Source organism: Enterococcus sp. DIV1368d, assembly GCF_050542975.1.
GTDB classification, from domain to species: Bacteria; Bacillota; Bacilli; order Lactobacillales; family Enterococcaceae; genus Enterococcus_D; species Enterococcus_D casseliflavus.
Map to the genome: position 1 here is coordinate 3,050,168 of NZ_CP172939.1, position 115,343 is coordinate 3,165,510.

General features: G+C 42.4%; 102 protein-coding genes and 2 other annotated features (2 of these 104 running past the window's edge). Of the genes, 30 read left to right on the top strand and 72 right to left on the bottom strand.

Features of this window, described 5'->3' with window-relative positions:
- Positions 1 to 374, top strand: the 3' portion of a protein-coding gene (locus tag IGJ44_RS14370; protein WP_270787940.1) for a hypothetical protein. 250 nt of this gene lie to the left of the window's left edge; 374 of the gene's 624 nt are visible here — the last part of the coding sequence; its start codon lies beyond the left edge, outside the window; its stop codon occupies positions 372 to 374.
- A 607-nt stretch (positions 375 to 981) separates the two neighbouring features.
- On the top strand, positions 982 to 1,893 hold the full coding sequence (locus IGJ44_RS14375; protein ID WP_270787939.1) for a hypothetical protein: 912 nt from the start codon (positions 982 to 984) through the stop codon (positions 1,891 to 1,893).
- A 14-nt stretch (positions 1,894 to 1,907) separates the two neighbouring features.
- On the opposite strand, the gene IGJ44_RS14380 is transcribed toward IGJ44_RS14375, so the two are convergent.
- Entirely contained in the window at positions 1,908 to 2,483 is a 576-nt protein-coding gene (locus tag IGJ44_RS14380; RefSeq protein ID WP_270787938.1) for a site-specific integrase, read from the bottom strand.
- Between the two features lie 231 nt (positions 2,484 to 2,714).
- Positions 2,715 to 4,100 carry a hypothetical protein gene (locus IGJ44_RS14385; protein ID WP_155853302.1) on the bottom strand — a complete coding sequence of 462 codons (1,386 nt, stop codon included), beginning with the start codon at positions 4,098 to 4,100 and terminating at the stop codon, positions 2,715 to 2,717.
- Positions 4,101 to 4,331: 231 nt separating this feature from the next.
- On the opposite strand from IGJ44_RS14385, the gene IGJ44_RS14390 reads away from it, so the two are divergent.
- Positions 4,332 to 5,498 carry a site-specific integrase gene (locus tag IGJ44_RS14390; RefSeq protein ID WP_155853301.1) on the top strand — a complete coding sequence of 389 codons (1,167 nt, stop codon included), beginning with the start codon at positions 4,332 to 4,334 and terminating at the stop codon, positions 5,496 to 5,498.
- 60 nt (positions 5,499 to 5,558) lie between these two features.
- On the opposite strand, the gene rplT is transcribed toward IGJ44_RS14390, so the two are convergent.
- The 4 genes from rplT to nox form a co-directional block, all read right to left on the bottom strand.
- A complete protein-coding gene (gene rplT / locus IGJ44_RS14395; protein WP_005233807.1) occupies positions 5,559 to 5,924 on the bottom strand; it encodes a 50S ribosomal protein L20 in 366 nt (121 codons plus the stop codon).
- A 63-nt stretch (positions 5,925 to 5,987) separates the two neighbouring features.
- A complete protein-coding gene (gene rpmI, locus IGJ44_RS14400; protein WP_003128650.1) occupies positions 5,988 to 6,188 on the bottom strand; it encodes a 50S ribosomal protein L35 in 201 nt (66 codons plus the stop codon).
- A 60-nt stretch (positions 6,189 to 6,248) separates the two neighbouring features.
- The gene (infC, locus tag IGJ44_RS14405; protein WP_005228103.1) at positions 6,249 to 6,770 is read right to left on the bottom strand and encodes a translation initiation factor IF-3; all 522 of its coding nucleotides are present in this window, start codon (positions 6,768 to 6,770) and stop codon (positions 6,249 to 6,251) included.
- Positions 6,771 to 6,817: 47 nt separating this feature from the next.
- Positions 6,818 to 6,941, bottom strand: a sequence feature (ribosomal protein L20 leader region).
- A gap of 98 nt (positions 6,942 to 7,039) precedes the next feature.
- The gene (gene nox, locus IGJ44_RS14410) at positions 7,040 to 8,374 is read right to left on the bottom strand and encodes a H2O-forming NADH oxidase (RefSeq protein ID WP_005228102.1); all 1,335 of its coding nucleotides are present in this window, start codon (positions 8,372 to 8,374) and stop codon (positions 7,040 to 7,042) included.
- A gap of 350 nt (positions 8,375 to 8,724) precedes the next feature.
- Here nox and IGJ44_RS14415 point away from each other — a divergent pair, with 350 nt between their 5' ends.
- Positions 8,725 to 9,360, top strand: coding sequence for a pentapeptide repeat-containing protein (locus IGJ44_RS14415; RefSeq protein WP_167827398.1), 636 nt, complete (start codon positions 8,725 to 8,727; stop codon positions 9,358 to 9,360).
- On the opposite strand, the gene IGJ44_RS14420 is transcribed toward IGJ44_RS14415, so the two are convergent.
- On the bottom strand, positions 9,357 to 10,262 hold the full coding sequence (locus IGJ44_RS14420; protein WP_060791518.1) for a magnesium transporter CorA family protein: 906 nt from the start codon (positions 10,260 to 10,262) through the stop codon (positions 9,357 to 9,359). The genes IGJ44_RS14415 and IGJ44_RS14420 overlap by 4 nt on opposite strands.
- A gap of 89 nt (positions 10,263 to 10,351) precedes the next feature.
- Positions 10,352 to 10,996 (bottom strand): deoxynucleoside kinase, encoded by a 645-nt coding sequence (locus tag IGJ44_RS14425; RefSeq protein WP_010749130.1) that lies wholly within the window; start codon positions 10,994 to 10,996, stop codon positions 10,352 to 10,354.
- Positions 10,997 to 11,301: 305 nt separating this feature from the next.
- On the opposite strand from IGJ44_RS14425, the gene mvk reads away from it, so the two are divergent.
- The 5 genes from mvk (at position 11,302) to IGJ44_RS14450 (ending at position 17,597) form a co-directional block, all read left to right on the top strand.
- Positions 11,302 to 12,234, top strand: coding sequence for a mevalonate kinase (mvk, locus tag IGJ44_RS14430; RefSeq protein WP_015510390.1), 933 nt, complete (start codon positions 11,302 to 11,304; stop codon positions 12,232 to 12,234).
- Positions 12,227 to 13,225, top strand: coding sequence for a diphosphomevalonate decarboxylase (mvaD, locus tag IGJ44_RS14435; RefSeq protein WP_060791519.1), 999 nt, complete (start codon positions 12,227 to 12,229; stop codon positions 13,223 to 13,225). The genes mvk and mvaD overlap by 8 nt, the downstream gene beginning before the upstream one ends.
- A 36-nt stretch (positions 13,226 to 13,261) precedes the next feature.
- A complete protein-coding gene (locus IGJ44_RS14440; protein ID WP_016609860.1) occupies positions 13,262 to 14,344 on the top strand; it encodes a phosphomevalonate kinase in 1,083 nt (360 codons plus the stop codon).
- Positions 14,341 to 15,381 (top strand): type 2 isopentenyl-diphosphate Delta-isomerase, encoded by a 1,041-nt coding sequence (gene fni, locus IGJ44_RS14445; RefSeq protein WP_060791520.1) that lies wholly within the window; start codon positions 14,341 to 14,343, stop codon positions 15,379 to 15,381. The genes IGJ44_RS14440 and fni overlap by 4 nt, the downstream gene beginning before the upstream one ends.
- 293 nt (positions 15,382 to 15,674) lie before the next feature.
- Complete coding sequence (locus IGJ44_RS14450) at positions 15,675 to 17,597, top strand: heavy metal translocating P-type ATPase (RefSeq protein ID WP_060791521.1); 1,923 nt, start codon at positions 15,675 to 15,677, stop codon at positions 17,595 to 17,597.
- Between the two features lie 82 nt (positions 17,598 to 17,679).
- Here the strand turns inward: IGJ44_RS14450 and celB are convergent, their stop codons facing one another.
- The 4 genes from celB to rpsO form a co-directional block, all read right to left on the bottom strand.
- Positions 17,680 to 19,020, bottom strand: coding sequence for a PTS cellobiose transporter subunit IIC (gene celB, locus IGJ44_RS14455; protein WP_060791522.1), 1,341 nt, complete (start codon positions 19,018 to 19,020; stop codon positions 17,680 to 17,682).
- 2 nt (positions 19,021 to 19,022) lie between these two features.
- The gene (locus IGJ44_RS14460) at positions 19,023 to 20,423 is read right to left on the bottom strand and encodes a glycoside hydrolase family 1 protein (RefSeq protein ID WP_060791523.1); all 1,401 of its coding nucleotides are present in this window, start codon (positions 20,421 to 20,423) and stop codon (positions 19,023 to 19,025) included.
- A gap of 210 nt (positions 20,424 to 20,633) precedes the next feature.
- Positions 20,634 to 22,751: a polyribonucleotide nucleotidyltransferase gene (gene pnp / locus IGJ44_RS14465; RefSeq protein ID WP_167827396.1), complete on the bottom strand. Its 2,118-nt coding sequence runs from the start codon at positions 22,749 to 22,751 to the stop codon at positions 20,634 to 20,636.
- A gap of 382 nt (positions 22,752 to 23,133) precedes the next feature.
- On the bottom strand, positions 23,134 to 23,403 hold the full coding sequence (gene rpsO, locus IGJ44_RS14470; protein WP_005228072.1) for a 30S ribosomal protein S15: 270 nt from the start codon (positions 23,401 to 23,403) through the stop codon (positions 23,134 to 23,136).
- 216 nt (positions 23,404 to 23,619) lie between these two features.
- On the opposite strand from rpsO, the gene IGJ44_RS14475 reads away from it, so the two are divergent.
- Complete coding sequence (locus IGJ44_RS14475; protein ID WP_005228070.1) at positions 23,620 to 24,480, top strand: MurR/RpiR family transcriptional regulator; 861 nt, start codon at positions 23,620 to 23,622, stop codon at positions 24,478 to 24,480.
- Positions 24,481 to 24,552: 72 nt separating this feature from the next.
- On the opposite strand, the gene IGJ44_RS14480 is transcribed toward IGJ44_RS14475, so the two are convergent.
- From IGJ44_RS14480 to IGJ44_RS14510, 7 genes are all read right to left on the bottom strand, one after another.
- The gene (locus IGJ44_RS14480) at positions 24,553 to 25,938 is read right to left on the bottom strand and encodes a glycoside hydrolase family 1 protein (protein ID WP_167827395.1); all 1,386 of its coding nucleotides are present in this window, start codon (positions 25,936 to 25,938) and stop codon (positions 24,553 to 24,555) included.
- Positions 25,935 to 28,190 carry a glycoside hydrolase family 3 N-terminal domain-containing protein gene (locus IGJ44_RS14485; RefSeq protein WP_074536706.1) on the bottom strand — a complete coding sequence of 752 codons (2,256 nt, stop codon included), beginning with the start codon at positions 28,188 to 28,190 and terminating at the stop codon, positions 25,935 to 25,937. Before IGJ44_RS14485 ends, IGJ44_RS14480 begins: the two co-directional genes overlap by 4 nt.
- A gap of 6 nt (positions 28,191 to 28,196) precedes the next feature.
- Positions 28,197 to 31,244, bottom strand: coding sequence for an alpha-mannosidase (locus tag IGJ44_RS14490; RefSeq protein WP_074536705.1), 3,048 nt, complete (start codon positions 31,242 to 31,244; stop codon positions 28,197 to 28,199).
- Between the two features lie 84 nt (positions 31,245 to 31,328).
- Complete coding sequence (locus tag IGJ44_RS14495) at positions 31,329 to 32,981, bottom strand: extracellular solute-binding protein (RefSeq protein ID WP_015510400.1); 1,653 nt, start codon at positions 32,979 to 32,981, stop codon at positions 31,329 to 31,331.
- Positions 32,982 to 33,002: 21 nt separating this feature from the next.
- The gene (locus IGJ44_RS14500; RefSeq protein ID WP_015510401.1) at positions 33,003 to 33,917 is read right to left on the bottom strand and encodes a carbohydrate ABC transporter permease; all 915 of its coding nucleotides are present in this window, start codon (positions 33,915 to 33,917) and stop codon (positions 33,003 to 33,005) included.
- Positions 33,918 to 33,932: 15 nt separating this feature from the next.
- The gene (locus tag IGJ44_RS14505; RefSeq protein WP_005228058.1) at positions 33,933 to 34,886 is read right to left on the bottom strand and encodes an ABC transporter permease; all 954 of its coding nucleotides are present in this window, start codon (positions 34,884 to 34,886) and stop codon (positions 33,933 to 33,935) included.
- Between the two features lie 55 nt (positions 34,887 to 34,941).
- Positions 34,942 to 36,300 carry an alpha-L-fucosidase gene (locus IGJ44_RS14510; protein WP_074536704.1) on the bottom strand — a complete coding sequence of 453 codons (1,359 nt, stop codon included), beginning with the start codon at positions 36,298 to 36,300 and terminating at the stop codon, positions 34,942 to 34,944.
- 300 nt (positions 36,301 to 36,600) lie between these two features.
- Between IGJ44_RS14510 and IGJ44_RS14515 the strand changes: the two genes are divergently transcribed.
- From IGJ44_RS14515 to IGJ44_RS14530, 4 genes are read left to right on the top strand one after another with little or no spacing between them, the layout of a single operon-like run.
- Positions 36,601 to 37,233, top strand: a complete 633-nt coding sequence (locus IGJ44_RS14515) for a DUF624 domain-containing protein (RefSeq protein ID WP_015510403.1) — start codon at positions 36,601 to 36,603, stop codon at positions 37,231 to 37,233.
- On the top strand, positions 37,233 to 39,104 hold the full coding sequence (locus tag IGJ44_RS14520) for a beta-N-acetylhexosaminidase (RefSeq protein WP_430605882.1): 1,872 nt from the start codon (positions 37,233 to 37,235) through the stop codon (positions 39,102 to 39,104). Before IGJ44_RS14515 ends, IGJ44_RS14520 begins: the two co-directional genes overlap by 1 nt.
- Before the next feature lie 18 nt (positions 39,105 to 39,122).
- The gene (locus tag IGJ44_RS14525; RefSeq protein WP_015510405.1) at positions 39,123 to 39,620 is read left to right on the top strand and encodes a hypothetical protein; all 498 of its coding nucleotides are present in this window, start codon (positions 39,123 to 39,125) and stop codon (positions 39,618 to 39,620) included.
- A 25-nt stretch (positions 39,621 to 39,645) separates the two neighbouring features.
- Complete coding sequence (locus tag IGJ44_RS14530) at positions 39,646 to 40,950, top strand: alpha-L-fucosidase (protein ID WP_074536702.1); 1,305 nt, start codon at positions 39,646 to 39,648, stop codon at positions 40,948 to 40,950.
- A gap of 239 nt (positions 40,951 to 41,189) precedes the next feature.
- On the opposite strand, the gene IGJ44_RS14535 is transcribed toward IGJ44_RS14530, so the two are convergent.
- The 8 genes from IGJ44_RS14535 to IGJ44_RS14570 form a co-directional block, all read right to left on the bottom strand.
- Positions 41,190 to 41,690, bottom strand: a complete 501-nt coding sequence (locus IGJ44_RS14535; RefSeq protein WP_074536701.1) for a GNAT family N-acetyltransferase — start codon at positions 41,688 to 41,690, stop codon at positions 41,190 to 41,192.
- Positions 41,691 to 41,840: 150 nt separating this feature from the next.
- Entirely contained in the window at positions 41,841 to 43,142 is a 1,302-nt protein-coding gene (locus IGJ44_RS14540; protein WP_074536700.1) for a family 20 glycosylhydrolase, read from the bottom strand.
- Between the two features lie 33 nt (positions 43,143 to 43,175).
- A complete protein-coding gene (locus IGJ44_RS14545) occupies positions 43,176 to 45,443 on the bottom strand; it encodes a helix-turn-helix domain-containing protein (protein ID WP_074536699.1) in 2,268 nt (755 codons plus the stop codon).
- A gap of 129 nt (positions 45,444 to 45,572) precedes the next feature.
- Complete coding sequence (locus IGJ44_RS14550; protein WP_430605884.1) at positions 45,573 to 46,499, bottom strand: ROK family protein; 927 nt, start codon at positions 46,497 to 46,499, stop codon at positions 45,573 to 45,575.
- Positions 46,500 to 47,030: 531 nt separating this feature from the next.
- Positions 47,031 to 47,567, bottom strand: coding sequence for a flavodoxin domain-containing protein (locus IGJ44_RS14555; protein ID WP_074536698.1), 537 nt, complete (start codon positions 47,565 to 47,567; stop codon positions 47,031 to 47,033).
- A 33-nt stretch (positions 47,568 to 47,600) separates the two neighbouring features.
- On the bottom strand, positions 47,601 to 48,170 hold the full coding sequence (locus IGJ44_RS14560) for a TetR/AcrR family transcriptional regulator (protein WP_010749120.1): 570 nt from the start codon (positions 48,168 to 48,170) through the stop codon (positions 47,601 to 47,603).
- Between the two features lie 281 nt (positions 48,171 to 48,451).
- Entirely contained in the window at positions 48,452 to 49,633 is a 1,182-nt protein-coding gene (locus IGJ44_RS14565) for an AI-2E family transporter (RefSeq protein ID WP_005228027.1), read from the bottom strand.
- 15 nt (positions 49,634 to 49,648) lie between these two features.
- Positions 49,649 to 50,002: a PTS glucitol/sorbitol transporter subunit IIA gene (locus IGJ44_RS14570; RefSeq protein WP_005228025.1), complete on the bottom strand. Its 354-nt coding sequence runs from the start codon at positions 50,000 to 50,002 to the stop codon at positions 49,649 to 49,651.
- 118 nt (positions 50,003 to 50,120) lie between these two features.
- Here IGJ44_RS14570 and IGJ44_RS14575 point away from each other — a divergent pair, with 118 nt between their 5' ends.
- From IGJ44_RS14575 to IGJ44_RS14585, 3 genes are read left to right on the top strand one after another with little or no spacing between them, the layout of a single operon-like run.
- Positions 50,121 to 51,143: a lactonase family protein gene (locus tag IGJ44_RS14575; RefSeq protein WP_005228024.1), complete on the top strand. Its 1,023-nt coding sequence runs from the start codon at positions 50,121 to 50,123 to the stop codon at positions 51,141 to 51,143.
- Between the two features lie 19 nt (positions 51,144 to 51,162).
- Positions 51,163 to 51,513 carry a hypothetical protein gene (locus IGJ44_RS14580; RefSeq protein ID WP_005233740.1) on the top strand — a complete coding sequence of 117 codons (351 nt, stop codon included), beginning with the start codon at positions 51,163 to 51,165 and terminating at the stop codon, positions 51,511 to 51,513.
- 33 nt (positions 51,514 to 51,546) lie between these two features.
- A complete protein-coding gene (locus IGJ44_RS14585) occupies positions 51,547 to 51,708 on the top strand; it encodes a hypothetical protein (protein ID WP_005228019.1) in 162 nt (53 codons plus the stop codon).
- 43 nt (positions 51,709 to 51,751) lie between these two features.
- Here the strand turns inward: IGJ44_RS14585 and IGJ44_RS14590 are convergent, their stop codons facing one another.
- The 10 genes from IGJ44_RS14590 to metG form a co-directional block, all read right to left on the bottom strand.
- A complete protein-coding gene (locus IGJ44_RS14590) occupies positions 51,752 to 53,299 on the bottom strand; it encodes a bifunctional metallophosphatase/5'-nucleotidase (RefSeq protein WP_074536697.1) in 1,548 nt (515 codons plus the stop codon).
- Positions 53,300 to 53,475: 176 nt separating this feature from the next.
- The gene (locus tag IGJ44_RS14595; protein WP_016609876.1) at positions 53,476 to 54,759 is read right to left on the bottom strand and encodes an ABC transporter substrate-binding protein; all 1,284 of its coding nucleotides are present in this window, start codon (positions 54,757 to 54,759) and stop codon (positions 53,476 to 53,478) included.
- Between the two features lie 16 nt (positions 54,760 to 54,775).
- On the bottom strand, positions 54,776 to 56,068 hold the full coding sequence (locus IGJ44_RS14600; RefSeq protein WP_005228016.1) for an MBL fold metallo-hydrolase: 1,293 nt from the start codon (positions 56,066 to 56,068) through the stop codon (positions 54,776 to 54,778).
- Positions 56,052 to 56,870 (bottom strand): carbohydrate ABC transporter permease, encoded by an 819-nt coding sequence (locus IGJ44_RS14605; protein ID WP_005228015.1) that lies wholly within the window; start codon positions 56,868 to 56,870, stop codon positions 56,052 to 56,054. Before IGJ44_RS14605 ends, IGJ44_RS14600 begins: the two co-directional genes overlap by 17 nt.
- Before the next feature lie 4 nt (positions 56,871 to 56,874).
- Positions 56,875 to 57,756 (bottom strand): carbohydrate ABC transporter permease, encoded by an 882-nt coding sequence (locus IGJ44_RS14610; protein WP_005228014.1) that lies wholly within the window; start codon positions 57,754 to 57,756, stop codon positions 56,875 to 56,877.
- Positions 57,756 to 58,829 (bottom strand): ABC transporter ATP-binding protein, encoded by a 1,074-nt coding sequence (locus tag IGJ44_RS14615; RefSeq protein WP_005228012.1) that lies wholly within the window; start codon positions 58,827 to 58,829, stop codon positions 57,756 to 57,758. Before IGJ44_RS14615 ends, IGJ44_RS14610 begins: the two co-directional genes overlap by 1 nt.
- Before the next feature lie 475 nt (positions 58,830 to 59,304).
- On the bottom strand, positions 59,305 to 60,798 hold the full coding sequence (abc-f, locus tag IGJ44_RS14620; protein ID WP_074536696.1) for a ribosomal protection-like ABC-F family protein: 1,494 nt from the start codon (positions 60,796 to 60,798) through the stop codon (positions 59,305 to 59,307).
- 495 nt (positions 60,799 to 61,293) lie between these two features.
- Positions 61,294 to 61,722, bottom strand: coding sequence for a hypothetical protein (locus IGJ44_RS14625; protein ID WP_005228008.1), 429 nt, complete (start codon positions 61,720 to 61,722; stop codon positions 61,294 to 61,296).
- 170 nt (positions 61,723 to 61,892) lie between these two features.
- Entirely contained in the window at positions 61,893 to 64,571 is a 2,679-nt protein-coding gene (locus tag IGJ44_RS14630; RefSeq protein WP_430605891.1) for a cation-translocating P-type ATPase, read from the bottom strand.
- A gap of 262 nt (positions 64,572 to 64,833) precedes the next feature.
- Positions 64,834 to 66,840 (bottom strand): methionine--tRNA ligase, encoded by a 2,007-nt coding sequence (metG, locus tag IGJ44_RS14635; RefSeq protein WP_167827393.1) that lies wholly within the window; start codon positions 66,838 to 66,840, stop codon positions 64,834 to 64,836.
- A 356-nt stretch (positions 66,841 to 67,196) separates the two neighbouring features.
- Here metG and IGJ44_RS14640 point away from each other — a divergent pair, with 356 nt between their 5' ends.
- Together IGJ44_RS14640 and IGJ44_RS14645 are read left to right on the top strand one after the other, a co-directional pair.
- Positions 67,197 to 67,472 carry a hypothetical protein gene (locus IGJ44_RS14640; RefSeq protein ID WP_074536694.1) on the top strand — a complete coding sequence of 92 codons (276 nt, stop codon included), beginning with the start codon at positions 67,197 to 67,199 and terminating at the stop codon, positions 67,470 to 67,472.
- A gap of 50 nt (positions 67,473 to 67,522) precedes the next feature.
- A complete protein-coding gene (locus IGJ44_RS14645; protein ID WP_005228002.1) occupies positions 67,523 to 68,353 on the top strand; it encodes an NUDIX domain-containing protein in 831 nt (276 codons plus the stop codon).
- 145 nt (positions 68,354 to 68,498) lie between these two features.
- On the opposite strand, the gene IGJ44_RS14650 is transcribed toward IGJ44_RS14645, so the two are convergent.
- Genes IGJ44_RS14650 through opp3b form a run of 5 tightly spaced genes read right to left on the bottom strand, consistent with a single transcriptional unit; the run spans position 68,499 to position 73,517 of the window.
- Positions 68,499 to 69,497 carry an RNA-guided endonuclease TnpB family protein gene (locus tag IGJ44_RS14650; protein ID WP_010749109.1) on the bottom strand — a complete coding sequence of 333 codons (999 nt, stop codon included), beginning with the start codon at positions 69,495 to 69,497 and terminating at the stop codon, positions 68,499 to 68,501.
- A 30-nt stretch (positions 69,498 to 69,527) separates the two neighbouring features.
- Positions 69,528 to 70,466, bottom strand: a complete 939-nt coding sequence (locus IGJ44_RS14655; protein ID WP_005227998.1) for an ABC transporter ATP-binding protein — start codon at positions 70,464 to 70,466, stop codon at positions 69,528 to 69,530.
- A 14-nt stretch (positions 70,467 to 70,480) separates the two neighbouring features.
- On the bottom strand, positions 70,481 to 71,533 hold the full coding sequence (locus IGJ44_RS14660; protein ID WP_216593164.1) for an ABC transporter ATP-binding protein: 1,053 nt from the start codon (positions 71,531 to 71,533) through the stop codon (positions 70,481 to 70,483).
- Positions 71,533 to 72,576 (bottom strand): ABC transporter permease, encoded by a 1,044-nt coding sequence (locus IGJ44_RS14665; protein WP_074536693.1) that lies wholly within the window; start codon positions 72,574 to 72,576, stop codon positions 71,533 to 71,535. Before IGJ44_RS14665 ends, IGJ44_RS14660 begins: the two co-directional genes overlap by 1 nt.
- Positions 72,576 to 73,517 (bottom strand): oligopeptide ABC transporter permease, encoded by a 942-nt coding sequence (gene opp3b / locus IGJ44_RS14670; protein WP_005227991.1) that lies wholly within the window; start codon positions 73,515 to 73,517, stop codon positions 72,576 to 72,578. Before opp3b ends, IGJ44_RS14665 begins: the two co-directional genes overlap by 1 nt.
- 84 nt (positions 73,518 to 73,601) lie before the next feature.
- Between opp3b and IGJ44_RS14675 the strand changes: the two genes are divergently transcribed.
- Positions 73,602 to 73,937: a DUF3899 domain-containing protein gene (locus IGJ44_RS14675; RefSeq protein WP_005227990.1), complete on the top strand. Its 336-nt coding sequence runs from the start codon at positions 73,602 to 73,604 to the stop codon at positions 73,935 to 73,937.
- Between the two features lie 100 nt (positions 73,938 to 74,037).
- Here the strand turns inward: IGJ44_RS14675 and IGJ44_RS14680 are convergent, their stop codons facing one another.
- The gene (locus IGJ44_RS14680; protein WP_005227982.1) at positions 74,038 to 75,699 is read right to left on the bottom strand and encodes a peptide ABC transporter substrate-binding protein; all 1,662 of its coding nucleotides are present in this window, start codon (positions 75,697 to 75,699) and stop codon (positions 74,038 to 74,040) included.
- Between the two features lie 426 nt (positions 75,700 to 76,125).
- Between IGJ44_RS14680 and IGJ44_RS14685 the strand changes: the two genes are divergently transcribed.
- Together IGJ44_RS14685 and IGJ44_RS14690 are read left to right on the top strand one after the other, a co-directional pair.
- On the top strand, positions 76,126 to 76,692 hold the full coding sequence (locus tag IGJ44_RS14685) for a helix-turn-helix domain-containing protein (RefSeq protein WP_016249831.1): 567 nt from the start codon (positions 76,126 to 76,128) through the stop codon (positions 76,690 to 76,692).
- Positions 76,662 to 77,537, top strand: coding sequence for an IS3 family transposase (locus IGJ44_RS14690; RefSeq protein ID WP_317726542.1), 876 nt, complete (start codon positions 76,662 to 76,664; stop codon positions 77,535 to 77,537). The genes IGJ44_RS14685 and IGJ44_RS14690 overlap by 31 nt, the downstream gene beginning before the upstream one ends.
- 151 nt (positions 77,538 to 77,688) lie before the next feature.
- Here IGJ44_RS14690 and pcp read toward each other — a convergent pair whose 3' ends face one another.
- The 14 genes from pcp to IGJ44_RS14760 form a co-directional block, all read right to left on the bottom strand.
- Complete coding sequence (gene pcp, locus IGJ44_RS14695) at positions 77,689 to 78,336, bottom strand: pyroglutamyl-peptidase I (RefSeq protein ID WP_005227979.1); 648 nt, start codon at positions 78,334 to 78,336, stop codon at positions 77,689 to 77,691.
- Between the two features lie 30 nt (positions 78,337 to 78,366).
- Positions 78,367 to 79,287 carry a DUF979 domain-containing protein gene (locus IGJ44_RS14700; protein WP_005227977.1) on the bottom strand — a complete coding sequence of 307 codons (921 nt, stop codon included), beginning with the start codon at positions 79,285 to 79,287 and terminating at the stop codon, positions 78,367 to 78,369.
- Entirely contained in the window at positions 79,288 to 79,971 is a 684-nt protein-coding gene (locus tag IGJ44_RS14705; RefSeq protein ID WP_010749105.1) for a DUF969 domain-containing protein, read from the bottom strand.
- Between the two features lie 195 nt (positions 79,972 to 80,166).
- Complete coding sequence (gene rlmN, locus IGJ44_RS14710) at positions 80,167 to 81,234, bottom strand: 23S rRNA (adenine(2503)-C(2))-methyltransferase RlmN (RefSeq protein ID WP_231435901.1); 1,068 nt, start codon at positions 81,232 to 81,234, stop codon at positions 80,167 to 80,169.
- Between the two features lie 300 nt (positions 81,235 to 81,534).
- On the bottom strand, positions 81,535 to 81,831 hold the full coding sequence (locus IGJ44_RS14715) for a hypothetical protein (protein WP_005227970.1): 297 nt from the start codon (positions 81,829 to 81,831) through the stop codon (positions 81,535 to 81,537).
- A gap of 8 nt (positions 81,832 to 81,839) precedes the next feature.
- Positions 81,840 to 82,211, bottom strand: coding sequence for a type II toxin-antitoxin system PemK/MazF family toxin (locus IGJ44_RS14720; protein ID WP_005227961.1), 372 nt, complete (start codon positions 82,209 to 82,211; stop codon positions 81,840 to 81,842).
- 9 nt (positions 82,212 to 82,220) lie between these two features.
- The gene (gene alr, locus IGJ44_RS14725) at positions 82,221 to 83,342 is read right to left on the bottom strand and encodes an alanine racemase (RefSeq protein ID WP_074536114.1); all 1,122 of its coding nucleotides are present in this window, start codon (positions 83,340 to 83,342) and stop codon (positions 82,221 to 82,223) included.
- A gap of 122 nt (positions 83,343 to 83,464) precedes the next feature.
- Entirely contained in the window at positions 83,465 to 83,830 is a 366-nt protein-coding gene (gene acpS, locus IGJ44_RS14730) for a holo-ACP synthase (RefSeq protein ID WP_015510424.1), read from the bottom strand.
- Positions 83,831 to 84,231: 401 nt separating this feature from the next.
- Complete coding sequence (locus tag IGJ44_RS14735) at positions 84,232 to 84,945, bottom strand: GntR family transcriptional regulator (protein WP_074536116.1); 714 nt, start codon at positions 84,943 to 84,945, stop codon at positions 84,232 to 84,234.
- A gap of 18 nt (positions 84,946 to 84,963) precedes the next feature.
- Positions 84,964 to 85,983, bottom strand: a complete 1,020-nt coding sequence (locus tag IGJ44_RS14740) for an ADP-ribosylglycohydrolase family protein (RefSeq protein WP_074536118.1) — start codon at positions 85,981 to 85,983, stop codon at positions 84,964 to 84,966.
- Between the two features lie 26 nt (positions 85,984 to 86,009).
- Positions 86,010 to 87,353, bottom strand: coding sequence for a PTS transporter subunit EIIC (locus IGJ44_RS14745; RefSeq protein WP_074536120.1), 1,344 nt, complete (start codon positions 87,351 to 87,353; stop codon positions 86,010 to 86,012).
- Positions 87,354 to 87,613: 260 nt separating this feature from the next.
- Entirely contained in the window at positions 87,614 to 89,137 is a 1,524-nt protein-coding gene (gene cshA, locus IGJ44_RS14750; protein ID WP_005227956.1) for a degradosome RNA helicase CshA, read from the bottom strand.
- A 290-nt stretch (positions 89,138 to 89,427) separates the two neighbouring features.
- The gene (locus IGJ44_RS14755; RefSeq protein WP_015510425.1) at positions 89,428 to 90,777 is read right to left on the bottom strand and encodes a UDP-N-acetylmuramoyl-tripeptide--D-alanyl-D-alanine ligase; all 1,350 of its coding nucleotides are present in this window, start codon (positions 90,775 to 90,777) and stop codon (positions 89,428 to 89,430) included.
- A gap of 86 nt (positions 90,778 to 90,863) precedes the next feature.
- Positions 90,864 to 91,952, bottom strand: coding sequence for a D-alanine--D-alanine ligase (locus IGJ44_RS14760; protein WP_015510426.1), 1,089 nt, complete (start codon positions 91,950 to 91,952; stop codon positions 90,864 to 90,866).
- Positions 91,953 to 92,134: 182 nt separating this feature from the next.
- Here IGJ44_RS14760 and IGJ44_RS14765 point away from each other — a divergent pair, with 182 nt between their 5' ends.
- Complete coding sequence (locus tag IGJ44_RS14765; protein WP_430605899.1) at positions 92,135 to 93,877, top strand: ABC1 kinase family protein; 1,743 nt, start codon at positions 92,135 to 92,137, stop codon at positions 93,875 to 93,877.
- A 52-nt stretch (positions 93,878 to 93,929) separates the two neighbouring features.
- On the opposite strand, the gene IGJ44_RS14770 is transcribed toward IGJ44_RS14765, so the two are convergent.
- The 6 genes from IGJ44_RS14770 to IGJ44_RS14795 form a co-directional block, all read right to left on the bottom strand.
- Entirely contained in the window at positions 93,930 to 94,382 is a 453-nt protein-coding gene (locus tag IGJ44_RS14770) for a YaiI/YqxD family protein (protein WP_015510428.1), read from the bottom strand.
- Between the two features lie 167 nt (positions 94,383 to 94,549).
- The gene (locus tag IGJ44_RS14775; protein WP_074536122.1) at positions 94,550 to 95,215 is read right to left on the bottom strand and encodes an ABC transporter ATP-binding protein; all 666 of its coding nucleotides are present in this window, start codon (positions 95,213 to 95,215) and stop codon (positions 94,550 to 94,552) included.
- Positions 95,216 to 95,225: 10 nt separating this feature from the next.
- The gene (locus IGJ44_RS14780; protein ID WP_005231794.1) at positions 95,226 to 96,710 is read right to left on the bottom strand and encodes an ABC transporter permease; all 1,485 of its coding nucleotides are present in this window, start codon (positions 96,708 to 96,710) and stop codon (positions 95,226 to 95,228) included.
- 170 nt (positions 96,711 to 96,880) lie between these two features.
- On the bottom strand, positions 96,881 to 98,737 hold the full coding sequence (locus tag IGJ44_RS14785) for a carbohydrate-binding domain-containing protein (protein WP_074536124.1): 1,857 nt from the start codon (positions 98,735 to 98,737) through the stop codon (positions 96,881 to 96,883).
- A 15-nt stretch (positions 98,738 to 98,752) separates the two neighbouring features.
- Positions 98,753 to 99,430 carry a DUF4956 domain-containing protein gene (locus tag IGJ44_RS14790; RefSeq protein WP_074536126.1) on the bottom strand — a complete coding sequence of 226 codons (678 nt, stop codon included), beginning with the start codon at positions 99,428 to 99,430 and terminating at the stop codon, positions 98,753 to 98,755.
- Entirely contained in the window at positions 99,420 to 100,142 is a 723-nt protein-coding gene (locus IGJ44_RS14795; RefSeq protein WP_074536127.1) for a polyphosphate polymerase domain-containing protein, read from the bottom strand. Before IGJ44_RS14795 ends, IGJ44_RS14790 begins: the two co-directional genes overlap by 11 nt.
- Positions 100,143 to 100,274: 132 nt before the next feature.
- On the opposite strand from IGJ44_RS14795, the gene IGJ44_RS14800 reads away from it, so the two are divergent.
- Genes IGJ44_RS14800 through IGJ44_RS14810 form a run of 3 tightly spaced genes read left to right on the top strand, consistent with a single transcriptional unit; the run spans position 100,275 to position 102,756 of the window.
- Positions 100,275 to 100,949, top strand: a complete 675-nt coding sequence (locus tag IGJ44_RS14800) for a response regulator transcription factor (protein ID WP_005227933.1) — start codon at positions 100,275 to 100,277, stop codon at positions 100,947 to 100,949.
- 3 nt (positions 100,950 to 100,952) lie between these two features.
- Positions 100,953 to 102,269 (top strand): sensor histidine kinase, encoded by a 1,317-nt coding sequence (locus IGJ44_RS14805; protein ID WP_005227932.1) that lies wholly within the window; start codon positions 100,953 to 100,955, stop codon positions 102,267 to 102,269.
- A 13-nt stretch (positions 102,270 to 102,282) separates the two neighbouring features.
- Complete coding sequence (locus IGJ44_RS14810; protein ID WP_074536129.1) at positions 102,283 to 102,756, top strand: GNAT family N-acetyltransferase; 474 nt, start codon at positions 102,283 to 102,285, stop codon at positions 102,754 to 102,756.
- Positions 102,757 to 103,104: 348 nt separating this feature from the next.
- Here IGJ44_RS14810 and udk read toward each other — a convergent pair whose 3' ends face one another.
- From udk to IGJ44_RS14825, 3 genes are all read right to left on the bottom strand, one after another.
- On the bottom strand, positions 103,105 to 103,728 hold the full coding sequence (udk, locus tag IGJ44_RS14815) for a uridine kinase (RefSeq protein ID WP_005227927.1): 624 nt from the start codon (positions 103,726 to 103,728) through the stop codon (positions 103,105 to 103,107).
- 83 nt (positions 103,729 to 103,811) lie between these two features.
- Entirely contained in the window at positions 103,812 to 104,495 is a 684-nt protein-coding gene (locus tag IGJ44_RS14820; protein WP_074536131.1) for a YjjG family noncanonical pyrimidine nucleotidase, read from the bottom strand.
- 14 nt (positions 104,496 to 104,509) lie between these two features.
- Entirely contained in the window at positions 104,510 to 105,226 is a 717-nt protein-coding gene (locus tag IGJ44_RS14825) for a 16S rRNA pseudouridine(516) synthase (protein ID WP_074536133.1), read from the bottom strand.
- Positions 105,227 to 105,526: 300 nt separating this feature from the next.
- On the opposite strand from IGJ44_RS14825, the gene IGJ44_RS14830 reads away from it, so the two are divergent.
- The 3 genes from IGJ44_RS14830 to IGJ44_RS14840 all read left to right on the top strand — a co-directional run bounded on the left by IGJ44_RS14830 (position 105,527) and on the right by IGJ44_RS14840 (position 108,070).
- Entirely contained in the window at positions 105,527 to 106,141 is a 615-nt protein-coding gene (locus tag IGJ44_RS14830) for a 50S ribosomal protein L25/general stress protein Ctc (protein ID WP_015510436.1), read from the top strand.
- A 316-nt stretch (positions 106,142 to 106,457) separates the two neighbouring features.
- Positions 106,458 to 106,775 carry a DUF960 domain-containing protein gene (locus IGJ44_RS14835; protein WP_005227922.1) on the top strand — a complete coding sequence of 106 codons (318 nt, stop codon included), beginning with the start codon at positions 106,458 to 106,460 and terminating at the stop codon, positions 106,773 to 106,775.
- Between the two features lie 248 nt (positions 106,776 to 107,023).
- On the top strand, positions 107,024 to 108,070 hold the full coding sequence (locus IGJ44_RS14840; protein WP_074536135.1) for a helix-turn-helix domain-containing protein: 1,047 nt from the start codon (positions 107,024 to 107,026) through the stop codon (positions 108,068 to 108,070).
- 38 nt (positions 108,071 to 108,108) lie between these two features.
- On the opposite strand, the gene IGJ44_RS14845 is transcribed toward IGJ44_RS14840, so the two are convergent.
- From IGJ44_RS14845 to IGJ44_RS14870, 6 genes are all read right to left on the bottom strand, one after another.
- Complete coding sequence (locus IGJ44_RS14845) at positions 108,109 to 108,963, bottom strand: MetQ/NlpA family ABC transporter substrate-binding protein (RefSeq protein ID WP_010749087.1); 855 nt, start codon at positions 108,961 to 108,963, stop codon at positions 108,109 to 108,111.
- 44 nt (positions 108,964 to 109,007) lie between these two features.
- Complete coding sequence (locus tag IGJ44_RS14850) at positions 109,008 to 109,694, bottom strand: methionine ABC transporter permease (RefSeq protein WP_005227919.1); 687 nt, start codon at positions 109,692 to 109,694, stop codon at positions 109,008 to 109,010.
- Positions 109,687 to 110,721 (bottom strand): methionine ABC transporter ATP-binding protein, encoded by a 1,035-nt coding sequence (locus IGJ44_RS14855; RefSeq protein ID WP_005227918.1) that lies wholly within the window; start codon positions 110,719 to 110,721, stop codon positions 109,687 to 109,689. The genes IGJ44_RS14850 and IGJ44_RS14855 overlap by 8 nt, the downstream gene beginning before the upstream one ends.
- Positions 110,722 to 110,792: 71 nt before the next feature.
- Positions 110,793 to 111,042 (bottom strand) — a binding site (T-box leader).
- 77 nt (positions 111,043 to 111,119) lie between these two features.
- Positions 111,120 to 111,458 (bottom strand): glycine cleavage system protein H, encoded by a 339-nt coding sequence (locus tag IGJ44_RS14860; protein ID WP_010749086.1) that lies wholly within the window; start codon positions 111,456 to 111,458, stop codon positions 111,120 to 111,122.
- On the bottom strand, positions 111,440 to 111,817 hold the full coding sequence (locus tag IGJ44_RS14865) for an arsenate reductase family protein (protein ID WP_010749085.1): 378 nt from the start codon (positions 111,815 to 111,817) through the stop codon (positions 111,440 to 111,442). Before IGJ44_RS14865 ends, IGJ44_RS14860 begins: the two co-directional genes overlap by 19 nt.
- Positions 111,818 to 111,826: 9 nt before the next feature.
- Positions 111,827 to 113,011, bottom strand: coding sequence for an FtsW/RodA/SpoVE family cell cycle protein (locus IGJ44_RS14870; RefSeq protein WP_010749084.1), 1,185 nt, complete (start codon positions 113,009 to 113,011; stop codon positions 111,827 to 111,829).
- A 453-nt stretch (positions 113,012 to 113,464) separates the two neighbouring features.
- Here IGJ44_RS14870 and IGJ44_RS14875 point away from each other — a divergent pair, with 453 nt between their 5' ends.
- Positions 113,465 to 115,343, top strand: partial view of a BglG family transcription antiterminator gene (locus IGJ44_RS14875; RefSeq protein WP_074536137.1) — the 5' portion only. The gene runs 65 nt beyond the window's last position; only the first 1,879 of its 1,944 coding nucleotides appear in the window; it begins with the start codon at positions 113,465 to 113,467; the stop codon falls past the right edge of the window.

Genomic DNA, 115,343 nt, shown 5'->3' on the forward strand with positions numbered 1-115,343 from the left:
ATGCCGGTCCAGATATTTGGACACCTGATAATACAGGTATGAGAACAATTAATTTGAAGAAATTGAGTAGTGTTAGTATGCCTATTATAGAAGATGGTTATGTATTGATAGATGCTATTTCAGACAATAACGTTGGCGTTAAACAGGAAGCCATAGACAAAGGTTTTGGAAACAACCAAAATAGAAGCACCACTATTGACATAAACGGTGTTAGTTATAGATTTAGTGAGGTATCTTACGGTAATGGTTATTATAAATTGAGTGAAGGTGCTAGGATGAAGGTTAATGCAATAAATCATATTAAAATTACTTATACAAATGTTCATGGTGGAAAAACTACCTATAACATTCAAGTTAGAATAATAAATGAGTAAAGTCTATTAATAAGCTAAGACGAGCAAATAATGTGTATAGGGGTATGAATTATTTGTTCGTCTTTCTTGTCCCCAAATCAAATACCTTCCTCTCATTTCACCATTTTCTTTGTCAACAATTCTAACTATGTTATTCAAATTTCCATCATCAGTTTTACGATGATATAATATGGATAGGAGTAAATTGAAAATGGATAATTACGAGATGGATACTTGAGAGAAATTTCTCGATTTTTTCTCTCAATTTTCTGCCCCTACATTATCCCTACATCAGCAATTTTCATACCTTACATTATCCCTACATCGACCCTACATAAAGTGCTTTTTCAATTTTATGGATGATAACTTTTAGATAACTTTCGTGATAACTTTTTGAAAACTCGGTGATTTTTGATGAAATTTTTAAAATTTTTAATGGAAACCTCCATGAATTTTTCAAAACAGCAGCTACTTAAGAAATTTTCTAAAATTTGAACAAGGGATTCCCTACTATGTTAGGGTCATAAAATTGGATTGTTTCAACTTTCCTTAGCTATGCAAAAATGGATACTTTTGAGAATGAAAATTACTGAAAAAATATGTATAAAAATTATTGGAGGGAGTGAATTTGAAAAAATATATTGTCAACAAAAGAGCGATTGATAGTGATGAATTATTACACCTAATTATAGCATCTAATGGGATTTATGAATCCACCTTAGAAAAAATACTACAATGCAACAGAATCAGCTTAGAAGCTCGTTTAAGCACGTTAGAGAAGCATAAATGGATTTCTAAAAAGAAGTTATCTAAGCACTTCTATTATTCTAAGAAGTTCGTTTTAGACAATTTAAATCATCTGGACTTGCAAGCTGATGCCTTACAAAAAATGTTAGTGTTAGGATTTAGAACCAATAAACTTTCGATAGCTACGAATCCACAAAAACAAGTGACTGCTTCTTTTTATAGTTCTGTAAGAAATATCTATAATCATAAAAATTTCAGTCAGAAGCCACAAGCTTTCCAATTGTTTAATCAATGCTTATCTAATGAAAACAAAGAATTGTTTTCAAAATTTATAAATCATCATCATATTGAGATACCTATTCAATTCTCTAGTGCTTTTGATAAGAATCAATTTCCTCACACTCATTCTTTAGATGCTATAGATATTATTGCAATTCCTGATATGCAACATTTACCTCTAGTCAAAGAAAAATTGAAAGATTTTAGTATTTATCGAGTGAAAAATAATACTGAATTTATCCGAGATGATATTTTAATTTATATACAAAGCAAAGATAGTTTCTATTACTATATAAAAAAAGAACAACAATGGCATTTGATTAAAATAAATAGTCTTTTTGAACTACTTTTCTATTTAACTAACTTTTTCAAGACCACTAAAAAAATTATTTTTTCAAATGACATAGATAATTATGAAGAATTAAATAATTTATATAAAAAAAGCACTGAGAATAGAAAACAATATAATACCATTGCGAAAAAGAATGCAAAAAAGAAGCACAGTCTTAGTTGATTGTGCTTTTATATTTATTGTTGAAACGGATTAAACTCATCCAAGCTTGATTGAAGCTCTTCTTCTTCAATTCCTATGTATCTTAGAGTTACACTCTGGCTACTATGGTTTAAAATTTTCATCAATGCCGTTAAATCCTTTGTTTTTTGATAATAGGTATAACCAAAAGTTTTTCTCAATGTATGAGTTCCTATATAGTCTAAATCAAGGAAATTAGCCGTTTTTTGCATAATCTTATAGAATTGATGTGTAGCTAAATGTTTCGTATTATCCCTAGGAGATGGAAATAACCACTCGCTTTCTCTATCGTGTTCCTCATCCAGATATTTAATAATTTGATTCGTTAATTGCATTAAATTAAGCGTTCTCTTCTTTCCAGTTTTTTGTTCAATAATATTCGCTTTTAATTTCCCTTTTACATCTTCCACCTTCAGATTCAATATATCTGAAATTCTTAGTCCAGTAAAAACTCCAAACATAAATATTGTATAATCTCTTTGTCCATGTTTGTTTCTCAACAGTTCGTTTGAAAAATTTATCAATACCTCCCTAGATTTAATAGGTTTGACATTAATATTTCCTTGTGACATATTCCTCCCCCCATAATGAATGATTTATGGATACTTTATCTCTCATATATGCTAACACTATCCATATCTACAAAATACATATTTTAACTATTGATAGAATAGGAATCGTGATGGATAGAAATTATAAAAGTATCCCTGCTAAGGTCCTTTATAGCATCATAATCTGGAGGTTGCAAATTTGTAGAACATAAAAACACCACTTAGTATTTTCTAAGTGGTATACGATTATTATCAATTCAGTCTACTGATTACCCAATCATAAAGTTCTTTTATTTCCATTTTAATTTCATAAGCTTTGACAATTTTTTTCTTTGTGCTACCAAGTTGACTAAATAAAAATTCTTTTCCATAATCCTCTAAAATACTATTTTTATAGATATATAAATGGGTATCTCCTTTTTTTTCAAAAATAGTATATCTATCTAAAACAAGTGATATTCTGTTGATTACTTCGTTAAACTCTTTTCTAGTTAAATCACTATCATATTTATTGGCAATCTTTCGATAGTCAATTTCTTTTATCCTAAATGAATTATCAGATACAACGAAGCTTTCAGATAGTATAGCTAGTTTTTCTCTTGTAACCACATCATGGACATCAAATTTACTAAGGTTTTCTAGAAAAATAGCATCAAATTGCTTTAATTTTTTTTCGAAAAAATTTTCTAATAATAGTGAAGAATCCACTTTAAAGCTATATTTATCATTAAATCTTTGTATAGCTAGAATATAGGTTCCAAAAAAAATCCCAACTAATTCAACTTCCGATGGAAGCTGATTGTTTACATGATATTTCATTCTCTGCAGATGACTCTCAACTTTAATTTTTACAGAAGTAGATGGAGATAGTTTACCATTATTTTCCATTACTTCATTTATAATATTCCTATACTCATCCTTTTGTTTTTCTTCTATTTCATTGGCTGTTTTCCTTGTTACATAATCAGTGATTTGCTCATGTTTTTTAATAAAGTCGATTAAATTATTTAGCTCATAATTATAAACCAACAGTGCTTTATCTAATTCCGACTTTTTTAGTTTTTTTCCTTTTCTTATATAGCTCTTTAACATCTTATTAATTTTTGTCTGAATTTTATCAAAGCTATCATAATATCCTTTTGGAAGAATGATTGCTGTTTTTTGCAAATACTTAGAATCTGCCATTAAAATATCAAAGATATTCGAATTATATTTCAGCAACTTATTGTATCTTTTATATTCTTCTTCAGTTTTGATTATTTTTACCATAGAATCAAGTTGTTTGAAATTATTTACACAATTCCCGCCGATAAATATTTCAATATCATTTTTTTGATTTTTTATTTTGTATTGAAACTTTATAGGTTGATTACATAATTTACAGTGTTTATTCCCAGATTCATCCGTTGTAAGTATAGGGTTACTCTTGTCGGAAATCCACTCTTGACTTGAAAAATTTAACCATGCAGGAAGATTTTGCTTAATTTTTTGACTAATATCTAATTTCTCAGCAGTATCTTCATCAATTTTTTTATTTTCTAATAAAATTTTATATAACGCTGGTTCTTCATATTTCATAAAATCACTAAATATCAGCAAATTACGTTTACTTTTATCAATTAATAATTTCTTACCCATTCTACACCCCTCAAAAAAACAAACAAACGTTCTTATTCATCATATCATGAAACCGTATTTATTTCTACAAATCAAAGTGACTAAGTATTGTGATAAAACTTATTTGGACTTCTATAATCACTATTGGATAGCTTAAACTAACATAAACACTACAAATACCTATCGAATTTTTTTAGTTGATATCGTATAATATTCTCAACTTTATCCTATGCCATGAAAAGGAGAATTTTTATGGCACAAATCAAACCATACAAAAAGCAAGATGGCACAATCAATTACATGTTTGATTACTATGTAGGTATTAATCCTAAAACTGGAAAGAAACAAAAAACCACTAGGAGGGGATTTGAAACAAAGGAGGAAGCTAGTTTAGCTTTAGCAGAATTGAGTCTATTGGTTGCAACCGAACAATATTTACCTAGAAAATACAAAACATTTAACGATGTTTATACACTATGGCTAAAGAAATATAGAGGAATTGTTAAAGAAAGCACGTATGCAGGAACACTTAGTATCTTTAAAAATAATATTTTACCGTATTTTCAAGAAATAGAAGTACAAAATATTACGACAGTTTATTGTCAGGAAATAGTTAATAAGTGGTATAAAATCCACCCTAAAAGATTCAAACGTTATATTTATTATTTCAACGCTGTTATGAATCATGCCAATTATTTAGAATTAATTTTTAAAAATCCAATGGAATTTGTTCAATTACCCCAGAATAATATAGATTTAAATCAATATAAAGAATTTGATAACTTTTACTCAAAAGATGAGTTATTAGAATTTCTAAACTTTACTAAGAAGAATTTTGAACATCAAAGGTTCATATTTTTTCATTTGTTGGCTTTTTCAGGTATCAGACGTGGGGAAGCTTTATCACTAACTTGGAATGATATTAATTTTGAAGAAAAATACTTGCATGTATCAAAAACATTAACAAAGGGTGAAAATGGCAGATTCCTAATTCATCCACCGAAAACTAAAGCAAGTTTCAGGAAAATATTTCTGGATAATCAAACATTGAATCATTTACAGACATGGAAAGAATTACAAAAAGAAAAACTAAACTTAACTTTCTATAACCCCAAACAATTACTATTTCCTAACCATAAAAATAGTTTTTTAGAACCAAATATACCAAAAGAATGGCTACAAACTATTGCCAGACATTATAAAAAGAAGACTGGAAAAGACCTGAAAACTATTACGATTCATGGTTTTAGACATACCCACGCAAGTTTACTATATTTATCAGGAATAAATCTAAAGGAAGCACAAGAACGTTTAGGTCATTCTAATGTTAAAACTACACTGAACGTATATACACATTTAAGTGATAAACAAAGAGAACAAACAGTTGATAAGCTAACAGAGTTTATGAACCTAGATTAATTTTAAAAATAACAAAAAAACCCACTGGTTAGAGTGGGTTCACGGGTATTGAATACCCCTTTATTTGTTGTTTTCTAGGGCTTGGCGACTTTGGTCAGCTAATGCAGTAAATGCTGTTGCATCGTTTACAGCCAAGTCAGCTAACATTTTGCGGTTGATGTCGATTTCAGCTAATTTCAAGCCGTGCATCAATTTTGAGTAGCTTAAGCCATTCATACGAGCCGCTGCGTTGATACGAGCGATCCACAATTTGCGGAAGTCGCGTTTCTTTTGACGACGATCGCGGTATGCGTAGTTGTATGAATTCATTACTTGTTCTTTTGCTGTTTTAAATAGAGTGTGTTTAGAACCGTAGTAACCTTTTGCTAATTTAAGCACTTTTTTACGACGTTTACGAGTTACTGTTCCACCTTTAACACGTGCCATGTATAATTCCTCCTAATATGAAAATCGATAATTGTTTGTATACGTGAAGCTTGGGTTACGCAATTATTTCATGCGTGCTAGTTGTTGACGGATACGTTTGTAATCGCCAGCTGAAACCATTGAAGCTTTACGCAATTGACGACGTTGTTTTTTTGTTTTGCCGTGGAAACGGTGACTGGTAAAGGCACGGAAGCGTTTCAATCCGCCGCCGCCAGTGCGTTTTACGCGTTTTGCTAATCCGCGGTGTGTTTTTTGTTTTGGCATAACTAATTTCCTCCTCAAAATCTTTCGTTATCTGACTTTAAACTGAAACTCAGTGAGTCATTATTTATCGTTTTTTGGTGCTAATACTAAGAACATACTGCGGCCATCCATTTTTGGCTTTTGCTCAACAGTTGCCAAATCAGCAGTTTCTTCCGCCAAACGATCTAACACTTTCTGACCAATTTCTTTATGGGTAATGGCACGGCCTTTGAAACGGATCGAAGCTTTCACTTTGTCCCCTTTTTCAAGGAATTTACGTGCATTACGCAATTTTGTGTTGAAATCATTGACGTCGATCGTTGGACTTAAACGAACCTCTTTAATGTTGATTACTTTTTGTTTCTTACGAGCTTCACGGTCTTTTTTCTGTTGCTCAAAGCGGAATTTCCCGTAATCCATAATTCTTGCTACTGGCGGCTTAGCATTTGGTGCCACCAATACCACATCAAGGTTTGCTCGTTCTGCAATTTGCAATGCTTCAGCTTTACTCTTTACACCAAGTTGTTCGCCGTTTTGATCAATCAAACGCAATTCACGTGCACGAATGCCGTCGTTTACCATCATATCCTTTGCTATGGTCATTCACCTCCGAGTTTTTTGAGAGAAAGAAAAGCTTGTCGATTCGAAATCAGACAATAAAAAAACGAGTTCTTCACGAACCCGCACGTACTCCACACAAATAAATGGTAGGAATCCTATTCTGCCCAGCGATATCTTCACTCAGGCGAGAAGCGGGTGCTTCTGCTTTTATTTCTCAACTTTTATAGTATACTGCTTTTTTCTTTTATTGTCAACAGTTTTCATGATTGTTTCAAAAAAAGCCGGAGCATACGCTCCGACTTTCGCGTTTCTTATTCTGCTTTCAATGCAGCCATCGTGATGTAGTTGTATGGTTGGTTGAAGTGAGGCAAGAAGAAGATATCTAATAGCTTCATCTTGTCGATCGTTACGCCTTCTTCGATCGCTAGTGAGAACATGTGGATGCCCATTGCGATTTCAGATGTACGTGACGCCATTTGTGCACCAACGATACGGCGTGTTTCTTCTTCATAGACGATGCGGATCTTAACTGTCGCATTTTCTTTCATGAAGCCTGGTTTTTGGGTATCTTCGTAATCAGAGTATTTCACTTTCATGCCATTACGTTCGGCAGCTTCGACTGACAAGCCAGTTGAAACCATGTTGTAGCCGAAGATCGAAATCCCGTTTGATCCTTGAACACCTGTTGATTCTAGAGACGTTCCGCCGATATTATGGGCAGCGACGATCCCTGAACGTACGGCATTCGTTGCTAATGCGATATACGTTGTTTGCTGCAAAGCATTTGAGTACACCGTTGCACAGTCACCGACTGCGTAAACATCTGCATCGCTTGTCCGTTGATGGCGGTCCACTAAGTACGCGCCGTTAGCAAACAATTCCAAATGATCTTTGCCTAGCTCGTTGTTTGGTAAGAAACCGATCGCGTTGATCACTAGATCAACTGGGTATTCGCCGTTGTCTGTTACAACTGCTTCTACTTTCTCTGTTCCTTTGTATTCACGTGCTAATTCACCGAAATGCAATTCAATGCCATTGTCAGCTAAGTTTTTGTCCATATCTTCTGTGAACCATTTGTCGTAGTAGTTTGGCAATGCCCGTGTCGCTGCATCAAAAAGCAACACATTTTTACCACGGCGTTTTGCTGCTTCCGCAATTTCAACACCGATGTAACCAGCACCGATAACGGCAACGTTTTTCACGTCTTCTGAGGCTAACTCTTTATCAACCGTTTGTCCATCTTGGAATTTTTTCAAGAAATGGATGTTTTTCAAGTCACGTCCAGGTACTTTTGGTGAAATCGGTACAGAACCAGTTGCGATGACAACTTTATCATAAGATTCAACGATCGTTTCACCGTCATTGGTTACAGCGTGCACTTCTTTTTTCTCAAAATCGATATGGTCAACCACTGTTTCCATATGGATTTTTGCACCTTTTGCTTCAAAATCTTCACGTTTTGTATAGAACAAGCCTTCGTATGAATCGATTTGACGTCCAACCCATAAAGCAGTCCCACAACCTAGGTAGCTTAAGTTTGTATTACGGTCGATCATTACGACCTCTTGGTCTTTGTAGTTATCTAATAGTGTATTGGCAGCAGCAATCCCCGCGTGGTTTGCACCGATAATAACTGTTTTTGTCATGGAAAATTTCCTCCTTTTGTTTACATTGTCATTTTGTTTACATTGTCATTATAGCTTGCTTGTGAATTTGAAAACTATCAACTTTTTCGCGATTTTAAAAATTTATGACAGTTTTTCGTTGATATACGTCACTTTCAGCGGGTTAAGTTTCTATATCAAAATTATTTTCGTCTTGCAAGCAAAAAGATTGTGAGAAATTATGTATTTAAACCTAAGAATTTTCCTTGTTATAAAAGCATTCTGCAAACCGATTGAATAAATTTCACAATATTCTACTGCTTTTTCGTACCTATTGCGGCAGCGATTCGCCGTGTTATACTGAAGAGAAAAACAGATAGGATGGGATCTTGATGAAGAAAAAAATCGTATTGCCACTACCGCCCTTATTGTCGGCATTAGAGCCACAGGATTTTTATTTAGAAGAAGAACTGCTTTTCGAAGGTGCTTTCTTCGAAGGCGGTGACTATAGCTATGATGCTTGCAAAAATCTCATCTTGAAGCAATGTCATTTCAAGAAAGTGACGATGCAAAAAACACGCTTGAGTCAATGGGAATGCCAAAACGTTCTTTTTGAGAATTGCGATTTTTCTAATCTGGAATGTTTTGGCGCCAGCTTTCATCGGGTTCACTTTAAACAGTGCAAATTGACTGGCACCAATTTTGCGGAAAGCTATTTCCGTGACTGCACCTTTGAAGATTGCGTGGCAAACTTTGCTTCTTTTAGCAACACCAATTTACGGACGATGCTGTTTCGTCAGTGCCAACTAAACGACAGTGAGTTTTATGAAATGGATTGGAAACACTTGACGCTACAAGAAAACCAGTTGAACAATAGCAACTGGTTTCACACAAAATTAGCAACTTTAGATTTTCGGATCAATCAATTTCAAAAGATCGCGTTGTCCTTTGAACAATTGCGGGGGCTAACAGTCGATCAAGAACAAGCCTTGGTCATCGCCGCCGGTCTAGGTTTGGTGATCGATTAACGAATTCTGCGCCATAAAGCAATCAACATCCAGATGGATAACACTAAACTGATCAATAAGGCAATCCCCCAACCGAAAATACTATTGGTAAAAGGCAGTGGAACATTCATGCCAAAGAAACTGGTGACGATGGAAGGCACAGTCAACAAGAGGGACCAAACGGTCAAAAACTTCATGGTATCATTCAAGTTATTGTTTAACAGATTATTGTAGGTTCCAGATAGTTGCTCTAAAATTTGAAAAGCCAGCAACGTCATTTCCACTGCCTGTTTGGCTTCGATCAGGGCATCATCCAGCTGTTCCCGCTCGTCATCATCCATCAAGCGATAAATGGATAACGCTTTGATCTGCTCCAAGAGGACCGCATTTTGTTTCGTGGCAGACACTAAAAAGACTAAACCGACTTCCAAATCGGACATTTGCAGCAGGTTTTTATTGGTGGTTTTTTCCCGTAGTCGCTGATTCAAGCGAATCCGTTCACTATTGACTTCTTCGACTAGCGGAAAAAACGTGCCTGAAATCAAGAATAAGCTTTGAAACAAAAAGTGCAGCGGTGTTTGCTGCGGCTTTTGCAGGATCAAGCGCTCCATCATCGGAATCACATAGCGGGTATCATGGGAGGCAAAAGTAAAGATCTGCTTCTTTTTTAAAATAAACGTCATTGGGCTGGTCTCAAAATGATTGTCTCGCTTTTCTTGCTGAGGTACGTTGAAAACCAGCAGCAATGCTTCTTCTTCGGCATCGTATTCGACTCGTGCGCGTTCGTTTTTATCTAGAGAATACGTAAGCATCTCATCCGACAGATGATATTGTTTTTGTAGTGCCATCACGCTTTTTGCGTCTTGCTGGTCGACTTGAATCCATTCATAGTTTCCATCATAAAAGACATGTTTGTTTTCCACAGTCCATCCTCCACTCTTGCTTTCTTCTATTATAAAAGAAAACAGCCAGAAGCCCAATCAAAGGACTTTTCTGGCTGTATCGGCTATTGCTATTTGCGGGCGTCTTTCAAAGCATCTTCCACCATTGTTAAAACGGCCTGTGCCGCTTGCGGGTCTTCGACAAAATTGAATTGATCGCCATCGATCTGGATCTTTGGACTCTCATTGTATTCTTCGTACCATTGATCGTAGCGTTTGTTCAACTCTTTGTAGTAGTCGTATAACGAAGGATCAAAGGTCAACTGCTCATATTCCCGCCCACGTTTTTCAATACGCTCTAGCATCGTTTCAAAAGAAACGCGAATATGCACCAAAAGATCTGGATGCTTTTTGTGGGCTGCATACGGCAGCTCTTCCAACATATTGGCTAACAATTCATCATAGACTTTGACCTCGGTATCGGTTGCTCGCCCAAGGTCCGCATTTAAATGGAACAACAGTGAATCCTCATAAATGGAACGGTCCAAGACGTTATTGTCGTCTTTCATAGCTTGCTTGATACTTTCAAATCGTTTATTTAAGAAATAGATTTGCAGTAAAAACGCATATTTATTTGGATCTGCATAAAATAATGGTAACACTTCATTGTCATCGATCGATTCATAAAAGGCTTGGCTGCCAAAATGATTGGCGATCAATGCGGTCAAACTTGATTTACCGGCACCAATCGTTCCTGCTAATACGATCACGCTCATATCCCCCAACTCACTCATCACTAAATATTGTATTTTGCACTTGCGATATCAACTATACAATACTATATCTTGTGCCGTCAACTGAAACTTTTGAAGCACAGATCAAGAAGTTTTTCAATAAAAGTTTAAAGATTTTTGCTTTTTTTTGAAATCTCATACGGAATGCTTAACGAAAGAGCCTTCTTCTAGTAAAATAGGAAAGGATCTTTAATTAAATTGTGTTTTTGTCAGGAGATAGTTACAATTGACTGACAAACGATAAATGAATCATGTGGGGTAAGCTCCCTAGAGAAATGAGGAAAATAATGTCAATTGGTACTGGCATAGCTACAGGAAAAATCATCTTAATGGGTGAACATTCAGTTGTTTACGGTGAACCAGCAATTGCTTTCCCTTTTGCGGGAGCAAAAGTACAAGTCGAGATCACAGCAAATGAAACAAACACCTTGATTTCAAGTTACTATCACGGTCTACTTGAAGAAGTCCCCAGCCACTTAAAAAATGTCAAAGACTTGCTGCATCGTCTGCAACAAGATTTCCACACGGGTCCTTTTGCAACCTCCATCGTCAGCACCATCCCTTCTGAACGGGGAATGGGTTCTAGCGCGGCGGTCGCTGTTGCACTGACTCGCGCTTTTTTTGATTGGATCAAAAAAGATTTTACAAAAGAAGAATTGATGACCTATGTCAACTTTTCTGAAAAAATCGCTCACGGCAATCCTAGCGGGATCGATGCTGCAGCAGCTAGCGGGACGGATGCCATTTACTTTATCAAAGGACATCCCATCACTTCGTTTCCCCTCACGATCGACGGTTATTTGCTCGTCGCTGATACTGGTATCAAAGGGCAAACGAGAGAAGCTGTCAAAAGTGTCGCCCATCTTTTTGAAACCAGCAAGCAGCTGGCCAGTCAAGCGATCCAGCGTTTAGGGATCGAAACCAAAAGAGCCAAAGAGGCCATCATAGCCAATCAATTAGAAATATTAGGCGAAAGCATGAACAATGCCCATCAGGCACTGCAGCAGTTAGGGGTCAGCAATCAGCAACTGGATCAGTTGGTTTCCTCAGCATTGGCACACGGGGCTTATGGGGCGAAGCTGACCGGCGGGGGCCGAGGCGGCTGTATGATCGCACTAACCAAAACGAAGGAACAGGCTGAAAATATCAGCCGTATTTTATTGTCCGATGGCGCTCGTGCGGCATGGATACAAGGATTAGGAGTTTATGAGCATGTATAAGGGAAAGGCTCGTGCCTACACGAATATCGCATTGATCAAGTATTGGGGAAAACAAGACGAAACCTTCATTTTACCGATGAACAATAGTTTGTCCCTGACCCTCGATGCTTTTTACACAGAAACAACGGTGGCTTTTTCACCCGATTTTACGCAAGATCGCTTTACATTGGATGGCGTGGTGCAAACAGACGCTGCCACAAAAAAAGTTGCGGACTTTTTGGATCTGGTACGAAAAAAAGCGGACTGCCCGTGGTATGCCACGGTGGAAAGTCAAAACTTCGTCCCAACCGCTGCTGGACTTGCCTCTTCTGCCAGCGGATTAGCGGCATTGGCGGGTGCCTGTAGTGAAGCACTGGACTTAAACTTGTCGGAGCAAGAGCTATCCCGTTTGGCCCGTCGCGGTTCTGGTTCGGCTTGTCGGAGTATCTACGGTGGCTTTGCTGAATGGCATCAAGGCACCGATGAGACTTCTTTTGCCACCCAAGTGCCGTCGAATGGCTGGGAAGAAGAATTGAGTATGATCTTTATTTTGATCAACGCACAAGCCAAAGAAGTTTCCAGTCGTGAGGGGATGCGTCGAACCGTTGAAACCTCTAGCTTTTATCCAGGCTGGCTTTCTGCCACTGCGAGCGATCTCGTGAAAATGAAACAAGCGATTGCCGAAAAAGACTTTACTGCTTTAGGTGAAACGACCGAGGCCAACGCCTTGAAAATGCATGGAACGACCTTAGCCGCCGAACCACCTTTTACTTATTGGTCTTCTGAATCTTTGCGAGCCATGGAATGTGTCCGAATGCTGCGAAAAAAAGGATTGGCTTGCTATTTCACGATGGATGCTGGTCCCAATGTCAAAGTTTTATGCCAAAAACAAGAAGAACAAACGATTTTACGTGAATTAAGTGCTCACTTTGCCTCAGAACAATTAGTAACTGCTCATGCGGGCAAAGGATTAGCCTTTTTACCGGTGGAAGAATCTTCCCCTATCAACTAAGAAGCCATTAAGAAGCCATCGATTAGGAGTGTCGAAATGATTGAACTATCCGTTCCTGGAAAACTATTTATTGCTGGTGAATACGCCGTTGTCGAACCTGGTCATCCTGCAATCATCGTTGCCGTTGACCAATTTATCACGGTCACTGTTGAAGAGGCCCGTAAAAACGGCAGCATCCAGTCTGCCCAATACAGCGACCTGCCGATTCGCTGGACGCGTCGCAAAGGCGAATTAGTCTTAGACCACCGGGATAACCCGTTCCACTATATTTTGGCAGCCATTCGTCTGACGGAAAAATATGCCCAAGAAAAAGGCATCCCCCTTTCCTTTTACGATTTAAAAGTGACCAGTGAACTGGATAACTCGAATGGTCGCAAATATGGCCTCGGTTCCAGCGGTGCCGTGACTGTTGCCACGGTCAAAGCATTGAATCTGTACTATCAAATGGAAATGGATCGGTTGACCCAATTCAAAATTGCGGCTCTTGCCCATCTCGCTGTTCAAGGCAATGGGTCGTGCGGTGATATTGCGGCCTCTTGCTATGGCGGCTGGATCGCTTTTTCAACCTTCGATCACGACTGGGTCTTAGCCAAACAAAAAGACCATACCTTAACAGAATTGATCGCTTTCGATTGGCCAGGATTATCGATCCGTCCCTTGACGGTTCCGAAATCTCTTCGACTGCTGATTGGCTGGACAGGCTCTCCTGCCTCCACCTCTGATTTAGTGGATCAAGTCTATCAATCCAAAGAAGAAAAAGAAAACGCCTATGCTGCCTTTTTAGCAGCCAGCAAAGACTGCGTCAATCGATTGATCGACGGCTTCTTAAATGAAGACAGTCGCACGATCAAAAAAATGATCACGGAAAATCGAAAGCTCCTGCGAGAGTTGTCTGCACTAACTGGTGTACCGATTGAAACCCCCGCACTTAAAAAGCTTTGTGATCTAGCAGAAAATTATTGTGGCGCAGCCAAATCTTCTGGTGCCGGCGGTGGCGATTGCGGCATCGTGATCGTTGACCAGAAAACCGGTATTTTACCATTGATGAGTGCGTGGGAAAAAGCCGAGATCACCCCATTGCCGCTGCATGTTTACCATTACCGGGAGGACCTATCATGAATCGAAAAGATGAACATGTTTCCTTAGCAAAAGCGTTTCATAAAGAACACAGCAACGATTTTGATGCAGTTCGCTTGGTCCACCAGTCCTTTCCGCAAATTGACGTGGCTGATGTGGCAATTACGACGACTGTCTTTGACCGCTCATTTTCCAGCCCTTTTTTCATCAATGCCATGACAGGCGGCAGTGAAAAAACCTTAAAAATCAATCAAGAGTTAGCAGAGATCGCGCAAGCCTGTGATTTGATGATGGCAACCGGCTCCGTTTCGGCTGCCTTAAAAGACCCAAGTGTCGCCGATTCTTTCCGCATCGTCCGCAAAGCCAATCCTGACGGCTTCTTATTAGCCAATATTGGTGCGGGCAGTCCCGTTGAAAATGCACAACGGGCAGTAGAACTGTTTGGCGCCGACGCCTTGCAGATCCATCTTAATGCACCACAAGAATTAGTGATGCCCGAAGGCGATCGTCAATTTAGCCAATGGCTGTCCTTATTGGAAAAAACGATTGCTTCCGTTGCCGTTCCGGTTGTCATCAAAGAAGTCGGCTTTGGGATGTCCCGTGAAACGATCCAGCAGTTACTGGCGATCGGCGTACAAACGATTGATGTTGCTGGTAGCGGCGGCACAAGTTTTACGCAAATCGAAAATGCTCGTCGAAAAAAACGTGAATTGGCGTATCTTGATACCTTCGGCCAATCCACCGTGATTTCCTTGCTGGAAGCAAATGAGATCCAACAGCCCTTTACCCGCATCGCTTCAGGCGGCGTTCGGGATGCTTACGATATCTTCAAAGCACTTTGCCTTGGTGCGGATAGCGTAGGACTATCCGCCACGATCCTCGTGCTGCTTTTGTCAAAAGGCAAAGAAGAAACCATCGCCACCTTACAATCATGGAAGGAACAGCTGCAGCTGCTCTACACAATGGCAGGACAGACAAGCACTAAAGACCTCACCAAGGTTCAGCTGATTTTTTCTGGCGCTGTCAAAGAGTGGTGTGAAGCACGTCAAATTCCCTTAGCAAAGTATAGTTTGCGTTGAGAGATCCAATCGCTGACTACCACATCAAATAAGTAAAAGCAGTACAATTCGTTTTTTATTGTGCTGCTTTTTTTGTGTTCTTTTTTCTATAATAGTAAGTTTCCATTTATCATTTGGATAGTAGCGTTATTTAATCGCTACTTGATAATCACTTTCATTATCAGGTACGTTGTTTTTTTACCATCTTGTTTTCGAATGTGCTATGCTCAAGTTGAGGGAGGAACAATCGATTATTTCTTGAGAAAAGGATCGGTTTTTCATTCCTAGACTACATTCAAAAGGAGGCGTTTCTTATGAGTAAATCAGAATCGTCGGCTGTTTTTTCAACGATCGCTTGTTTGCTATTGATGGCAACTGGCTTTCTTATGGCATCTTTTTCCATTCCTTATAGCTTTGTCCCTTATCTGTTAGCGATTCTTGCTGGTGGTTGGAAACAAACCTGGGAAGGCACGCAAGAATTGGTGCACGACAAACGGTTAAACGTCGATCTATTGATGGCATTAGCCGCCATTGGTGCCTGTATCATTGGTCATTGGTTTGAAGGGGCGATGTTGACCTTTATCTTTTGTTTGAGCGGTGCCCTTGAGGAATATACGACCAACAAAAGTACGCGAGAAATTAGTTCATTAATGGCACTGCAACCAACGACTGCCTTAAAAATGATTGAAAGTGGAGAGCTCGTCGAAGTACCAGTGGAAGCCCTTCAGTTAAAAGATACGATTATGGTGGCAAAAGGCAGTGCGATCCCGATCGACGGTATCGTGATCCAAGGAAACAGCAGCGTTGATGAGGCGGCCATCAGTGGCGAATCCATTCCTGTCGAGAAACGTTTGGGCAGTGAAGTATTTGGCGGAACCATCAACCTCGGTCAGCCATTGTACATTGAAGTTACCCAAACGAGTGAAAACACCCGCTTTGCAAAAATCATTCAATTGGTGGAAGAAGCACAGCAAATGCCAAGTCAAACGGCGACCCTGATTGAAAAAATCGAACGGATCTATGTGCCGATCGTCTTGATCGCCGTCCCGCTAATGATCGTTTTGTGTACGTTTTTCACGAATTGGGGGTTCCAAGAAAGCTTTTATCGCGGCATGGTCTTACTGGTGGTGGCATCTCCTTGTGCCTTAGTCGCCTCTGCTACTCCTGCGACCTTAGCAGCCATTTCTCACGCTGCTCGTTTGGGCGTTTTATGCAAAGGCGGACAAGCCTTGGATGCCTTTGCCAATGTCAAAGCGATCGCTTTTGACAAAACCGGAACGCTGACTCGTGGCAAACCTGCTGTCACTGATGTCCATCTGTTGCTGGATGAACCCTTTATTCCCCAACTGATCGTCGGGATGGAAAAACAATCAAATCACCCATTGGCTGAAGCGATCTTGGCGTATTTTCACGATGAAAAGCCATTGGAATTAGCCGTGGAAGAACAAGCGGGGGTCGGTCTAGCCGCCACTTACCAAGCTGCCCATTGGACGATTGGAAAAGAAGTCGATCTAACATCTGTTGCTGCCAATGAGCAAACTCGCATCCACGAATTGAAAGCAGCTGGAAAAACCTTGATTTATATCAATCGTGACCGTGTGTTAGCAGGGTATTTAGCGCTATTGGATCAGCCCCGTCCTGAAGCTCGTGAGAGTCTTGCCTACTTCAATGAGCAGGGGATTCACACGACGATGCTGACGGGTGATCATTTAGGTACTGCTAAAGTGATCGCAGCAGAAATCGGCTTGTCTGACTACGAAAGTGATTGCCTGCCTGATGAGAAAACCACTCGGATCAAAGAAATGAAAGAAACCTACAAAATCAATGCGATGGTCGGTGATGGGATCAATGATGCCCCCGCCTTAGCGACCGCAAGTGTAGGAATCGCGATGGGCGAAGGAACTGACGTCGCAATGGATGTGGCGGACATCGTCTTGATGAAAAATGATTTGCTGCGCTTGGTCGACAGTCACCGTTTGGCTAAAAAATTACAGCGGATCATCAAACAAAACATCGTCTTTTCTATCAGTGTCATCTTGTTGCTGATTGCTTCAAACTTCCTTGAATTTCTCACGCTGCCTCTAGGGGTCGTGGGTCATGAAGGAAGCACGATCTTAGTCATCTTAAACGGGTTGCGTATGCTTTTGCCATTACACAAAGAAACACCCCAGCAAGCCAAACCAACTCGCAAAGATTGTGATGATTGCGTTTTGTATCAACAGTCTTTGCATACGTGATCACTACTTGCATTAGAAAAAACGCCCGTTGTTGGCACTTCACTAGAAGTCCATCAACGGGCGTTTTGCTGTTTTTTCCTATTTATGCGTGATTGGCAAGTTGTTCCGTGTAGAGTTTGCCATCGTACATCTTAAAGAATGGATAATAGCAGAGAATGGAAACCCCTAAGTTGATCAAAGCGATCAGGATGGCTCGGAAATCACCGCCAGTTCCTAAAAACGCCCCAATTCCGACTGGCGAGATCCAGGGAATGCCAGTAATGACTTTATCGACAAAGCCAAATGAGCTAGCAAAGTAAGCAATCGTGACGTTGATCAAAGGGGTTATGATAAAGGGGATGATCAAATACGGATTGTAGACGATCGGTGCCCCGAAGATCACTGGTTCATTGATATTAAAAAGCCCTGGTAAGATCGCTGCTTTTCCTAAGACTTTGAGCTGTTGTGATTTTGCCACAAACAGCATCAATAAAACCAATCCAAGCGTACTGCCTGCGCCGCCCATAAAAATATACATGTTCACGAAATCCCCAGCAAAAATATTATTGGCACCATCGATATTTTCCGTTAGAGCCACCAACAGGATGGGATTGATGAAACTATTTTTAATAACAGCCGTCCCATGAACCCCCACTGCCCATAAGAGATGGATAAGGAGCATAATCACGATGATTCCTAACCAAGAACCCGTCAACTCTTTCACGAATTCAAATGGTTTGGACAGCAATCCGTGAAGATCCGTGTGGAAAACCGCCAGTACCCCGTTGATCGCCACCATCAAAAAGGCGATCAAAATCGCTGGGATCAATGACGCAAATGCTTTGCTGACTCCATCAGGAACCCCTTCAGGCATCTGGATGGTGATCTTTCTTCTTACACAAAAACGATAGACCGACGTAGCAAGCACTGCGGTGATAATCCCAATAAAGATGCCTACCCCGCTAAAGCGTGTGATCCAACCGCCTATGGCGATTCCATTGTAAACAATGGCAGTTTCGCTGTCTGACTGCAGCAATTGAGCTGCCCCATCGGTAATGTCGACTTGGACGATCGTCATTAAAAAGGCAAACAAACTTAATAACGCCCCTACAAAACTGCTCATAGTCAAATGATCTTCTTTATGATAAATCTCAGTTAAATAATACCCTGTTGCTAAACAATAAAAAACAGCAATCGAGCCGACAGACATCGTGGTCACGACACTATAAAGCGGTGAAAATCGTAAAATCGTTTGTTCGAAAAAGCCAGCCAGTGGTGGAATGATCTGCGGTAAATTATTGATGATCAAAAAGATCGATCCGACGATCGTAAAAGGGACCGTAATAATCCCTGCTTGCATGATTGCGCGAATAAAGCGTAAATTCGCCAACTTATTCAAAGGCGGCATCAAACGCGTTTCTAAAAAGGTAAAAACACTTGTCATCGTTACTCCTCCAACGAAGGGATCGCCCCTTCTTCAATCAGCTTTTGATACCAATAAAAGCTGTCTTTTCTCACTCGTTTTTGTTCTTTTTCCTGTGCATCATTGCGATCCACGTAAATAAAACCATACCGTTTTCGAATCCCCTCATGTACACTGATCAAATCAATGGCAGACCACGGACTGTATCCGATCAGATCCACCCCAGCATTGATCGCGGCTAAGCATTGGCTGATATGCTGCGACAAATAATCGATACGGTACGGATCATGAACCGTGCCATCTGCTTCTAGATGATCTTCTGCCCCTAAGCCGTTTTCGGTAATGATGATCGGCAAGTGGTAACGATCATAAAGAGTCTGCAACGTCGTTTTCAGTCCCAAGGGATCGATGGTCCAATTGAAGGCATTTTTCTTCAAGAACGTATTGGTGAACCCTTTGTAAAAACCACGTTCCATAATGTCTTCACTTTGCTGATCGCTGATGCCGTTTTTCATGTCCCCAGCTTCCGTCGGCTGCTCCACTGTCACCGTGGTGTAGAAGTTCATCGCGACAAAGTCAGGCAAAGCCCGTTTCATCAACGCCTCATCCTCCGGACCAAAGTCAATCGTGAGCCCGTTTTGGTTCAAATAATCTTGAAAGACCGTGTTGTAACGACCGAAGCAGGCAAAATCAAGGTAAGCCCAGTTCCGGACACTGTTGAAGTACAACGCTGATTGGTTGTCTTCTGGTCGACTAGTCGCCGCATAGACCAACGAAATATTTGGCACCGGTCCGATTTTGCCATTTGGAACGATTTCATGACACGCTTCGAAGGCATATTTTTCAGCGATCATCAGGTGATGAAATTGCTGGTATTTTTCTGATAATGGAATCTTTTTCCCTAATATTTTTTGATCCACCAGCAGCATGATATTTGGTTCATTGATCGTCAGCCAGTGCGTCACTCGATCCCCATAGGCCGTAAACAGCGTTTTGGCATATGCGGCAAATGCCTCAACGGTGCTGCGTTTTGTCCAGCCGCCTTCGTCTTCCAATGCTTGCGGCAAGTCAAAATGGTTCAACGTCACAAAGGGCTGAATCCCGTGTTTCAGCAATTCATCAATGAGATCGCTGTAATGATCCAATCCTTTTTGATTGACGGTACCGCGCCCTTCTGGAAAAATTCGCGACCAAGCGATCGAAAAGCGGAAAATTTTGATCCCCATTTCTGCTAACAAGGCGATATCCTCTTTGTACTGGTGGTAATGGTCGACAGCCACTGTAAAATCTGCGATCTCATGGTTGTCTCTTGGACGAGTATCTTGGACACTCAGCCCCTTACCGTCGGTTTGATACGCCCCTTCTGTTTGGTGCGCGGAAATCGATGCTCCCCACAAAAAATCGGTTGGAAATGTTTGTTTCATATCGTACTCCTTATCCTAAATAAGATGCGTTTGACATCTTAGAATTATTGCTTGCATAGCAAAGACAATATTCTGAATTATCTCTTATTTTTCGCGGTAACGCAAAAAATAACTCCTGTCAAGTAAGACCCTCTTGAAGAGCTGCTACTTAGACACAAAAAAAGCAAAGTCCAGTTTCCTAGACTTTGCTTATGATTTAGAAGTAGCAGCTTATTTTTTCTCTGCTTTGTCTTCGTTCAATAGTGCTTTTCTTGAAAGGTTCACACGACCTTGTTTGTCGATTTCTGTAACCTTCACTAAGATTTCGTCGCCTTCTTTGACAACGTCTTCCACTTTGTTGACCCGTTCGTTCGCAAGTTGTGAAATATGAACTAAGCCGTCTTTGCCTTTGATCAAGTTGACAAACGCACCGAATTTTTCAATACGGACAACTTTCCCAAGGTACACTTCGCCAACTTTTACTTCTTTCGTCAATTCTTCAATGATCTTGATGGCTTTTTGGATCATTTCTGCATCAGCAGAAGCAATCGAAACTTTTCCGTCTTGATCGATATCGATTTTCACGCCAGTTTCATCAATGATGCCATTGATGGTGTCGCCGCCTTTACCGATTACATCTTTGATCTTCGCAGGATCGATTTGGATCATTTCGATCTTCGGTGCGTATTGGCTTAACTCTTCACGAGGAGCAGCCAATGTTGATGTCAATTCATTTAAGATTTCCATCCGTGCTTTTTTCGCTTGATCTAATGCTTCTGTCAAGATTTGTTCAGTGATTCCTTGGATCTTGATATCCATTTGTAACGCAGTGATCCCATCTTTGGTTCCAGCAACTTTAAAGTCCATATCGCCAAGGTGATCTTCTAAGCCTTGGATATCCGTTAAGATCGTGTAGTTTTCACCATCAGATACAAGTCCCATTGCGATACCTGCAACTGGTGCTTTGATTGGCACCCCTGCATCCATCAATGCTAAGGTTCCTGCACAAATACTTGCTTGAGAAGAAGAACCATTTGATTCTAATACTTCTGCAACAAGACGGATTGTGTAAGGGAAGTCTGTTTCATCAGGAATCACTTGTGCTAAGGCACGTTCGCCTAATGCACCATGACCGATTTCACGACGCCCTGGTGAGCCAGCACGACCAGTCGAACCAACAGAAAATTGAGGGAAGTTGTAATGGTGGATGAATCGTTTTGATTCTTCAACCCCTAATCCATCAATGATTTGGTGTTCACCTAAAGGTGCCAACGTACAAGCAGACAATGCTTGAGTTTGTCCCCGAGTAAATAGACCAGAACCATGAACACGTGGCAATAAGCCAACTTCTGATGCCAATGGACGGATTTCGTCTAATTGACGGCCATCCGGACGAATCTTGTCGATGGTGATCAATTCGCGTACCACATCTTTTTCAAGATCTTCTGCGATTTGTTTCACTTCTTTCAAGAATTGTGCTTCCTCTTCATGTCCAGCAAATTTTTCTGCATACACTTCTTTCACTGTGTCTTTGACTTTATCGATCTCGTCTTCACGAGCCAATTTTTCTTCCGTCATAACAGCAGTTTTCATTGTTTGGTAGTAGCCGTCGAAAATTTCTTTTTTCAAGTCAGCATCTACTCGTAACAATTTGACTTCCATTTTTGGTTTGCCCACAGCTGCGACAACTTCTTCTTGGAAGGCAACCAATTCTTTGATAGCATCAAAACCGAATAATAACGCACCTAACATGTCTTCTTCAGAAACTTCTTTCGCTCCTGATTCAACCATGTTGATGGCTTTTTTCGTTCCAGCTACTGTCAATTCGATATCGGTTTGTTCTGCTTGTTCTACTGTTGGATTCAAGACGTATTCGCCATTGACCCGACCGACATCGACACCAGCGATCGGTCCGTCAAACGGGATATCTGAAATAGATAACGCTAAAGAAGAACCTAACATTGCCGCCATTGCTGGCGTACAATCTTGTTCAACACTCATTACGATGTTTGTAACTTGTACTTCGTTACGGAAGCCTTCCGCAAACATTGGACGGATCGGACGGTCGATCAAACGGGCAGTCAAGGTTGCTTCCGTACTTGGACGTCCTTCACGTTTGATAAAGCCACCAGGTACTTTCCCTACGGCATACATTTTTTCTTCGTAATTGATCGTTAATGGGAAAAAGTCGGTATCTTTTGCTTCCTTAGATGCAACCGCTGCACTTAGGACAACCGTGTCGCCATAACGAACCAATACAGCTCCGTTTGCTTGCTTGGCTAATTGGCCAACTTCTACTTCTAATGGGCGGCCGCCCCAAGTTGTTTTGAATACTTGTTTTTCTGTCATGTTCTGCTCCTTTTCATCGGATCCCAGCAAGTCACTACTAAACAAATGAAAAAATCGGAATGTCGTTCCGCTGCTTTCATTTGGTTAGTAGGATGCTGCTTACAAGGACCCAAAATTCTTTTTGGCTGCGCTTTTTGATTCACCAGTCAAAAGGCCGCTATTTCGGTGTTTCACTTTTTAGATGGCTCGAGCTTACCTGTCAGACTGCATCAGCTGTTTTAGCCGACAATGCAGTCGCAGTGATTCCGCAGCTTGGTTACTACGCTCGCTGCTCTCGCCTAGTAGGTTTCATCATCTGCTCTGTGCGGCTTGCACCACTCAGTCGCAGTGATTCATAGCAAAAAAGTGAGATTCGGGTTGAACCTCACTTTTCTTTGTTTGATTAACGACGTAATCCTAAAGCTTGGATTAATTCGCGGTAACGTTGTACGTCTTTTTGACGTAGGTAAGCTAATAAGTTACGACGATGTCCAACTTTTTTCATCAACCCACGGTATGAATGGTGGTCTTTTTTGTGCATACGTGCATGTTCGTTCAAATGGTTGATTTCTTCTGTTAAAACAGCGATTTGAACTTCTGGAGAACCAGTATCTCCTTCATGACGTGCAAATTTGTTGATGATTTCGTTTTTGCGTTCTTTTGAAATTGCCATGTTTTTCACCTCTTTTTCTTTTTCCCCTGCGACTGAGTAAAACGTTGGTGATTCGTTAAACCAAGTAACAGGTACTGTGCTTTTCACACGTAATTACTTTACTTGATTCTAACTAAAAAAGCAAGTTTATCTACCTATTCTTTTTGTTTCTTTTGAAAGCTCCTCCAAAACTTATGTTATACTTAGGATACTACTCTATCTAAAGGAAGTGTAAGGATGAGCGTTCTTTCCCGAATCGAGAGCATGAAAAATGAATTATCGCTTTCTGAGAAGAAACTCTTCGCATTCATGGAGGCCAATCCTGAAAAAGTGCCGTCGATGACTGCGAGTCAATTAGCAGAAGCCACTGGGATCAGTGCACCAACCGTTGTCCGTTTTGCAAAAAAAACCGGCTTTGCTAGTTTGACAGATTTAAAAATACAATTATCTGCCGAATCCGGCTTGCGCCACAATGCCAATGAGCATTTAGGTTATGCCGATGTTGAATTAAACGAGCCCTTTCATGCCATCACCTCAAAATTGAGCCACAATGCCCAGGTGACCATGAATGAGACGGCTCAATTATTAGAAGAACAGCTGATGTTGGCTGCCGCTGAACTGATCGCGACTCGTGAACGCATTTTTGTCTGCGGAATCGGTGCTTCCTCATTGATCGCACAAGATATCCAACAAAAATGGACTCGTTTAGGCAAGATCGTCGTGTTTGAAAATGACTACAATCTCTTGTTGCCGCAACTTGTCAAAAACGAAAAAAAAAGTCTGGTCTGGGTCATTTCCAACAGTGGACACACGCCTGAGATGGTTCACTTAGCCGAAATCGCTAAAAATCTTGGCGTTCCGATCCTGTCACTCACCCGCTTTGGCAGCAATCCGTTGACGAAGTTGGCGGATGTTCCCCTGCAAGTGTCCCGTTCCAAAGAAGCCAACCAGCGGAGTGCCGCTACCAATTCAATCATCGCCCACCTATTGGCGGTCGATGTCCTTTTCTATGTCTTTTTAAGTAAAAATGAAAAGTTGGCACGAAATATCTATGCGTCACGCCAAGCCATCGCTGATTTTCGTGAGAAGTATTTGTAAAATGTTCATACCCAAAAGAAATCCGCAGGAACATGTTCCTGCGGTATTTTTGCTTCTAATCGGACACTTTGATCAATCAATGGCATTTTTAGCAGCTACTTCTGCCAACCAAAAACTGGATGCTTTGGGATAACGCTCGAAGTTATTCTTCAAATCTACTCGATAAAAACCATAGCGGTTTTTATAAGCGTTCAACCAGCTCCAGCAATCCATAAAGGTCCACATATGGTAGCCGAAACAAGGTGACCCATCTTCGATCGCGCGATGCAGCTGACGCAAATGGTCTTCAACAAAGGTAATCCGGTACGTATCATTGACCTGTCCCGTGGCGTCCATGAACCGTTCTTCCTCTGACACCCCCATGCCATTTTCGGAAATAAACCATGGCATGTTTTGATAGTCATTCTTCAGACGCATCGCAATATCGTAGATCCCTTCTGGATAGATTTCCCAGCCACGATGAGGATTGATTTTTTTCTCTGGCCAATCGTACCCACGAAACAACTGACGCGGCTCAAAGGGATGGGATGCTGCATTCTGCGGAAGGGGCGCTTGGATCCGCAACGGTTGATAATAATTGCAACCGATAAAATCTACGGTATTTTCACGAAAAATTTCCGCATCTGCTGCCTCATATTCAGGGGTCAATTGATGCTCCTTGAACAAGCTCGTTAGTTTTTCAGGAAATTGTCCATAAACGACACAGTCCAAAAAACTGCGAATATACAAGAGATCCGCCCATTCAGCGGCTTCTCGATCAGCCGCTTCTTGGCTTTTTGGATAAACAGGTGACAAATTCAAGATGATACAGATTTCTCCATCAGGAAGTGCGAGTTTACGAAACTCAGCAACCGCCTTCGCATGAGCTAGCAAAGTATGATAACCCACTTGGATCGCCCGCTTGAAATCACGCACTTGCGGCCAATGAGCATCTCCGTAATACCCACATTCAATATGCACCAATGGTTCATTAAAGGTCGCCCATTTTTTCACTAAATCGCCGAATTGTTCAAAAGCAGTTTTTGCATAAAATGCAAAATGGTCAACGGATTCCCTGGCTTCCCAGCCTCCTTTCTCCATCAGCCACCAAGGCATGTCAAAATGAAACAAATTAATGATCGGTTCGATGCCTTGATCCAGCATTTCCTGAAAATATGCCCGATAAAACTTTACTGCCGTCTGATTCAATGTTTTTCCGTCTGGTAATAAGCGGGTCCATGCAATCGATGTCCGATAGGAATTTAAGTTCATGGCCTTCATGTTTGCCACGTCTTCACGGTATTGATAGTAGGTATTTGAAGTGTCGCTTGGTCCGACACCATCGTAAAAGCGTGACGGCTCTAACTCAAACCATTGGTCCCATGTAGAGGGACTTTTGCCGTCAACAGCCGCAGCCCCCTCGGTTTGCGGTGCTGACGCGGCCGCTCCCCATAAAAAGTTTTTTGGAAAGTGAATCATTCTTTTGCTCCTTTCTGAGTTACCTGCCACGTACGGTCAGGGTTGGATCGTTGAAACAAAAATCGATACTGCTGACCTGCTGTTTCGACTTCCAGACAAAACGATGCAGTATCTTTCAAAGAAATTGCCAGCTGCTGCAATGATGTTTCACCGATCACGAGTTGAAAAGTTGCTTGTCCTTGACTAGGCACCCATACTTTTTGAAAGCCGCATAAGACTTTTTTCCTCGGCACATATGCTTTTGTATACTCTTTTAGATAGCATTGGACCACTTCTTTACCAGACACAGTAGAATGATTTTCAAGTGTGCCACTGACGATAATGCCTTCCCCTGCACATTCAGCCGAAACCGCGCTGCAAATAAAAGAGGCATAACTAAGACCATAACCAAAAGAATATACTGGTGCGCCGTTTTGATCGAGGTAGTCTTTTTGAAACGCTGTGTTGCGATAATTATAACAGACAGGCAGCTGTCCAACCGTATCAGGAATAGAAACTGCTAATTTCCCACTAGGTACCGTTTCGCCAAAAAGAATCCGAGCAATCGCTTCCCCTCCATATTGGCCGGGATAGCCAGCGTAAAGCAGCCCATCGAATACTTCTTTCAACGGAGCTAAGCAATGCGGTCGTCCAGAAATCACGATTCCAATCAGCGGTTTTTTCCTCTTCTTCAACGCAAACAGTAAATCCAACTGGCATTGCGGCAAATCGAGGGTAGCTAAGTCGATGTTTTCTCCGCTGGTCATTTCCTGAGATCCCCTTAAGGCGGCGCCGTTCTTGTCAAAATCCGTTGTGAAATCACGGGCACTGGAGCCACCAATCGTCACTAAGATGACATCAGCGTCTTCTGCGATCTGACAAGCCCGCCGTCGTTGCGCCGTTGTTCCATTGGCGATTTCGCAGCCTTTTTCGTAGGCGAAATCCACTTGATGCGTATTTAATTTGGTCAACCCTTCCCAAAGAGTCATACACATTGCTTCCTCCTTAAATGGGGTATAATCCCCCAGCTGATGATACAGCTGTTTAACGTGAGGACCAATGACAGCAATTTTTTGGCGCGTTTTCTTCAAAGGCAAAATGCCATTGTTTTCTAGTAAGACGACGGATTCTTCTGCTAATTTTAAGGAAGCTTGTCGGGCCTTTTCTTTGTCTGGCAATGAAACGTGGGGCGTTGCTTCTTTAAACAAGCCAAGTTTTTCTTTCAAAAGAAGCACACGCCGGACCGCCTCGTCGATAACCGTTTCCGCAATCAATCCGTCAAGGACAGCTTCTTCCAATACAGGGAAAACTTCGTCCCATAAACTAACATCTACACCGCTGGTCAAGGATTTGGCGGCTGCTTGCGAGCGACTTCCCAGCCAGTCAGCAATCCGATCCAACCCACACCCATCAGCCATAACGATTCCCGCAAAGCCACTTTCTTCTCTTAAAACATCTTGCAGCAAATACGCATTGGCATGGCAAGGAACGCCATCTAGATCATTGTATGCAGCCATACACCCCAAAGCCCCAGCAGCAATCCCCGCTTTCATTGGTGGCAGATGAATTTCACGGAATTCCCGATCACCGATCGCCACTGGTCCTGCATTGTGCCCCCCCATTCCTGCACCTTGGGCAGCAAAATGCTTCAACACCGCTAAAACGTTCTGTTTTTCTATCGTTGTTTTTGATCCTTGCAATCCTCTGACGGCCGCTTTGGTAAAGCTGCTGGTTAAAAATGGATCTTCACTGAAACATTCTTCAGTTCGTCCCCAACGCGGATCTCTAGCAATGTCCAATGCGGAAACTAAGCCGACATGGGCCCCTTTTGCTCGAATCTCTTGAGCAGTGATAGTTTGGGCCGCTTGATACAGGTCGGGATTCCAACTAGAACCGACACTAAAATTGACCGGAAATGTCGTGGCTTCCAAACCTTGGTGCCCGTGGGGACACTCTTCACTGAGAAAGGCTGGAATCCCCAACCGAGTGTGCTCCTGCAAATAAGTTTGAATCATAAGGGATAGCTCATAGGACTCCGCGGTCGTCAGGCCAGTTTGCTGATTTCTACCTGACCAAGGATCAGCCCGAAACACGCCGTAGATCCAGCCAAGACTGCCAAAACGAGCTACTTCTTTTTTAAAGGTTTCAGTCAACATAATTTTTCCGTTAGTTTTTTCATAGACTTCCCAACCATACAGACGCTGATTCAGCTGGCCGATTTTTTCTTTCAACGTCATTTGCCGTAAAAGTGTCTCAATCATATGCTTCTCCATTTCTATTTAGTCTTCTAAATAAAGCATGATGGTCTGGATTTCAAATGGCTGGAAATGGATTGTGATGCTTTGGGCATCCAGCGGCTCGATCGGCAGTTCAGTGACGGTTTCTTCCAAAAGATTCGTTAAAACCGCTTTTTTGATTCTTTTTTGGCAACGCAATTGACAGGCGGTGGTTTGATTATGATATTCATACAACCGCACGATCAGTGCCTCTTCATCTTCGGCTTTTTTCACCGTATCCAGCAAGACATTCTTTTGATCGACTGCTAGAAAAGCTTCTGCTGATAGTTGCGGCACACCTGGAACGGTTAGAACGGGAACATTCAATGCCAAAGCTTCTTCCATCGTTTGCGCGTCTTGCCAAGTCCCTTCGTGGGCGTACAAGGAGTAGGTAAACTCATGAAAGCCTTGATCCGCTTCTGGATACGGATCGATCGGCGATTTGATCAAAGAAAGCCCGATCTTTTGATAATCCGTATTGAACCCATATTTCGAATCTGTCAAAATACTAACCCCATAATTTCCTTCTGAGAGATCAACCCATTTTTGACCACAGCTCTCAAAACGTGCTTGGTCCCATGTCGTGTTTTGATGCACAGGTCGTTTTACCTGCCCAAACTGAATATCAAATGTCGCTTCCAATGTGTTGACATCAATCGGCAGCAATGCCTTCAGCAGCAATTGATGCTGCTGCCAATCAACCGCTGTTTCAAAATCGATTCTTCCGGTGCCATGATAAAAATGTAGCCATTGGGTAATAAAAGAATCTTCAAACTGACGTTTGATTTTCAAGGTATCACGAATCTCACCTTGCTCAACGACCTCAGCTGAGAGAACTTGCTTCACAGGATAAGGCTTCTTCTGGTAATAAATATCAATATCCCACGCATCATAATCCATCGGCAGATCTTCATAAGCCACTAACTGATTCAACCGCTCGCCTTTTGGTACGATCTCTCGTTGATGCCGTTTGTCAATTAAAGAGATGATGTCAAAGTGTTCGTCAAAAATCACTTTAAAATCCGCCGTTTCAAATGATTCCTCCAGCCGCATTGCCACTTGCTTTGATTGAGGCACAGCTGAGACAGGGGTCAATGTTTTGCAGCTCAAGCCAGCCATGGCGGGAATTTTGACTAAGAGCCGGTCATCATGGGTCCGCTGAGTCGAGTAAGCTTCTTTGACCCCTGTTTGATCGTCTAAATAGACCAGACCCGTCCGCGCTTGTCCCAGCGGGTTAAAGACATGCCATGAAGTAGCTTTGGGTGGTTGTGTTTCTGGAAGCAAAGCGTGGATCAGCTCGCAGCCTTTATCAAAGAGCTGCCGATACTCTTGATCCGTCTGATCATAGACTTCTTTGATCGAGCTTCCCGGCAGAATATCGTGGAATTGATTGAACAGCAGCTGTTTCCAAAGTTGTTCTAATTCAGCTTGTGGATAGCGATTCATCCCACAGATACTATAAAGTTTTTCGATCGTCTGTAAGAAGAATTCTCCATGACGATTGGCCTTTTTGTTTTTTCCGATGGAAGTCAGGGTCCCGCGATGGTATTCAAAGTACAATTCGCCGTACCAGACCGGTCCTGGTTTTTCAGCAAAAGAATTTGCCAGTCGATCAAAAAAGCCCCCCACATGATTGCCAGTAATCGTCGGCATATCTGGCAATGTCTTTTGCAGCCGTTTTTGAACTTCCAACATCTCTTTCGTCGGACCTCCGCCACCGTCACCATACCCATAGGCAATCAAAATTTCGTCGTGCTGATCTTTTTGCTGATAACGTTCAAAACTCCCCTTGATCGTATAAGGATCTAGCAATCCATTATACGTCGTATAATAATCTCTTGGACTGTATCCTTCACTGATGGTTGTAATAAAATGCGTCAAAACGCGGCTTCCATCAATTCCTTGCCAATAGAAGGAATCATATGGAATTTGATTAAACTGGTTCCATGACAGCTTCGTCGTCATAAAGTATGGCGTATTTGTTTTGCGTAAAATTTGCGGCAAGGCGGCTGAATAACCGAAGACATCCGGTAGCCATAAGATGCGGCTATCGACTTGAAATTCCTCTTTCATAAACCGTTTGCCATAAAGGATCTGACGAACCAGTGATTCTCCTGAAGTCAAATTGCAATCGGCTTCCACCCACATCGCCCCGTCAACTTCCCATCTTCCTTCTCGAACTTTTTCTTTGATTGCAGCGTAAAGTTCAGGATAATGGGTTTTCATGGAGAGATACAGTTGTGGTTGGCTTTGAAAAAACGTGTAATCTGGATACTCCTCCATCAATTTCAAGACCGTCTGGAAACTGCGCTCGCCTTTTTCAATTGCTTGCTGCGCCGTCCAAAGCCACGCCAGATCGATGTGGGTATGGCCGACAGCCGTCACCTTTTGTTTTGGTGTATGCGCTGGTAGGTAACACGATGAAAGCAGCTGCTTTGCTTTTGTGAGACTTTCATAGAATGCCGTTGAGTAGGGGGTACGAAAATCCAAGACATTGGCGACTTGACCAAGGACTTGTTGATAAAATGCTTCGTCACCGCCAAACGCACGAATGGCACGCCAACTATCAAACAGCGTATAAAAATCATACCAGACATCATTAACTGCAGGATCCAACGCCAATAAATTGACCTGCAGCGGGAATGGTTTTTCGGATCGGCCGGAGAACAAATCGATCTTCAGTTTGACTTCTTTTTGTAGAAATTGTTTTGTCAATGTAATTTCTCGATGATTGACATCGATGGCTTGGACATAGGTATCGTCCAAATAGATTTTTATTTGGGGATTGGTGGTATTGTCCCACTCTGAAAGGCTTGAGTACACTTGCAGGACACAAAGATTTTCCACCCAGTCAGCGGGAACTTGAAGGCTACCTTGCAATTGGTAATAGGAATTTTTTCCTCCAAAATAGGTCCCTTGCTCATACGGTACCCAAGTCTCTCGTTTTAAAAAAAGTGGGGCTACCGGTTGCTGATGGCGTACGCGGTATTGTTTTAATTTGTATAAAATTTTTCGAATGCGTTCAAACTCATAAGGCTGCATAACTCTCATTTTTCTTTGGACTCCTCTAGCAGATTTTTGAAAAAAACGGGTTGAGATTGATCGTCTCGGCCCGTTTTCCACTTATCACTTTATTTAGTTTGCTTTCCAACGGTCATAAGCCGCTTGGTAGACTTCGACGTATTCGTCAATGCCCATTGCTTCGATCGTTTTCACATAGTCGTCCCAATTATCTAACGGTTCGACACCTGTGATAAACTTGGCTTCCATTTGTTCTACATAAGTTGTCAAATCAGTGGCAGTTGCTGCTACCTTATCGTTTTCTTCAATCGTTAAATACAGTAGCGGAAATGGTACTTCAGCGATGTCTTCCATCTTCTCAGCTGTTTCTTTGGCAACCCAATCGTTGAAACGAGTATCCGGTTCTTCATTCGCCGTTTTACGGATATGGTATTCGCCGGTTGTATCGATAACAAGGTTTGGCGTTGTCAATCCGTATGCTGGTGTGATCTTGCCACGTTCGTCTTCGGTATTGTTAGTATCGATACCGTCTGCATAGACACGAACTTTTTCACCGTCCGCATTTTCTTGGTACTCCCATAAAAACCCTTCTGGTCCTTGTTCGATATATTTTGAGCCTTCTTCTGAATAGAAGTAATCCACCCAGCGCATAGAAGCTTCTGGAGAAGGATTGACATTGGTCAAAGCAAAGGTCCCTCGTGAAATTCTTGGACTACCGGGAATCTTAGCTTCTGGAGCCCATTCAGAAGTCACTGGTTGGAACATTGGATCATTCATAGCCTCTTCCTCACTGCGACCAGTAGTAAAGAAGCTGAAATAGTCGGCAAAAAGCCCAAGTTGATTGTTTTCACCCTTCGCTTTTTTCTGTTCATCTGACTGTCCATAAACTTCTTTATCCAGCAAGCCTTCATCGTACAATGTATTCATATATTCCAAGAATGCTTTGTAGTTTTCTGAAGTCGGTGTGTAGGAGACCACATCATCATCCACTTGGATGCCGCGGGTCCGTAAGCCAAAGGCAGCCATCAACCAAACTCTTGTCGAGTTCATATCAACATCCGTCAATGGGATCTCGTCTGCTTGACCATTGCCGTTAGGGTCTTCGTTTTTAAAACGTGTCAGAAGCTCTTGCAATTCGTCTGTGGTTTTTGGCAGTTCAGATACACCTAAATTATCGAGCCACGTGCCGTTGTACCACATCGGACCTTGCCACCAAATCGATGTCGCATTCCGTGAGATCATCGGCAGAGAGTAGATGTGCCCATCCGGCGTTGTGATCGACTTCAAGATTGAGGGATCTTCTTGCGTCAGTGCATACAGGTTTGGCATGATTTCCGGCGTGATATACTCCTCTAAGGGAAGCAAGATCCCTTGTGAACCGTAATCGATCTCCATCGAAGCAGTCAATGCTTGCGAACCAGCACCGTAAACGATATCCGGTAAATCTCCAGAAGCAAAGGCTAAGTTCAGTTTCGTACTAAAGTCAGCGGATGGCGGTGTCGTATAGGTCAGTTTGATGCCAGTTTTTTCCTGATAATCCTGTAATGTCGGCATGTCTTCCCATTCCGCCAACCCTACACCAGGTGCCATGATATTCAGTGTCAGTTCTTCCCCTTCTTTGATGATCGGAAACTGACTGTCATGATTGATGGCCACTTCTTTCTTTTCCCCAGTACCTTCATCTGAAGAATTACCGCACGCACCTAAGACGAGCATACTGCACAAAGCAACACCTGCTATTCCTAAAAGTTTCTTTTTTACTCTCATTTTCTTCCTCCTTTAAGTTTTTTATCCTTTAATTGAACCAACCATCATGCCCTTGACAAAATACTTTTGTAAGAACGGATAGACGATAATTACCGGTAATGAAGAAACGATCATGACACCGTACTTGATGACTTGAGCAAGTTGTTGTTTGCTATATAGCATATTCGCCATTTCTGAAGTCACATTATTGACGGTATTTGATGACATATCTTGAAGAATCAATATTTCTCTTAAAATCATTTGTAACGGATACATTGATCGATCAGAAAGATAGATCAATGCGCTAAAAAAGCTGTTCCAATGTCCGACGCCATAGAACAAAGCCATTACCGCAATGATCGGCGTTGATAGTGGTAAAACGATCTGCATGAATAGCCGAAAATCAGAACAACCATCCACAATTGCTGCTTCTTCCATCTCCCGTGGAATCGTGGATTGAAAAAATGTTCGCGTGACAACAACATTGTAAACCGAGACGGCTCCTGGAATCACTAGTGCCCAGACAGTATTCAGCATGCCTAAGCTGCGAATCAACAAGTAGCTGGGAATCAAGCCACCGGACAAGAACATGGTGACCAGCATAAAATTAGTGAAGGCGCGTCGCCCATAAAAATCCTCTCGTGATAAGGCGTAGGCGCAAGGTAAGGTCACTAAGAGATTGATCGATGTCCCTAAAACCGTATAATAAATCGTGTTCAAATAGCCACGCCAGATACTGCTATTGCCTAGTAGTGTTCGATAGCCTTCAAAGGTGATCCCTTTTGGCAAAAGCCACATTTCACCAGAGTTTACCAGATGCGGATTTGAGATTGAAGCACTGATGATATAAATCAGTGGATACAAAACGATCAGCAAAGAAATTGCTAAAAACACATAAACAAAGATCAAAAAGATTTTATCAGCACGGGTATCTTTTATTAAAGACGTTGTTTTCACTTTTGGTCCTCCCTTCTACAATAAACTAGAGTTGCTTAAACGTTTGGCGATATGATTGACTACGATCAACAAGACTGAATTGATCAATGAGTTAAATAAGCCGACTGCCGCAGCAAAACTGTACTGCGCATCTAACAGCCCTTGCTGGTAAACAAAGGTCGCAATCACATTCGAGGATTGCATATTCAAAGGATTCTGCATCAAGATGATTTTTTCAAACCCAACTGACATCAAGCTGCCGAAGCTCATGATCAATAAGATCACCATCGTGGGCATGATCGTTGGAATATTGATATACCAAACGCGTTGCAGACGAGAAGCGCCATCGATCGTTGCCGCTTCGTGCAGTTGCGTATCAACTCCAGATAGGGCTGCCAGATAAATCACAGACCCCCATCCCGTTCCTTGCCAAACGCCCGACAGTACATAAATCGTTTTAAACCAGCGGGGATTGGTCATAAAGCTGATCCGCTCGAAACCCAAAAATTCTAATAGGTGATTGATGATCCCTGTTGAGGGAGATAAAAAAGCAATGACCATACCAACCATGACCACCACAGCAATAAAGTTTGGAGCATACGTGACTGTTTGGGTAATTTTTTTAAACGGGCCGTCTTTGATCTCATTCAAAGCCAATGCCAGGATGATCGGCAGCGGAAAACCGACAACCAATGAATAGATACTGATTCCTAAAGTATTTTTGATGAGTTCCCAAAAATAATAGGAATCGAAGAAACGTTGAAAATGTTTAAACCCAACCCAAGGACTGCCCATAATCCCTAATGAAGGCATATAATCCTTGAATGCAATAATGATTCCATACATCGGTCCATACGAGAAAATCAAAATAATCAAAAACGCTGGCAACACAAACAAGTACAATTGCCGATTTTTCTTGATCTTCATTTTTATATCTTGTTTCTTTGTTTTAGGTACTGAAACGGTTTGTCTGATTGGCGCTGTTTCCATTCTTCCTCCTCCTTGCTTGGTGTTAGCCTTATCATGAATTGTATTCGCTTTCAAATCAATGTGTATTTTTTTCCCTATGTGTCGAAACGCGAATCCCAACTGCCCCAACGTTCGGGTGACTGATATCCGACCATAAGAGATACGGTTCATCCGCATTTTTATAGACTGGTAACGGTTTTTTAGTGGCTAGATCAATTAGCTCGTCTTCTTCAGTTGCTCCGATCTCTGTTAAAGGAATCTGTTCGCAAGCGACTGCAGCGATACTGCGAAATGCAAAATGAGCCTTGCCGTCTTTTTGATAGGTCAAATACCATTCATTTTTCCAAGCTGTTGGTCTTGCCCGCGTTTCATAGATGCCTTCACCATATAGCGCCAACCAATGGCCGATTTCTTCTAAGCGTTGGGTCTCTTCGAATGTAAATTCGCCATCAGGTGTTGGTCCGACGCCTAAAATCAAATTCCCCCCTTTACTGACTACATCAATCAAGGTTTCCAGCAGTTCTTGGCTGCTCTTAAAAGTATCATTCGGCACATAGCCCCAATCATTTCCAATCGGGATATTGCTTTCCCAAACTTTTTTAGGAATTTCTGCTAATGCAGGAATTTTGCGTTCTGGTGTCACATAATTTTCATGACGGCCCCCCATCATCCGATCAACGATGATCAATTCCGGCTGTTTCTCACGCGCAATCTCAGCTAAACGATCCATTTGTAGGTCTTCTTTGCCTTGTCCGCACCAACCGGCATCTAACCAAAGAAAATCGACTTTTCCGTAATTGGAGGTAATCTCCGCAATCTGGCGATGCACAAACGACACATAGCGTGCCCAAATTTCTGGATGAAGATGGGTATCGTAACTGGCATGACGGCCTTTGACGGTATCATCATCCAACCAGTAAAAAGGAGAATACCAGTCAGCTTTAGAATAATAGGCTCCTGTGGCGATCCCTGCTTCTCGAAATGCCGTAAACACTTCTTGCAATATGTCGCGTTTAAAGGGACTTAATTTCCCGCCGATTTTAAACTCTGATTCCATTGTATTGAACATCGAAAACCCATCATGATGCTTTGTTGTGAATAAACAGTACTTAAACCCTGCATCCTTACAGATTTTTGCCCATTTGCGGGTATCCAGCTTCTTCGGTTCAAACTGATTGATCAACTGCCAATAATCCAAACGCAGTGCTTCGATGGTTTCTCGATAAGGGTGGTTTTCTCTAGCCCATTCATCTTTTTCAGATAATTGCCAAGACTCAACGATCCCCGCTTCGGCATACAGCCCATAATGGAAGATTACTCCGAATTTCAAGTCTTGAAACCATTCCAGACGTTGCTTGAGCATTTCTGTTTCTGGGACTAGTTCTTCTTGAATGTTCCCTTTGGCTTCTTCAATATCACCGCGAATATTTGTCATTCATTTGCACTCCTTTCTTTGTTCTAAATGTAAGCGAAAAAAATGTCCTATAACAATATGTAAGTTTTTTCGCTATGTTAAAACGAACAACTTCGTCTATAAAAGGTGCAAGGAATAAAGCTTGATTTCGATGAACGTTTTTGGAGAAATGTAGCGTTTCAAATACATTTGCTGTGTTTTTCTTGTTTTCGATGTGTGATTTTTCCATTTACTCCCACTGGCTATATATCAATGATACGATTAGAACAACAAATAAAGCGGATACAACAAAACTTGTATCCGTAAGAAAGTGAGGGGCTTATGAAACAAACGAATGGTATTTATCATGTTTCCTATCAAGTCGGCGATTGGTTACTTCATTGCCTGAAGTTGCAGTTACTCTGGTTTTATTGGGTATTTCGATACGGGATATTTTTAGGTATTTTTCCTGCCACCGCTACGATTATCCAAGCTTTTTTCGATAGCTTCCAAAAAAAGGAACGACCAGCGTCTTTGAAGACTTGGTTCAAAACTATCGTGAAAAAAAATTTCCGTCGTGCCAATCAATTAGGCGCCATGCAAGCGGGTTTGTTGTTGTTCTTATGGTTGGAATTACGTATCTCTAGTACTTTTATCCAAAATAGCTTGATTCACTTTTTTTTGCTGCTGCTATTTATCAGTGCCCTTTTGATCAGCTTGTACCTTCTGCCGGTCTATTTGCGTTATGATTTGACGCTTCTTCACTATTTTAAACAAGCAATATTACTAATGGTTATCAGTGTTCCCCAAACAATTGCGATGATTTTGGGAATCTTAGTGACTACTATCATTTTGACTTTTTTGCCAATCTTATTAGTCATCGGCTTTGTTCCCTTTTTCCTATTCCCCAGTAGCTGGTTCTCTTTTCAAGCGATTCAGCGCTCGGAATCACTGATGAAAGAAGGACGCTCGTGATGAAGGACATTTTTATCCAAAGTAATGAAAACCTCGATGATTTTTTTAGTCACGCACTGCAAGAACTAGAATTGAGGGAAACGCCGAATGGTCATCCCTTGCGCTTGATTCATCGACCCGGTTCCCTGAAAATTTGCCACGGCCCACTAGAAACGATCATTTACTATCAAGAAAAAGCGCATTTGTTTCGGGCATTAACTTTATGGGTGCATGAAGATCGCCCAGTCTATGTCTTAGAAGAACAGCCGCATTTTGAAGCAATTGGACCAATGATCGATCTGTCCCGCAATGCGGTGATGACCGTCAAAAAGCTGGAACGGTTCATTTTATTAACAAGTAAGATGGGCCTCAATCGCCTCATGCTCTATATGGAAGATACTTATGAAATTCCTGAGTACCCTTATTTCGGACATTTGCGCGGTCGTTATACCCAAGTAGAATTAAAGGCTCTAGATACCTATGCCCAAGCCGTAGGAGTAACTTTGATTCCAGCGATTCAAACATTGGCACATTTGACGAATCCTTTAAAGTGGCAGTTCGCTGGAAATATTCGGGACACAGAAGATATTCTACTGGTGGGAGAAGAAGAAACGTATACTTTTTTGGAAGCAGCGATCCGTTCGATCCGTTCGTGTTTTGCAACTGATCAACTGCACATCGGTATGGATGAAGCACACCAATTGGGGAAAGGAAAGTATTTAGAAATACACGGGTTACAAGACCGGTTCACGATTATGGCCGCACACCTAAAGCAGGTAGCTGCGCTTTGTCGAAACATAGGTTTTGAGCCGATGATGTGGAGCGATATGTTTTTTAGAATCGGTGCGCCTACGGGTGATTACTACGATTCAGACGTGTGTTTTCCGACAGAATTATTTGCTGACCTTCCTGCGGTCAAAATGGTTTACTGGGATTATTATCATCATGATCATGCCTCTTATCAGCGAATGTTTGCGAAACACCGGGAATTAAAACAGCCGATCGTCTTTGCTGGAGGTATCTGGACGTGGAACGGTTTGGCGCCGAACTACGGCAAAAGTTTCGCCACTATGCGTCACGCCTTGCAAGCCGCCAAAGAAAACGATGTCCAAGAAGTCTATGCCACACTTTGGGGCGACGATGGAGCTGAAACACCAGTGATTGCTGCGCTACTAGGTTTGCAATATTTCAGTGAAGCGCAGTTTGGAAACGACCTTTCGTTAGAGAATTTAACTAAAAAATTTCAGCTTTTTCACCAGTCAATAGCCAACGACTTTTTACTGCTTGATCGCTTTGATCAAACTGCAGGTGTGCAAAAAAACAATCCTCACGGAGAAAACCCCAGCAAGCTGTTGCTCTACCAAGACTTGCTGTATGGCTTGTATCAAGAAAATTTAACTGATCTTTCTTTAGCATCCCACTATCAAACATTGGCTCAAGAGTTGGCTGCTGTGAAAGCAACACGGGACACACAAACGATGTTTGCCTTTTATCAGCAGCTGGCTGATGTTTTGTCACAAAAAGCCTGTATTACCAACCAGATCACCAGTGCCTATAAAAGCAAGGATCGCACCGGACTGCACCAAACAGTAGATGCGCTCAGTGTCTATAAATCCGCCTTGCAATCCCTTTATGAAGCCCATCGTCAAGTCTGGTTTGACTGGAATCGACCTTTCGGTTTTGAAATTATCGATCTGCGATACGGCGCCTTGCTGATGCGCTGCGACACGACACTTTGGCGGCTTACTGCCTTCTTGGACGGGGAGCTCGATACGTTGGAAGAATTGACTCAACCGTCCTTACCAATGGTGACCCCTTTCAGCGGCAGTACTTCTGTGGGTCGCAATTTATTTCATGGAATCTATAGTGCGGGGAAAATTTCTGATGTTTAAAAGAAGGAGTGAGAACTTATGAAAACATCCTTGCTGCGCCGAACCGTCATCGTGAGTCTGCTGGCTATTGTTAGCCTATTCTTTCTCTATTTTCTAACAACCGGTTCTTCTGCTCCAGTTCATGCCCAACCTTCAGAAAAACTGGAGATGACAGGCAATATTACAAATCAAGCAGCGGCGGAGGCGTGTTTGGCAGTGCTGAAAGAAAATTTACAAGCAGCCTCTGACCAAGACGCGACAGCCTATGCCGCAACGCTAGTGGCAGCGGCACGAGCAGAGACGACCCAAGAATTAGCTGATTTTTTTGCAGAAGAACAGCTGCAGCACACGCTGCTTTCTTTTGAAGTTGTTAAACAAGAGACAGGATCCATGCTGGTCGCGGCTCAACAGAAAACGATCAGCCCAAAAGACTCTTCTTACCGTGACCACATCACAGAGGCTTACCATACCTTTGTCAAGGAAGCAGATGGCTGGAAAATTCAAGAAACAGTCATGACGAATACAGAATTTCTTTAAGTGATTGAAAAAGGAGTTATTTTTAATGAGAACGTATAAAAATTGGCCTGCCGACTACCCTGATCCAAACTGGTTCCTCCATGATCGGTTTGGCTTATTCATCCATTTCGGCCTATTCAGTATTGGCGCTCGACACGAATGGTTTATGACGACAGAAAAAATTGAACCCACCACCTATCGCGAGAACTATTTTTCTCAGTTTGATCCTGATCTTTTCAATGCAGAGGAATGGGCTCAAACCGCAAAGAAGGCCGGTTTTCAATACATGGTCTTCACGACGAAACATCATGAAGGCTTTGCCCTTTGGGATACCGCTCTCAGCGAATACAAAGTGACCAATACCCCCTTCAAGCGTGACCTCTTAGCAGAACTGCTGCCGGCATTTCGTAAGGTCGGCATTAAGATTGGGCTGTATCATTCGCTGATCGATTGGTATCATCCAGATTTCACGCTCGACGGCCTGCATCCGCAACGAGAGACTATTCAAGCCCGTCAGACGAATAACCAGCGTGACATGCGCCGCTATCAAGATTTTTTAGCTGGTCAAGTCACTGAACTACTGACTAACTATGGAACCATCGATTATATGTGGTTTGATTTTCCATATAGTCATCGAGATTGGGGATGGTCTAAAGGCAAAGGTGCCGCCGATTGGGATAGTAAGCGGATCGAAGAAATTTGTCGAAACCTGCAGCCGAACATGCTGCTGAATGACCGTCTGGATTTGGGCCGAGGGATTACCACCCCTGAGCAATTCCAACCAGACAAACCATTAGAAGCGGATGGATTGCCTTTGATATGGGAAGCGTGCCAAACGATGTACGAAACGTGGGGCTATGATCGTGATGCTCAGCACTGGAAATCCAGTGAAATGATGACCAAAATGCTGATTGACACAGTGGCAAAAGATGGGAACTTTCTTTTAAATATCGGCCCAAATGCTCGTGGAGAAATCAGCTTACCAACTCGCAGCCATTTAGAAGCCATCGGTTCATGGATGCATTATCATCAACAAGCGATTATCGGCTGTGGTGCCAGCTCTTTTCAACCGCCTATTGACAGTCGTTACACCCAAAACGGGAATAAACTTTACTTGCACCTCTTTTCTTATCCATACAAATCCTTGCATCTTCCAGGGCTTGCAGGACGCGTAAAGCATATCCGTTTCTTACATGATGGCTCCGAATTGTTTTACCGAGGATTTGATCCCGAGGAAGTGCTAACTTCAACGGAAGCCATCATCAACAAAGAGGACCTTGTTCTCAGCTTACCCGTCTGCCCACCAGATGTGTTGGTACCAGTGGTCGAGATCACTTTAAGAGAAATGTAAGCACCCGTTGCACTGTCCTAAATGAAGAATTTATTTATATAAAGACGTTGCCCTTACTTTCTTTACAAAAAAATGACTAGAAGCGGATCGCTTTTAGTCATTTTTTATGGCTATTTGTTCAAGAACTCCTACAAATTTGCCTATACGAAAGTAGCCAACCAGCTTGTTGAACAGGTGATGAGAACATCCAAACGAGTTGCGTGCTTAATCCATTCTTAACGGTACTTACCACAGGAGGTTCAAAGTTCCTTAGACAAATAAAGAACAAGATCGTCATTGTTGCAGCAAGGCGCATTCATCGCACAATTCTGATTATTGAACCAAACACCAGATCCATCTGGAATATAGCCTTGTTTTACATACAGTCTCTGGGCCGATCCATAACCATTATGCAGGCCTACCCCCAATGTCACCACGGCAGCTATTTCTCGTGCCTTTTCTTCGGCTGCTTTTAAAAGCTGACTGCCTACCCCTTGATTTTGATAGGATTCAAAAACATTAAAATCCACAATTTCTGGATACAAGCCTTTAAATGGTCCGTGCTTTGCTAGAGGGATCATGGTCAAATACCCGGCAGTTTTGTTGTTTATTTTGGCAAGCAAAACGTATCTCTCCCCCGCTTCTTGCTCGTTTAAATAATCAATCAAGAGCTGCTTACGAGAAGGCCACCCTTGCTTTAAAAACATTTGATCCATTTCAAGGATATCTTTTCTCTTCAACGGTTGAATATCTATGATCACTTATTTGCTCCCTTTCTCCCCCTCACTCGGGGCTATGTTCATTCTATACAGTGTGTCGCTGGCATTGATTTGCCTTATCGTTAAACTTATTCATCATAAAAAATAATAGGGATTATCAGGGATTGCTGCTTCACCCAATTCCTCTAGCAATCAGCTGAATGTCGCTTCCCACCCATCATAGAGCTTTTGAACTGTCTCTTTTGGCCGATTGGGTTCATTATAAACTTTTTGGCTAATGGCCGCTTGGAGCCAAAAAATCGCTTGGATCACTTCACGACTGGTCTGGGCCTCAGGTACATCCGCCCAGACGGATAAAGCGATCGCCTGTGTTTGGGCAAGCTGTTCCTGTGCAACTTGTTGTCCATTGGCAAACGTCGTCAACTGGAATTCATTGCTGATTTTTTCGTAGGTTGGATAAGTATAGCCTGCCGCTTCTCCTAAGACATAATAGAAAAAATTATCATTGTGATTGATCATGGTATAGCCTTTTTCAAAAAAGACATCTGCCGGCGCCATATTCTGGTTCCACCGGGTCCAATAGGAGATTTGGCAATTCTCCGTCAACGTTGTCTGCTCTTGGCGATTCAAGCGGTAAAAACCATCATTCCAGACCCGCACAACAAAGCCGAGACTTTCAACAAAGGCCGTTAGCTCATTGACATAATCAATAAAAACTTCGATTCCGCTAGCTTTTTCCCCATAGCGCTCGCGGGCTGCTTCGATCATTTGCGGAAAGTTTTCTAAATGATCAAAATCAATAAACTCATCGGCACCAATATGAAAATAGGTGCTGTCTTCAAACAGTTGCGCATATTCCCGATAAACTTCCTGAATAAAAGCTACCGCTTCTGAATCCAAAATGTTCAGTGCTCGTTCATCACGCGTGCCATCAGCTGTCGGTAATTGCCACTCGGGCTTTTGAGCCAATACTTGCCGCAAATGACCAGGAGAATCAAAATCAGGGATAATGGCAATTGAATGGTTTTGAGCATACGCAATCAATTCACGAATTTCCTGCTTGGTCAAATATTCTTCCGAAACGATTTCTGGAAATTGCTGGGATTCAATCCGAAAGCCTTCGTTTTCCGAAAAATGAAGCTGCAGATGCGTAAATTGGAAGCAAGCCATACTGCGGACGATTGCTTTCAAATCAGTTAGAGAATAAAATTTGCGCCCGATATCGATCATCAGACAGCGTTCTTTAAGCGCTGCTAGATAGCTTTTCTGTGCTAATTGACCTGTCGCTTGATCTCGGCCATATTTGGTTAACGCGTAAAAGACGTGTTCTGGCGAGGACACACTGATTGTTTGGGTTTCAAATCGAAAATCAGCATCCAGCTGCGGATCGACCACTATTTGCGGGAGCGGTTCCTTCGCCGACTGCCAACCTATCTCCTCAAAAAAGACGGCAGCTCGTTGCTGAGCTTCTTTCAAATCAACTGGTTTATTCATCTCATTCTTCCTCTTACTTTCAATAATTTACGTTCAATAATTTCTCATTTTTTGGTTCATTTCACGGTATTGCCCTGGGGTCACACCCACTAATTTTCGGAACTTTCTCGTATAGTTGGAAACATCATAATACCCATTGTTACGAATAATTTCTTTGATTGGCAAATCTGTTTCAATCAGTTCTTCTTTGATTTTTTTCAGCCGTAATTCTTGAATATATTTGGAGAAGGTTTTGCCACTTTCTTTTTTTACAAAACGGCTGACATAAGAGACAGATACACCTACTTCCTCTGCCACCGATTCTAGCGATAGCTGAGAGGAATGATAATTTTCTTGAATAAAACTGAAGATTTTCTCATTCATTTCCGACTCGTCATCCAGCGGCTGTTTCTGCACCTTTGTACAAATCTGCTGGGCAATCGTTAACAAGGCCGTCTGCAATTGGTTCAAGCTGTTGAAATCGGCACTTTCAGAAGCAGTATGCAGTACCTCTGCCCCCACCAATTCACCGCCGACTTGCGCGATCGTATTCAACAAGTAGTAGCCGTACATTTTTTGGACACGAGGAGAAGTCTGTTTGCTCTCGCCTTCTTCAATCAAACGTTGGATCGTTTCACTGGCAATTTCAATATTTCCTTGATTCAAGGCTTGGATCAATTTTAATTTTTGATTGTCTGGATAATTGATCGGTAAATGTTTGGTCTCTTGGGAAAGCTCCGCATAGTAGCTGATTTGCTTCCCTTGACTTCCTTGATTTTCCAGTGCCGCCAATCCTTCGATATACGATTCATTAATAGCCGTTAGTTGATCCACCGTCATCCCGACACCCATTGCGGGTGTTAGGGAGATCGCTTGGGTAATTTTTTCCGCGATAGCATCTACAATTTCTTTTTGTTCTTTGCCATCAACAAAGCCAACGGTCAATGCCAGCATTTCTGTGGACAAAATTTCAGTGGCATATGCCGTATAATCAGCTTCTTTGATTTCTTCGATATAATCAATTAAAAATTTCTTATCCCCTTGCTTGGCTTTGGTATCAACAGTTTTCGTATCAATGGCGATCACAAAATAATTCGACTTAGGAAAACAAACATGGACAGCTTCCAAAAGCAGAGCCAATTCTTGTTCTGAACGGAAACGTCCACTCATTAATTTGCGCAATACTTGTTCTCTCGCATGGGGTGTTTGTAAACGAACTTCCTGATGCAGTTCTTGGTGCTCTACCAAAAATGCCGCAAGCGTATTATGGACATCATCCATCGAATGAAGAGTCATTTTTGGATCACGATGAAACTCCTGAACCAGATTTTCTATTTTGCGAATCGGCCGATAACTGCGTAAACCAAGCATCACGACTGCGGTGATACCCGTAAACAATATGGCGATAAATACTAGGACGAACTGTTCTTGCACACGGTTGACTGAAGCCAATGCTTGATTCGGATTGGCGACAGCTACGACCGAAATATTCAATTCTTTGTTGGCAATCGCTTGAACAAAATACGTCGATTGTTCAAACCGCATTCGTCCTGTTTGAATGCCTTTTTTCATTCGCTCAGGATGATTTAAAAAGCGTGCTAACTCATCATTGGTGGTACTGGCTAATAACTGATACTCATCATTGATGATATAGGTATTGCTGAGCCCATCACTATTGCTTAAATCAAGGATTCTCTTCAAATTGTTTTCTTTGATTTCGTAGATTGCTGCGCCGTAAACGGTCATTTCTTCACTTTGAATTGGAACGATATAAAAGAAACGCGAATATCGCTGTTCTCCACCAGCACCTTCCAATGTCAGTAACGTCGGCGCTGGAGAGTCCAATTGTGCGACCAATTGAACTTGGTCCATATCGTTTTTTGGCAGTACCTTATTCAAGAATGTGTCGACTGACAGTGAGCCAACGGTTGAATAAAGGGTCGCCGGAGCTTCTTTATAATATAAATAGACTTCTTCGACTAGATCGTTAGTGATTTTATATGTCTGCATCGCTTCTTTTGCTTCTTTAGTCAAGTAAGGATGCTGTAGGTATTTCAATGAAACAACATGATCATTGGTCATTTTTTGGGTCAGATAATTCAATTGAATAAATGTATTTTCTAATGAATATTTCAATTGGATCAATTGATTTCTGGCCGTCAGCAGTACTTGTTCATTGATACTTTTGACAGAGGTATCATACCAAATCCATGACACGGCTAAAAAAGGCACTAAAAACACGATTAAATAAGAGCTGATGGCACGAATGATTCCCCTAAATAGTTTTTGACGATTCTGTTCCGTGTACTTTCTCACTTGCATCACCTATTCTCTGTTATTTCAAAAGCTCAAAAACGCTTTCATTTATCGGTACTTATTTAGGAGAAAAGAATGTATGATACTCTAATAAAATACGCTTTATTTTAATAAAAAACAATGCTTTTTTACAAGTTAGCTATCAGGCTTGTATTTTCTTAACCAGTTATAACAAGCGCCTAATAAATTTGATTCATTGCCAAAACGACAGGCACAAATGTTTGGCACGATAACAGTACTTGGAATCTGTTCAGCAATCACAGCCAATCGTGCGTTTACTTGAGGGATCAAGAAACGGCTAGCACTGATTCCACCACCAATCAAGATAATTTCCGGATCAATCATGTACTGTAGGCTATAGCAAGCTGCCGCCAGCTTATCGACAAAATCAGCGACCATTGGCAGACATCGCGGATCTTGTTCTTGAACCAGTGTATCAATGCGCTGCCCATTGATTGTGGGATCTCCGATACGCTCTGCTGTTTCTTCCACAAGAGTTCTGGTTGACCCTGCGATGCTCCAAAGTTCCCAATCCTTCGTTTCGGTCGGAAAAAGCATATAGCCAAACTCTCCTGCTAGTAAGTGTTTGCCGCGAACCAATTGATGGTTAATCATTAAGCCACCGCCAACGGATGTACCTAGGACAATTGTCGCAAAGGACGCACAATTTTGAGCGTGACCTAACCACTTTTCTGCCAATAACGCACAGTTGCCATCATTTTCGGCAGCCACTGGACATTGGTATGTGCTTCGCAAATGCCTAACCAGTCTTTTGCCAAATCCTTCATACAAAGGTGATGTCATCCCGATTTCTTGGCTTCGTGGATCAACCAGTCCCGTTGAGCTAATAGCAATACCATCAAATGTTGCAGCATAGAATGCATCGATGTGTCGACATATGCGTTGCATGACTGTGGCATATTCCTTGTTCATAGGAAATTGAGTCAATTGTCTGCGTTCCCCTTGACTATTCACTAACCCACATTTAATAGCAGTACCGCCAATATCAATTGCTAAAATCCACATTTTCTTGACCTCACAAGGCTTTCTTTTATCTTGCATTTAGTATACGCAACCAATGTTTTCGGCGACCATATGTATTTCTTGCAACAGTGTGTCAAATCCGCCCAAGCCATAAAAAACCCCGCAACGAAAGATATCTTGCATTTAGAAAGAATATACGTTGTACAGAAAGTGATAGCTTATCTGCTTATTTTTAAAACACTAAAAAGATCAGGTTTAACGCTCAGCTTCACAAAACTGTTCATCCTGCAAAGCAAAAAAGAAATCCATTAGATACGGTGCCTGAGAATTTTGTCAGCAAAGGAAACAGCTACCCATTTTTTGAGATAAGCTATCTAGTTTATAAAACAAAAAACCGTCACGCATAAGACATCCTCTCATGCGTGATCGGCATTCTACTTAGTCATTGCTTTTTAGAAATAGATCGAGCGATTTTTTAAAACTTAGTTGCTGACTCTGGGTGTCACAACAGAAAATCTATTAGCAATAAACTAACTTTGTTCTGTTCTTACACTCTGGTCACTCATTGCTCATTTGAGTCATAAAACCTCAATAAACGCTTGTGCTCGTTCAATACAGTCCCTGCTCCAAATAATCCACCAACGGACCCAAGTACTTTTTATCTGTCCAATCACAATCTTGTCCGTTGGCTTCCATGAGTGCCTTCGTCTGTGGGTCATAGGTGTGCGGCGCTTTCTTAGCCGCAGCTTTTCTTAACATTTTCACTAAGTTTCGTTCAAAGAAATTCATTTTGCTTTCCTGCCATTGTCCTCTGCCGTAAAAAAGGGGGATGTCTTTTAGCGAACCCGTGAGATTCTGTTCTCTGAGTTTTTTCACAACATCTTCTTCAGGAGCAGAGGCTCCCGCACAAAAGATAAGTATCTCTTTGTCTTTTAGCTGGTTGGTATTCTTTTTTAAAAAGGACAGTCCAGCAATACCCGATGCATAGATTCCCCCACAGAAGATAATTGTGTCATAATCCATTACTTCAGCTATTTTCGCTTTTGGGGTTTCTAGGCTGGAAAAACCTGTTGCATCTTGAAGCCAGTGGACATACTTTTTGACAGCGCCGTATTTCGATTGATAAACAATCATGCCGTTTTTCATGGGGGAACTCCTCTCTGCAGTTAGGACTGCACCTTATGGTTTTGTGCCAGCTATTGCTTGTTCTAAAAACGTTTCGTACGCTTTTTCCTGTTGTGCATAGATTTCATCTAGTGGAATACCAGGTGTCGTTACTGAGAAAATCGTACCGATTCCGATCGTGTAAATGAGCATATGCATGTGTAGCTGTTTGGCGGTTTCTATACTGATAGTCAAATCGGCGGCAATCCTTTGGGCTACTTGAGGATTCGTCTCCAACTGATACAGATCTTCTAATGACGAAACATTCGCTCTTTTTTGTAAGACAAAAATACTCAAAATATGGGGTTCTTCTTTCGCCAATTGCAAATACGCGTGTCCGGTACTGCGAAACAGATCCTGGGGGTCGCTATGGGCTTCTAGATACGCTTGTAAAAATTGCCGTGCTTTCTGCTCTACCTCTGTTCGCAGGCCCTCCATATTGGTGCAGTAACTATAGATGGGCTGGACTGAACAGCCTAACTTCTCGGCAATGTTCTTGACGATCACGTGCTCCATACCGCCTTTTCGTGCAATCTCAAAGGCGGCATCAACCACCATTTCCTTTGTTATTCGTTGTTTCGGCATTCATTGCCCTCCCTAAGCACAAGTTCCGTTATATAAACTCTTTATATAAATCGATTATATTATTTAGTTCCTTCGAAGTCAATTGGGTCCAGGCCACTATCCCTCGCTCTTTCTATTGAATAAAGAGTTGTCTATTTCTCAAAAATCATCGTTCATAGGTTGTAAATCTTCCGTTACTTTCCAATGATTGCTGGCTCTTTTATCCGCATAAAAAAGGTACAGCCCACAGAAAAAGGCTGTACCGTAGATAATACGTATGGGCTCTTTTACACTCGAAGCTGCTACACTTCTGGGGTGTCCTCTGGTGGCGCTTCGGGGATCGGTTCTTCCTCTTCATACAAGGAGGAAACCCGCGTATACCATTCAAACACATGGGTAATGACCACTTTAGCTGCCGCATACACAGGAATCCCTAAAATGACCCCAACAAGGCCAAACAGTTTTCCTGAAGTCAAGAGGACTAACAGGATCGTGACAGGATGAATCGACAACTCGTTTCCTAGAACTAATGGCGAAATCAAGCGGCCTTCAATGGTCTGCTCAATGACAAAGACGATCAGCACTTGGATCAGTAACACGGGTCCACCGACGATTCCTAAAAAGACCGCAGGGATCATGGCCAAAAAAGATCCTAAATAAGGGATTAAATTTAGAAATCCCGCTGCAATCCCCAGTGTGATGGCATAATCTAAGCCAATGATACTAAACCCGATCATAAACATCACTGCGACCGCAAACGCCACCGTCAGTTGTCCCCGAATATAGGAGGATACTTGATCGTTCATCTCTTTTAAGACGACCAGTGATGGCTGGCGCATTTTGGTTGGCAGAAATTTAACAAAATAAGGGGCTAGTTTACGGCCATCTTTCAGTAGGTAGAACAAAATAAATGGCATGGTAATGACCGCTAAAACGATCGTTGCAACGGCGCCGAAGAAACTGCCTAGATTTTGAATCGTGCTGCGGGAAAGGTTTTGGACGATATCCGTCAAAGAAGAAATCAGCTTCTCATTGGAGGCTTCGATCTGCTCTTGGACTTGCGAGAAGATTGGATCAGAGAGAATCTCATTCACCTTATTCTCGATGATCGTCAAGTAGCCTGGCAAATTATCCGCAAAGCTCATGGATTGCTCTTGGATCTTAGGGATGATCACCACCACACCCCAGACGATCAGACCAACCACTAAAATAAAGAGACCAAAAATACTGTAGATTCGTTTGATTCCCTTGCGTTCTAAGTAGTCGACGGTGGGGTTCATCAAGTAATACAAGATCCCCGCCAAAATGATTGGCAATCCGACGATGGCTAAAAATTGCCAGACGGGTTCAAACAAATACGACACTTTCGTAAAGAGCAGCAAAATCAAGAGAATCAATAAAATGACCAGCAAGCTGGTCACTGCTTGATTGTTTAAAAACCATTTCCAAAACCAGGAATGCGGCTTTTTCTGCGTTTCTTTCATGACATTCTTTGCCTCCTAGTCGTACGTCACCTGCATGCCGACTTCTAGTTTCGGCAGAACAGTTGGCGTTAAATAAATCGCACTTGAAAGCTGATCTTCAGCCGGCACTTCGTCAAAGACAAAGGTCACATGCTGGATCGTTTGCAGGATTTGGTTTACGACCGTCCCTACATATTGGACTTGATAGGTCTGATCACCAAAAGTGATCTGGTCCCCTTTTGTGACGACTAACGCTTGCGAATCAGGAATCGTTTGAATGACTGAATATTCTCGCAGTGTGTCGGTCGCTTCTTCCCCAAAAAAGATGATCATTCTTTCTTGCGAATCGATCGCTTGTGGACCGATTTCTTTGATCGTCCCTTTTTTCATATGACAAACTCCCCTTTCTATCTTCTTGTTTATTATAACATAAAGAGTTTTTCTACCCGCCCAAAACCGCATTCTATGGTAGAATTAAATAGGAATGAAACTATTAGGAGGTTTTTTTATGTTGCAAACGATTTATTTAGGTACGTACACTCGTCGCGAAAGTAAAGGGATCTATTCGATCGCTTTAGATACGGAAAAAGGAACACTGACCGATTTGACCTTATGCGCGGAAGAAAAAAGTCCGACTTATCTTGCCCGCAGTAAAAAAGAAGCAGTTTACAGCGTCACAGAAGTAGATGGCAACGGCGGCGCAGCTGCTTATACCCCAGACTTTACCTTGCTGAATACCGCAACGGAAGAAGGCGCACCACTTTGCTATGTAGCAGTTGATGAAACCCGTCAGCTTTTATATGGTGCCAACTACCATAAAGGTGAAGTGAATGTTTATAAAATTCTAGAGGATGGCAGCATCGAAGCAACGGACAGCATCTACCATGATGAACCCGTCGGCTCTCATGAAAACCAAGACAAACCTCATGTCCACTATACTGACTTAACACCAGACCAACGTTTAGCAGTTTGTGACCTTGGAACAGACCGGGTATATACTTATGATATTTCAGAAGATGGCAAACTGACAGAAGTTGCCGTTTACGTGGCAGAAGACGGAACTGGTCCACGTCATTTGGTCTTCCATCCAAATAACCAATACGCTTACTTAGTGGGCGAATTAGACAGCTCATTGACTGTTTTACGCTACAATGAAGCAGATGGCAGTTTTGAGAAAATCCAAAAGGTGCCAACGATCCCTGCGGACTTTACGGATTTCAACAGTGGCGCTGCGGTACGTATCTCGAACGATGGCCGTTTTGTTTACAGCTCAAATCGCGGCCATAATTCAATCGCTGTTTTTGAAGTAACCGATGAAGGCGCTGGCCTGACTTTTGTTCAATCAATCTCGACTGAAGGCGACTTCCCTCGCGATTTCGATTTGGACCCGACAAACGATTATCTCGTTTGTGCCAACCAAAATTCTGATAACCTAACGTTATACAAACGCGATGAAGCCACTGGCAAATTGACTGTCTTAGAAAAAGACATCTACGCACCAGAATGTGTCTGCGTCTTATTCAAAAAATAAAGTTTTGGAGGATTCCCCCATGTTTGATAAAACACCAAAGGAACTTGTGCTCAAAGATTTTTCTAATATCTACAATAAATGTCAATCAACCTTTGAACTAGTGACGAGCCGCAAATACAATGAATCATTGGTCCTATTAACGACTGCAGAAACGTATGCGATCGCTGAAAAAGCCTATATTCGCTGCGATACTGCCAAAGAGCTGCAAACAGCGGAAGTCATTGCTTTCTTTGATGCTTTTGAGATCTATTATTTTGAATTAAAACAAGTCCTTTTTCATGATGACGATGATTTTGTTTCTTTAAAAAATCGTTTAGAAAAAATGAAAGACACTTACGAAGCATTGACAGCCTCATTTCATTTGTTATGATGAAATCAAATCAAATGTGAAAAAGGTGACGTTATGAACCAAGAACAAGTGTTGGATCGTTTACGAGAAGAATTGGCCATGCCGTTTTTCGAAGCAAAACTAGAAGACAAAGAGTATTCCGAAGAAGACTATCAACAAGTCAAAGCGGATTTGGTAAAATACTTTGATGACTATGTACGCAATGTAGAAAATTAAGAAACAGCCTGCGATGCTTCCTTCATCGCAGGCTGTTTTACTGTTATAACGTCACTAGAAAGTTTTGATTCGTCGTAGCTTCGATTTGAGGATGCTGTTTTAAATAGTCAGCAATCAGTTCCGTCATATCGACTTGAATCTCACGAACGATTTTTTCGGCAGAAAACATGGCGTAGTTGCCGCCACCTACTGCACGGTATTGGTTAATGACGATCTCTAATTCTTGATCCATCGCAATGGCTTTTTCTTCAAAGTCCAAGCGGGTGATTCGCTGACCGACGGGTTGACTAAGATCGATCGTATACTCGATGCCTTCATACATATCGTAGTTATAATATTGCGGTTTTGGCTCAATAAAAGCAGGATTGAAGACGATCTGACCGTCAACAACGGCTAAATAATCCGCCGTTTGTTCTAAAGCGGCTTTTAATTCGGCACCTGTTATTTTGACTACAGCTAACGTATTTGGGTAAATATAATTAGTGATCACATCTCGCATCGTGATGGTTGCGCCAAAGCCTTTGCCCTCATTGTTGAAAAGAGCAGTACCAGAAATTTTGGCGCCGCTGGCAGCCATCTGAACACGATTGATAAATTCAATATAAGGGTGCTCTTTCAAGCGTGCCCCCATCGGATCGGTGATTCGCATATCCCCACTGACTTTGCCTAACGGCTGATCTAGCCAGGTTTGTAATTCTTCTTCGATGGGTGCTAACAAAGCCAACGTCTCTTGATCTGGGACAGCATCTGCAACAGGGATCAACGCAGCCGTACTGTTTGTGACATGAACCCCTGTCTGATTTTTTTCAACCGTCAATTCGATGGCGCCGATAAAGCTTCCACGATAACCGGGCTGTACAACGGGGACACCATTGATTTTTGTGGCGATCTCACGGTGCTGGTGTCCTGTGAAGAAGGCATCGATTCCGGAGACTTCCTGCAATAATTGATAGCCCTCATTTTCACCAGTCAATAATTCGGTCGGTTCTCCAGTGACTAAATCACGCTCGAAGCCGCCATGGTAGCTGACGACAACGATATCGGCTTGTTCTCTTAAGTAAGGCACATAGTTTTTCGCTGTCTCAACGATGCTGACAAACTGCATCCCGCGAATCGTCGCAGGCTGTTCCCAATGAGGAATATATGGCGTCACCATTCCTAAGATCGCGATCTTTACCCCTTCTTTTTCAATGATGGTGTAAGCTTGGCCAAAGAATGGTTCTCCCGCTTCATTTAAAATATTCGCTGCGAGTACTGGTGTTTGGTAGCTGGCGATCGCTTCTTGCAAATAAGGCAGACCGTAGTTGAACTCATGATTGCCTAAGACATGGACATCAACGTCCAGGTGGTTGACGACAGCGGTCAATGCGGCAACGGAGTGCTGGCTTTTGGCGATGTAATAGCTTAAGGGCGAGCCTTGGATAAAGTCGCCATTTTCGATCGTTACGACCGGTCCGGTGGCTGCTTGACGTAGCTCTTTCATTTTGGTAGCAATTTTTGCCACGCCGAATCCTTGTTCCGTGTCATCGGCAAAATTGGTTGGATAGACATAGCCATGCATATCGCTCGTTTCTAAAAACGTGATTTTCATTCAAAAGACTCCTTTTACCCTCAATAGACCAAAAGGGCATGCGCATAAGTCGAAAACCCTCGAAAGCTAGCATTTTCTGCTTCCTTGTGTCTTCAAACCTTATGGCACAAACCCTTTTGTCTTTCATTCTCAGGTGTTTCCCTGATTATACCCTATTTTGACGAAGAAATTCAGAATTATTGGTTCCAAGCATCTTCTAATTGTGGTTTTGCGTTTTCAATCAATTGATCGACATCTTGATCTGTATTAGACAAAATGTTTTCCATGATAGAACGCATTTCATTGTAAGCAGGATCAGCATTTTCAATCACTGGGATCGAGAACAATTCTTTGGTTGCATCTTCTAATTTGGCAGCGACTTTTGTTTCAGGATTGTTTTTGTATTCATCGCTTTCCAAAACAGATTCAACAACTGGCATGTAGCCGGTATCGATCGCCCATGTTTTTTGCGCTTCTGGCGAAGTTAAGTATTTCATGTATTCAAAAGCAGCGGTGCGTTGCTCTGGTGTTGCGCTGTTGAACATATACAAGTCAGTTCCTTGTTGCAAGTTGATTGGTTCTGGACGAGCTGCTACGTCGTATTCAAATTTGCCTTCGGTATCTTTTTTAACAAAGCCTTCCCCTGCGATTGAGCCGACATACATTGCGATTTGCTCGTTGGCAAATGGACCAGACAAGTATTTGTCAGAACCAGCGATTCGGAAGTAGCCGTCTTTAACACCATCTAGGTAGTAGTTGATGACTTCTTTTGATTCATCGCTGTCTAATTGCAAGTCTTTGTCAAAATCAACGCCTTGATTTTTCATTGCGATGGCATAGTAGTTGTTTAATGAGTCAAAACCAGCACCTACGACTTCACCGTTTGATTTTTCATAGATTTCTTGAGAAGCTTCTTTTAATTCTTCCAGGTTTGTTGGTACGTCAATACCATACTCGTCTAACATGTCTGCATTGTAAAACAGCATTTCTGTAGATTTGTTGAAAGGAATCCCGTATTGCACGCCGTCGATTTGCGCACCATCTAAAAGGGCACTGCGGATCTCTTCTTGGTCACCCCAACCGATAGTATCATCGTTGATGTATTCGCCAAGGTCAACTAGCATGTCATCTTGGGCAGCATTCCATAACCAACCAGGATATGCTTGGGTGATAGTTGGCAGATCTTTTGGTGAAGGCAAGGTTGAATTCACCTTTGCTTGCAAATCAGGATAGCTTGATTGGTTCTGCAATTCGATCTTGATGTTTGGATTTTCGTCCATGAATTGCTCGGTCAATTTCGTCAATGATTCTTCTTGCGCACCATTCATTGCATGCCAAAAGGTGACAGTCGTATCTTCGCTTAGTTCTGTAACGATTTCATCACTTTCCGTAGAACCAGATGAATCGTTGTTGTTTCCACAAGCCCCTAATACCAATGTCGCGGCTGCAGCTGCTGCAAATGCAAGTTTCTTTGTTTTCATTTTTTCCTCTCCTCTATCACTCTAAAATAATTTTTTCACCGCGTTGCGGCAATATTCTTTCACCATACGGATTCACCAGATTTTCTGGTTTCAGCGTATGGATTGGAACCAATCGTTGGGGCTCGATCCATGCAATGATCTGATCTAAATCAGCTGGTTTCGCATGTCCCGAGTTTGGCAAACGGACAAATTCGATCTCCAGTGCTGCCAATTGATCCAAAAAGACTTGATAAGCTGGATCAAAATCGCCTAACGGCTGCGCATCACTGTGAATATACAAACCACCCGTCTGCAAGTTTTCAAAATGCGCGACTGCTTGCCAAAGGTACTGGCTCGTGTCGGCACATAATGCCTGATAAGAAATGGCGAAGGCTGGATCGAGAGTCGCTGGTACTTGATCATCGATCGTATAGAACGGTACATCTTTATTGAAAATTTCTTTCAACAAAGCAGCTTGCGTCGCCTCTAAAACAACCGTCCGCGGCGCGGCTTCAACAAGCGCCATAAAGCGCTCGACATTGGCTGGATAGCCATTGAAAGTAATTTGTCGTTGGGGATTTTCTTTGACCAAACGCACGAAGGTCTCGATCAATTCTGTTTCACTTTCCACTGTGATCGCTTTGGGGTCCGGTTCTCTTTCTGGAAAGCTGATGCTGACCCCTTCCATCATCAATAGATCCGTGTGTTTGGCTAACTGACAGAATTCTTTGGTACGCTCTGGATGATAGCCATGCAAACGCAAATCACCGGTATAAGCGATAAAATGATCTGGCGTGCGAATCAACAAAGCTGCCGCACCGTACGCATCATGATCGACTGGAATGATCTCGACTTCGATTTCCCCGACCCGAATCACATCATGAGGTTCTAAGCCGATCAATTCACGGACAAAGCTTTTTTCTTCATGAGGAACGGGCAGCAAGAAGTCCCCTTTTTGATTCAACACTTCGAGGATCGCTTTGGTTTCCTTCAAGGTGTACATAGGAATATTTGGGTCTAAAAAGTTGATCATCTTGGAATGGTCCAGATGAGCGTGGGAAAGAAAAACTGCTGTTTCTTGGTATTCTTTCGTTTCGCTTCCTTGGTACGTGTAGTCTAAGCGTGGATCGTAAACATTTTTCAGTTCTGGTATCCAGCGATGCGCAACTAACGTTTGTAATTCTTCATCTGGTAAGGGTGTTTCTGGATGATACTCCGAACCGAAGTCAAAAAAGATATGGGCATCTTTGTACGCAACTTCGATGACGGTCCCTCCAATCGTTAAGATCCCGCTATGAAAGGTAATCGTCGTTTTATCCTTTGATGCCATCTTTAGCCACTCCTTTGATAATTTCTTTTCTAAAGATCAAGTAAATGATCAGAATTGGAATGACGGTCAAGGTCGCTGCCGCCATTTGTAAATGAACGTCACTGCCGCTTTCTGTGGTAAAGGCAGCCAATCCATTATTTAAGAGACGGTATTTTTTCTCATTCGTCACTAACAACGGCCATAAGAAAGAATTCCAGCTAGAGATGAACGTCAGAATCCCGACTGTCACTAAGGCTGGTTTAGACATGGGGATCAAAATTCGGCGGATATAAGCTAGGTCGCTGGCACCGTCAATTTTGGCTGCCTTATAAAAGGTATTAGAAATACTTTGTAAATAACCGTTTAAATAATAGATGTAAAAAATACTGGTCAGAAAGGGAATGATCAACGCACTATACGTATTCAATAAGCCCATTCGCGCAATCGTATTGTAATTGGTGAAAATGATCGATTCATAAGGAACCATCAATAACGAGATCATCAATCCGATAACTAACCGTTTGTATTTGAATTCAAGACTAGTCAATGCAAAGGCAGCTAGAATCGCAGTGATCAGCGTCGCGATAGTCGTCACCGCGGAAACGAAGACCGTATTGAAGAAGTAGCGTAAAAACGGTGCTCGGGTAAAAACTTCCCCGTAGTTGCTCCACTGGAAAGACTCTGGCATGATCGTCGGTGGAATACTGGTTGCTTCACTGTAGGTCATTAGACCAGCTAAAATCATATAGACAAAGGGAAACAGCGTGATCACTGCTAAAATTGCTAAAAACAGCATCGAAACAATCGTGACAATTTTTTTCATTCGTTTATTCGCCCACTTTCTTCAAAAGTTTATTTTGGATAAAGGTGACGAGCAAAATAATGATGAACAAGATCACGGTTGCCGCCATTGCAATCCCCGGACGTCCGGCGATATGGAATTTGTCATAAATATAAAAGACTGCCGTGGTTGCACTGCGGGCGATCCCTGGCTGTCCGCCAAACAAGGCATATACTTGAGTATAGACTTTAAATGCACTGATCAGATTGACCGTTAACAAGAAGGCAAAAGTCGGGATCAACTGCGGAAAGGTGATTTTCCTAAAAATCTCGCCATCGGTGGCGCCAAACATTTTTGCGATTTTGTAGTGTTCTTTGTCGATGTTGCGCATTCCTGCCAACAAGATAATAATGTTGAAGGCGAGGCTCGTCCAAACGCCAAAGATGATCAAGGTCGTCATACTCATATTGACATTATCCAGCCAGTTGACTGGTGGAATGCCGACAAGACTCAACAAATAGTTGATGATCCCGTAAGAGCCATTGAAAAAGTAGCGAAACACGATCCCGATGGCAATCGTACTCGTGACATAAGGCATAAAAAAGATCGTTTCAAAAAAACTTTTGTATTTGACTTTTTCAAAAATGATCCACGCAATCGCTAAAGAAAGGATCAACGCGATCGGTACGACCGCAAAAGCAAAGAGCGCCGTATTTTGCAGTGCTCGAAAGAAGACTGGGTCCGTTAAAACCCTTTGATAGTTCTCAAGCCCAGCATACTGTTGGTTAATCAAGGTTCCTTTTTGGAAACTCATGATGAAGGAACGAAACAGCGGATATACACTGAATAAGAAAATAATGACCAATGAAGGCAGTAAAAACAGCCATGCTTTCGGTTGGTTCTCAGGGTTATAATTTTTTTTGAACATTAGTAGACCCGCTCTCCTTTTTCATCAAAGATAAAGGCTTTTTTGTAATGAAAATCAAATGACACTTGCGCGCCTTCTTCAATGATTTCTTCAATACTAACGATCGATTTCATATGTTTGTCAGCCAGATCAAAGTTCAAGATTCGTTCTCGTCCGATCAGCTCCACACTCTTGACTTCCGTTTGGAACAAACCTGCTTGCAAGGTGGTCAGCACATCTTCTGGACGAATGCCTAACGTGTATTGGCCGTCTGTTAATGGTTTCTTGAAGCGAAGGTCAGTAAAACGGTCAACTGGTACAGTGAAGGCAGGATGGATCATTTGACCATCTTTGACTTCTACTGGCAAGATGTTGATGATTGGATTACCGATGAATTTCGCTACAAAAAGATTGTTTGGTTCTAAGTAAAGGTTTTGCGGATCATCATTTTGTTGAATGATCCCCTCGTTCATCAAGATGATCTTATCACTGATAGAAAGAGCTTCTTCTTGGTCATGGGTCACGAAGATCGTGGTGATGCCCACTTCTTTGACTAACCGACGGATCTCTTCACGGATCTTCAAGCGCAAACGGGCATCTAAGTTACTTAATGGTTCATCCAGTAGTAAGACTTCTGGACTTTGCACCAAGGCACGCGTGATCGCTACCCGTTGCTGCTGTCCGCCAGAAAGGGTTCCTGGTTTTTTCTGACTTAACTCTTCAATATTGGTCAGTTTCATGAACTTTTCAGCAATTTTCTGTGCTTCGTTTTTCTTGATCTTTTTCTCTCCGACTGTCAGTGGAAACATGACATTTTCTAAAACAGTCATATGGGGATAAAGGGCATAATTCTGAAAAACAAACCCGATATTGCGGTCTTTTGGCTCGGTCTTAACAACGGAAGAACCATTAAAGCGGATATCGCCATCGGTGGGACTCAACAACCCCGCGATCAAATTCAATATCGTCGATTTCCCACAACCACTTGGTCCCAACAAACAAACCAAATCGCCTTTTTCTATTGTAAAATCTACTGCTTTCAAGGCTTCAAACTTATTATCGAAAACCTTCTTCAACCCGACTACTTCTATCAAAACTGCCCCTCCATTTTCTCTTTTTCCTCCGAATAGTTGACTGGCATTTCAAGTCACAAAAAAAACGAACTCTTGATGTTTCGGTCAAACGCTCAAAGAAATTCGATTTTAATCATAACAAACGAATGTTTTTATTCGATACCATTATTGTAAATGTTTTGTAAAAATCATTGGGAATTATGAAAGAATTTTTAATTAATTTACCTTTTAATGAGAAAACAATGAGCCAAACAACGCAGTTTCTAGCCAGTAAACACGAACATTTTACTGTTTTTAGAAAATTTTCATGAAAAACGGGTAAAAATTATCAAACCTTTAGTATCCATTGATATTAACACTATTTTTACGCGACTTTTTGTCCAAAAGCACCTTTAGTAATTGTTTACTAAGACCATCAGTATTTCTTCTTTTAAAATAACAAAAAAAGGATGATTATTTAAAAAAACAATCATCCTTTTTCATTCTATCCTTCGCCTCAGTCACCCGTCAGCGTCAGCAATTTCGTTGAAACTTGCTCAAGAAAATAACGGTCGTGTTCAATGATCAGCATAGAAGGCTCCACCAAATGGATCACTTCCTCTAATTGCTTCTGATTGAAGACGTCCAAATAATTTAGCGGTTCATCCCAGATAAACAATTCTGCTGGTGTCGCTAATGATTTGGCTAGTTCCACGCGTTTACGCTGCCCCATGCTCATTTGCTGGATCGGCGTTTGAAAGACAGCTCTTTCCAAGCCAAGCTTTTTTAAGTTATTTAGCAGATCTTGATAATTCAAGCCATGCTCTTGGGCAAATTCTGTCAGCATCCCACAGTTGTCCTCGTAGTTTTGTCGGACATAACTGATGGTGATCCCATGGGCTGTTTTGATCGTCCCTGTCTGCTGTCCATCGAAAGTACCTAAAATACTCGCAATCAAACTGGACTTGCCAGATCCGTTGGCCCCTTGAATCCCCAAGCGCTCTTTTTGACGGATCGCAAACGTCAGCGGTTTAAACAAAGGCTGCTCATAGCCGAGCTGAAAATGCTCTGCTTCCAGCAACACATCATGATGGCTAACAAGCGGAGTCATTTTCAGAGGATCAATCCACTCAATGTCTTTTAACAACGCAGACTTGTCTTGAATTTGATCTTCCATCCGTTTAACGATCGCTTTCGAGCGCTTCATGGTCCGTGCCGCTCGGGCACCGATCGCCCCCGTATCAAAGATTGCCCCGCTGCCTTTTTTGGTCGGCGACCCTAATTTGTCCCGTTCCCGTCCTCGGGACCACTCCGCTTTCTCGGCTGCCGTCTGCTTCAAACGACCGATTTCTTTTTTCAACTTGCTGTTTTGTTCTTGCTCATACGCATCTTTTTGCTGCTTTTGCAGCTCATAGACTGAATAATTCCCTTTGTACAGCACCAAGCGGCTTTTTTCGATCGCCAATACATGATCGACGACTTCATCGACAAACTGTCGGTCATGGCTCACAACGATAAACCCGGTTTTTTGCTGCAAATAGCGGGCAACATGTTCGCGAGCAGTCACATCCAAATGGTTGGTTGGTTCATCGATCAAAGGAAAATTCTCTTCATCAACGAACAACCGCGCCAACAGGACTTTCGTTTGCTCGCCGCCAGATAAAGTGGCAAAGGGCCGCCAAAGAACTTCTGGATCAAGCTGCAGCAGGTTCAATTCCCGTTCCAAACGCCACTGCTCAAATTCGCCAGATTCCTGTAAAACAAAAAGCGTCAGTTGCTGATCGTCAGCGACGGTTAAGGGAAAATAAACGAATTGCTGCTCATGGGTGATCGAGCCGCTATAAGGCAATTCATTGAGCAGCAAACGCAGCAAGGTCGTTTTGCCGCGACCATTTCTGCCAATCAACCCTAATTTCCATTGTGTATCAAGGTTCAAGTTGGCATCCTCAAAAAGCAACCGTTCTTGGCTGTCAAAGCCAAAAGTTAAATGATTAATACTGATATTCGACATAAATATACCTCATCTCTATTCACGGAATAGAGTAGACCTAATGCTATTTTCAGAATCAGTTTTTAGAGGTACACAAAAAGATCCCCCATCGAAAAAGTCAACCAATCCTGAAAATCTGCAGACTATCCCCTTGGAGGAACAGTTTCATGCAGCTTTCAACAAATTGGTTAATTTTTCAATGGAGGATCCCTCATTTCGTTTAATAGTGCCCTAAGTATAGCATTGATCGGCAAAAAAGCGCAAGTTCAGTACCCCCTGCTGCTTTTCCTTTATATTTTATTCACAAACTAAACCCGTTATCGCTGGAAACGTTTCATTAAAAAACACTTGAAACACAAAAAAACCATCAGGTTGGTTAGTCCTGATGGCAAAAGGAGTAAAATGAAAAATAAAAAGGTTGTTGGTTGTGAATTCATTATACCTCCGATAAAAAAACTTTACATGTGAAAAACATAACAGTTAAATTAAATAACTCTTGTTTAACTTGAATGTTTATCATTTTTTTAACAATAAAGCCGTCATCCGTTGAATGGCAAAAGAAATTTCGTCGGTTGCTTCATCTTGCTTGGCTTCTGCCGCATCAAAGGCTTCTTGGTCGATTTTGTTATCGAGACTCAAAATCATCTCATCACAGCCAGCAACATATTTCATATACGCCCGTTCGAATTTTTTATGGATCCCCATCACATTCGCTGGGGGACGCAATTTGCTGATTTTTTCCAGCATCAAGCGGTATTTGTCCGTGCCTTCTTTAAAAATTCTGGTAATCTCAGCTAGCCGCTCAGGTGTTACCTCGGCTTCTTTCTTCTCGTCGATCGCTTTGCGGATCTCTTCATAATTGGGATTCATTTTCTCCCCGATCGCTTCTGTTTCTTTGACAAGATCGTTGATTGTTTGTACATAAAAACCTAAGTTTGGTCGCACAGTGGGTCCCCTACTTTCTTTGTTATTATCTCCTATTTTACCGTTTCTTACTGCAAATGAAAAGGTCAAGTAACAGCCGCAGGGTTTATCGAAAATAAGCCAGCAAAAAAGGCCTGCTGCCCAGTGAGAAGGACAGCAGACCATTGATTGTTTTTCCGTTTATTTTTGGCTTATTTGCGTCCCATTGCTCGTTGGATCGCTTTGACGATCTCAACGACTGGAATGATCGCAAAGGAGGCGCCTAAAACGATGCCCCATTGATACAAGTCAAGGTGTGCAACACGGAAGATATCATTTAATCCTGGCACGATGAAGATCACCAGCATCAACGCAAAGGACAACAGGATCGCCCAGTTGAAGGCTTTGTTTCTAAATGCCCCTACTTTAAAGAGCGACTGATGGATCGATTTGACGTTGAAGGCATGGAACAACTGCATCAATCCTAACGTGGCAAAGGCCATCGTTAAGGCATCGGCATGGATCGCATCGTACGTATTGTGAACGGGCCATTGGATCGCTGACCAATAAACGAACAGCACGGTTGCCGCTTCTAAGATCCCTTGGTAGATGATACTGCTCATCACACCACCAGAGAAGAAGTTGGAACTGCGTCCCCGCGGTGCATGTTTCATTAGATCTTTTTCAGCAGGCTCCATTCCTAAAGCAATTGCTGGGAAGGTATCCGTTACTAGGTTGATCCAAAGCAAGTGGATCGGCAATAGCGAGTCCCAACCCCACAAGGTTGCTAAGAACAAGGTCAAAACTTCCCCTAGGTTAGCGGCTAGCAAGTATTGAATCGCTTTTTGAATATTGGAGAAGACTTTTCGTCCTTCTTCCACTGCTACGACGATCGTAGCGAAGTTGTCATCTGCTAGGACCATATCGGAAGCACCTTTAGAAACTTCGGTACCTGTGATCCCCATGCCGACACCAATATCGGCTTGCTTCAGTGACGGTGCATCGTTGACCCCGTCACCAGTCATGGCAACGACTTTGCCTTCTTGTTGCCAAGCTTTGACGATCCGAACTTTATGTTCAGGTGATACCCGTGCATAGACTGAGTAGTTCGCTACCTTTTGGGCAAACTCTTCTTCGCTCATTTTATTGAGTTCAGCGCCAGTCAAGACGGCATCATCATCGCCCGGTTTGATGATCCCTAAACGTCCCGCAATGGCTTCAGCTGTATCGCGGTGGTCTCCGGTGATCATGATTGGACGAATCCCAGCTTCTTTGGCTAAACGTACCGCATCGGCTGCTTCTGCCCGTTCTGGGTCGATCATTCCGACTAAGCCAGCAAAGACCAAATCATTTTCGACGATTTCTGATTCTAAGTTTTCTGGTACTTGGTCTACATATTTGTAGGCCATCCCCAATACCCGCAGTGCTTGTTTTGCCATATCGGTATTGTTGAATAAGATTTTTTCTTTTTCTTCATTGGTCATCGGCAGCTCTTGGCCGTCCAGTAGTACTTTTGAGGTTCTGCCTAGCAAGACATCTGGTGCGCCTTTGACAGCAACTAAATAGCGACCGTCTTCTTTTTGGTGGATCGTACTCATAAGTTTTCGGTCAGAATCAAATGGCAAATCTGCTACCCGTGGTTCTTGATTGACAAGATCTCGCACATGGAATCCTTGATCCATCCCGAATTGCACCAATGCGGTCTCGGTCGGATCACCGATCAAGTTGCCTTCTTCACCAAATTTTGTATCATTGGCAAAGTTCATGACTTTTAATGCCATGTTGTCTAACGGAATATCTTCTGAAGCAGCATGTTGCTTGTCATTGACATACAATTTTTCCACGGTCATTTGATTCAACGTCAACGTACCAGTTTTATCAGAAGCGATAATATCGGTTGCCCCAAGGGTTTCAACCGCTGGCAATTTACGGATCACTGCATTTCGTTTCGCCATTACTTGCGTACCTAAGGCTAAGATGATCGTTACGATCGCTGGCAGCCCTTCTGGGATCGCCGCTACTGCTAATGAGATCGACGTCAATAGCATGTCGACCCATGAGGTATTGTTAAAGATCGTTCCAACAAAGAACATGACCACTGCAATGATAATGATGGCGATCGTCAGGAATTTTCCTAGTTCATTTAAGTTACGCTTCAACGGTGTTTCGGTTTCTTGGGCGCTAGCCAACATGCCAGCGATTTTCCCAACTTCAGTTCCCATCCCTGTATTGACCACGACCCCTTTTCCGCGGCCATAGGTCACATTACTGTTTGAGTACGCCATATTGACGCGATCGCCGATCCCGACATCCGTCCCTTCGATGACGGTCAATTCTTTTTCGACTGGTACGGACTCACCGGTCAAAGCAGCTTCTTCAATTTTTAAAGAACTTGCTTCTAAAAGGCGTAAATCTGCCGGTACGACATCGCCAGCTTCTAACAGGACAATATCCCCCGGAACCAATTCATCACTCTTAATCGTGACGGTATGACCATTACGCAAGACATTGGCATTTGGGGTGGACATTTCTCTTAGCGCTTCGATGGCCTGCTCCGCCTTCGCCTCTTGAACGACACCCATGATCGCGTTGATAATGACAACTGCTAAAATAATAATTGAGTCCACGACTTCATGGGAAACGACTGCTGAGATAATCGCCGCCGCTAGCAAAACGATGATCATCAAATCTTTGAATTGTTCAAAGAATTTTTGTACCATCGATTTCTTTTTGCCTTCTTCTAATTCGTTGGGACCGTACTCAGATAAGCGTTTTTGTGCTTCATCGTTCGTTAATCCATTGGCATCTGTTTGCATTTCTTCCAGAACATGCTGCGCTTCTTGCGCATAAAACGCCTGCGATAGCTGTTCCTTTTTGTTTTCTTCTGACATGTTTCTCCTCCTTTTATATTTACTCTTCCTTTATTGTACATGATATGAAAAAAAATAGACTTATGTATGCACTGTCTAAGCATACATAAGTCTCACTGTTTAAGACAGCACCAGAAATTTCTTTCAGGATGGTGATACTGCCGCAGATGAAATCCGCCAATTACTCCCTCATGTTCATGTCAATAACCTACATTATACAAAAACTTTTCAGGTCTGGCAATTTTATTTTTGCTGAAACTAGCAGAAGGATTTCTCCTAAGAATCAGGCGATGATCGAGCCGTTTGGCATGCCTTTTGGTGCTTCCACGATTTGCAGACGACCGTCATTGTCTTCTGCTGAAAGGATCATTCCTTGGCTGACTTGTCCCCGCATTTTCCGCGGTTTCAAGTTAGCAACGATCACGACTTTTTTACCGATCAAATCTTGCGGTTCTGGATAAAATTCAGCGATCCCCGATAAAATTTGACGATCTTGATCATCTCCCGCAGCTAAGCGGAATTGCAGCAACTTGTCGGCGCCTTTGACTTTTTGACAGTCAACGACTTCTGCCACTTTTAATTCGATCTTGTCGAAGTCTTCGTATTTGATCTCGGCTTTTTCGGATTGCAATGTGGTTTCTTCTGGATTCCATTTGACTGTTTCTTCTGGACTTTGCGTCCCTTCAGCCATTTTCTTTTGGATGTAGACTACTTCTGTTTCAAGTTCCAAACGAGGGAAAATCGGTGTGCCTTTGGCAACGACTTTCGTGCCGCTTGGAAATTCACCAAAGCGTAAATCTTTCAAATCCATGGCAACAGAAGCCAGTCCTAATTGTTGGAAAATATTGGCTGGTGTTTCTGTCATCACCGGTTGCAATAAGATCGCAACGATGCGTAAGCTTTCCGCTAAATGAACCATTACACTGTTTAATTCAGCACGCTTTTCTTCTTCTTTGGCTAATACCCATGGTTGAGTTTCGTCAATGTATTTGTTGGCACGGGAGATCAACGTCCATACTTCTGACAATGCCGTACTGAATTCCATTTTATCCATGGCTTCATGGTAACGACCAACAACATTGGCAGCAGTCGTTGACAGCTCGCTATCAAAAGGCGTCACTTTTGAGGCATAATCTGGGACTAAGCCATCACAATATTTATTGATCATAGCGATCGTCCGATTCAACAGGTTGCCTAAGTCATTGGCTAGATCGTAGTTCAAACGAGAAACGAAATCTTCTGGTGTAAACACACCATCGCTGCCAAAAGGAACCGCCCGTAAGAGGTAATAACGCAACGCATCTAAGCTGTAGCGCTCCACTAACATTTCTGGATAAACGACATTGCCTTTAGATTTCGACATCTTGCCGTCTTTCATCATCAACCAGCCATGGCCAAAGATTTTTTTCGGCAATGGCAAGTCTAATGCCATCAGCATGATTGGCCAATAGATCGTATGGAAACGCACGATTTCTTTCCCAACCATATGCACGTCAGCTGGCCAGTATTTTTGGAACAAGGAATCGTCGTCTGAGCCATAGCCTAATGCCGTAATATAGTTGGATAACGCATCGATCCACACATACACCACGTGTTCAGGGCTAGCAGTGACTGGGATGCCCCATTTAAAGGTCGTTCTGGAAACAGCCAGGTCTTCTAAGCCTGGTTTGATGAAATTATTCAGCATTTCATTTTTACGTGATTCTGGTTGAATGAACTCTGGGTGCTCATCATAGTATTCAACCAAACGATCGGCATATTTGCTCATGCGGAAGAAATAAGAAGATTCCTTCACCAATTCTACCTCATGACCGCTTGGCGCTTTACCGCCGATGACTTTGCCCTCTTCATCTCGGTAAACTTCTGCTAATTGCGTTTCAGTAAAGTATTCTTCATCAGAAACGGAATACCACCCTTCATATTCACCAAGATAGATATCTCCTTGATCAAGCAATTGCTGGAAGATTTTTTGAACGGCTTTTTTATGGTAATCATCCGTTGTACGGATAAATTTATCGTAACTGATGTCTAGTGTGTTCCATAGTTTCTTGACGTCAGCTGCCATTTTATCGACGTATTCTTGCGGATCTACGCCAAGTTCTTCTGCTTTTTTCTCGATTTTTTGACCGTGCTCATCGACACCCGTCAAATAAAAGACATCAAAGCCCATCAATCGTTTGTATCGTGCTACCGCATCACAAGCGATCGTCGTGTAAGAATTCCCGATATGCAGCTTGCCGCTTGGATAATAAATTGGCGTCGTAATATAGAATGTTTCTTTTTCAGCCATGGACGCAAGTCCTCCTTTTCACTAGTAAAGTGTATACTTAGGTAGTATACAGTTCGCAACCCAAAAATGCTATAATTTTAATCAAAAAAGCGGATAACCTAAGACCTTTTTCCATGGTCTACAAGGAACAAAGGAATCGCTTTGCTCCTTAATACGCAGCAAATAAACCAGCAGATTTGAGCATTTCTTTTCTACTAGTTATCATAGCGCAGATAGCCGTTCACTTCAATGTTCTAGGGGAAGAATCTGATCCTGACAACGAATCTCTTAGGAAATAAAGGTGTTTTATCTCTCTTTGATTAACAGGTGCTTCTTTTGCTATAATGAGGAAGACTTCACTTATAGAAAGGAACGCTATGACTCGAAAAAACAAACAGCATTTTTTGCTTTTAACTGTGCTTTCTGTGGGACACTTGCTTTTTTCAACCCCAAGTTACCCCTTTTTGTTTGCGTACTTCAATAGCCATGATTATGCTGCGCTCTTTGCAACAGCGATGGCAGTCCTCCGTGTGCTTTTTTTGCTCTGGATCGCTCTTTGGGGCTATTCAGCACTCAAAGAACACCCGCCGTCTTCTTGGCTTTATCTCGCATTATTTTTCCTTAATTTGATCGTTCCTTATTTTTTCCGTTAAGGAAAACCGTCGCGTTCAGCTACTTACTTTATCTAAGGCAGGAGAAACCAATGAAAGAATTTACCTCAAAATCAGCTGAAAAACACTACTATGAAAAAGAAGCGTCAGAAGCAGAGTTTCTTACATGGTATCAGGCGCAAGATCAGCCGAAATACGAGAAACCTTCCGTAACCGTCGATATGGTTTTGATGTGTTACAACAAAGAAGAAGAACAATTAAAAATTGCGCTGATCCAAAGAAAAGGCCACCCTTTCCGTAATTCTTGGGCATTGCCGGGAGGCTTCGTCAATCCCAATGAATCGACGGGGCAAAGTGTGATCCGTGAGACGCAAGAAGAGATCGGGGTCACCATCTCCAAGCAAAACATCGAACAGCTGCATACCTTCAGCACCCCAGATCGCGATCCTCGCGGTTGGGTGATCACCGTCAGCTATTTGGCTTTTATCGGTGAAGAACCCTTAAGTGCCGGTGACGATGCGAACCAAGTACGCTGGTTCTCTTTAGAAAGAAAAGCCAATCAAATTTATTTGACCAGCGGCGAGATCGAGATCATTCTTGACCTAGTGACTGGCGCCTCTGTTGGAAAAGATACGTTGGCTTTTGACCACAGCGCGATCATCCTCAAAGCTTTCAAACGGGTTGCCAACAAGATGGAACACGAGCCACAAGTGCTGCTCGTGTTAGGCAAAGACTTTACGATCACGGAAGCCCGTAAAGTATTCGCCAAGTTTTTAGGGATCGATTTTAAAATGATCGATCATTCCAACTTTAAAAAATCCATGCTCCAATATTTTACGGAAGTTGGCGAAAAGCCCGTCGGCATCGGGCGTCCCTCAAAGATCTATCGCTTAAATGACGCATTTTTAGGTGACAAAATGTAAAAAAATACAACCCCCTGTCAGACCGTAGTTTGGCAGGGGGTTGCTGGTTAATCATAATTAGTGAACGTGGTTCCTAGAAACAAAAATCAGAAAGATTTTTTCTATACCCTAGGCGATCCCTGGCGTTCCTTCCAGTTCAAGCGACTCAGCTGCTCATTTCGCCTGAGAGCCGTTCTAGCTTCTGTTGGTCCTGCGTATCCAACGTGACAAACCGCAGTTCTTTGCCGTACCACTGCGCTTTGTACTGGATTTTGCGAACGAATTGATGCCAATCACTGATGCTGTAATGACCAGCTTTTAAAACCGTATCTTCTGCGATTTGTTCCAAATAGATTGTATCGTACTGTTTTACGAGATGGTAGCTGACTTGATCGATGAATTCCCGCTTTTGACAGCAGTGAAAACGATAAAGGCGAGCGACCTTTCCTTTTAGCTTCTGATAATTTCGCGCCTGGGTCAAAAGGATTTTCTTCCGTTTGACCGCCGTCGCTTTCACCTGAAGTTTGCGTTCTGCTCGCGTCAGCTTTTGCTTCGTTTGGATGGCATGCTCACAGGTGATGGGTATCGGCTGGTTGGCTTTGACCAACTGCTGCGGATCATAAACAACAGCGACAGAGGCTTGCTGCTTCGGCAATGGCGGGATCTCTTCCAAGCAAAGGATCGAGATGTAAAACTCTTCGTTGTTTTTTGCTGAGATCGTTGCCGATTTGATCTTCCCTTTGATCGCCCGATGCTTTTTTACGGGAACCAATGTTTTAAGCTTTGGCAGCTTGATTTGATCGTCTTCAAAATAAATGGTGTGCTGCTGATTATTGGTGGTATACGATTGCCAGATACTTTTTTTGGTTTTCATTTTTGGAAAGCCAGCCCGCTTTTGAAAGTAATTTCGAAACGCTCGGTCCAGATTCCGTTGTGCATTCGCCAATGCCAAACTATCGGTCTCCTTCAAAAAAGGATACTCCTTTTTTAGTTTGGCTGGCGTCAACCCTTGCTTTGCTTCATTGTTGGCCAGCTCCTCCATCTTTGCCTCCAGCAGTTGATTGTACGTAAAACGTACACAGCCGAAGGTTTCGATGAAAAACTGTTTTTGCTGTCCATTAGGATAGATCCGAAATTTGTATGCTTTTAAAACACCCAGTTTCATCTCCTCCTAACACTCCCTATACCTTTGACGCTAGTTCCCCTTTTTTTGTGCTAACTTTTCTTGATAGATCTTGGCTTCTTTTTTCGTGGCATAAACGAAATGTCCTGGTGCGATCTCTTCCATTGCTCGTTCTTGGTTATCGTTTGGTTCGCTGACGTATTTGATCCGTTTGCGTTGACGCTCATGGTCAGGATCTGGCAGCGGAATCGCTGATAAAAGACTTTCAGTATACGGATGGACCCCGTAATGATAGATTTCATCGCTGGTGCCTACTTCTAGCAGTTTGCCGTTGTGCATCACGCCGATCCGATCGCTGATGTGTTTGACCATCGATAAATCATGGGCGATAAACAAGTACGTCAATTTATGTTCTTCTTGCAGATCTTGCAGCAAGTTGACGACTTGGGCTTGGATCGAAACATCCAATGCCGAGATTGGTTCATCACAGATGATGAATTTTGGATCGACGGCTAACGCGCGGGCGATCCCGATCCGCTGACGTTGTCCACCTGAAAATTCATGAGGATAACGGGTCCCGTGACTTGGGTTTAGTCCGACGGTTCGCAAAAGTTCATCCACCCGATCATTGCGTTCTTTTTCATTTTTGGCTAGTCCGTTGATATCGATCCCTTCGGCAATAATGTCCCGAACTTTCATCCGTGGATTCAAGGAAGCATAAGGATCTTGGAAGACCATTTGAACTTCTCGACGAAAATCAGCCAGTGGTTTCTTGCCTTTGATTTTCATAACATCTTGTCCATCAAAAAGAACTTCGCCTCCGGTAGGGTTATTCAAACGAATCACCGTCCGTCCAGTCGTCGATTTTCCGCTTCCGGATTCACCGACTAGACCAAAGGTTTCTCCTTCATAGATTTGGAAGGAGATATCATCGACGGCTTTGACTTCGTCTTTGCGGCCAACGTTAAAATATTGTTTGAGATTCTTTACTTCAAGTAAAACTTTTTCCAACCGTTTCTCCTCCTTTAGACAGATGCCTGAGTATTTTTTTCTTGGAATTTTTTCCAGCGAATCAAGATCTCATCCGGCGGAGTCACTTTCGGTGCTTGTGGCGCTAACAGCCAAGTGGCCGCTTTGTGCGTCGGTGAGACGTCAAAGAATGGCGGTTGCTGTTCAGCATCGATCTGCAAGGCAAACTCGTTCCGTGGATAAAAAGCATCACCTGTTGGCGGATCTAACAAATCTGGAGGTGAACCAGGAATCGCGTACAAGCGATCGCCTGTTCCTTCTAACGTCGGCATCGAACCTAACAAGCCCCAAGTGTATGGATGTTGTGGGTTATAGAAGATCTCTTCTGCGGTCCCCACTTCGACGATTTTCCCACCGTACATCACGGCCACCCGATCCGCCACATTGGCAACGACCCCTAAGTCATGGGTAATGAAGACGATGGACGAATTGATTTTCTTCTGGATATCTTTTAATAACTCTAAGATTTGTGCTTGGATCGTTACATCCAATGCAGTCGTTGGTTCATCTGCAATCAAGATCTGCGGGTAACAGATCAACGCGATCGCAATGACGATCCGCTGCCGCTGACCACCAGAAAATTGATGCGGATAATTTTTCAAGCGTTTCTCAGCATTCGGGATGCCGACAAGGTTCAATAGTTCCAACGCTTGTCGCAAGCCTTCTTTTTTACTGATTTTGTTGTGCTTCATCAATGATTCTGCCACTTGCTTGCCAATCGGCATCGTTGGGTCCAATGAAGTCATTGGATCTTGGAAAATCATGGCGATTTCCTTGCCACGGATTTTTTGCAGTTCTTTTTCGGATTTTTTCAAAATGTCCGTCCCATTGAAGAGGATCTGGCCATTATCGACATTGGCATTGCTGGCTAACAACCCCATGATACTGCGGGTCGTCACGGACTTGCCGCTCCCAGATTCGCCCACGATCGCCAAGGTTTCTCCTTTGTATAGATCGAAACTGACATCGCGGATCGCTTGGACTTTCCCAGCAAAGGTGTCAAAAGAAATTTCTAAGTTTTTCACTTCTAAGACTTTTTTCATAGCAATCACTCTTTCATTTTCGGATCAAAGGCATCACGCAAACCGTCTGCCAGCAAGTTGAACCCAATCATAATCACAGACAAGGTCACAGCTGGTACCCACATTTGGTAAGGCAGGAACAAGAAGGTTTTGTAGCCATCGCTTAGTAACATCCCTAAAGATGCTGAAGGTGGTTTTAATCCTAGCCCAATAAAGCTTAGGAAGGCCTCGAAGAAAATCGCCGAGGGAATACTGAACATCATTTGTACGATGATCACGCTGGAAATATTCGGTAATATGTGTTTCATCGCAATCTTGAGGCGACTTTCCCCCAGCGTCGTTGCGGCTAAAACGAATTCTTGATCTTTTAGTTTCATCGTTTGGGCCCGTACGATCCGCGCCATTGGAATCCAGTTAGTGATCGCCATTGCTGCCACGATCGAGAAGATCCCAGGTTCAAAAACCACCAACATCAAGATCATTACCACTAAGTTGGGAATACCAGATAAGATTTCTAGAAAACGTTGCATCACATTATCGATCCGTCCACCTAAAAGACCAGAGATCAGGCCATAGGTTACACCAAAGATGATGTCAAGCATTGCCGCGATAAACGCGATCAACAAGGAAATACGTGTTCCTACAAATAGACGACTCAATAGGTCACGACCCAAGCCATCCGTTCCTAAAAGGAAATACGTCCCGTCAGGAACATTGGCAGCTGCATACTTATCTACTAGCTCGCCTCCCACCATCGCATAGCCGTTTAAGCCATTGATGTTGATACCAGGAATTTTCGGCGGCAGATTTGTAAAGGTCACATTTTGCGCAGTTGGATCATGTGGCGAGACAAAAATCGTAATGATTGAGATCGCGATAATGATCAGCAGCAAAATGATTGAGAAAACAGCGGCTTTGTTCTTTTTCAGACGACGCCATGAATCTTGGAAAAACGTTAATGAAGGGGTTGCGATCGCTTCACGCTCTTCATTGGTATTTTTTTGTAACGGTTGAAATTTGGCTGCATCGATGGCAGCAACATCATTTGCTGTGTAAGGTTTCTCTGCCATTAGCCACGACTCCCTTCTGAAACTCGGATCCGCGGATCAACGATTCCATATAAAATATCAACAACAAGAATAACAAAGACCAACATCGCGGAATAAAGAATTGTTACCGCCATGATCGTTGGATAGTCATTGGTCATGATTGATTTTACGAACTGTTCACCGATACCTGGGATCGCAAAAATATTTTCTACGACAAGAGAACCCGTCATCAAACCGACAGCTAGCGGTCCTAACAGCGTCAATAACGGAATCAAACTATTCCGCAAACCATGCTTGAAGGCAATTTCCCAGCGGCTCAACCCTTTTGCTCGTGCCAACTCGACATAATCACTATGCAGCACTTCCACCATCTCGGTTCGAATAAACCTGGCGGAATCCGCTAACGGCGACATCGCCAAGGCGACGGTCGGTAGGATCGTGCTGGCAAAAGTCTCCCACTTAGCAATCGGTAAGATCCCTAGTTTGATGGCAAAAATGTATTGCAGCAACACGGCAAAGACAAAGTTAGGGATCGAACGTCCTAAGATCGCCACCAAGGTAGACGTTGTATCGATCCAAGTATTTTGTTTCATCGCAGAGATCGTTCCTAAAATGATCCCAAAGAACGTACCAAAGATGATCGCTTGTAGCCCTAGTTGCAGTGAAGGTCCGATTCTTCCTGATAATAAATTCGCTACTGGCTGGTTTTTAAATTGGAAAGAGATCCCAAAGTCACCTTTTAGTAAATTGGTCAAATAAAGCCAATATTGGGTAATGATCGGTTTGTCCAATCCTGCTTGCTCGTTTAGCAAGGCAATTTGTTCTGGACTTAATTTTTCAGCATTCGTATATGGTGTTCCTGGCAAAAATTGCATCAAGAAAAAGGTGATCGTGGCAATCAGCCATAATGTTAAGACCATGTAGAACACTCGTTTCAATAAATATTTCAAAAAGCTGTTCACGCAGTTTCCCCCTTAAGTATTTTGACTTCTATTCAATAATTATGTAAATTAACATAGTACGAATCATTAAAAAGGAGTCAGATCATGAAAATAAAAAAAAGTAGTGGGCTCATACCCCTCCTATGCCTCGCAATTTCTGGCGGATGGTTAGCCATAAAAAATGAATTTTCCATAGCAGCTCTTTCAGATGCCCTTTTCTTGTGGGCGCTGTTCTTTTTGATCATTGGCGGTTTTTTATGGGTATTTGCTTCTGGTTTCTTTGACCATTTTCAATACTCCATGAAGAAAGCTTTTTCCAAAAATAAAACAGATTATCTGAAATTATCCCAAGTCGGCAAACAGAGCTACGCCTTTTGGTTATGGCCTGGTGTCTTCTTGTTATTCCTTTCATTGCTCTTTTTAATGATTGCTACTAGTTAATTTCATTCTTATAGTTTTACTCATTGAAATGAGAAGCAAAAGGCTGAGACAAGAAATTGTCCCAGCCTTTTCTTCGGCATTTCAAGTCAACTACTCGTGATTATTCGATTGATGTCCACTTGTAGTCGTATTGTGCGCCCGCTGCGTGAGCAACAACACCTTTGACTTTTGTTGCACGTAAGTGTGCTTCCGCTTTTTGATAAACTGGAATGACACCTTGTTCATTCATAATGATTTTTTCTGCATTGACTAGGTCTTCCCAACGTTTGTCAGGGTCATTGGCATTGGTTGTACCCGCTGCTTCAACGGCTGCATCGTATTCTTCGTTGCTCCATTGTCCACGGTTGTATGAGTTGCCTGTCGTAAACAAGTCAGTAAAGCTACTTGCATCGGCATAGTCAGCACCCCAACCGCCCATTACTGTATCAAAATCACCAGCGTTTGAACGATCCAAACGAACAGAGAATGGTACTGGACTTAACGTGACTTTCACACCGTCCAATGTTTTTTCGATCGTATCTTGCAAGTACTCAATGATTTTCTTCGTTGAGTCTGTATCAGAAGCTAAGATATCAAATTCTAATGAATCGATCCCTAATTCTTCTTTGGCTTTTTCCCAATGTTCTTTGGCTTGCTCTTCATTGTATTCAATGACGCTGCCAGCTGCTTCTGTGAAGTCCGTATGATCGCCAGGGCTGAAGGTCATACCTTCTGGTACCAACCCAGTTGAAGCAATCGAACCATCCCCTAAGATCGATGTCACTAAGGCATCACGATCAATCGCATAAGAGATCGCTTTACGTAAGTTTTCGTTACGGAAAGGTGAATCTTCATCACGTTGGTTCAATTCTAGGTAAGAAGTCGTTGCTTCTGGTTGAGAAACGAAGGCTTCATCGTTAGCCATTTGTTGCGCTAATTCACCTGTTAGGATGACATCATCTGCTTGCCCATCTTGGAAAAGGTTCAAGGCAGTTGAGGATTCCTTCACGACGCTTACGTTGATCGTTTGTAATTTAACAGTATCTTTGTCCCAATATTGGTCGTTCTTTTCATAAGCCCATTCCGTATCCGTTCCTGGTCCATCAAACCCAGTCAAGACAAACGGTCCATTATAGACAGCATTGTCGCTAGTTGACGCATATTGATCGCCATTTTCTTCTACCACTTTTTGATTTTGTGGGAAGAAGGATGGGAATGCTAATAAGTAATCAAAGTAAGGTGTTGCTTTTGCTAGGGTGATTTCTAATTCATAATCCCCCACTGCTTTGATGCCTAGCTCTGATGGATCCGTATCGCCTGCTGTGATGGCATCTGCGTTCTTAACTGGTGAAAATAGATACGCGTATTCTGATGCTGTTTCAGGTTTGACTGTCCGTTGCCAACCATAGACGTAATCTGCTGCTGTAACAGGGTCACCATTTGACCATTTCGCATCTTCACGTAATTTGATCTTGTAAGTCAGTCCATCCTCGCTGACTTCAGCTGCTTCAGCTGCACCAGCAGGTTGTGGTGTACTGTCAGCATCCAAACGATACAGTCCTTCATATACATTGTTCAATGCACTGAAGCTGATCGTATCGGTTGCTAATGAGAGATCCGCACTTGGCATTTCTTGTGAAACCACTACGTTAAACACTTGTTCTGCACTGCTGTCGCCGCTTGCTGCTGTGTCATTGCTTGAACTATTTGTTCCGCCCGTTGTACAACCGGCTAACGCCACGCCACACACAGCCACTAAACCATAGGCCCATTTATTCTTCATCCTGTCCTACCCCTTAATTGAATTAATTTTCAGAATAATCATGCGATTTCTGAAGTTAGATAAGATTTTAATTAATAATTATTAAAAAAGCAATCCTTTTTTCGATAAAAAACATCTCTGACAGAAATTTTTCTTGGTATTTACTTACCTTACTCTCATCAAACATTCGTTAAATGCTATTTTTCCTTTCTTTATTTATAAGAAATAAAGCAAAAAAAATAATAAAAAAACATGGTTAAATGTAACTTACATTCATTTTCCGTCTTTCTTTTTCATTTGATCCGTCAAAATGAGAAATGTCTGATAGAAGGGTAAACATACAGAAATCGCCAATGATTTTTATCAAAATAGTCCAAAAAAAGACCTGATTGAAGCGACCCCCAAAAGTTAGACCAAAAAATCTAACTTTTGGGGGTCGTTATTTGTATGGCAAAATATCCTTTTGAATTAAAACTAAAAATCGTTAAAGAATATCTTAGTGGCGTGGGCGGATATCGGTATCTTGCCAACAAATACGGTATTTCAAGCAAGTCTCAAGTAAGTAATTGGGTGAATGCCTATCGTGAATACGGAGAGGAAGGTCTATTGAGAAAGCATCAAAATCAGAAATATTCTGTTCAATTTAAGTTAAATGCGCTAGAGTTATATCAAACAAGTGAGATGTCCTATCGAGAAGTTGCTAGCACTTTAGAAATGAACAACCCTGCGCTTATTGCCAATTGGATGCGTAATTTCAGAGAAGCAGGTATTGAGGGGCTCTCAAAAGAGAAAGGGCGACCACTTACTTTGACTAGAAAAAAAGAAAACAAAAAAGAAAATACAACAACTGAAGAACGCGAGCGTATCAAGGCATTAGAAAAGCAAGTCCGATCCCTTCAAATTGAGAATGCCTTTTTAAAAGAGTTGAGGAAGCTGCGAAAACAGGAAGCCCAGCAAAGACGCAAGAATCAATCGCACGAATCATCGCCAGCCTCCGAGGATCATTCAAACTAGTTGAGCTTCTTGAAACATTGAAATTTCCTAAAGCAACCTATATGTATTGGCAGAAACGGTTTGACAGACCAAACCCAGACCAAGAAATTGAAGAAAAAATGCTTGAAATTCGCAAAGAGCATAAAGACTATGGCTGTCTGCGACTAAAAAAAGAATTAGAGAATCAAGGGATTCATGTCAATAAAAAGAAGATTCAACGTCTGATAAAAAAACTAGGTATCGAAGTAAAGTCTTACACTCGAAAATCTCGACGGTACAATTCTTATCGTGGAAAGGTTGGTACTGTCGCCAAAAATCGTATTCATCGTCGGTTTTATACAAATATCTGTCACCAAAAAATTACAACTGATACCACAGAGTTTAAGTATTATGAAGTAGACACCACAGGTGTCGTTCGTCAGAAAAAGCTGTATTTAGATCCTTTCATGGATTTCTACAATAGTGAAATTCTATCTTATCGGATTTCTGAAAAACCAAACGCACTAGCCATAATGGAAGGATTAGAAGAAGCAATCCAGATGACAAATGATTGTCCATTTCGTAGAACCTTCCATTCAGATCAAGGATGGGCCTATCAAATGAATGCTTATAAGAATAAATTGAAGCAGCATAAAATCTTCCAGAGTATGTCTCGTAAAGGGAATTGTTTAGATAACTCACCTATGGAAAACTTCTTTGGTTTATTAAAGCAAGAGATTTTTCATGGAGAAGTCTATCGGAGTTTAGATGAATTGAAAACAAAAATTGACCAATATATCTATTATTACAACCATAAACGCATCAAAAAGAAATTAAATTGGCGAAGTCCGGTTCAGTTTCGAGAAGCTGTAAAAACAGCTGTCTAACAGTTAATCTTATCGTACAAAAAAGGAGTGGATTTCTCCACTCCATAAAAGTCTAACTTTTTGGGGTCACTACAGATCGCATGCTTGCTAATCAGGTCTTCTCGCCTTAAAGACATTTGTTTCATCCCCGAAAGGATGTCCTCTTTAATGATTAATGGATCGCGCCGCCAATTGCTTTTAGATCTTCTTTGTCGGCATAATCAACGATGGCTTCCACCGCTGCAGTCAATCCTTTGGCAATGTCTTCGATGCTCATTGCAGGCTGTCCTGCTTTATCGACGACTTGCTGAGGAATAAACGGCACGTGGATAAAACCGCCCTTCATTTCAGGGTATTTTGTATCGATCATGTATTGTACTTGATACATGATGTGGTTGCAGACGAAGGTTCCAGCAGTATTAGAAACGGCTGCAGGTATTCCTGCTTTTTTCATGTTTTCTACCATTGCTTTGATCGGCAGTTGTGTGAAGTAAGCAGGCTTCCCTTCTGTTTGGATCGCTTCATCGACGGGTTGATTGCCTTCGTTATCAGGAATCCGGGCATCATCCACATTGATCGCCACTCGTTCTGGTGAGATGGCAAACCGTCCACCCGCTTGGCCAATGTTTAAAACGACATCTGGGTGGATCTCTTCAATTTTCTCTGCGACGATCGCTGCTGATTTCCCAAATACAGTGGGGATCTCTGCTTTCACAATCTGTGCACCATGAATTGTATCTGGCAACAATTTCACTGCTTCTAAGGCAGGATTGATTGCTTCTCCGCCAAATGGATCAAATCCGGTAATTAGTAGTTTCATTTCCATCATCCTTCCCTCTTTGTTTTACCACTAAAATGCCCAAAAGTACATTAAAGCGATGTGGATCACTAACAATAATAAAGCAATTGGGGCTTGTGCTTTAATGACGCCATTGGGGTCTTTCATCTCTAACAAGGCCACTGGCAGTGCATTGAAATTGGCTGCCATCGGAGTCAGCAATGTGCCACAAAAACCAGCGGTCATTGCCAACGCACCAGCAACGACTGGGTCGCCGCCTTGCGCCATCACAAAAGGTACACCGATGCCTGCAGTAATAACGGTAAATGCCGCAAAACCATTTCCCATAATCATAGTAAAGATCATCATTCCTAAACAGTAAGCCACGACACCGATAAAACGATTGCCTTCTGGCACGACACCAGAGATTCCTTGAGAAATCACATCACCGACACCAGCAGCGTTAAAAATGACACCTAGTGCTGCTAATAACTGCGGCAAGATACCGGCAGTTCCGACTTGACGAAGCATCCGGTCGGAATCGTCCAGCACTGTTTTCGGTTTAGCGGAAGTCAACACGACTGCCAACAAGAGCGCTAAGATCGATGCGATCCCGATTCCAACTTGGCCTCCTAATGGTGTATAAGAAATCACCACAGCGATCAATGCTAAGCTGATACATGGCACGAAGATCGTACTACCGATCCGTTTAGCCGATGCTTCTGCTTTTTCATCATCCACGTCCACGATTTTACCAATCTGCACTTGTTTGAAGAAGGTCAAACAGCCCATCAAAACGATCAAAATCCCGTCCACAAGATACGGCAAGAAATTCCCGAAAGCAAAGACGATCCCTAGCAGTAACCAAAAAGCAGAGGTGCCTAATCGGGTGGGATGATCCGCTTCGCGAAAAACCCGTACAGCCGTCATGATCGACAGCAATCCGATCAAGATATAAAAGAATTCCAGTAATCCGTTAACGATTCCTTCCATCTATTTGTCCTCCTTCTTGCCATATTTTTTTGCTAATTTACGATCAAAGAGCAAGTTCGACAATGTAGCAATGACTAAGACGATCAATGCGATCGGCAATGAGGCTTGCGCGATCGAACTAGCTGCCACATCGTAGCCAAGAGATTGCAATGTTCCTACGATCAATAGCACACCAGAAGCAGCCACAAAGGTATTTTGGGCAAAGAAATTCCCGAAGTTTTCGTTAGCGGCAGCCCGAGCTTTGATTTTTTCCTGATCTTTTTCATCCAGTTCCCCAAATTTGTTTTCCCCAGCAGCTTGCGCCATCGGGTTAACGATCGGGCGGATAAATTGTGTATGTCCTTGGATCCGAATAGAGAAAAAGCCAGCAAGTTCTCGAATAAACAAGTACAAGCTCAAGAACTTCCCTGGTGTTAAGCCTTTGATCTTTTCAATCAATATGACTGCCTGCTGCTTCAAGCCAAAACGTTCTGACAAGCCGACCATCGGTAGTGTTAGTAAGAACAGTGTAACGAGTCGATTATTGACAAACGCTTCTCCTAACATTGTTAAAAAATCAACAACAGAAATCCCCGACACAAGCGCGGTGACAAAACCAGCAACGATTACGACAGCAATAGTATCTAGCTTCAGCAAAAAGCCGACTAAAATAACTAGAATACCAATTAATTTAATCCATTCCATCAAATCATCCTTTCACGATAAGTTATTTTTAATGGATACCAGCTTTTAGTATAATCTATTTTTTTCTTGTAAAACAATGTTTTTTGAATTTTCTTTCGAGGAATACGCTTTCTTTAATGCGTTTTTTAATTACTTAGATAGTAAATAACAAAAAGAAGAACTGCACTTGTGCAGTTCTTCTTTTGCTTTTTACGTTTAAGAAGCGGAGGCTTCTTTTTTCATTTGTTTGCTTCGCAGCTGTCCGCAAGCTGCGTCGATATCTGTCCCGTGTTCTTTACGGATCACGCAATTGATACCGTTTTTCTTTAAAATGTCATAAAAGGCTAACACATCAGCTTTTTTACTTCGAGCGTATTGGTCATGCTCACTCACTGGGTTATATGGGATCAAGTTGACGTAGGACAATTTCTTTTTATCCTTCAATAAAGCTGCCAACTGACGGGCATGTTCTGGCCGGTCATTGACATGATCCAGCATGATGTACTCAAATGTGATCCGACGATTGGTTTTTTCTAAATAATAGTCGACCGCTGCCATCAGCTTTTCAATCGGGAAACTCCGATTGATCCGCATCATGGAGGTTCTGACTTCGTTATTTGGGGCATGCAGCGAAATCGCTAGGTTCACTTGCAAGCCGTTCTCCGCAAACTCTCTAATTTTATGCGCTAAGCCGCTGGTTGACACAGTAATATGCCGCGCGCCGATCGCTAAGCCTTTCGGGTCATTGATGATCTGTAAGAAATGCATCACATTGTCATAGTTATCAAAGGGTTCGCCAATCCCCATGACCACCACGTGAGAGACTCGTTCCCCCTCATTGCGTTCATCAAAATAGTGTTGTACTAACATGATTTGAGCCACGATCTCGCCTGCCGTTAAGTCTCGTTGCTTCTTTAATAACCCACTGGCACAAAACGTACAGCCGATGTTGCAGCCGACTTGGGTCGTCACACAAACGGACATGCCATATTCTTGACGCATCAAGACCGTTTCAATCATGTGATTGTCTGGCAATTGGAATAAATACTTGACGGTTCCGTCACTGGCTTCTTGCACCACCATCTGTTTCAGGGGATTGATCACAAAGGCTGCCGACAGTTTCTCAATCAAAGGTTTCGGTAGGTTGGTCATTTCTTCAAAGCTGGTTACTCGTTTTTCATAGAGCCACTCCCACACTTGGTTGGCACGGAATTTCTTTTCTTTTTGTTCAGTTATCCACAAAGATAGATCTGATTTGGTAAGTCCATAAATCGATGGGTTCACTTTTTTCCCTCTTTTCAAACTAGTCGCTACATACTATAACTGAATTCTTTGTGAAAAGCAACCGTACATTGGCTGATCTTCAAAGCATTCTAGCCCCACGCTTTTGTGGTATTCCTCTTTTTTGAAGATGCTCTTTCTTCCATTCATTGAATCTTTGTCCATAGGAAACCTCTCACAAAGACCTGCATGAAAAAAACAAGCAGTGACAGAACCTGCTCCGATGTACGAAACAAAGCGGCTCTTTCCTGCTTGTTTTCATGAGGGGGCTGTTTCCTCGTGCGCGTTACTTTCATTACATGATCACATTTCAAAAGAAAGCACTCTGCCTTCTTTGGCGGTCAACATGCCCCGTTGCGGCGGCTGCAGTTGCAAATAAAGTTGTAGCGACATTTCTAGTATCAGCTCTTTGTCTCCCTGCTGAAAAACGCCGTAATAATGTGTCTGTTCCCGCTTTTCTTCATATGTATGACTCACAAGATAATATCCTTGTTCCATGGTTTCGTTGCGCTTTTTTGTTTCTGAAAGAAAACGGCGAATATGTTTATACGTAAAGAAACTCAATAAAATGACAACTGCTATTAATACTACATACCCCATTGACAGATTTACACCTCGATCGTTGATGTGGCAAAAGTCGGCTCAACACCAATACTGATCATCAAGGCAGCATCGACTTCACACATCACTTTATCGTCTAAGTGACAAACCTTTTCTTTCAAACGGCTTTTGTCGATCGTGCGAATCTGTTCCATCAAAATGACGGAGTCTTTGCCAATCCCTGTGCAGGAAGCGGAAATCCCAATATGCGTTGGTAATTTCGGCTTCGCCATTTTTGCCGTGATCGCCGCAATGATCACAGTGGGACTGAAGTGATTCCCCAAGTCATTTTGAATGATCAAGACTGGACGTATCCCGCCTTGCTCCGATCCAACCACTGGTGAAAGATCGGCAAAATAAATATCTCCCCTTTTTACCATAGGACCACCCTAACTTTTATATTCTCGCGGAACCCTTGCTGAAAGGGTACACGCTACTTCATAGTGAATCGTTTCTAACTGGTCTGCAACATCCTGCATCGTAATTTGTTCCCCATGATTCTCACCGATCAAGGTGACTGGTGTACCGACAGCAAATGCCCGCGGCAAACGAATCATCAATTGATCCATACACACTCGACCGACGATCTCACAACGCTCGCCTTCTACTAAGATCGAGAAGCCTTGCATTTTTCGTAACCAGCCGTCAGCATAACCGATAGGCACGGTGCCGATCCATTCCTGACGTGGAGTGATATATGTTTCACCATAGCCAATCCCCGCTCCTTTTTCAAGTAATTTCACTTGTATCAGTTCAGAAACGAGCGAAAGCGCAGGTTTTAAGGAAAATGGTTCGCTCAGCGCATGACCTGATGGGTTCAACCCATACATTGCGATCCCAAAACGGACCATATTTCCTACTGCTTCTTTGTGCCATAAAGAGGTTGCGCTATTGCCTGTATGTATATATGTCGGCAAATAGGGCAAAACAGTTAAGACTTCTTTAAAACGTTGATGCTGGGTTTCCCAATAGCTCGTGTCTACTTGATCCGCTGTGGAGAAATGGGTAAAGATCCCTTCCCACTCAAAAGAGGGGTGATCTTCTAACCAAAGAACGGCTTGGCGCACTTCTTCGACAGTCAAAAAGCCGATTCTCCCCATACCAGTATCCACCTTGATATGCACTTTAAGCGGCTTATTTAGAGGGTTCTCCTCTAAATAAGCGCCTGCTTCTATCAGCCAGTCCATCGAAGCGACTGGAAATGACAAATCATAGGTCGTCAGCAAGGTAATATCACACACATTCACGACACCTAAGATCAAAATCGGGTCAGTAATCCCTGCTTCTCTCAATTCGATCGCTTCATCGATCGTCGCAACGCAAAAACCATCTGCGCCGCCTTCTTTGGCTGCAAGAGCGGTTTGAACCGCTCCGTGTCCGTAACCATTCGCTTTGACCACCGCAAAAAGAAATGTCTCGCTTGGTAAGTGAGCAATCTCATGTTTGATGTTCTCGGTAATCGCAGTTGTATCAATTATCGCTTTCGTTGGTCTATGGTAAGCAACCACCATTTCCAGTTCCTTCTTTCTACTAGTGCTTGATCAGACGAACAAATTAAGTTGGTTTTATGTAGTCGGCTGTTCGTCCATGAAGTATCAAAGTCTTCTTGACTGACAGACTACTTCAACTTGGTTTATTCACTATCTAGTACTTCTAAAATAATTTGTGCAAAAGCAGTATCATTTGTATGGGTGATACTGACAAACGTTTTTTCTAAAGGATGCGGTGCTTTAGTAACGATCGGGGCACCGAATTCATTGGTCAAGACTTCAATATCATGAAAAGAAACTTTGCCGATCCCTGTCCCCCAAGCTTTCGAGAACGCTTCTTTGCAGGCATAGCGCCCGCCAAGGAACTCTACCTGACGTTTCAGCGGCAAGCGTGCAAATAATTTTGCTTCCTTCTCTGTTAAAATACGCGTTATAAACTGAGGTTTTTTTTCAATTAATTCTTTCATTCGAGGCAGCTCGACTGCATCGATCCCGATTCCTTTGATCATTCTTTTCTCTACCTTCACCTAAGATAGGGTTTTCCAAATTGGAAATACCCCTTGTTCAGCTAGTTACCATTCTACCAAAAAAATGGCGAATTACCATTCAAATCTGACGAGTTTATACGGAGATTAAGATTTAAAAAAAGAAAGACTCAGTTAAATCATATTTTACGACAATTCGAAAATTTTTATAATAAATGAACATTAAAAAAAATCCTTACCGCATTATTATCCCTTCTACTACTATTTAATTAAGTTGCTTTAGCTAAAAGAACTCAAAAAAGCCAATTCAATCAAATGGAACATTTGATTGAATTGGACCTAATCATTCGTTCTCTATTTTCAAAATAAAATCATAGAAAAGAAAGACGGGGTTAATGGTAAGCATTCATATTATAAATATTACTCTATCTATTCAATTGAATTTCATATCTATATCTATCAGCCCGATAATAAATTTCCGCATATTCGATATTTCTATTTTTATCATCGATTGTATTTCTAGTTATATACAACAATGGTTCTCCCGTTTTGATCTTTAAATGATCAGCCAATACATCATCTGCTACGATAGACTCAATAATTTCGGTAGCACTTTCGATCAGAATAGATTTATTCTCAAAAATTTTATAGAGTGAAGCTTCTGGAGAATTAAAGTCCTCTTCATTCAACTCTATATAATTTTTCGGCACATATACACGCTGAAAACCGATATTCTCATCATCAATGATTCGTATCCGTTCATTCACATAAACTTCTTCCATTGGAGATAATTTTAACTGCAACCTTACTTTTTCAGGTGCAGGTTCTCTTCTAAAATCAACTAGCTTAGATGAAGTAATATGCTCACTATGCTCATCATTAAAACTTATCAAGCGATTCAATTGCAATGTTCGCTTATTGCTGTTGACGATTGTTCCCAATCCAGGAACCTTTTTGATATATCCATCCGATTCTAACAGTTGCAGTGCGGAACGAATCGTTATTCTGCTGACACCATATTTTTTTTGCAAATCAACTTCAGTTGGAAAAAAATCATTTTCCACATATTTCTTTGCAATGATGCTTTTTTTCAATTCTTCATAGATTTGATAATATTTAGAATTACTATTATTACTCAAATTATCCCTGACCTACTCTCATTTCACTATTTCTGCAATATTAGAGGCTAACCCTCTTATGTCCATTTCATTCGCTTTTTCTATCACTGATAATTTACTCTTGACCGTCTCATCTACTGATACAAGCGCACCTGTCATAGAACCGACGATTGTAGCAATCGTATCGGTGTCATAGCCGATATTTACAGCATCGATCGTTGCTTGATAGGGCGTTTCTTTATTTAGAGCTACGATTCCATACGCACAGGGAACCGCTTCTGAAACATGAAGTCCACTTCCAACAACCTCATAAAGTTTCAACAACTTATCAATTTTTTCACCACTGCCATTCGCTATATCTAAAGCAAGCTGTATTCTTCGATAAACACTTGGTCCTGGAACATGCTTAGAATATTTTTTTCCTTGTTCTTCTCCGAGTTTTGCGCCTAATAAGCCAGCTTCAATCACACTATCCATTGTAGCACTTTCCTTCAATGATTCCGACACACTTAGAGCAACCGCACAAGCACCTGAGATCGACAATGAATTATCATGGGTGACTTTTGTAATTATAATAGCATCTTCTAAAGCCTTTTCATAGTCACCTGGATGAAATAGTCCCGCCGGAGAAATCTTCATTGCGGAACCATTTGTAGCTTTAGAAGCATAATCTACTGTTACTGCCCCAGGAAGTGCTTTTATTTCTGATAAATTATTTTTGTACATTTCAATCGCACTTCTTGTTGTAGGTCCAGCAAAACGATTAAAATAATGCGGAATATCAGACCATTCAATAATACTTTTCTTTATAATATCTCGGTCAATCATTCCTTGGTTCTTAAGAATATTTTGACAGATTAAATATATTTGGGAAAAATCATCAGTGACTTCACCTGCCTTGTTTCCATATGCGAATGCTGTTTTACCAGGTTCAACTAGCTTTTCCAATGGTCCAGCAAATTTTAACCGAATTTCATCGAAAGGCAGATTTTCTGTCGCAGCCCCCATTGCGTCACCAATTGCTGCCATTGTTAAAGATCCTAAAATTCTCTCAATCATGTAATCAATTCTCCCATCCATTTTACTTATTCAAGTCCTTTGACCCCAAATACAAAAGTTAAGACAAGTCCACCAATAAACGATAGCAGTAAACCAACTAAGTATGCCCATAAGGTAGGTCCAGCAAATGCAGGGATCGTTGTCAGTCCCCCAAATACAAATGCATTCCCAATAACATCAAAAGCACCCATAAAAGCACCACCAATCGCTGCACCGATACATCCTGCCACTAATGGTGTCTTATACTTCACTCCAATACCATAGATTGCTGGTTCGACTATTCCAGATAGAAAAACAGAAGTAATAGCCGACACAGAAAAATTCTTTAAATCTTTATTCTTAGTCATAATAAAAATAGCTAACGCAGCACCTGCCATCCCAAAATTTGCGTTGGCGCCATAAGCAATAAGAGCAGAAGTACCTGTCGCAGCAATTTCAGGAATAATGATCATCGTATTAGGTGCCCAATGAAATCCAAACATGATCAAAATATTCCAAATGCCTCCAATAATTGCTCCAGTAACAATGCTGTTTATCGCTGTTAGTCTCCCAACAACATCGGCAATAAATAGGCTAGCATAATTTCCAATTGGTCCAATAACACCGGCTGCAATCGGCACTAATAAAAACAAAAGTATGGTCGGTATAACAACCATATGCAAACTTTGAGGAATTACTTTCTTTAGAAAGAACTCCATTTTTGATTGAAGCCAAACAAGAATAATTGATGGAATCACTTGTCCTGTATAGCTAAATAATCGAATCGGCATACCCATGAATTGAATGATTGTTCCTGGTTGATCATTCATCATCGCTACAAAATCTGGCATAATCAGCACCCCTAAAACAGCAATAGCGATATATGCACTGGTTTTGAATTTCTTAGCAGAAGTGATAGCTACTAGCAATGGGAAAAAATAAAATACAGATGTTGCAGCTAGAGTTAACAAAGTATTCGTGTCACTCTCTACACTCAATATTCCCAGTTCATTTGCTAAGATAGTAAATCCTCTTAAAAGACCCGCACCAGCGAGAAGTGGCAATAACGGAGAAAAAATACTGACTACTAACGAAACAAATCGGTTGATCAAATTTTCATTCCCTGTTTCTCCACTTTCCAATTCTGAATGATTACTCATATGTGCTCGTACTGCTTCATAAACTTCCCCTACATTTGTTCCTATAATGATTTGAAAACTTTTATCGTTGTCTACGATCCCTATGACTTCAGCTAAATTCTTGATTCCCTCAGCATTAACTTTACTTCTATCTTTGAATGTTGGTCTTAATCTTGTGGCACAATGAGTCAGACTAGAAATATTATCAGAACCACCCATCAACTCTAAAAGCATAATCCCCAATTCATCCATCTGTTTTCCTCCAAGAATTTTTTAAATGTTATGACGTCATATCATTAAAGACAATATATAACGCTTTCATAATTATGTCAACAACTATTTTATCAACGAAACCAACATAAAAATATAAATAAAAACTATTTATTTATCTATATTTCTATTAATAGAAACCTTGTAATTTTTAACAAAAAAAAGAACATGAAGTGAGCGTAGCTCGCCATTCATGTTCTTTTAATAAAAAGCTCATTCTTATTTGTAATTCAAAAAAGCAATTAGTCTTGGTTATTTCTGATTACGAAACCGCGTTTTTTGTCGTTGCTGCGGCGATTGTTTTTACGGGCACCATCTTTTGAATAGTTGCCGCGGGCTTTATTGCCGTTGCCGCCGCCACGGTTCCCACCGTTTTCTTTGCGGTTACGATTGCCGTTGCTATTGTTGCTGCGACGACCATTTTTGTTGAATGATTTTTTTCCTTGAGGCAATGGACGCTCTGGTGTGATCTTCACTGGTGCTAAGTCAGCAGGATCTTTCGCCATAGTTTTTAGAAGCAATGCTGCTAAATCTTGTGCAGAATAACGTTCTAATAGATCGTCGGCTGCTTGCAAGTATTTATCCAAACCATTTTCATCCAATTTTGTTTCAACAGATTCGATTGCGGCACCTAATTGACCTTTGAACGCTTCTTTTTCGGTCGGTGGGCGCATTGGTGTCATCCGTTTTTTCGTTAAGTTTTCAATGACGTGCAGATAGCTCATTTCGTTTGGTGTAACGAAAGTCACAGACATTCCGCCTTTTCCAGCACGGCCAGTACGTCCGATCCGGTGAACATAGCTTTCAGGATCTTGAGGAATATCGTAGTTATATACGTGTGTAACGCCAGAGATATCCAATCCACGAGCTGCAACGTCTGTGGCAACTAAGATATCTAGTTGACCACTCTTGAATGAACGCAAAACGCTCATCCGTTTTTGTTGAGAAAGGTCTCCATGAATGCCTTCTGCTTTATAGCCGCGGGCTTCTAAGCCGCGCGCCAATTCATCGACACGACGTTTCGTACGACCGAAAACGATGGTCAATTCTGGCGTTTGCACATCCAATAAGCGAGTCATGATATCAAATTTTTCGTAATCTTTTGAACGAACATAGTATTGATCAATCAAATCAGCGGTCATTTCTTTGGCTTTGATCTGTACATGTTCAGGCTCTTTCATGAATTTCACGCCGATGTTTTTGATTGCTGGCGGCATTGTTGCTGAAAATAGCAATGTTTGACGAACATCTGGTACTTGGCTTATGATTTTTTCAATATCTTCCAAGAAGCCCATGTTCAACATTTCATCCGCTTCATCTAATACAAGCGTTTCAACGGTGCCTAATTTCAAGGTGTGGCGGTTGATATGGTCTAACATACGACCTGGTGTACCAACTACGATGTGGGGACGATCTTTTAGTTGACGGATTTGACGGCCGATATCGGCTCCACCGTAAACTGCTTGTACACGAATTTTTTTGTCTTTACCAAGACGGTACAATTCTTCTTGGGTTTGGATCGCTAATTCACGGGTTGGGGCAATCACTAATCCTTGTAGTTGATGGTTCGTTGGGTCAATTTTTTCTAACATTGGCAAACCAAATGCGGCGGTTTTACCAGTACCGGTCTGTGCTTGACCGATCACGTCTTTGCCTGCTAAGGCTAATGGAATCGTTGCTTCTTGGATGGGTGTTGCTTCTTCAAAGCCGGCACGCTCAACAGAAGTCAATAATTCGTTGGATAATTCTAGATCTTTAAATTTCAAATGGATCCTCCTAGGCTGGTCATCTTTTCGATGCCTGTTTTTCTATCATCGAAGCGTAGGTTAGTTCTTCAGAAACACAAGAGTAGTCCCATTTACTCTTATCTTTCTCTCGGTACCGAAAAACCGCTTCACGAAGGCATTATAAAAGGCTAAAACAAGTGTTGTTTGTCTCAGCCATCATTTTATCTCAAAACGTCAATGTTTTTTACAGTAATCATTCTGTGCTTCATCTTTCGGCGTTAGATAAGTATAACACGCTTTGAAAGTTTCAGCAAGATTTCAACTCCCTTTTACATTCCTTTTAGTGCATCAACGACTTCACTCAGGCCCATGCCATTGCTGCCTTTGATCACTAGGCTATCGGAAGGTTCTAAAGTTTCTATTAAGGAGGCGATCAGCTGTGGTTTTTCATCGATCGCAAAATAGCGCACCTTGTCAGCAAGGGCAGTGTTCGCTAGTCGTTTTTGCAATGCCTGCATTTCTTTGCCATAAAGGAAAACTAGCTGGAACGAGTCATCCAAGTGTGCGGCCATCTGCTCATGCATTTGTGCAGAATCTGGTCCTAATTCAAGCATATCTGCCAATACGGCGATCCGTCGTCCTGCTAAAGGCAATTTGCGGAAGCTATCCAATACAAGACCCATGGCCGTCGGATTGGCATTGTAAATATCGCTCAAAATCGCTGCCCCATTACCAGCAGTCACCCATTGGGTCCGATTTTTCGTCAATTGAAAATGCGCCAAGCCTTCCTTGATCGCTTCATCTGCTACACCAAAATGACGTCCTATCCCAATCGCGATCAAGGCATTCTTGACATTATAGCCGCCTAAGACCGGTAAGGTAAAGGTGGTACCTGCTACCGTAAAAATCGTCTGATCTTGCGATTCCTCCACGATGTCTCCTTGTAGATCTCCCTCAGTTAAGCCAAAAGTTTCAATGGTCTGCGTTAAATTGGGAACAAAGGGCTCTAACAATGGTTCATCAGCTGGCATCATAAAGAAGCCGTCTTTTTTCAATCCTGCGGTGATCTCCATTTTGGCTTTGGCGATCCCTTCTCTGGACCCTAAGTTTTCAATGTGGGCTTCGCCAATCAACGTGATAGCGGCAGCGTCAGGTTCTGCTAAGCGTGAAAGGACTTCGATTTCACCTGCATGATCCATTCCCATTTCTAAAATCAATACTTGGGTATCTTCTGGCGCATGCAAGATAGTCAAAGGCACGCCTAGTTCATTGTTGTGGTTGCCTTGGGTTTTATAGGTCTGGTACTTTTGGGCCATGACCGCTTCCACCATATCTTTGGTGGTCGTTTTCCCGTTACTTCCAGTAATACCGATGATTTTCGGTGCAAGCTTTTCTTTATACGCTCGTGCCAATTGTTGAAACGCTTTGACGGTATCCGTGACAGGAATCACAAGGATGTCTTGCGGCGGTTCGATCGTAGGGTGGCTCCACAGTGTGGCGATCGCACCATTGTCTTTGGCTTGTTGGGCAAATTCATGGCCGTCACGGGTCCCCGCTAAGGGAACAAAAAGACTGTTTTCTTTGATCAGACGGCTGTCGAATTCCACAGAGGCAAGTGGTGTTTCATTTTCAATTTGCTGACCAAATACGGCAGCGGCTTCTTTTACAGTAAAATTCATCAGGTTCGCTCCTTTTTCCTAAAAAAAGAAAGCACAAGATCGCTTCAAGTATTTTCCTTGAGTTGAGCTGGCTTTCTTCCTGCTATTTATTCTGCTTCGTTTTCTGCTTCTTTTTCTGTTGCTTCTACATTGGTCAAGAACGAACGTCTTTGATTGAAACGATTCATCCCTAATTGGATCAATTCTTCGATCAAATCCCCATAAGGCAAGCCGGTCTTCTCCCATAGCAGTGGGTACATGCTGAATTCAGTGAACCCTGGCATCGTGTTCAGCTCATTTAAAAAGAGCTCATTTTTATTGGTCAAAAAGAAATCACAACGGCTCAATCCGCTGCCGCCTAACATCGTATAGGCTTTTTTCGCAAACTCTTGGGCTTTGGCTTGTGTTTCTTCTGGAATTTGTGCAGGAATCTGCATCTCGATTCGGTTGTCAATGTATTTGGAATTGTAATCATAAAAGGCAACATCTTTTACGATTTCTCCCGGCATTGTGGTCCGAACGTCTTCGTTTCCAAGAACGGCTACTTCGATCTCACGGGCTTCGATTCCTTGTTCAACGATCGCTCGGGTATCGTAGCGATACGCTTCTTGTAGCGCATTTTGCAGTTCTTCTCGGTTCTCGGCTTTCGAGATACCGACACTTGAGCCCATGTTGGCAGGTTTGACAAACATCGGATAAAGCAGACTGCCTTCACATTGATCGAAAATCTTTTTCGGATTTTCTTTCCACGCATTTTTCAAGACTGGTACATAGGGAACTTGTGGAATCCCTGCAGCTTGCAAGATATACTTGGTCATGATTTTGTCCATCCCACAGGCACTAGTCAAGACACCGGCTCCGACATAAGGCATTCCGATGGTTTCTAAAAATCCTTGGATCGTGCCGTCTTCGCCATTTGGTCCGTGAAGTAAAGGAAAGACGATCGCGTCTTCTTCGTAGATTGCCCCAGGTGAAATTTCTTCCCCTTTGGTTTCTTCATTGGTCAATGCCAAAGTATCTGGAGACGTTGGCGCCTCAGTCAATAATGGGCCTTTTAACCAGCGTCCTTCTTTGGTGATCATTACTAATTGAACTTGGTAGTAATTATAATATACAGCATTAACAACTGAAAAAGCGGATAACAGTGATACCTCATGTTCTGCACTGCGTCCCCCGTATAATAAAATGATTTTCAAAAGAATTTCCTCCTGTATTCATTGATTCTACCAAACTAAGTCTTCCACATTTTAGCACAAAATCGACCAACCGGCATTAAATCTTGCAGAAATTTCTTTAAGCTTACACAGTCGTTAGTTGAATGTTTTTCATTTTGTCAGTACTATGAATATATCACGGCACGTTTAAAGAGGTGGGACCTATGACAGAACAAACCGCTCCTTCTAGAAAAGGACGATTAAAACAAATCGTTCAAGTCTTTTTGAAATACAAAGTCGTTCAAAATATCAGCAAACAGCAGCACCCCGAAATGGTGCGTCAAGCGTTTGAAGAATTAGGACCAACATTTATCAAAATCGGGCAGATGCTTTCGGTCCGCAATGATCTATTTTCCAGCACCTTTGTCGATGAATTCAAGCAGCTGCAGGACAATGTCAAAAGTGATCCATTTCCCAAGGTCAAAGCACTGCTGGAAGCAGAACTGCAGCAACCGCTAACGGAAGTTTTTTCCGCTTTTGATGAAATTCCAGTCGCCTCAGCTTCCATCGGACAAGCCCATCGAGCAAACTTGCTCAGCGGCAAAGAAGTGATCGTCAAAGTACAGCATCCAGGGATCATTGCGGCAATTCAAGTGGATCTCGATCTTTTTGAAAAAGCCCTGCCGTTGGTTCGCGCAATTCCAGAAGCCAATGTGGTGGATTTAAAAAGCGTGCTAAGCGAAGTCCGACGATCACTTGCCAATGAAACAAATTTTTTGCAAGAGATGAAAAACGCACAGGAATTCTACCGCAACAATCACCAAGACCCGCAGTTGGCATTGCCAAAAGTTTATCCCGAATGGTGTACCCAAAAAGTATTAGTCATGGATTACATGGCAGGTGAAAGCTTGAATTGCTTACTGACCCGCAAAAATCAAGACATCGTTTATGACAATCAGTCCGTTAAAGCCGTGAAAAAACAAGTGGGGACGCTATTAGTCGAAAACTTTATGAAACAAGTCTTTGAAGATGGCTTCTTTCACGCTGATCCACATCCTGGCAATCTTTTCTTGCATGTCTTCACGGATCAAGCCAACCGCCCACAACCATTTCAGGTCAAGCAGCGCGTCGGTGTCCTCGGCGGGGTCGATTACTCGTTGAAATGGCAAGAAGAAGCTGTCATGCCGCCTTACCAAGTGATTTTCTTGGACTTTGGGATGATGGGTCATTTGGATCAGTCTTTACGCAGCCGTTTAGCCGATGCGTTGATTGCTCTTTATACCCAAGACACCCAAGAAGTCGGCAAAGCCGTCTTGCGGTTGTGCAACAGCAGCGGCAGTTCCTTTGACGAAGTCGCCTTCTACCAAGACCTGCAAAAATTTGTTGAAAACTACTATAATATGCCGCTAAAGGATATCGACTTGCAAAAAGTGATGGCGGAAGTCATCACGATCTGCCATGATAACCAACTGCAGATGCATCGAGACATCACCTTGCTGATCAAGGCTTTTGGTACCTTGGAAGGTGTGATCAAAGCCTTAGACCCCGAATTATCAATGATGGAAGTCACTCAGCCTTTTGCACAAAAATATTTCCTGCAGCAGCTGAGTATTGAAGACGAGGTGAAAAAAAGCGCCTTGGCAACCGCAAAAAGCTTGCGGGCACTTAGCCATCTTCCCGATCGGACCTTGGCTGTCTTAGACACTTTTGCGACTGGTAAACACCGATTGAATCTAGAGATCCGCGAACAAAAACAGCTATTGGACCGCTTTGATCAGATGGTCAATCGACTGGTGATCGGTATTATTCTAGCTGCGGTCATCCTTGGCTCTTCCTTATTGGTGGTCGCCAGCCCGCAACAAGGAGCCTTCGTCCATCAGATGGGGATCTTCGGATATACCTTAGCATTTTTCGCGATCGTGGCTTTAGTCAGCAAATACTTCTATGATCGTTTTCGCAAGAAATAAATAAGCACCTTCAATTCCCGTGGTTCATGCAGAAGCTGGGTCTTGAGGGTGCTTATTTTGCAAGAGTCTGTCGCAATTCGTTTTCAAAGATTCGTTTGAAGGCTTCCCGATCCTCTTTCGTAAAGGGCTTCGGTCCTTTTGTACGCTTGCCTGCTTTACGCATCTGCGCACCTAAGTAGCGTTGTCCAAGTAAAAAATCGATCGTTTCTGGCAAATACTCTGTGCCGTTATGGTGAAAAACCCGCGCTTTTTTCGGCAAGACCAAAGAGGCTAACCCATAATCTTGGGTAACGAGAAAATCACCCGGCTCTATTTCCTTCACGATTTCATAATCCGCACGATCCGAGCCTTTGTCGACATAGACAAAGTGAACATGGGCAGGATAATCTTTGGTCGTGTAATGATCGACACTGGTGACGATCACCACCGGCAGCTGATATTGCTGAGCCAGCTCAATCACTTCGTTTTTCACTGGCGATCCATCGCCGTCAATAAAAAGTCGCATCTCCACACTCCCCTCACAAGTTTCTTCGTTTACAATTACTTCTATTGTAAGAGGAGCAAGGCGAAGATGCAAGCAGACTTTACAGCCGTTTCCTTGAGGATGTATTTAAAGCCTCAGGAAGAGCAACTGCCTACGCCCTAATAACTAGCAGCTACCCTAAGCAAAGCTTATCCTTCAACTTTAGAAAAGGCTCGCTCTTTTAGCTCATAAACGACATCGCAAGCCTTGGCTACTTCTTGTTCATGGGTCACTAAGATAATACATTTTTTTTGCTCATGAGCAATTTCTTGAAATAGTCTGACGATCTCTTTGGACGTCGTTTCATCCAAGTTTCCAGTCGGTTCATCGGCTACGATCAGCTCATGCTCACAGCACAATGCGCGAACGATCGCCACCCGCTGCTGCTGCCCACCCGATAATTGGGTCACTTTTTTCAGTGCCAGCTCTTCCGTGATGCCAACTTTGGCTAAGTTTGCTAAAGCGTAGGCCTTTTTATCGGCTTGCTGCGACTTCGCGATCGCCATCGCTGTCACCACATTGTCCAATGCCGACAGATAAGGCAATAGATTATAGGCTTGGAACACGATGGACACATCTTTGCGGCGGTACTCCCGCAGCCCGATTTTTGCTAACGTTTCTTCGTTGTAGAAAATCTTTCCTTCTTTCGGGGTATCTAGGCCTGTGATCAGCGACAGGAAGGTCGTTTTCCCCGATCCGCTGGAACCTAAGATCGCATACATCTTGCCAGGCTCGAAGGTCAAGTCAACGCCACGAAACAGGGCTTCTGCTTCGCTTTGATACCAATAGCCTAATTGTTCTGTTCGTAATGTCATGTCGTTCCTCCTAAGAAACCAAGATTTTTTTCGGGTTCAGCCGCAAAATGCCCGCCGACGAGAGTAAGATCGAGCCAAAGCTGATCCCTAGACCGAGTAATGCCAATAGACCAATTTGTTGAGGGGAAACGGTAATTTCTAAGGACTCCACTTCTGCTGATTGGGTGAAGGATGGGAAAGAACCGCCACGGTTGCCGCCCATTTGCGGCATCTCTCCGCCTCCAGGTCCAGCGTTTTCAGCGGCTGCCTGATCCGTCGTCGTTTCGGTTTGCTGTGCCAATAATTGCTCTCCGACGGCATTACCGACTAGATTACCGCTAGCGGCCGCGATCCCTAAAGCAAATACCATGCAGACAAAAATCTCTGTGAAAAACTGTAGGATCACTTTGGCTCGTGACTCGCCTAAAGAGAGCAATACGCCAATCTCATAGCGACGTTCCCGAATCGACATCATCACGATCAACGTCAAAATAATGATACCGGCAGCAGCAACTAACACAATAATATTTTTGGCAAAGCTCGCGACATTATTCAACGGTGTCAACATCGATTGATACATCTGATCATTGGTTTGGATGCTATAGGTTTCTGTATCGATCAATCCTTCTGCTTCTTCCACGAATGCCGTCATTTCAGACGGATCACTCAAGGTATAGGTTGCTGAATCAATGGTATCCTCATTGCCGCTCAACGTATTGGCAAGAGTATAAGAGGCAATGATCGTGTTGGCCGGGTTGAGAAAGTTAAACATTTGGCTCATGCTGTTGCCAACTTCACTCGTTTCATAGATTCCTTTGACCGTCACTTCTACTTCATTGTCCTCTGCATCAGTGATTGAAAACGTATCTCCGACCGCTAAATCATTCGCTTCAGCTAGTGAGGATTCAATCAAGACTTGGTTTGTGCCTTCGTCCTCAGAAGTAATCCCTTCTCCATCCGTGATAGTCGCTGTTCCTTCCGAAAAAGTCGTATACGCCGCACTGGTTGATACACCAGTGATTTGGAAATCGCCTGTACTCATACTCCCACCAGGCATACCTCCTGGCATACCGCCCATTTGCCCCGACTCGCTACTATCGGTTGCTTCTGACTCTGTCGAGGAGTCACTGCTAGAGATCGGTTCGATCCCGCTGACGGCATCAGCCGAGGTACTGACTTCAAAACTATATGAAGCAACCCCGTCTAAATCAGCGATTGCTTGGGCATCTGTAATCGCTACGGGTGTCGATTGAAAACTCCCTGGATCTGGACGTGTGCTCTGGTCATCGCTGTCAGATGAAGAACTTCTTTGCTGAAAAGCCTGCTCACGGTTGGCTTGCAACGTCACGGTTGCGCCGACACTTTTCTGAGCATTTTCAGTCGCTACTAGCGCTGCACTGCGAATCGTCAAACCCGCCAATACAAAAATCAAGATTGCAGAAAATACGGCAATCAGCAGCAGACTCCGGCCTTTTTTCGCCCATAAACTTTGGAGCCCTCGTTTCAAAAAATTCATCTTTGTTCCTCCTGAATGGCAAATTATTGTATTTCGACTATAAGAACCTTAGCTTAAATTGAACTTAAATCTTCCCCAGATTTTTCAAAACGTTGGAACAGACCGCAGCTGTCTTCTGCGATCTGCACGTTTTATTGATGACCCCCAGGGAATGATCGATGTCCCTTCAACTAACGGCCAAAGCCACCGCCCATTTGATTGGTTGTCGCTGTCGCTCCTGATTGGGTCAAGTTGGCGATCGTTTCCGTGACGGGCAACGTTCCTAATTCCGTCCCATCACTAAGGGTCCCACCAGCATAATAACCAGAAACAGCTTGCACATCATTCGTTCCCCCACTGACCAATGTATAGCTGCTATCCGTCAAATCTGGGCTAGAAAGAACCACATGTTGGTAGCTTTTACTTGGTGCATAGGACAAGATCGTCTGTCCTTGACTATCCTTTAAGGTCACAAGGGTCTCTGCTGCTTGGGTTTGATCGAAACTGATCCCGATCGACTGTTGACTTCCCCCACTGACATTCATGGCCATATCGGTCGTACCAGCAGCTAACAAGACACCGCCAGTGATTTCAAACGTCCCGTTATAATCCAAAGCGCCATTGCCACCGGTCGTTGGACCATTTACGATGACGACCCCATCACTCATAGTGACATTGCCGTTACTGTCCAGGCCATCCCCTTCGGCATCGACCACCAACGTCCCACCAGTGATTGTGATTTGTTTGCTGTCATCTGCGGTATCGCCACCGCCAGGACCGCCACCAAAGCTGTCTTGCCCAAATTGGCCAGTGGTTTCCTCTGTATCACTGCCGCCACCGGCATTGATCCCGTCATCGCTAGCCACGACATGTGTCGTACCACCAGCAATCGTGATCACACTTGCTTCTAGTCCTTCATAGGATTCTTCGATAGCAATCGTCCCATCGGAGATCGTCAATTCATTGTCCGCATGTATGCCGTCGTCACCACTGTTGGCAGTGATCGTACCGCCTGTGATGTTGATGGTATCGTTGGCATGCAGGCTATCATCTGCACTATCGATCGCAAAGGTACCGCTGCTGATGGTCATCACACCGCCAGCTTTCAATCCTTTGTAGCTTTCATCCGTCACTAGCGACTGACTTTGTGCCCCGTCAGCCGTTTTGATCGTGAGATCGGCTGATTGGATGCTTAAATTTGTTTCTGCTTGGATGCCATCACGCCCACTTTGGATCGTAAAGGTACCGCCATCGATCGCAACGTAGCCTTTTTCCGCATCTTCCGAATTATTCGCTTGGATGCCATCTCCTTCAGTGGTGTTCAGTGTGTAGTTCCCTGCCAAGATCGACACGGAATCTTTTCCTTTGATGGCATTGTTTTTCGCTGTGATCTCAATCGTGCCACCAGCTAAAACCAAATCATCTTTGCTGCGCAGCCCGTTGCTGTAATTTCCTGTGATCACCAACGTTCCATCACCGTTGATGGACAAATCTTCTTTACTATAAAAAGCGGCATCTGGTTCCGTCTCACCTTCCGCCAAGGTGTAGCTGCTGCCATCTATCAGAGTATTTGTCGTATCACTGGCTAAGGTCGTGATGACTTTTTCTGCTTGTTCGATGACGACTGCCGCCCCGTCTTCATTGGTGATCGTGACACCCGCAAAGATCAGATGGACTTTTTCTTCTTTATTGACGTTGACAACCAGTTGACCATTACTTAAGGAACCGCTGACGACATAGGTACCAGCTTGCGTGATCGTCACCGTTTGGTCTTCCACTGCAACGCCATCAACAGCCGTCGTATCGCCGTCATTCAATTCAAGTTGCGTGGCGGTCGCCTCATCGTAGGAGGCATCCACGTCTTCTTCTTCGTAACTGCCATAATAGTCCGTAGCATCATCAAGAGTCGTTGCAACGTTGGTCACTGCGGCAGAACCTGAAACAGCCGCTGCAGAACTGGAGCTGCTGCTCGTGCTACTACTATCGGTTTGCCCACAAGCGCCTAGGAGCAGCGATGAGAGTAAGAGCGGATAAATGAGTTTTTTCATAAGAGGTTCCTCCTTCTACAGCTCATCGCGGTTAGCGGTGAGCTTGCCTAAAACAACGGGTAAATTGCCATTACGAACCCGAACTTCATCAATGATTTGTTTTTCTTGCGCTTGGTCTTTTAACAGCAACTGATAACGCAACTCATATAAGCTCCCCATCGTGGTCGTTCGAACCGATGTCAGTTTGGCAGAATGCGTATATTTTTCAAAGAGATCATCGAATAGTTGCGGATAATCCAAATCTTCTGGAATCGTGACTTTCAGTTCTCGTTCACTCGTGGCTTGTCGATCGCCAAAGGGCACCGTGTATAAAAGGGTCAAGAAAAGCGCCACGATGATGGAAAAAATCACGACATAGCCGACATAGCCCATCCCAGTTGCCAGACCGATCCCCATCGACCAAAAGACACTGGTGATCTCTCTAGACCCTCCTGGAACCGAGCGGAAACGAATCAAACTGAAGGCGCCTAAGATCGCCACACCTGTGCCAAGATTGCCGTTGACTAGCATGATCACGGATTGAACGAGGATCGGTAAAACAGCCAAGGTAATGACGAAGTTTTTTGTGTAGACATTGCGGATCATATGGATCGCAGCTACCAATATTCCTAAAAGCAATGAGGCGGCGATACAGATCAATAAGCTGCTCCATTCAAGGGTGCTCGTATCGCCAGAAAATAGACTAGATAACATGTAACCATTCCTCCTTCTTGAACAAATGCCGTTGATAGGTTTGGGCATATTTCGAAAAGCTACCTTTGCGCACGCTGTATTTGTTCAACAGCTCCACAAACCATAACGGATAAGCGCCGAGGGCTTTCACTTCCATCAACACTCCAACTTCCGGTGCGACTAGCGCACCGTCACTGCCAGAACCTAACATGAGATCATAGGTGCGAAAGCGAATGTTTTGGTCGAATGTCACACGAAATTCACTATCATCATCAATAAACAGCGACAAGCGATCATAGGCAATCAACACTTTCGGCAGCAAGTCTGGGTTTTGCTTAAATAGCCAGTGGATCTCTGCAGCGATTTGCGGTGCTTCTGCCATTGACGGCAAGACCCCTGTTTGCAACCAGCGACAATAGTCAGCATAGGGCAGCGGGACTCGGCGTTTGTAGACCACGCCATTGACTTTCTTTTTGATCTCTAAAAAAATCAACTGCTGCTCTGTCGGTATGCCATAGCTGCGGACCCGAAATTTTTCTTTGTATTTCGGTTTGTCCATCGAATGACGAATAAAGCGGTAATCGTGGGTATCGTAATACAAGGACATAATCGTGTGCTGCCCATATTCATCGATCGCCATTCTTTGCTGCAGCTCAGCAAGAAATGCAGGAAATTGTTCCTTGGCTATTAAATATTTTGTCTCTTTTCTTTGAAAGACTTTTTTCAATTTCATAAAAATGCTCCTCCCTTGAAATCCATGCACTGAATTTACGGCAGCTATCTTAAATGCAGCTTAAGGCAAAACAGTTTTTTTAAGCATTTTTTATGCTATTCGTGCTATTCTTATCCTTAAAGAGGTGGGAACATGATTAAACTATTAGTGATCGAAGATGACAAAACATTATCTGATAATATGAAAGAAATCGTCAGCGAGATCGGTGACGTCACACAAGCCTATGATGGCAGTGAAGGCTTATACGAGGCAGAAACGGGGATCTATGATTTGATTATTCTCGACTTGATGATGCCAGAGATGAACGGTTATGAGGTGCTTTCTGCCCTAAGAAAAAAAGGACTCCAAACACCCGTCCTGATTTTAACAGCCAAAGACGGCTTAGAAGACAAAGTGACCGGTTTTCAAAAAGGGGCAGATGATTATTTGACCAAGCCTTTTTATCGGGAAGAATTATTGATGCGGATCAAAGCGTTGCTAAAACGCTCCTTAGGTTTGTTCAATGAAAATACCCTGGAATATAACGGATTGCTGTGCAACCTTGGCACCAATGAGGTCAGTTACCAAGGGCAGCTTTTGCCGATCCAAGGGAAAGAATTTGAGCTGCTGCTGTATTTTCTACAAAATAGAAACATTATTTTGACCAAGGAACAGATTTTTGATCGCATCTGGGGATTTGATTCAGAAACGACCTTGACTGTCGTCGAAGTCTATATGAGCAATCTGCGGAAACACTTGCGCCAGACAGGGATCGACAAAGAGATCCGTACGTTGCGAAATGTCGGCTATATTATGCAAGGAGCCTAGTCTATGAATAAAGAACGCTCTAAGAGACAACGGCTGCACTCCTTTCTCCTAAATGTCAGTGCCTTTGCGTTGGTTTTCTTACTTTTAGGAACCATCGTCCTCCAATTGTTCAACCAATCGGCTTATCGGCAAACCGACATTTCTTTGGAACAAGCAGTCAAAGATACCCGCTTGATCCAAGCAGAGATCAGCGCTTCGCAATCCAATCTAGAGGTATTGCCACCAGATAGTGCCATGCCAAAGATCCCTGGGACCAATCGCTTCAATACCCAGTTGATTCTCTGGTCTGAAGACGGTGAGATATTAAACAAGCAGACCTTGGGCGGCCGCTTTTCACAACTTGCAAGTTTATCTTTAGATACAAGCCACTTAGACAGTATCACATCTTTTTCAGTGGTGGATCAGTCCTTGTCAGAGGAAGAAGAGACCCTTTTGTTTCGTTCGATCACCACCAAAGCACCAACAAATGATGCTGGTGTCGGCTATATCCAAGTCTTGGCGAACACTAACCAAATCAAAAATGCGATGAACAATTTCCAAACGATTTTGATTTTATCGATGATCTTTTTCTGGATTCTTTCGATCGGGATCAGCTATTTGCTTTCCAGCTTGAACATGCGCCCCATTTTAGCCTCCTGGAAAAAACAGCAGGAATTTGTCGAAAATGCATCCCATGAGCTGCGCACACCATTGACGATCATTCAAAACAGTCTGGAACGCCTGTTTACCAAGCCCAATCATACGATCATTGAAGAATCTGAAAGCATCGCGCAAGCGTTAGCGGAAACTCGGCGGCTGACTGGATTAACGGCGGATTTGCTGACGATCGCCCGCAGTGATTCCAATCAATTGCTTTTGACAAAAGAAACCATCGAGCTAGCTCCTTTTATCGATGACTTAGTCAAACCTTTCAAAGAAATTGCCGAATTGGATCAAAAACACTTTGTTGTCGAAAACTTTGCCAAAACGACCGCTTGCTTTGACCAAAAGAAAATCCATCAAGTCCTCGTGATCCTCCTAGATAATGCCTTAAAATATACCAGCAGTGGTGATAAAATCACCCTCTTATCGGAGATTTCTAACAAGCAATGGCTGATCGAGGTCAAAAACACAGGACCAGCCATTTCCGATGAAGAAAAAGCCCGTATCTTTGACCGCTTCTACCGCGAGGATCGTTCCCGCTCCAAAGAGACCGGCGGCTATGGTTTAGGCTTAGCGATCGCCAAGCAAATCGTTGAAGAGCATAAGGGACAAATCCAGGTCAAAGATTTGCAGCCACGAGGGGTTATTTTTCAGATTCGTTTACCTAAAGAAGGATAAAGGAGAAAAACAAATGCAGGTCATCACCCTTAAAGAACACCCTGACTACTTAGCAGAAGCCATTCGTTACTTCCAAAAACAGTGGGCTGGTCCCGACTCCCTCATGGTTTATGAGGATAGCCTGACCCATAGTTTTTCAGCAAATCCTTTGCCGCAATGGCTGCTGCTGGTCAACGAAGAAATCGCAGCAGACGGACGTTATCAAATCATCGGCTGCGGTGGCTTGATCCCCAACGACTTCATCAGTCGGATGGATTTGACCCCTTGGCTTTGCGCCTTGTATGTGGACCCTTTGTGGCGTGGCCAAGGCGGTGCCCGCCTTTTGATCGAAACAGCCAAGCAACGTGTTGCTGGAGCTGGTTTTGATTCTCTGTATCTATGTACGGATCTTTCTACTTTTTATGAGAAATTTGCTTTTGAACCGATCGGAACAGGCTACCATCCTTGGGGAGAGTCTTCCACCATCTATCGCTGTTCTCTCACCTAAATGAACAAAAAAAAAGCTGTGAACAAAAATGTTCACAGCTTTCTTCACTCACAGTACTATTGCTAGTAGAATACCCTATCTCCACAAAAGGAATATTCCGACACCCTACAAATCCGGTAGGTTGCTTACGCGGTGTGCCTCTGCTATCAATCTGGTCAGCTAATGCTAGACCTTCTCGACTCGTCGCATGAGGATTACTTTACCATAAATTTAGTCGGAATACTACTGTTTTTTATAAAATTAAAACTGCTGATAAGCATTTCTCAAGAAAGAGTGCCTATCAGCAGTTTTTCATGAATCAATTGTTACTTTTCAAATAGAAACATTCCAATTGATGGATAAAAAAACTTAGGATAAGAAGGTCGCTACTTTGGTCGTAATCAAATCGATGGCTACGTGGTTTTCGCCGCCTTCTGGTACGATGACATCGGCATACCGTTTGGTCGGTTCGATGAATTGATGATACATCGGTTTTACCACCGTCAAGTATTGTTCGATCACAGAATCCAATGTCCGGCCACGTTCTTCCATGTCACGTTTGATTCGGCGAATGATTCGAATATCATCGTCTGTATCAACATAAAGTTTAATATCCATTAAATTACGCAATCGCTCATCTTCTAGAATCAAGATCCCTTCCAAGATAATGACTTCTTTGGGTTCTTGAATGATCGTTGCTTCGCTGCGGGTATGCGCAACATAATCATAGACGGGTTTTTCGATCGTTTGATATGCAAGCAGCTGTTGCAAGTGATCGATCAACAAATCAGTATCAAATGCAAAAGGATGGTCATAGTTGGTGTTCAACCGTTCTTCAAAGCTCAGATCACTTTGGTCTTTATAGTAGGAATCTTGTTCAAGCATCATAATAGAATGGTTGGGGAAATGATTAAAGATCGCCCGACTCACGCTTGTTTTTCCACTACCTGATCCACCTGTCACACCAATAATAATGGGCTTGCCATTCGTCATTCAATTAACCTCTTTCATCTTAAAAAATTCACACTGGTTCTATTATAGCGAAAATTCGGCAAATTACTACTGTTTCTGTAGAATCAGTGCTGCAATAAAGGAAGTAATTGCTGCAAACGTTCGATCTCATAAGTAGGCTGAATCTCACCACTGTTTTTTTTCTTTGGATTGAACCAAATCGTATCGATCCCTGCCAGTTGTCCGCCTAAGATATCTGAAGTCAGTGAATCGCCAATGATGACTGTTTCTTGTTTTTTAACGTTTGGTATGCGAGCAAACACATAGTCAAAATATTCTTTCATTGGTTTTTGATACCCTGTATCTTCTGAAACAAAAATATCACGGAAATACGGCTTTAATTTGGCATCTTCCAAGCGGCGATATTGGGTTTCAGAAACCCCGTTCGTCACCACGTATAGGTCAAAATGCTGCGCCAACTCCGCTAAGATCTCATCACTGTTGTCTAACAGTTTATGTCCTTCATTTAGAAATTCCCGATAGGCCAATTCAACTGCTGGACTATCGACCTGAATGCCTTGCGTTTCAAAAAACAAACCGAAACGCTCATTGATGACTTGGTCTCTCGTGATTTTCCCTTGCTCAAACTGCTGCCACAAATCATGATTGATCGTTTGATAGCTTTGTTTGCGCTCTGGGTTCATTTCCAAGCCATGAGCTTCAAATAGTGCTTTTAAGGCTTGATCTTCGGTATCTTGAAAATCGAGGATCGTGTCATCGACATCAAATAATAATGTTTTATACTTCATTTTCTCCCTCTTTCTCAGCGGAAATGCGCCGCCAGTCCTTTTAATTCTTCTTGCGTCAGCGAGCGATAACTCCCCACTGCTAAATCATCTGGTAGAACCAGCGAACCCATCGCTGTTCGTTTCAGCTGAATGACTTTTTTCCCTCGGGCTAAAAACATCTTTTTCACTTGATGGAACTTGCCTTCAGCAATTTCTAACGAAACAAAGGAACGAGCCGCTCGGGCATCGATGATCGTTAGGGCAGCTGGTTTGCAAGTGACACCACCATGAAAGGTGATCCCTGTGGCAAATGCCGCCACATCTTCAGGAGTCACCAAGTCATTGACCACCACTTCATATCGCTTGGTCACCTTTTTCGTGGGATGCAGCAAGTCATAGCCTAACTGACCATTCGTCGTAACTAATACCAACCCTTCCGTGTCCCGATCCAATCGACCGACGGCATAAAGATCTGGGTGCTGGTCCCTTGGTGCAATCAAATCGATCACTGTCTGGTGCTGTTGATCAACATTCGCTGTAACAACACCATTGGGCTTGTTGACGATATAATAGCGTTCCTGCGTCTCCAACTGACGACCCGCAACGATGATTTGATGGATGGCGCTATCGACATTGCGCTCAGGTCGCCCTTCAATCCTTTGGTCCACGAGGACTTTTCCTTGCTGAAACAACCGTTTCATCTCTTTACGAGAAGTATTCAATTGTTGCTCGATCACTTTATCTAAACGCATAAATTTTTCTCCATAGTGGCTATTATAGCTCAGGATCTAGCGAAAGGAAACTGCCAGGATTTCAAATGATTTGACTTTCTTTGTCTTTTTGCGTAAGGTTAAAGAGTAAAGTAAATATAGTTTCTCATACACAGCGTTATGACCTGGTGGAGAAAAGTTGAACCAAAACTTTCTGGGGCAGTTGTGTACACAACTGCCCTTTTGCGTGTTTTCACTCACGTACCACTTAATGTGCAGAGTTAACAAAATTTGCTTAAAAAATCTCGTTATTAACGAGAAAATTTTAGGAGGAATTGAGTTATGTCAGTATCATTAGAAGTTACGAAAAGAGAAGTTCGCCCACGTTCTTTACGGAACAAGTTGCGCCACGAAGGAAAAGTACCTGCAATTGTCAATGGGTACAAAGTAGAAAGCACACCGATTGCTGTCAATGCAGCAGAATTAGAAAAAATCTTGCGTGAAAATGGATTGAATACCGTAATCACGATCAGTTTAGAAGGCAAAAAAGTCAATACACTGATCAAAGAGTATCAATCAGATACCTTCACACGCAATTTAACCCACGTTGAATTCCTATCTGTCGATATGAATGAAGAAACAGAAGTAGAAGCAGAAGTAACCTTAATTGGCGAATCTGCTGGTGTCAAAGCTGGTGGTGTTCTAGCACAAAACTTGTATACAGTCGTTGTATCAGCAACACCAGACAAATTGCCTGAACGTGTTGAGATCGATGTAACGTCATTAGAGATCGGCGATTCATTAACAGTGGCTGATCTGCCTAAGAACGACGAGTACACGATCGTGACCGATCCAGAAGAACAAATCGTTGCGGTTACTGAACCACAAGAAATCACTGAAGATGAAGAAGCTGGCGAAGCTGCTGAACCAGCAGTTATCGGTGAAGACGAAGAATAATCATAGAACATCGTTCTTAAGATCGCGTCTTCAATCAACAGACACTTCTAAGAAATGCAAGACTCTTGAAGGGCTTTTCCTTTAAGAGTCTTTTTCATTCTTACGAAGAGCTGGTGAGCTGCAACTGACTATTTTCCACTGAAAGACGCCATGGGAAAGCTTGGTCCAGCCAGCCCAACAAATTTTTAAGAAAATAGTTAAAATGCGTCGCTGACCAAAAAGAAAAGCAGAAGTAGTTGCATTTTTGACGGTTCTTCATTATGATAAATAGACAAATTTGATGTTATTGGCAAGCCTACTTGAAGGAGGGGTTTTTATGTTTGAAACATTTGATGATCACCGCAGCCGCTACGCTTCTGGCGGGATTGTTCAAACACTGCCTGGCGAACTGATCGATAGTATTTGGTTAATCATCGATCTCGATTTAAAAGGGTTTATTCCGTTGACAAATCTGCTCACCTTTGAAGTCCAAAACAATCACGGTCGTGTCACACTGCTTTTTTCTCAAGCACAAAGTCAAATCGAACTCGGCGTTGATCTGCCTTACCGTTATTCCGACCTCTATCCCCAAAAAGTCTATGTGTATGACGATGGGCAGCGGCAAACGATTTTATTGCCTAGCGAGACTCGTTAACAGCGCTTCGTGTTTCTCTTTTTATAACGTTACTTACATAAAAAACCACCCTTTTTATTTTAAAAGGTGGTTTTTTTTGATTCCTTCCTCTCATTTAATTCTATATTATACAGGGTTCGAGGAAGCAACCAATGAATCCCCCGTTTTTTATTACGTTTTATTGACTATTTTTTGTGTGTTAAAATAACGTGTGAAGTTCCCTTATAATAAGGACAGTTGCAAAATTCAGCTGAAAGAGGTGCCTGGTTTTGAAAAATATCCTTGAAAAAGATATTATGCAAATGCTGCGTCTGTCCACGATGCTCTTGAGCGAAAATCCCCTTCCTTTGAATAAAGCTGCTGCCGACCAAAATCTTTCCGTCAAAACGATCCGTCGGCTACTGTCCAGTTGTTTAAACGAGGACCCTTCCTTCCATTATGATGTGCAGCAAGGACACATTCGTGCCTTTCATGATTTGCAGCAGCCCCTAGCCAGCAAAAACTTCCCCCATACAGAAATGCTTGCTGCATTGTTTAATAAAAGTACAAACTATCAGTTGCTCTTGTTACTGTTAAAAATGCCGACCATTTCCTTTGCAGACCTCCACAAGCGGTATTACCTGAGCCCCTCCAGTTTGCATCGGCGCTTTTTGTCCTTTTCCTTTTTTTTGGCACCTTATCATCTAAGGATCGACCGTCGCAGTTTTCCTTTGATTACTGGCAATGAACGGCAACTGCGCTATGTGATTTTTCGACTCACCCTCTTAGCAAGCCCGACGCTTTCTTCTAATCAAGCGTTTCAAGAACTGAAGCAGATTCATCAGTTGCGGGCAAACGCTTTTTATCCCAACACCCCCGCCACGTTTACTCAGCAAGTTTATCCAACATGTTTTGTGCCGCGTTTTTATTTAGTTGGTGAACGCAGCTATTTATTTTTGTGGCAACAGCTGCTAACACTGGAACCTTTTTATGTGCCAACAGAAGAAGCCTTCCTTTTGCGACGAATCATCACGCCGATTTTGTCGGAGCATCCGCTCCAGCAGCCATTAGAAGTGCTTTTGTCGAAAATTTTCCAAGCCCATCTTTTGGGCGCCTTACTGGAAGGCAATTTATTTGTCTATCCGCCACTAAATCCTTGCCTATCTGAACGTTCCCAACGCTTGGTCCAGGCTTTTTTGACTCAGCTTCCCCATTACGAAAAACTCTTAAAAAAGCATCCCGAGTTACCCTTACTCTATGAATGCATTTGGCAAGAGCTCTCTTTTTTCCAACCGATCATTGCCTTTCCGAAAAAAAAAGAGCGTCCGCTTCAGTAGCGACACGCTCTTTTGAGGTTCATTTAGTTGGCAGTGAATTATTTAGCGTCAGCATCAACGATTTTCACTGAACCTTGCCATTGTTCTTCCACAAAGTCTTTGATTTCGTCTGAATGCAGCACTTCGATCAATTTCTTGATTTTGTCGCTATCTTCGTCACCACTGCGGACAGCGATCACGTTGACATAAGGCGAATTATCCGCTTCTAATAAAACAGAATCATCCGCTGGGTTCAAATCGATCCCGAATGCGAAGTTCGCATTGATGGCGATTAGGTCTGCTTCGTCGTTTTGATAAGCAGTCGCCAAAAGAGATGGATCGACGTCATGTTTAAATTCTAAGTTTTTCGGATTTTCAGCAATATCATCAAAGGTTGCCGTTTCTGTATCAACGCCGTCTTTTAAAGTGATCAAGTCAGCATCTTGTAAAATCGTTAGGATACGACCCCAGTCAGATTCAGAAGTGGAAGTAAGAACCGTTGCACCATCTTCTAATTCTGAAATATCAGAGATTCGTTTTGAGTAAAGCCCCATTGGCTCGATATGGATCGCACCAGCATTGACAAAATCATAGCCATTGTCTGCGATTTGTTTGTTCAAGTAAGGAATGTGTTGGAAGTAATTGGCATCGATATCGCCATTTTCCAATGCTTTGTTTGGCAACACATAATCATCGAAGGTTTTGATTTCAAGATCAATGCCTTCTTCTGCTAGTAAAGGTTTGGCTTGTTCTAAAATTTCCGCATGAGGCGTAACTGATGCACCGATCACTAATTTTGTTGATTCTCCCTCAGCCGCAGATGAGTCAGAGCTTCCTGAATTTGAGCCTGTGCCACAAGCAGCTAAAGCGGCAGTTAACAATAAGGTTGTTGCAATACCAAAAATCTTTTTCATATCCATTTCCTCCCATATTTTCCACTTTTTGTTCTTCGTTTCATTTACCGTTTATCGGTGGCTTTCGCAAGGAAATCGCCGATTCCTTGGATAATGAAAACGATAATTAAAATAATCACTGTTGCAACAAGCGTAACAGTGTAATTTCCACGTTGAAATCCTTCTTGCCAAGCCAAAGCGCCTAGCCCGCCGGCACCGATCGCGCCTGCCATGGCAGTATAACCAATCATTGAGATCGTTGTGACCGTCAGTCCTGAAATCAATGCTGGAACACTTTCGGGAATCACGATCTTGTAGATGATCTCCCAGTAACTAGCACCCATCGCTTCCGCTGCTTCAATCACACCAGGATTGACTTCACGAAAAGCAATTTCCACCATCCGAGCATAAAACGGTGCCGCCGATAAAACTAATGCTGGGATCGCTGCTTTTGCCCCTAGGAATGAACCGACTAATAATGTTGTAAACGGAATGATCAAGACCATCAAAATCATGAATGGCGTTGAACGAAAGGCGTTACTGATGATGGAAACCACGTTATAGAAAATGTTGGCTCCCGCTGTTTGTTTACGCCCTAGTGAATAAAGCGCCAATCCTAGAAGTAAACCGATCACAACCACTAAAACCATGGAGAAGAAAGTCATAAACAAGGTGTCTAGGGTTGCTTGCTGCATATTGGCCCAGTCGACCTTTTCAAAATTAAAATAGGTTTCTACAAATGACTTATCCACGTTCAATCACCTCCACGCCTACTTGCTGCTCTTTGAAAAAGGCGATCGCTTTTTCGATCTCACTTGCTTCACCTGTCAATAAAACCGTCAAGCCGCCAAAGGATCCCTCATTGGTTTGTTGGATCTTTCCGTAAACGACATTGACATCGATCTGGAAGCGACGGATTGCTTGTGAAATCACTGGTTCATTGGCGTTGTCTTGTGTAAAAGTCAAGGTCACTAAATGCCCTTGCGGATTTTCTCGTAGGAAGGCTTGCCGTAATTCTTCAGCATCTTCTTCTGGCTCCAAATCTTGCTGAACAAAACGTTTGGTCACTTCCTGCTGTGGGTTACGGAAAACCGATTGTACTGACCCTTCTTCCACGATCTGCCCATGCTCCATCACCGCGACCTTATTACAGATTTTGCGAATGACGTTCATTTCATGGGTAATCAGGACGATTGTCAAATGCAATTTTTTATTGATGGAAAGCAAGAGATCCAACACTTCTTCTGTTGTTTGTGGATCTAACGCACTCGTTGCTTCATCACACAGCAAAATTTCTGGTTCATTCGCTAATGCACGAGCAATCCCGACTCTTTGCTTTTGTCCGCCAGACAATTGTGCCGGATAGGCATTCTCCCGTCCTTCCAACCCAACTAATTTAATCAGCTCTTGCGCTCGTTGACGGCGTTTTGCTTTTTCAACGCCAGCCAACTCCAATGGCAATTCAATGTTTTCCGCCACCGTTCGAGACCATAAGAGATTAAAGTGCTGAAAAATCATGCCGATTTTTTTGCGGAAGTTTCTCAATTCTTTGTTTTTCAATGCCAAAATGTTTTGACCGTTAATGACTACATCTCCTGCTGTCGGCAATTCTAAGCCGTTCAACAAACGTACTAATGTACTTTTCCCAGCACCAGAGTAACCGACGATTCCGTAGATATCGCCTTTTTCCACTTGCAGTGAAACATCATTGACGGCGTGGACAGCCGTTTGCTTTTTGCCGAATGACTTTTTTACATGCGACAATTCGATTAATGCCATGTTATTCCCATCTTTCCTCTTTGGTTGGTTAAACACAAAAAAAGCTTTCATCCTCTGTACATTATACTGTTACAAAGGACGAAAGCACAACTTCCGCGTTACCACCTTGATTTACTGTCAATTCGCATCAACAGCCTCGCTCAGTACTTGAATTGCTTCGCATACTGCTGCACTGTAACGGGTGCCTCCCGTGATAGGCTTGTTTCCACTCACCTATCATGCTCAAAGACCATCTTCCATCCTCTCTCCGTTGCCCATTTGCACCAAACAGGGCTCTCTGTGTACGTTAAGAACATGTACTCTTCTTTTCAAAGCATTCATTTATTGAGCAAATTATAGCAACGTCTTATCCGACTGTCAATTCTTTTTGAAAAAATAGTCGTTTTTACAGCTTTGACTTACAAGGCTTCAAATTGACTTGGGTCAACCTCTTTGAAGCTGACCAGCCAAGCGTTCATTTCGTCTTCATCATTTAAGGTATCAATCGATTGATCAATTTTTTCATTTACGGAAGAAATCACGCCCGTCAATGGACTTGGAAATTCACTGACTGCTTTTTCCGCTTCTAGCTCAACAAGGGTCTCTCCTTGTTTTAAAGCAGTTCCTGCTTTTTGAATCGAAGCAAACGTGACCGCACCAAGTTCTTCTTGCGCTTCTTTTGTTAAACCGACACAATATTCTTTCCCGTTAAACAAAACCCACAAATTATCTTTTTTTCTTAAGCATTTCTTTTCCATGATTCTAGTAAGACTCCTTCATATTCATTTTCTTTAAATCCATTAATCAAAAAGCGGTCGCCGCTAACCAGCAGTGGGCGCTTGATCAACATACCATCGGTTGCCAGCACATCGGCTGCGTCTTGGGCAGTCATGGTCGGCACTTTTTCTTTTAATTGCAATTCACGGTATTTCATGCCGCTTGTGTTAAAGAAACGGGTTAACGGTGCTTCGCTTGATTGGATCCAAGCCAGCAATTGTTCCGGTTGAGGCGGTGTAGCTACCATATCGATCGCTTCAAAGGGAATCTCGTGCTCTTCTAACCAACGCTTCGCATTTCGGCATGTACTGCATTTTGGGTACCAATAAAATGTAATCATGTGAACTCCTTAAAGTGTTTTTGGTGCGGTCTCAGCTTGATAGCGCATCGATAAAATCAAACCGATCCCAATCATATTGCTTAATAGGGCAGATCCTCCTTGGCTGATAAACGGCAGTGGAATCCCCGTCAACGGTAAGAGACCGATGTTTGCGCCAATGTTTTCAAACACATGGAAGAGAATCATCATAATGATCCCAGTTGCCAAGTAGGCATAAAATTCATTGTTGGTATCGAAACATACGCGGATCATTCGGTAAATCAAAATAAAATACAATAAAATGACAAACGCGCTGCCAATAAACCCAAAATTCTCACCGATCACCGAAAAAATCATATCGGATTCTCGGACTGGTACATACACATCGCTGACATTAAATCCTTTCCCGAACATCCCACCAGAGGCGATCGCCATCAGAGCATACGCCAATTGGAAGGATTGCCCTTGGGTATCATGAAAAGGATCTAGCCACGAATCGATACGGGCGAATTGGTATTCTTTAAAGATTCCTGTATTGTACAGAAACTCGCGACCAACATCGGTAGTCACTAAGAAAATCGTTCCACCGCCGAGAATCACAAATGCCGCAATCACTGGCACGATGATTCGCCATGAGATTCCTGACATCAAGAAGACCCCACCGAAAATCGCTAGAAAGACCAACATCGTACCAAAGTCATTTTGTAAGGTGATCAGGATCAGGACTGGGATCGTGACGGCTAACATTTTTGCAATCAGTAACCCATCTGTTTTCAGATCCCGTTCCCGATGCTTGACATTGTGCTGCGTGACGACTAACGCCAACATCATGATATAGGCGATCTTCATCAATTCTGAAGGTTGCAAGGTAAAGGGACCAAAACTAAACCAGTTTTTCGACCCTGTCGAGGCAGCCATCGTCCGGTTGTAAAATTTCAGCAGCGCCAACATAACGGCTAGCCCAGCCCCATAAATATAGGGCGTCAATTTCCAGAGCCATTTTGATTTGATCTGCATGATAATGATCACGGCAACAACGCCTAACACATACCATAAAGCTTGAAACCCTAACATTCGCAGCATATTCGGATTATTCGGATCGTGTGTCAGCGCCACATACAGGGACGCCAAACCAATCAGACATAATAAAAATACGGGTAGAATCACACCGTAGTCAATTCGATTATCGTTCGTTTTTATTCGTGAATTTTCCATGTCCACACTCTCTTCTGTAGAATCTTTATCCATTATAGTGATAATTGAGGAGAAAAGAAAGGATTGTCCATGAGCATTCACAAAAAATTTAGAAACTTTAATGATTTTCGGGAAAAGAGGGTTAAAAACAATCCAAAATTGTTTAGAATTACAACGAAATAATCGCTGAATTCGTCCATTCTTCTTATTAATCAAATACCTTATTCTATGTATTCTTCTTTATTTTTGATAAATCTTTGCTCTATGTAACAGAATAGAGCAACTTTAACTCCATGATAGATCCCCGCCTAGTTTCCGTTTCAAATAAATAGCAACAAATGACTACTTTTTACAAAATATAAATTGATATACGACAATCGTATTTACCACATTAATGTGGTAATGAAATGTTATTTACGCCACCATATAATTTCACTAGAATACAATTAAGGAAGCGCTTCCGGAGGTGAACCAATGATTTTAAGTAATCGAGAACAGCTACTGTTGCAATTGCTATTAGAACAAAAGGAGTTTCGCCCTGCCTCTTTTTTTCAAAAGCAGTTAAATGTATCCCAAAAAACAGTTTATAACAATTTAACGACTTTAGAAAAGAAACTAAAAGATTCGGGACTAGCTATCAAAAAAGTACCAAGAAAAGGAATCTTTTTATCTGGTTCTGAATCAGCGAAACAGAATGGATATCGATTGTTAGCAAAAAAAGAGACTAAACTCGAACTATTTTCACCTAATTATCGTAAAATCTTTATTTTCGCTAACTATCTGTTTTCAGTAAAGCCAATGCACTATCAGGAATTCTCTGAATATTTTTATATTAGCAACCAGTCAATAAAGAAAGATGTTGATGAAATCGTTGCTTTCTGTCGATTCCATCACGTATCTACAAAAATGACTACTAGCGGACTCAAACTAACCTCAGTTGAATCTGCTACTCAAAACGTATTCAAATCTTTTTTAGAGCAGTATACCGACGCCAAAGCCAGTGAAAATCTTTTGGTCAACAATCTCTTTGACTCTAAGGTACTCGATTTAACGAAGAAATTTGTCTCAGATATGACTCAAACAATCGGCCATCCAGTCAATAATTATTCTATTGAATCCTTGAAGCTTTCATTGCGAATTTTTCTTTCAAGACTTCTTATAGATAAACACATTGAAAAACAAGAGCATCTAGTATTTGACGAACTTAGACGAATGAAATTCTATATGATCGCGGTTGATTTTTCTGAAATGATCCAACACCAACTACCTGTTCAATTTAGTGATACAGATATTCAATATGTATGTTCCCTGTTATTAGCACACGGTATCGAACCTTTTGGACAAATGGATGAGCCTCACGAATCTACTATCACAAATTGTACGAAACAAATTATTCAAAAAATGTCACATATGTTAAACGCAGATCTGACACAAGATAAATTATTACTGCAAACATTATTGGCTCATATCGTTCCCATGATCCATCGATCAAAGACAGGAATTTTATTGAAAAACCCACTGATAAAAAGTATCAAAAAACAATACTCAACAATGTATACATTGACCAAATATGCAATTGGAGATTTAGAGGAGCGTTTTCAAATCTTATTAACAGAAGACGAAGTTTCTTTTCTGACGATCCATTTTCAGTTAGCCTTTGAAAAGATAAAAATTACTAACCATATACTAATTGTTTGCCAATCAGGTTTTGCTACATCGGAGTTGATTTTTAACCGTATCAAACAGACGATCGCTGCTGATACCGTATTGGAGATCATTCCTTTAAGTAAACTGGCCAGTACATCTCTTGAGACTGTTGATCTGATCATATCAACTATTCCATTGGACATTACAGCACCGCCAGTTATTTATATTTCGCCGCTTCCTACTACCGAAGAAATAGGAAGAATCTCAGCAAAGATATCTAATCTTAATGAGAATGAGAAAAATTTTTACTCAAAAAAATACCAGAAAACGACTTTATTACAAAAATATTTAGATCCTACTTTCCTTTTTGTCAAAAAAAAGTTTCGAACAAAAAAAGATGTACTGGATTTTTTAGCAGATGATTATCTGAAAAAAAAGCTTGTTACAACAAAATTTAAGCATTCTCTATTTGAACGAGAGGAACTAGGAAGCACTGGCTTAAAGACGGGAGTAGCCATTCCACATGCTGATCCACATACAGTGAAAGAAACAAAACTTGCTTTTCTCACCCTCGATGCGCCAATTACTTGGGGAGACACAAAAATCCAACTAATTGTTTTGCTTGCGATTGCTGAAGAAAACATGATCGAGGCAAAAGAGTTGATCGCTTCGATTTACGGATTGTTTAACTCAGCCGAAGAAATTC

Excerpts from the sequence above, each read along its gene's own strand:
- udk (WP_005227927.1), bottom strand. The coding sequence starts at position 103,728 with ATGACGAATGGCAAGCCCATTATTATTGGTGTGACAGGTGGATCAGGT.
- IGJ44_RS14525 (WP_015510405.1), top strand. The coding sequence starts at position 39,123 with ATGAAAACATCCTTGCTGCGCCGAACCGTCATCGTGAGTCTGCTGGCT.
- IGJ44_RS14560 (WP_010749120.1), bottom strand. The coding sequence starts at position 48,170 with ATGCCGAAACAACGAATAACAAAGGAAATGGTGGTTGATGCCGCCTTT.
- IGJ44_RS14685 (WP_016249831.1), top strand. The coding sequence starts at position 76,126 with ATGGCAAAATATCCTTTTGAATTAAAACTAAAAATCGTTAAAGAATAT.
- IGJ44_RS14425 (WP_010749130.1), bottom strand. The coding sequence starts at position 10,996 with ATGAGCGTGATCGTATTAGCAGGAACGATTGGTGCCGGTAAATCAAGT.
- pcp (WP_005227979.1), bottom strand. The coding sequence starts at position 78,336 with ATGAAACTACTAATTACCGGATTTGATCCATTTGGCGGAGAAGCAATC.
- IGJ44_RS14790 (WP_074536126.1), bottom strand. The coding sequence starts at position 99,430 with ATGTTATCTAGTCTATTTTCTGGCGATACGAGCACCCTTGAATGGAGC.
- IGJ44_RS14595 (WP_016609876.1), bottom strand. The coding sequence starts at position 54,759 with ATGAAAACAAAGAAACTTGCATTTGCAGCAGCTGCAGCCGCGACATTG.
- IGJ44_RS14490 (WP_074536705.1), bottom strand. The coding sequence starts at position 31,244 with ATGAGAGTTATGCAGCCTTATGAGTTTGAACGCATTCGAAAAATTTTA.
- IGJ44_RS14865 (WP_010749085.1), bottom strand. The coding sequence starts at position 111,817 with ATGATTACATTTTATTGGTACCCAAAATGCAGTACATGCCGAAATGCG.
- rpmI (WP_003128650.1), bottom strand. The coding sequence starts at position 6,188 with ATGCCAAAACAAAAAACACACCGCGGATTAGCAAAACGCGTAAAACGC.
- IGJ44_RS14780 (WP_005231794.1), bottom strand. The coding sequence starts at position 96,710 with ATGAATTTTTTGAAACGAGGGCTCCAAAGTTTATGGGCGAAAAAAGGC.
- IGJ44_RS14715 (WP_005227970.1), bottom strand. The coding sequence starts at position 81,831 with ATGGGGTATGTAGTATTAATAGCAGTTGTCATTTTATTGAGTTTCTTT.
- IGJ44_RS14540 (WP_074536700.1), bottom strand. The coding sequence starts at position 43,142 with ATGAATAAACCAGTTGATTTGAAAGAAGCTCAGCAACGAGCTGCCGTC.
- IGJ44_RS14650 (WP_010749109.1), bottom strand. The coding sequence starts at position 69,497 with ATGAAACTGGGTGTTTTAAAAGCATACAAATTTCGGATCTATCCTAAT.
- IGJ44_RS14855 (WP_005227918.1), bottom strand. The coding sequence starts at position 110,721 with ATGGCATTAATCGAATTGTCGCATGTAAAAAAGTCATTCGGCAAAAAG.
- IGJ44_RS14785 (WP_074536124.1), bottom strand. The coding sequence starts at position 98,737 with ATGAAAAAACTCATTTATCCGCTCTTACTCTCATCGCTGCTCCTAGGC.
- IGJ44_RS14450 (WP_060791521.1), top strand. The coding sequence starts at position 15,675 with ATGAGTAAATCAGAATCGTCGGCTGTTTTTTCAACGATCGCTTGTTTG.
- IGJ44_RS14755 (WP_015510425.1), bottom strand. The coding sequence starts at position 90,777 with ATGAATTTTACTGTAAAAGAAGCCGCTGCCGTATTTGGTCAGCAAATT.
- IGJ44_RS14515 (WP_015510403.1), top strand. The coding sequence starts at position 36,601 with ATGAAACAAACGAATGGTATTTATCATGTTTCCTATCAAGTCGGCGAT.
- IGJ44_RS14835 (WP_005227922.1), top strand. The coding sequence starts at position 106,458 with ATGTTTGAAACATTTGATGATCACCGCAGCCGCTACGCTTCTGGCGGG.
- IGJ44_RS14810 (WP_074536129.1), top strand. The coding sequence starts at position 102,283 with ATGCAGGTCATCACCCTTAAAGAACACCCTGACTACTTAGCAGAAGCC.
- IGJ44_RS14640 (WP_074536694.1), top strand. The coding sequence starts at position 67,197 with ATGACTCGAAAAAACAAACAGCATTTTTTGCTTTTAACTGTGCTTTCT.
- IGJ44_RS14825 (WP_074536133.1), bottom strand. The coding sequence starts at position 105,226 with ATGCGTTTAGATAAAGTGATCGAGCAACAATTGAATACTTCTCGTAAA.
- acpS (WP_015510424.1), bottom strand. The coding sequence starts at position 83,830 with ATGATCAAAGGAATCGGGATCGATGCAGTCGAGCTGCCTCGAATGAAA.
- IGJ44_RS14580 (WP_005233740.1), top strand. The coding sequence starts at position 51,163 with ATGTTTGATAAAACACCAAAGGAACTTGTGCTCAAAGATTTTTCTAAT.
- IGJ44_RS14770 (WP_015510428.1), bottom strand. The coding sequence starts at position 94,382 with ATGCGACTTTTTATTGACGGCGATGGATCGCCAGTGAAAAACGAAGTG.
- IGJ44_RS14485 (WP_074536706.1), bottom strand. The coding sequence starts at position 28,190 with ATGGAGAAGCATATGATTGAGACACTTTTACGGCAAATGACGTTGAAA.
- IGJ44_RS14820 (WP_074536131.1), bottom strand. The coding sequence starts at position 104,495 with ATGAAGTATAAAACATTATTATTTGATGTCGATGACACGATCCTCGAT.
- IGJ44_RS14550 (WP_430605884.1), bottom strand. The coding sequence starts at position 46,499 with ATGCAAGATAAAAGAAAGCCTTGTGAGGTCAAGAAAATGTGGATTTTA.
- IGJ44_RS14565 (WP_005228027.1), bottom strand. The coding sequence starts at position 49,633 with ATGAAAGAAACGCAGAAAAAGCCGCATTCCTGGTTTTGGAAATGGTTT.
- IGJ44_RS14570 (WP_005228025.1), bottom strand. The coding sequence starts at position 50,002 with ATGAAAAAAGGGACGATCAAAGAAATCGGTCCACAAGCGATCGATTCG.
- IGJ44_RS14680 (WP_005227982.1), bottom strand. The coding sequence starts at position 75,699 with ATGAAGAATAAATGGGCCTATGGTTTAGTGGCTGTGTGTGGCGTGGCG.
- IGJ44_RS14830 (WP_015510436.1), top strand. The coding sequence starts at position 105,527 with ATGTCAGTATCATTAGAAGTTACGAAAAGAGAAGTTCGCCCACGTTCT.
- IGJ44_RS14495 (WP_015510400.1), bottom strand. The coding sequence starts at position 32,981 with ATGAGAGTAAAAAAGAAACTTTTAGGAATAGCAGGTGTTGCTTTGTGC.
- infC (WP_005228103.1), bottom strand. The coding sequence starts at position 6,770 with ATGACCATAGCAAAGGATATGATGGTAAACGACGGCATTCGTGCACGT.
- IGJ44_RS14505 (WP_005228058.1), bottom strand. The coding sequence starts at position 34,886 with ATGGAAACAGCGCCAATCAGACAAACCGTTTCAGTACCTAAAACAAAG.
- IGJ44_RS14700 (WP_005227977.1), bottom strand. The coding sequence starts at position 79,287 with ATGGAAGGAATCGTTAACGGATTACTGGAATTCTTTTATATCTTGATC.
- alr (WP_074536114.1), bottom strand. The coding sequence starts at position 83,342 with ATGGTGGTTGCTTACCATAGACCAACGAAAGCGATAATTGATACAACT.
- IGJ44_RS14575 (WP_005228024.1), top strand. The coding sequence starts at position 50,121 with ATGTTGCAAACGATTTATTTAGGTACGTACACTCGTCGCGAAAGTAAA.
- IGJ44_RS14385 (WP_155853302.1), bottom strand. The coding sequence starts at position 4,100 with ATGGGTAAGAAATTATTAATTGATAAAAGTAAACGTAATTTGCTGATA.
- pnp (WP_167827396.1), bottom strand. The coding sequence starts at position 22,751 with ATGACAGAAAAACAAGTATTCAAAACAACTTGGGGCGGCCGCCCATTA.
- IGJ44_RS14845 (WP_010749087.1), bottom strand. The coding sequence starts at position 108,963 with ATGAAAAAGATTTTTGGTATTGCAACAACCTTATTGTTAACTGCCGCT.
- IGJ44_RS14740 (WP_074536118.1), bottom strand. The coding sequence starts at position 85,983 with ATGATTGAGAGAATTTTAGGATCTTTAACAATGGCAGCAATTGGTGAC.
- IGJ44_RS14665 (WP_074536693.1), bottom strand. The coding sequence starts at position 72,576 with ATGGCAGAGAAACCTTACACAGCAAATGATGTTGCTGCCATCGATGCA.
- IGJ44_RS14390 (WP_155853301.1), top strand. The coding sequence starts at position 4,332 with ATGGCACAAATCAAACCATACAAAAAGCAAGATGGCACAATCAATTAC.
- IGJ44_RS14805 (WP_005227932.1), top strand. The coding sequence starts at position 100,953 with ATGAATAAAGAACGCTCTAAGAGACAACGGCTGCACTCCTTTCTCCTA.
- IGJ44_RS14765 (WP_430605899.1), top strand. The coding sequence starts at position 92,135 with ATGACAGAACAAACCGCTCCTTCTAGAAAAGGACGATTAAAACAAATC.
- IGJ44_RS14585 (WP_005228019.1), top strand. The coding sequence starts at position 51,547 with ATGAACCAAGAACAAGTGTTGGATCGTTTACGAGAAGAATTGGCCATG.
- metG (WP_167827393.1), bottom strand. The coding sequence starts at position 66,840 with ATGGCTGAAAAAGAAACATTCTATATTACGACGCCAATTTATTATCCA.
- IGJ44_RS14590 (WP_074536697.1), bottom strand. The coding sequence starts at position 53,299 with ATGAAAATCACGTTTTTAGAAACGAGCGATATGCATGGCTATGTCTAT.
- IGJ44_RS14645 (WP_005228002.1), top strand. The coding sequence starts at position 67,523 with ATGAAAGAATTTACCTCAAAATCAGCTGAAAAACACTACTATGAAAAA.
- IGJ44_RS14380 (WP_270787938.1), bottom strand. The coding sequence starts at position 2,483 with ATGTCACAAGGAAATATTAATGTCAAACCTATTAAATCTAGGGAGGTA.
- rpsO (WP_005228072.1), bottom strand. The coding sequence starts at position 23,403 with ATGGCAATTTCAAAAGAACGCAAAAACGAAATCATCAACAAATTTGCA.
- mvk (WP_015510390.1), top strand. The coding sequence starts at position 11,302 with ATGTCAATTGGTACTGGCATAGCTACAGGAAAAATCATCTTAATGGGT.
- IGJ44_RS14415 (WP_167827398.1), top strand. The coding sequence starts at position 8,725 with ATGAAGAAAAAAATCGTATTGCCACTACCGCCCTTATTGTCGGCATTA.
- IGJ44_RS14720 (WP_005227961.1), bottom strand. The coding sequence starts at position 82,211 with ATGGTAAAAAGGGGAGATATTTATTTTGCCGATCTTTCACCAGTGGTT.
- fni (WP_060791520.1), top strand. The coding sequence starts at position 14,341 with ATGAATCGAAAAGATGAACATGTTTCCTTAGCAAAAGCGTTTCATAAA.
- IGJ44_RS14630 (WP_430605891.1), bottom strand. The coding sequence starts at position 64,571 with ATGTCAGAAGAAAACAAAAAGGAACAGCTATCGCAGGCGTTTTATGCG.
- IGJ44_RS14520 (WP_430605882.1), top strand. The coding sequence starts at position 37,233 with ATGAAGGACATTTTTATCCAAAGTAATGAAAACCTCGATGATTTTTTT.
- IGJ44_RS14860 (WP_010749086.1), bottom strand. The coding sequence starts at position 111,458 with ATGGAAAAGAAATGCTTAAGAAAAAAAGATAATTTGTGGGTTTTGTTT.
- IGJ44_RS14555 (WP_074536698.1), bottom strand. The coding sequence starts at position 47,567 with ATGAAAAACGGCATGATTGTTTATCAATCGAAATACGGCGCTGTCAAA.
- rplT (WP_005233807.1), bottom strand. The coding sequence starts at position 5,924 with ATGGCACGTGTTAAAGGTGGAACAGTAACTCGTAAACGTCGTAAAAAA.
- IGJ44_RS14510 (WP_074536704.1), bottom strand. The coding sequence starts at position 36,300 with ATGACAAATATTCGCGGTGATATTGAAGAAGCCAAAGGGAACATTCAA.
- IGJ44_RS14460 (WP_060791523.1), bottom strand. The coding sequence starts at position 20,423 with ATGAAACAAACATTTCCAACCGATTTTTTGTGGGGAGCATCGATTTCC.
- IGJ44_RS14870 (WP_010749084.1), bottom strand. The coding sequence starts at position 113,011 with ATGGAAAATTCACGAATAAAAACGAACGATAATCGAATTGACTACGGT.
- IGJ44_RS14775 (WP_074536122.1), bottom strand. The coding sequence starts at position 95,215 with ATGACATTACGAACAGAACAATTAGGCTATTGGTATCAAAGCGAAGCA.
- IGJ44_RS14440 (WP_016609860.1), top strand. The coding sequence starts at position 13,262 with ATGATTGAACTATCCGTTCCTGGAAAACTATTTATTGCTGGTGAATAC.
- IGJ44_RS14600 (WP_005228016.1), bottom strand. The coding sequence starts at position 56,068 with ATGGCATCAAAGGATAAAACGACGATTACCTTTCATAGCGGGATCTTA.
- IGJ44_RS14475 (WP_005228070.1), top strand. The coding sequence starts at position 23,620 with ATGAGCGTTCTTTCCCGAATCGAGAGCATGAAAAATGAATTATCGCTT.
- IGJ44_RS14530 (WP_074536702.1), top strand. The coding sequence starts at position 39,646 with ATGAGAACGTATAAAAATTGGCCTGCCGACTACCCTGATCCAAACTGG.
- nox (WP_005228102.1), bottom strand. The coding sequence starts at position 8,374 with ATGACAAAAACAGTTATTATCGGTGCAAACCACGCGGGGATTGCTGCT.
- IGJ44_RS14795 (WP_074536127.1), bottom strand. The coding sequence starts at position 100,142 with ATGAAATTGAAAAAAGTCTTTCAAAGAAAAGAGACAAAATATTTAATA.
- IGJ44_RS14610 (WP_005228014.1), bottom strand. The coding sequence starts at position 57,756 with ATGTTCAAAAAAAATTATAACCCTGAGAACCAACCGAAAGCATGGCTG.
- IGJ44_RS14745 (WP_074536120.1), bottom strand. The coding sequence starts at position 87,353 with ATGGATGAATTGGGGATTATGCTTTTAGAGTTGATGGGTGGTTCTGAT.
- IGJ44_RS14605 (WP_005228015.1), bottom strand. The coding sequence starts at position 56,870 with ATGAAAAAAATTGTCACGATTGTTTCGATGCTGTTTTTAGCAATTTTA.
- IGJ44_RS14675 (WP_005227990.1), top strand. The coding sequence starts at position 73,602 with ATGAAAATAAAAAAAAGTAGTGGGCTCATACCCCTCCTATGCCTCGCA.
- IGJ44_RS14545 (WP_074536699.1), bottom strand. The coding sequence starts at position 45,443 with ATGCAAGTGAGAAAGTACACGGAACAGAATCGTCAAAAACTATTTAGG.
- abc-f (WP_074536696.1), bottom strand. The coding sequence starts at position 60,798 with ATGTCGAATATCAGTATTAATCATTTAACTTTTGGCTTTGACAGCCAA.
- IGJ44_RS14480 (WP_167827395.1), bottom strand. The coding sequence starts at position 25,938 with ATGATTCACTTTCCAAAAAACTTTTTATGGGGAGCGGCCGCGTCAGCA.
- celB (WP_060791522.1), bottom strand. The coding sequence starts at position 19,020 with ATGACAAGTGTTTTTACCTTTTTAGAAACGCGTTTGATGCCGCCTTTG.
- IGJ44_RS14800 (WP_005227933.1), top strand. The coding sequence starts at position 100,275 with ATGATTAAACTATTAGTGATCGAAGATGACAAAACATTATCTGATAAT.
- IGJ44_RS14705 (WP_010749105.1), bottom strand. The coding sequence starts at position 79,971 with ATGGAATGGATTAAATTAATTGGTATTCTAGTTATTTTAGTCGGCTTT.
- mvaD (WP_060791519.1), top strand. The coding sequence starts at position 12,227 with ATGTATAAGGGAAAGGCTCGTGCCTACACGAATATCGCATTGATCAAG.